The sequence below is a fragment of the Streptomyces exfoliatus genome, assembly GCF_000725545.1.
GTDB classification, from domain to species: domain Bacteria; phylum Actinomycetota; class Actinomycetes; order Streptomycetales; family Streptomycetaceae; genus Streptomyces; species Streptomyces exfoliatus.
Map to the genome: position 1 here is coordinate 1 of NZ_JNZP01000024.1, position 93,812 is coordinate 93,812.

66 protein-coding genes, 2 tRNA genes and 6 pseudogenes are annotated in these 93,812 nt (G+C 71.9%); 40 read left to right on the forward strand and 34 right to left on the reverse strand.

Annotated elements, in window-relative coordinates; genetic code table 11:
- From IO20_RS0126255 to IO20_RS0126280, 6 genes are all read left to right on the forward strand, one after another.
- Window positions 1-5,764, forward strand: a 5,764-nt coding sequence (locus tag IO20_RS0126255) for a golvesin C-terminal-like domain-containing protein (RefSeq protein ID WP_281181678.1), incomplete at its 5' end; no start/stop codon positions are given.
- Window positions 5,765-5,873: 109 nt separating this feature from the next.
- Window positions 5,874-6,320, forward strand: coding sequence for a hypothetical protein (locus IO20_RS0126260; RefSeq protein WP_030555479.1), 447 nt, complete (start codon window positions 5,874-5,876; stop codon window positions 6,318-6,320).
- A 224-nt stretch (window positions 6,321-6,544) separates the two neighbouring features.
- Window positions 6,545-7,300 carry a (5-formylfuran-3-yl)methyl phosphate synthase gene (locus IO20_RS0126265; protein WP_211270426.1) on the forward strand — a complete coding sequence of 252 codons (756 nt, stop codon included), beginning with the start codon at window positions 6,545-6,547 and terminating at the stop codon, window positions 7,298-7,300.
- 8 nt (window positions 7,301-7,308) lie between these two features.
- Window positions 7,309-8,712 (forward strand): aldehyde dehydrogenase family protein, encoded by a 1,404-nt coding sequence (locus IO20_RS0126270; RefSeq protein ID WP_030555481.1) that lies wholly within the window; start codon window positions 7,309-7,311, stop codon window positions 8,710-8,712.
- 2 nt (window positions 8,713-8,714) lie between these two features.
- Window positions 8,715-9,821 (forward strand): NAD(P)-dependent alcohol dehydrogenase, encoded by a 1,107-nt coding sequence (locus tag IO20_RS0126275; protein WP_030555482.1) that lies wholly within the window; start codon window positions 8,715-8,717, stop codon window positions 9,819-9,821.
- An 80-nt stretch (window positions 9,822-9,901) separates the two neighbouring features.
- Window positions 9,902-10,807: an SAM-dependent methyltransferase gene (locus IO20_RS0126280; RefSeq protein WP_030555483.1), complete on the forward strand. Its 906-nt coding sequence runs from the start codon at window positions 9,902-9,904 to the stop codon at window positions 10,805-10,807.
- Between the two features lie 13 nt (window positions 10,808-10,820).
- Here IO20_RS0126280 and IO20_RS0126285 read toward each other — a convergent pair whose 3' ends face one another.
- Entirely contained in the window at window positions 10,821-11,354 is a 534-nt protein-coding gene (locus IO20_RS0126285; RefSeq protein WP_030555484.1) for an EF-hand domain-containing protein, read from the reverse strand.
- Window positions 11,355-11,712: 358 nt separating this feature from the next.
- On the opposite strand from IO20_RS0126285, the gene IO20_RS0126290 reads away from it, so the two are divergent.
- The 6 genes from IO20_RS0126290 to IO20_RS0126315 all read left to right on the forward strand — a co-directional run bounded on the left by IO20_RS0126290 (window position 11,713) and on the right by IO20_RS0126315 (window position 16,945).
- Entirely contained in the window at window positions 11,713-12,879 is a 1,167-nt protein-coding gene (locus IO20_RS0126290) for an ATP-binding protein (protein WP_030555485.1), read from the forward strand.
- Window positions 12,876-13,277 (forward strand): roadblock/LC7 domain-containing protein, encoded by a 402-nt coding sequence (locus IO20_RS0126295; protein ID WP_030215995.1) that lies wholly within the window; start codon window positions 12,876-12,878, stop codon window positions 13,275-13,277. The genes IO20_RS0126290 and IO20_RS0126295 overlap by 4 nt, the downstream gene beginning before the upstream one ends.
- Complete coding sequence (locus IO20_RS0126300) at window positions 13,274-13,651, forward strand: DUF742 domain-containing protein (protein ID WP_030555487.1); 378 nt, start codon at window positions 13,274-13,276, stop codon at window positions 13,649-13,651. The genes IO20_RS0126295 and IO20_RS0126300 overlap by 4 nt, the downstream gene beginning before the upstream one ends.
- On the forward strand, window positions 13,626-14,228 hold the full coding sequence (locus IO20_RS0126305; RefSeq protein WP_030555488.1) for a GTP-binding protein: 603 nt from the start codon (window positions 13,626-13,628) through the stop codon (window positions 14,226-14,228). Before IO20_RS0126300 ends, IO20_RS0126305 begins: the two co-directional genes overlap by 26 nt.
- Before the next feature lie 5 nt (window positions 14,229-14,233).
- Window positions 14,234-15,592, forward strand: coding sequence for a cytochrome P450 (locus IO20_RS0126310; RefSeq protein ID WP_030555490.1), 1,359 nt, complete (start codon window positions 14,234-14,236; stop codon window positions 15,590-15,592).
- A gap of 225 nt (window positions 15,593-15,817) precedes the next feature.
- Window positions 15,818-16,945, forward strand: a complete 1,128-nt coding sequence (locus tag IO20_RS0126315; protein ID WP_281181679.1) for a tryptophan dimethylallyltransferase family protein — start codon at window positions 15,818-15,820, stop codon at window positions 16,943-16,945.
- Between the two features lie 156 nt (window positions 16,946-17,101).
- On the opposite strand, the gene IO20_RS0126320 is transcribed toward IO20_RS0126315, so the two are convergent.
- The gene (locus tag IO20_RS0126320) at window positions 17,102-18,427 is read right to left on the reverse strand and encodes a flavin-containing monooxygenase (RefSeq protein ID WP_030555493.1); all 1,326 of its coding nucleotides are present in this window, start codon (window positions 18,425-18,427) and stop codon (window positions 17,102-17,104) included.
- A gap of 213 nt (window positions 18,428-18,640) precedes the next feature.
- Between IO20_RS0126320 and IO20_RS37745 the strand changes: the two genes are divergently transcribed.
- From IO20_RS37745 to IO20_RS0126350, 6 genes are all read left to right on the forward strand, one after another.
- Window positions 18,641-20,347: a serine/threonine protein kinase gene (locus IO20_RS37745; protein ID WP_051874849.1), complete on the forward strand. Its 1,707-nt coding sequence runs from the start codon at window positions 18,641-18,643 to the stop codon at window positions 20,345-20,347.
- Between the two features lie 500 nt (window positions 20,348-20,847).
- Entirely contained in the window at window positions 20,848-22,755 is a 1,908-nt protein-coding gene (locus tag IO20_RS0126330) for a sensor histidine kinase (RefSeq protein ID WP_030555497.1), read from the forward strand.
- A gap of 7 nt (window positions 22,756-22,762) precedes the next feature.
- Window positions 22,763-23,197, forward strand: coding sequence for a roadblock/LC7 domain-containing protein (locus IO20_RS0126335; RefSeq protein ID WP_030215966.1), 435 nt, complete (start codon window positions 22,763-22,765; stop codon window positions 23,195-23,197).
- Window positions 23,194-23,571: a DUF742 domain-containing protein gene (locus IO20_RS0126340; protein ID WP_030555500.1), complete on the forward strand. Its 378-nt coding sequence runs from the start codon at window positions 23,194-23,196 to the stop codon at window positions 23,569-23,571. Before IO20_RS0126335 ends, IO20_RS0126340 begins: the two co-directional genes overlap by 4 nt.
- Window positions 23,549-24,172 carry a GTP-binding protein gene (locus tag IO20_RS0126345; protein ID WP_030555502.1) on the forward strand — a complete coding sequence of 208 codons (624 nt, stop codon included), beginning with the start codon at window positions 23,549-23,551 and terminating at the stop codon, window positions 24,170-24,172. Before IO20_RS0126340 ends, IO20_RS0126345 begins: the two co-directional genes overlap by 23 nt.
- Window positions 24,169-24,741: a GAF domain-containing protein gene (locus IO20_RS0126350; RefSeq protein ID WP_030555503.1), complete on the forward strand. Its 573-nt coding sequence runs from the start codon at window positions 24,169-24,171 to the stop codon at window positions 24,739-24,741. Before IO20_RS0126345 ends, IO20_RS0126350 begins: the two co-directional genes overlap by 4 nt.
- A gap of 75 nt (window positions 24,742-24,816) precedes the next feature.
- Here IO20_RS0126350 and IO20_RS0126355 read toward each other — a convergent pair whose 3' ends face one another.
- The gene (locus IO20_RS0126355) at window positions 24,817-26,025 is read right to left on the reverse strand and encodes an acyl-CoA dehydrogenase family protein (RefSeq protein ID WP_030555504.1); all 1,209 of its coding nucleotides are present in this window, start codon (window positions 26,023-26,025) and stop codon (window positions 24,817-24,819) included.
- 577 nt (window positions 26,026-26,602) lie between these two features.
- Here IO20_RS0126355 and IO20_RS0126360 point away from each other — a divergent pair.
- Window positions 26,603-26,676, forward strand: a tRNA-Pro gene (locus tag IO20_RS0126360).
- A 138-nt stretch (window positions 26,677-26,814) separates the two neighbouring features.
- Here the strand turns inward: IO20_RS0126360 and lepB are convergent.
- A complete protein-coding gene (lepB, locus tag IO20_RS36900) occupies window positions 26,815-27,417 on the reverse strand; it encodes a signal peptidase I (RefSeq protein ID WP_030555505.1) in 603 nt (200 codons plus the stop codon).
- Complete coding sequence (locus IO20_RS0126370; RefSeq protein WP_030555506.1) at window positions 27,414-27,884, reverse strand: hypothetical protein; 471 nt, start codon at window positions 27,882-27,884, stop codon at window positions 27,414-27,416. Before IO20_RS0126370 ends, lepB begins: the two co-directional genes overlap by 4 nt.
- Window positions 27,885-28,132: 248 nt before the next feature.
- On the opposite strand from IO20_RS0126370, the gene IO20_RS0126375 reads away from it, so the two are divergent.
- Complete coding sequence (locus tag IO20_RS0126375) at window positions 28,133-29,995, forward strand: ABC transporter ATP-binding protein (protein ID WP_063761452.1); 1,863 nt, start codon at window positions 28,133-28,135, stop codon at window positions 29,993-29,995.
- Here IO20_RS0126375 and IO20_RS0126380 read toward each other — a convergent pair.
- From IO20_RS0126380 to IO20_RS0126395, 4 genes are read right to left on the reverse strand one after another with little or no spacing between them, the layout of a single operon-like run.
- Window positions 29,986-30,501: a DinB family protein gene (locus IO20_RS0126380; RefSeq protein ID WP_030555514.1), complete on the reverse strand. Its 516-nt coding sequence runs from the start codon at window positions 30,499-30,501 to the stop codon at window positions 29,986-29,988. The genes IO20_RS0126375 and IO20_RS0126380 overlap by 10 nt on opposite strands.
- 51 nt (window positions 30,502-30,552) lie before the next feature.
- Complete coding sequence (locus IO20_RS39885; protein WP_157850805.1) at window positions 30,553-32,760, reverse strand: protein kinase domain-containing protein; 2,208 nt, start codon at window positions 32,758-32,760, stop codon at window positions 30,553-30,555.
- Window positions 32,757-35,060: a protein kinase domain-containing protein gene (locus IO20_RS0126390; protein WP_078946226.1), complete on the reverse strand. Its 2,304-nt coding sequence runs from the start codon at window positions 35,058-35,060 to the stop codon at window positions 32,757-32,759. The genes IO20_RS39885 and IO20_RS0126390 overlap by 4 nt, the downstream gene beginning before the upstream one ends.
- 14 nt (window positions 35,061-35,074) lie before the next feature.
- On the reverse strand, window positions 35,075-35,953 hold the full coding sequence (locus IO20_RS0126395) for a hypothetical protein (RefSeq protein WP_245685050.1): 879 nt from the start codon (window positions 35,951-35,953) through the stop codon (window positions 35,075-35,077).
- A gap of 299 nt (window positions 35,954-36,252) precedes the next feature.
- On the opposite strand from IO20_RS0126395, the gene IO20_RS0126400 reads away from it, so the two are divergent.
- Window positions 36,253-39,228 carry an AfsR/SARP family transcriptional regulator gene (locus IO20_RS0126400; protein ID WP_245685051.1) on the forward strand — a complete coding sequence of 992 codons (2,976 nt, stop codon included), beginning with the start codon at window positions 36,253-36,255 and terminating at the stop codon, window positions 39,226-39,228.
- A gap of 88 nt (window positions 39,229-39,316) precedes the next feature.
- Window positions 39,317-39,613 (forward strand): hypothetical protein, encoded by a 297-nt coding sequence (locus tag IO20_RS0126405; protein ID WP_030555524.1) that lies wholly within the window; start codon window positions 39,317-39,319, stop codon window positions 39,611-39,613.
- A 98-nt stretch (window positions 39,614-39,711) separates the two neighbouring features.
- On the opposite strand, the gene IO20_RS0126410 is transcribed toward IO20_RS0126405, so the two are convergent.
- The gene (locus tag IO20_RS0126410; protein ID WP_030555525.1) at window positions 39,712-39,963 is read right to left on the reverse strand and encodes an EF-hand domain-containing protein; all 252 of its coding nucleotides are present in this window, start codon (window positions 39,961-39,963) and stop codon (window positions 39,712-39,714) included.
- Window positions 39,964-40,168: 205 nt separating this feature from the next.
- Here IO20_RS0126410 and recQ point away from each other — a divergent pair, with 205 nt between their 5' ends.
- Complete coding sequence (recQ, locus tag IO20_RS0126415; RefSeq protein WP_030555526.1) at window positions 40,169-42,214, forward strand: DNA helicase RecQ; 2,046 nt, start codon at window positions 40,169-40,171, stop codon at window positions 42,212-42,214.
- Window positions 42,215-42,275: 61 nt separating this feature from the next.
- Here recQ and fdhD read toward each other — a convergent pair whose 3' ends face one another.
- On the reverse strand, window positions 42,276-43,115 hold the full coding sequence (gene fdhD, locus IO20_RS0126420; protein WP_030555528.1) for a formate dehydrogenase accessory sulfurtransferase FdhD: 840 nt from the start codon (window positions 43,113-43,115) through the stop codon (window positions 42,276-42,278).
- 139 nt (window positions 43,116-43,254) lie between these two features.
- On the opposite strand from fdhD, the gene IO20_RS0126425 reads away from it, so the two are divergent.
- Both IO20_RS0126425 and IO20_RS0126430 read left to right on the forward strand, forming a co-directional pair.
- On the forward strand, window positions 43,255-44,238 hold the full coding sequence (locus tag IO20_RS0126425) for a Dyp-type peroxidase (RefSeq protein WP_030555530.1): 984 nt from the start codon (window positions 43,255-43,257) through the stop codon (window positions 44,236-44,238).
- A 4-nt stretch (window positions 44,239-44,242) separates the two neighbouring features.
- Window positions 44,243-45,085 carry a family 1 encapsulin nanocompartment shell protein gene (locus IO20_RS0126430; protein WP_051874860.1) on the forward strand — a complete coding sequence of 281 codons (843 nt, stop codon included), beginning with the start codon at window positions 44,243-44,245 and terminating at the stop codon, window positions 45,083-45,085.
- 64 nt (window positions 45,086-45,149) lie between these two features.
- Here IO20_RS0126430 and IO20_RS0126435 read toward each other — a convergent pair whose 3' ends face one another.
- Entirely contained in the window at window positions 45,150-46,385 is a 1,236-nt protein-coding gene (locus IO20_RS0126435; protein ID WP_037636326.1) for a serine hydrolase domain-containing protein, read from the reverse strand.
- A gap of 140 nt (window positions 46,386-46,525) precedes the next feature.
- Here IO20_RS0126435 and IO20_RS0126440 point away from each other — a divergent pair, with 140 nt between their 5' ends.
- Window positions 46,526-47,233 carry a maltokinase N-terminal cap-like domain-containing protein gene (locus IO20_RS0126440; protein WP_030555536.1) on the forward strand — a complete coding sequence of 236 codons (708 nt, stop codon included), beginning with the start codon at window positions 46,526-46,528 and terminating at the stop codon, window positions 47,231-47,233.
- Window positions 47,234-47,260: 27 nt separating this feature from the next.
- Here the strand turns inward: IO20_RS0126440 and IO20_RS0126445 are convergent, their stop codons facing one another.
- From IO20_RS0126445 to IO20_RS0126455, 3 genes are all read right to left on the reverse strand, one after another.
- Window positions 47,261-48,340, reverse strand: a complete 1,080-nt coding sequence (locus IO20_RS0126445; RefSeq protein ID WP_030555538.1) for a trypsin-like serine peptidase — start codon at window positions 48,338-48,340, stop codon at window positions 47,261-47,263.
- Between the two features lie 6 nt (window positions 48,341-48,346).
- Window positions 48,347-53,704 carry a trypsin-like peptidase domain-containing protein gene (locus IO20_RS0126450; protein ID WP_030555540.1) on the reverse strand — a complete coding sequence of 1,786 codons (5,358 nt, stop codon included), beginning with the start codon at window positions 53,702-53,704 and terminating at the stop codon, window positions 48,347-48,349.
- A gap of 173 nt (window positions 53,705-53,877) precedes the next feature.
- Window positions 53,878-54,765: a DNA/RNA non-specific endonuclease gene (locus IO20_RS0126455; RefSeq protein WP_030555542.1), complete on the reverse strand. Its 888-nt coding sequence runs from the start codon at window positions 54,763-54,765 to the stop codon at window positions 53,878-53,880.
- A 118-nt stretch (window positions 54,766-54,883) separates the two neighbouring features.
- On the opposite strand from IO20_RS0126455, the gene IO20_RS0126460 reads away from it, so the two are divergent.
- The gene (locus IO20_RS0126460) at window positions 54,884-55,693 is read left to right on the forward strand and encodes a caspase family protein (RefSeq protein WP_030555544.1); all 810 of its coding nucleotides are present in this window, start codon (window positions 54,884-54,886) and stop codon (window positions 55,691-55,693) included.
- Window positions 55,694-55,855: 162 nt separating this feature from the next.
- Window positions 55,856-57,283 carry a rifampin monooxygenase gene (gene rox, locus IO20_RS0126465; RefSeq protein WP_030555546.1) on the forward strand — a complete coding sequence of 476 codons (1,428 nt, stop codon included), beginning with the start codon at window positions 55,856-55,858 and terminating at the stop codon, window positions 57,281-57,283.
- 138 nt (window positions 57,284-57,421) lie between these two features.
- Here the strand turns inward: rox and IO20_RS0126470 are convergent, their stop codons facing one another.
- The 7 genes from IO20_RS0126470 to IO20_RS0126500 form a co-directional block, all read right to left on the reverse strand.
- Window positions 57,422-60,319, reverse strand: a complete 2,898-nt coding sequence (locus IO20_RS0126470) for a helix-turn-helix transcriptional regulator (protein ID WP_037636305.1) — start codon at window positions 60,317-60,319, stop codon at window positions 57,422-57,424.
- A gap of 226 nt (window positions 60,320-60,545) precedes the next feature.
- Window positions 60,546-62,246: a S8 family serine peptidase gene (locus IO20_RS0126475; protein ID WP_037636329.1), complete on the reverse strand. Its 1,701-nt coding sequence runs from the start codon at window positions 62,244-62,246 to the stop codon at window positions 60,546-60,548.
- A 645-nt stretch (window positions 62,247-62,891) separates the two neighbouring features.
- Window positions 62,892-63,758, reverse strand: coding sequence for a GNAT family N-acetyltransferase (locus IO20_RS0126480; protein WP_030555552.1), 867 nt, complete (start codon window positions 63,756-63,758; stop codon window positions 62,892-62,894).
- Window positions 63,759-63,960: 202 nt separating this feature from the next.
- Entirely contained in the window at window positions 63,961-64,860 is a 900-nt protein-coding gene (locus IO20_RS0126485; RefSeq protein ID WP_030555554.1) for an NAD(+)/NADH kinase, read from the reverse strand.
- On the reverse strand, window positions 64,857-65,864 hold the full coding sequence (locus tag IO20_RS0126490; protein WP_030555555.1) for an SPFH domain-containing protein: 1,008 nt from the start codon (window positions 65,862-65,864) through the stop codon (window positions 64,857-64,859). Before IO20_RS0126490 ends, IO20_RS0126485 begins: the two co-directional genes overlap by 4 nt.
- A gap of 131 nt (window positions 65,865-65,995) precedes the next feature.
- Window positions 65,996-67,132, reverse strand: a complete 1,137-nt coding sequence (locus IO20_RS0126495; protein ID WP_106978678.1) for a DMT family transporter — start codon at window positions 67,130-67,132, stop codon at window positions 65,996-65,998.
- Window positions 67,129-67,923 carry a phosphatase PAP2 family protein gene (locus IO20_RS0126500; protein WP_051874862.1) on the reverse strand — a complete coding sequence of 265 codons (795 nt, stop codon included), beginning with the start codon at window positions 67,921-67,923 and terminating at the stop codon, window positions 67,129-67,131. Before IO20_RS0126500 ends, IO20_RS0126495 begins: the two co-directional genes overlap by 4 nt.
- A 168-nt stretch (window positions 67,924-68,091) precedes the next feature.
- Here IO20_RS0126500 and IO20_RS0126505 point away from each other — a divergent pair, with 168 nt between their 5' ends.
- Window positions 68,092-68,688: a TetR/AcrR family transcriptional regulator gene (locus IO20_RS0126505; protein WP_030555561.1), complete on the forward strand. Its 597-nt coding sequence runs from the start codon at window positions 68,092-68,094 to the stop codon at window positions 68,686-68,688.
- 91 nt (window positions 68,689-68,779) lie between these two features.
- Window positions 68,780-69,157 carry a DUF488 domain-containing protein gene (locus IO20_RS0126510; protein WP_030555563.1) on the forward strand — a complete coding sequence of 126 codons (378 nt, stop codon included), beginning with the start codon at window positions 68,780-68,782 and terminating at the stop codon, window positions 69,155-69,157.
- Between the two features lie 3 nt (window positions 69,158-69,160).
- Here the strand turns inward: IO20_RS0126510 and IO20_RS0126515 are convergent, their stop codons facing one another.
- On the reverse strand, window positions 69,161-69,679 hold the full coding sequence (locus IO20_RS0126515; RefSeq protein ID WP_030555564.1) for a DUF309 domain-containing protein: 519 nt from the start codon (window positions 69,677-69,679) through the stop codon (window positions 69,161-69,163).
- A 221-nt stretch (window positions 69,680-69,900) separates the two neighbouring features.
- On the opposite strand from IO20_RS0126515, the pseudogene IO20_RS36905 reads away from it, so the two are divergent.
- Both IO20_RS36905 and IO20_RS0126525 read left to right on the forward strand, forming a co-directional pair.
- A pseudogene (locus IO20_RS36905) lies at window positions 69,901-72,573 on the forward strand (ATP-binding protein).
- A 54-nt stretch (window positions 72,574-72,627) separates the two neighbouring features.
- Window positions 72,628-72,701 (forward strand) — tRNA-Pro (locus IO20_RS0126525).
- A 99-nt stretch (window positions 72,702-72,800) separates the two neighbouring features.
- Here the strand turns inward: IO20_RS0126525 and IO20_RS0126530 are convergent.
- From IO20_RS0126530 to IO20_RS0126545, 4 genes and pseudogenes are all read right to left on the reverse strand, one after another.
- A pseudogene (locus tag IO20_RS0126530) lies at window positions 72,801-73,181 on the reverse strand (tyrosine-type recombinase/integrase); the annotation flags it as partial.
- A gap of 181 nt (window positions 73,182-73,362) precedes the next feature.
- Window positions 73,363-74,916 (reverse strand): serine/threonine-protein kinase, encoded by a 1,554-nt coding sequence (locus IO20_RS37755; protein ID WP_342668792.1) that lies wholly within the window; start codon window positions 74,914-74,916, stop codon window positions 73,363-73,365.
- 169 nt (window positions 74,917-75,085) lie between these two features.
- The gene (locus IO20_RS0126540; RefSeq protein WP_051874868.1) at window positions 75,086-75,967 is read right to left on the reverse strand and encodes a hypothetical protein; all 882 of its coding nucleotides are present in this window, start codon (window positions 75,965-75,967) and stop codon (window positions 75,086-75,088) included.
- On the reverse strand, window positions 75,964-76,341 hold the full coding sequence (locus tag IO20_RS0126545; protein WP_051874871.1) for a hypothetical protein: 378 nt from the start codon (window positions 76,339-76,341) through the stop codon (window positions 75,964-75,966). The genes IO20_RS0126540 and IO20_RS0126545 overlap by 4 nt, the downstream gene beginning before the upstream one ends.
- Window positions 76,342-76,568: 227 nt before the next feature.
- On the opposite strand from IO20_RS0126545, the pseudogene IO20_RS38895 reads away from it, so the two are divergent.
- Window positions 76,569-77,032: pseudogene (locus IO20_RS38895) on the forward strand (transposase); the annotation flags it as partial.
- 8 nt (window positions 77,033-77,040) lie between these two features.
- Here IO20_RS38895 and IO20_RS42405 read toward each other — a convergent pair.
- From IO20_RS42405 to IO20_RS0126570, 4 genes are all read right to left on the reverse strand, one after another.
- Complete coding sequence (locus IO20_RS42405; protein WP_369405427.1) at window positions 77,041-77,295, reverse strand: DUF6193 family natural product biosynthesis protein; 255 nt, start codon at window positions 77,293-77,295, stop codon at window positions 77,041-77,043.
- 315 nt (window positions 77,296-77,610) lie between these two features.
- Window positions 77,611-78,948, reverse strand: coding sequence for a TerD family protein (locus IO20_RS0126560; RefSeq protein ID WP_051874874.1), 1,338 nt, complete (start codon window positions 78,946-78,948; stop codon window positions 77,611-77,613).
- Window positions 78,949-79,243: 295 nt separating this feature from the next.
- Window positions 79,244-80,716, reverse strand: a complete 1,473-nt coding sequence (locus IO20_RS40395) for a hypothetical protein (protein ID WP_157850806.1) — start codon at window positions 80,714-80,716, stop codon at window positions 79,244-79,246.
- Between the two features lie 186 nt (window positions 80,717-80,902).
- Complete coding sequence (locus IO20_RS0126570) at window positions 80,903-82,009, reverse strand: hypothetical protein (protein WP_030555579.1); 1,107 nt, start codon at window positions 82,007-82,009, stop codon at window positions 80,903-80,905.
- A gap of 97 nt (window positions 82,010-82,106) precedes the next feature.
- Here IO20_RS0126570 and IO20_RS0126575 point away from each other — a divergent pair, with 97 nt between their 5' ends.
- Window positions 82,107-82,310 carry a hypothetical protein gene (locus IO20_RS0126575; RefSeq protein WP_030555581.1) on the forward strand — a complete coding sequence of 68 codons (204 nt, stop codon included), beginning with the start codon at window positions 82,107-82,109 and terminating at the stop codon, window positions 82,308-82,310.
- A gap of 121 nt (window positions 82,311-82,431) precedes the next feature.
- Here IO20_RS0126575 and IO20_RS41555 read toward each other — a convergent pair whose 3' ends face one another.
- Entirely contained in the window at window positions 82,432-85,992 is a 3,561-nt protein-coding gene (locus IO20_RS41555) for a tetratricopeptide repeat protein (protein ID WP_245685053.1), read from the reverse strand.
- 673 nt (window positions 85,993-86,665) lie between these two features.
- A pseudogene (locus tag IO20_RS42410) lies at window positions 86,666-87,256 on the reverse strand (WD40 repeat domain-containing protein); the annotation flags it as partial.
- Between IO20_RS42410 and IO20_RS0126585 the strand changes: the two are divergent.
- A complete protein-coding gene (locus IO20_RS0126585) occupies window positions 87,255-87,416 on the forward strand; it encodes a hypothetical protein (protein WP_157850807.1) in 162 nt (53 codons plus the stop codon). The pseudogene IO20_RS42410 and the gene IO20_RS0126585 overlap by 2 nt on opposite strands.
- A 348-nt stretch (window positions 87,417-87,764) precedes the next feature.
- Here the strand turns inward: IO20_RS0126585 and IO20_RS0126590 are convergent, their stop codons facing one another.
- Window positions 87,765-88,880, reverse strand: coding sequence for a hypothetical protein (locus IO20_RS0126590; protein WP_030555587.1), 1,116 nt, complete (start codon window positions 88,878-88,880; stop codon window positions 87,765-87,767).
- A gap of 223 nt (window positions 88,881-89,103) precedes the next feature.
- On the opposite strand from IO20_RS0126590, the gene IO20_RS0126595 reads away from it, so the two are divergent.
- The 5 genes and pseudogenes from IO20_RS0126595 to IO20_RS39910 form a co-directional block, all read left to right on the forward strand.
- Window positions 89,104-90,630 carry a Re/Si-specific NAD(P)(+) transhydrogenase subunit alpha gene (locus IO20_RS0126595; RefSeq protein WP_030555589.1) on the forward strand — a complete coding sequence of 509 codons (1,527 nt, stop codon included), beginning with the start codon at window positions 89,104-89,106 and terminating at the stop codon, window positions 90,628-90,630.
- A gap of 1 nt (window position 90,631) precedes the next feature.
- Window positions 90,632-92,050 carry a Re/Si-specific NAD(P)(+) transhydrogenase subunit beta gene (gene pntB, locus IO20_RS0126600; RefSeq protein ID WP_030555591.1) on the forward strand — a complete coding sequence of 473 codons (1,419 nt, stop codon included), beginning with the start codon at window positions 90,632-90,634 and terminating at the stop codon, window positions 92,048-92,050.
- A 174-nt stretch (window positions 92,051-92,224) separates the two neighbouring features.
- Window positions 92,225-92,791 carry a HutD/Ves family protein gene (locus tag IO20_RS0126605; RefSeq protein ID WP_030555599.1) on the forward strand — a complete coding sequence of 189 codons (567 nt, stop codon included), beginning with the start codon at window positions 92,225-92,227 and terminating at the stop codon, window positions 92,789-92,791.
- Between the two features lie 331 nt (window positions 92,792-93,122).
- Window positions 93,123-93,455: pseudogene (locus tag IO20_RS0126610) on the forward strand (enoyl-CoA hydratase-related protein); the annotation flags it as partial.
- A 216-nt stretch (window positions 93,456-93,671) separates the two neighbouring features.
- Window positions 93,672-93,812, forward strand: a pseudogene (locus IO20_RS39910) (mandelate racemase/muconate lactonizing enzyme family protein); the annotation flags it as partial.

Genomic DNA, 93,812 nt, shown 5'->3' on the forward strand with positions numbered 1-93,812 from the left:
GGATCACGTCCTCAGCTACAAGTGGACGCTGCCCGACGGCACCGACGTGACCACCGGCGGCAACCAGGTCCAGACGGCTCTGCCGTCGGCCGTCGCCCCTGGTGACAGTGTCGATCTCCAGGCCGTGGTGAAGACCCCGATCAACTCCGACAACGGCAACAAGCGTACTGACTACGTCCTGACCTGGGACGTCTACAACAAGACCACCGGCACCTGGACGTCCGGCACCTCCGGCATCCCCGGTCTGAAGCAGAACGTGGCCGTGGAGGACCCCACCTCCAACCAGCTCGGCCTGGAGAAGTTCTACTCCTACACCGGCAAGAACACCGGCGCCGGCCTCACGGTCATGAACAACCTGTCCTCGGGCAACAGCGTCTGGACGTACAACGCGTTCACCAACCCCGGCCGGGGCCTGAACACGTTCTTCCGCGTCGCGTACAACAGCCTCGACACCTCGGACACGGTGGCCGGTCACGGCTGGTCGTTCCAGGCTGCGGGCCCGGTCCGGCTGGGCGCGCCGCTGGAGTTCCACCCGAAGCCGCACCCGACGGAGATCCGTCTCCCGGACGGCGACGGCACCACCCACGTCTTCCGCTGGGACAGTGTGAACAGCGTCTGGAAGGCCCCCGCGGGCGTCCACTACAAGCTGACGGCCAAGGCCGGCCTCGACTGCACGCCGCTGAAGGACCCGATCCCCGACGCCTGGACGATGACGCGTCCGGACGGTTCGCGGTTCGTGTTCGGCTGCGACGGCTACCTGACGTCCGCGATCGACCAGAACGGCAACACCCAGACCTACACCTACGAGGAACGCAAGTCCAACAACAAGCCGACGAAGTTCCTCCGTTACATCACGGACCCGTCCGGCCGTCAGACGCTCACCGTCGACTACTACGGCAAGGGTGACGCCGCTTACGAGTACATCAACGACTCGGGCGCCAAGGTCAGCGGCACCAACCTGACCAACTCGAAGATCTACGACCACATCAAGTCGGTCACGGACATCTCCGGGCGCAAGATCGGCTTCTACTACACGACGAAGGGTCTGCTGGGTCAGTTCACCGACGGTGTGGGTTCCGCCCAGCCGAAGAACTTCCGGTTCACCTACGACGCGACTCAGGGCAACAAGAACGTCAAGCTCGTCAAGGCCACCGACCCGCGCGGAAACGCCAGCTCGATGGCGTACTACGCCCCGCAGGCCGGTGACGACCCGAAGTACCACTGGTGGACCAAGACGATCACTGACCGCCTCCAGGGCACCACGGGCTTCGCGTATGCCGTGAACGCGGTCAACAGCAAGTTCACGGACACCAAGGTCACCGACGCGGAGAACCACGCGACGGACTACGTGGCGGACGACTTCGGCCGCCCCGTCCAGACGACCAACGCCAAGTCCCAGACCACCAAGATGAGCTGGGACGCGGACAACAACGTCACGTACCTGGAGGAGGCCAACGGAGCCAAGTCCGCCTACTGCTACGACCAGAAGACGGGCTTCCCGCTCTGGCAGCGCAACGCGGAGCACAACAAGGCGGGCGTCCCGGCGCAGTCCGAGTGCGCCCCCGGCACGTATCCGGCGAACGCGGCGACGTTCCAGTACCAGACCCGCGCGGACGGATACTCCGCCGACCTGTTCCGCAAGTCGTCCCCTGAGGGGCGTACGTGGGAGTTCGGCTACGACGCCTTCGGCAACCTGAAGACGGTCACCGACCCCAAGGGCGTCTCGACCACGACGGCGGGTGACTACACCACCTCGTACGAGTACAACTCCTACGGCCAGCTGACCAAGGCCACCGACCCCAACGGCAATCCGACGACGTACAGCGACTTCGGTCCGACGGGCTACCCGCACGGCATCACCGACGCGAAGTCCCACCGGACGACGTACGTCTACGACGCGCGTGGCCAGGTCACCGAGGTCACCGACGCGTTGGGCAAGAAGACCACGCAGACGTACGACACGTTCGGCCGTCCCCTGACGAGGACGGTGCCGAAGGACCAGGCCGCCGGCGACGTGATCACCATTCCGGCGCCGGAGTACGACGCCAACGACAACATCACCAAGTCGACGGCCCCCAACGGCTCCGTGTCCACCGCGGTGTACGACGTCACGGACCAGATCACGGCGGCGACCGGCCCGGCCAACAACCAGACCGCCTCGCGCACCACCTCGTACACCTACGACAAGGTCGGCAACGTCAAGACGGTCACCGAGCCCAAGGGCACGCTGACCACGTCCGTCGCGACGGACCACGTCACCACGAGCCACTACGACGAGATCTACCAGCTCACCTCCGTGGTCAACGCGGAGGGCGCCAAGCTCTCGTACGAGTACGACAACGTCGGCAACGTCGTCAAGGTCATCGACCCGAAGAAGAACGCGACCGCCGACACCACCGACTACACGTCCAAGTCGACCTACGACCTCGCCCACCGGGTCACCTCGGCCACGGACGCGGCGGGGAAGACGACGTCGCAGACCTACGACAAGGACTCGCTGGTCGTCTCGACCACCGACGCCGAGAACAACGTCACCACCGTCGCCTACGACGAGCGTGGCAAGCGGAAGGAGGTGAAGGTCCCGCACGACGGCACCTCGCCGATCACGTACCGCACGACGAAGTACGAGTACGACCAGGTCGGCAACATCACCAAGGTCCTCACCCCGCGGGCGACCGCGGCCGGCAGCACCGAGGCCTTCACCGCCCGAACGACGTACGACGAGCTGAACCGGCCGGTCCGGCAGTACCAGCCGTACGACCCGAGCGACGCCCGCTACAACAAGGCGGACGTCTACCGGGAGACCCAGTACGACGCGGTCGGCAGGACGGCGAAGACCTCGCTGCCGCCGTCGAACGGCGAGACGGTCCGCAACGACACCACCTACGGCTACTTCGACAACGGCCTGGTGAAGTCGGCCAAGGACCCCTGGGACATCGTCACCACGTACGACTACGACACGATGGGTCAGCAGACCACGCGCACCCTCACCTCGGCGGGCGGCTCCTCGAACCGCACGATGACGTGGTCGTACTACCCGGACGGTTCGCTGAAGTCCCGCTCGGACGACGGCGTACCGGTCGGCAAGTCGGTCGTCCTCGCGGACAACTCCGACACCCAGAACACCTCCTCGACCGGCACCTGGGCGAAGGGGAACATCACCGGTCAGCAGGGCTACGACCACGCCACGCATGCGGCGGGCGCGGGTACGGACGCCTTCACGTGGACGCTGAACATCCCGGCGGACGGTACGTACGACGTGTACGTGCGGTACCCGCAGGTGACGGGCGCGGCCTCGACGGCGAAGTACACCCTGACCCACTCGACCGGTACGGTCGACAAGGCGGTCGACCAGAGGGCGAACGCCGGCGGCTGGGTCTCGCTGGGCGCCCACCCCTTCAAGCAGGGCAACGCGTCCCGCCTGCAGCTGTTCCAGAACAGCGGCGGCACCGTCGTCGCCGACGGCGTGAAGCTCGTCCGTGACACGAGCGGCGGGCCGGCGGACACGGAGAAGAAGACCCTCGTCTACTCCTACGACGTCAACGGCAACATGACCAAGGTCGACGACACCTCGTCCGGCGCGGCGGTCGACGGCTACACGGTCACCTACACCGGCCTCAACCAGATTCAGAAGGTCACCGAGGCGCTGTCCGGCCAGGAGCAGAAGTCGACGTCGTACACGTACGACATCAACGGCCAGGCGGAGACGGTGTCGCACCCCGACCAGTTCTCGAAGTACACGTACGACCTGCGTGACCTCGTGGCGACCGTGTCCGTCGGCAAGACGTCCACGGACCCCTCGCCCAAGGTGACGTCGTACACGTACACCGACCGCGGCATGCCGCTGAAGGAGACGAAGGCCAACGGCAACACCGTCGACCACACGTACTACCTCGACGCGGCGCTGAAGTCGATCACGGAGAAGAAGGCCAACGGCACGCTGGTCTCCTCGCACGCCTACGCCTACGACCCCAACGGCAGCAAGGCGCAGGACGTCGCGAAGAAGATGAACGCCGACAACCACGCGGCGTACCTCGAATCGACCACCGCCTACACCTACGATCCGGCCGGCCGGCTGGCCAAGTCGGTCAAGACGGGCAACGGCGCCGGCACGGACACCTACGTCCACGACGACAACGCCAACGTCGTCAGCCAGACGGTCGACGACGTCACCTCCACGTACGGGTACGACCGCAACCGGCTGCTGTCCATGACGACGCCGAACGCCACGTTCTCGTACAACTACGACCCGTTCGGCCGCCAGGAGTCCGTCACCTCGGACGGACAGGTCATCGAGCGGAGCGTGTACGACGGCTTCGACCGTCTCGTCGAGTCCCAGACCATGGGTGACACGGGCGCGCTGAAGTCCACCACGTACACGTTCGACCCGCTGGACCGCACCACGTCCAAGACGGCCGACGGCAAGACGACGAAGTTCGCGTACCGGGGTCTCTCCTCGGAGATCCTGGACGAGAAGGTCGCGAACGCGGTGACCAAGTCGTACCAGTACGGCCCGTCGGGCCAGCGTCTGTCGCAGGTCAAGCACAACACCGACGGCACGACCGAGGACGGCTACTACGGTTACAACAGCCACACCGACGTCGAGACGCTGACGGACAGCAGCGGTGACACGAAGGCGACCTACGGGTACACGGCGTACGGAAAGGACGACAAGGCCGAGTTCACCGGCATCGACAAGCCGGTCGCGGCCGATCCCACGAAGGAGGCCTACAACCCGTACCGGTACAACTCCAAGCGCTGGGACGCCCAGTCCGGCACGTACGACATGGGATTCCGGAGCTACAACCCGGGCCTGAACCGCTTCACCACGCGGGACATGTACAGCGGAGCCCTCTCCGACATGAACCTCGGCATGGATCCGTTCACCGGCAACCGGTACGCCTTCGCGGGTGGCAACCCGACCAGCATGGTGGAGCTCGACGGGCACCTGCCGTGCGCCGAGGGCATCATGGACGTCTGCGGCGGGGGCGCGAGCACGGCCGGTGCCTGGTGCCTGGTCTGCGCGACGAACGCCAACCCGGGTATGGCCAAGCCGCGGGCACACATGCCCGCGGTGGAGAACGGTGACCTGAAGAACATCGTCGAGGAACTCTACGCACGGGACTTCGTCAAGGACTCCGACGTCCAGGGCGACGGCCGGACGGCCACCGCGCTGATCCAGGAGTACAACACGGGTAAGCCGGTGGGTAAGTGGCATGCCGAGAAGGCGTCCAACAAGCTGAAGGGACTGGCGGGCCTTCTCGAGCAGGACCGGAAGGCCCGGGTGGGCGGCGGTAACGGCATCCTCTCGGACGCCGACCTCAAGGTGGCCAAGAGCGAGGCGGCCGACCTGTGGAACGCGCTCAACGCGAAGGACGTAGCGGGTGCCGCGACCGCCCATGTGCAGTCCCACCCGGAGACGCTCAAGGCCATCACGAAGAACCGGGAGGACATCATCAAGTCCGTGGCCATGGCGGACATCACGGGCCAGGCCTTCGAGCAGCACCATCCCAAGGCAGCTCCGAGGCCGGTCGGTGAGCCCACGAAGCTCAGCGGCGGATACAAGGCCTTCGGTGTCGTCGGCGGCGTGGCGAGCGCCGCGCAGGCACCCAGTTACGTGCGGCAGTACGGCTGGAAGCGTGGCGCGTGGGAGCTGTTCAAGGACGTGGTCGACCCCCTTGGCATGTCGGACAATACGACCGACCCGTTCTATCCTGAGGACACCGGGCCCTGCGGCCCCAGGGGTATCTACTGCCAGGCGTAGGCCCTCTCGCTGAAACACCGAAATAATGGGGCCCATCGCGCATCCGGCGCGATGGGCCCCGCCCCATGCGCCATCGCGTCGCCATTTCAGGAACCGTGGAGAGAGACAGTTGGAGAAGATCGAGTTCGCGGACGTCGTTCGGGCGTACCTCCGGACTGTGCCGCAGGCCGCCGAGGTGTTGCGGCGGATTCCGGAGCCGCAGCGATCGAGTTTCGAAGCCTGGCCAGATGAGGAGTCCGATCTCTTCGACTTCCTCCCGATGGCTTTCGTGCGTCCGGTTCTCCTCCCCCGCCTGACGGAGGATCCGCCCCGACCTGACGTTCTGACACCGTGCTTCGACTTCATCGAGGGACTGGCCAGGAACCCGAACGCGTACGTACAGAACGCGCTGCATTTCGAGGTGTATGAGCAGTTCCTGCGCAGCCGCGAGATCCTGTTGAGGGCACGCCGGTTCTGCGGCCCGGTCGCGGGTGAGGCCCTTCTCCAGATGCTCAAGGAGAACTATCCGGCGACGCTGGACGAGCTGAACGGCGAATCCGAGCCCGACCGCCCCTGAGCGGAAGTCGGTTCGCCCCGCTATGTACGGCGCACGGTGTGGGCCGGCTGAGCGCCCATGGGATCTCCGCGCGCCCTACCGGTGTCCACGGGGAGCGGGAAATGATGAGCCCACCGCACATCTGCGACCGCACAGCCGCACCACACATGCACCGCACATGAACCAGGCGATCCGCGTCCGCGTCCCCGTCCCTCGGGCAGGGCATGCGGCGGAAGGAGCTCATGGTGTTGCTTCTCATCTCCCCGGACAGTGTCGAGGAAGCCCGCGACTGCGCGAAGGCGGCGGAGCACCTCGACATCGTCGACGTCAAGAAGCCCGACGAGGGCTCGCTCGGCGCCAACTTCCCCTGGGTCATCCGAGAGATCCGCGACGCCGTACCGGCGGACAAGCCGGTGTCCGCCACCGTGGGGGACGTCCCGTACAAGCCCGGCACGGTGGCTCAGGCCGCGCTCGGCGCGGTCGTCTCCGGCGCCACGTACATCAAGGTCGGCCTCTACGGCTGCACGACGCCCGACCAGGCCATCGAGGTCATGCGCGGGGTCGTCCGCGCGGTGAAGGACCACCGCCCCGACGCGCTCGTCGTCGCCTCCGGTTACGCCGACGCCCACCGCATCGGCTGCGTCAACCCGCTCGCCGTGCCCGACATCGCCGCCCGCTCCGGTGCCGACGCGGCCATGCTGGACACCGCCATCAAGGACGGGACGCGGCTGTTCGACCACGTTCCTCCGGAGGTCTGCGCCGAGTTCGTGCGGCTGGCCCACGGCTCCGGTCTGCTCGCGGCCCTCGCGGGCAGCGTCACGCGGGCCGACCTCGGCCCGCTGACCCGCATGGGCACGGACATCGTGGGCGTGCGGGGAGCGGTCTGCGAGGGCGGCGACCGCAACGCCGGCCGGATCCAGCCGCACCTGGTGGCCGCCTTCCGGGCGGAGATGGACCGGCAGGCCAGGGAGCACGCCGCCGACGCCCCCGTCGTGAACTGACCGCCGGCATGCCGACGCCCGAGGCCGACGGCGTCCCCGGACGCCGGTCCTCACGCTTCCCCGTCGTCGACCCGGCCACAGGGGAGACCTTCGACGAGGCCCCCGACCAGCAGCCGGCCGAGCTGGACGAGGTGGTCGCCCGCGCCCGCCGAGCCTGGGGCGGCTGGCGCGCCGACCAGGCCGCCCGCACCAGCGCCCTGCTCGCCGCGGCCGACGCCGTGGACGCGGCGGGCGACGACCTCGCCCGGCTGCTCACCCGCGAACAGGGCAAGCCCCTCGCCGAGTCGTACGCGGAGGTCGCGCGTACGACGGCCCGCCTGCGCTACTTCGCCGAGCTGGCGCCCCGGACCCGCCGGATCGACGACGGCCGGCCCGTTCGCAGCGAGATCCGTTGGCGTTCCCTGGGGCCCGTCGCCGCCATCGTGCCGTGGAACTTCCCCCTCCAGCTCGCGGCGGCGAAGTTCGCCCCCGCGCTCGCGGCGGGCAACACCATGGTCCTGAAACCGTCGCCGTTCACCCCGCTCGCCACCCGGCTGCTCGGCTCCCTCCTCGCCACCGCCCTGCCGGAGGACGTACTGACCGTCGTCACCGGCCGCGAACCCCTCGGTGCCCGCCTCGCGGCCCACCCGGGCATCCGCCACGTCACCTTCACCGGCTCGGTGCCCACCGGGCGGGCCGTAGCCGGAGCGGCGGCGGCCTCGCTCGCCCGGGTCACCCTGGAGCTGGGTGGCAACGACGCCGCCGTCCTCCTCGACGACGTCGACGTGGACGGGATCGCGGACCGGCTGTTCTGGGCGGCGTTCCGCAACTGCGGTCAGGTCTGCATGGCGGTCAAACGCGTCTACGTCCCGGCCCGGCTCCACGCCGAGGTCGTCGAAGCCCTCGCCCGGCGCGCGAAGGCCGTCACCGTCGGGCCCGGTCTCGATCCGGGAACCCGGCTGGGACCGGTCAACAACGCCCCCCAGCTGGCCCGGGTCGAACAGATCACGGAGCAGGCCCTCGCCCACGGCGCCCGGGCGGCGTCCGGCGGCCACCGGCTGGACGGACCCGGATACTTCTTCGCCCCCACGATCCTCACCGACGTCCCGCCCGGCAGTCCGGTGGTGACCGGGGAACAGTTCGGACCGGTGCTGCCGGTGGTGCCGTACGGCACCCTCGACGAGGCCGTCGACGCGGCCAACGGCACCGGCTTCGGCCTCGGCGGCTCCGTGTGGGGCACCGATCTCGACCGGGCCGAGGCGGTGGCCGACCGGCTGGAATGCGGCACGGCCTGGATCAACCACCATGCCGAACTGTCCCTCCACCAGCCCTTCGCAGGCGTCAAGGACAGCGGGGTCGGCGTCGCGGGCGGACCGTGGGGGCTCTACGGCAACCTCCGGCCGTTCGTCGTCCACCGCCCGGAGGAGGGGTGACGATGAGGTTCCAGGCGGCCGTACTCCGCTCGTACGACAGCCCGTTCACGGTCGAGGACGTGACCCTGCGGACGGAACCCGACGACGGCGAGATCCTGGTCGAGATCGCGGGCGCGGGGATGTGCCGGACCGATCTCGCGGTCCGGCGCTCCGCCGGCCGCAGCCCGCTGCCGGCCGTCCTCGGGCACGAGGGCGCCGGGGTCGTGGTGCGGACGGGCGGCGGCCCCGACACCGCGCTCGACGTGGGTGACCACGTCGTGCTGAGCTTCGACTCCTGCGGGCACTGCCGGAACTGCCTCGGGGCGGCCCCCGCCTACTGCGACTCCTTCGCCTCCCTCAACCTCTTCGGAGGACGCCAGGAGGAACCGCCGCGGCACACCGACGCGGCCGGGAAGGCGCTGGCCCCCCGGTGGTTCGGCCAGTCCTCGTTCGCCGAGTACGCGCTCGTCCCGGCCCGCAACGCCGTCCGGGTCGACCCGGCACTGCCGCTCGAACTGCTCGGGCCCCTCGGCTGCGGCTTCCTCACCGGCGCCGGAGCCGTGCTGAACACCTTCGGAGCGGGCCCCGGCGACACCCTGGCGGTCCTCGGCGCCGGAGCCGTGGGCCTGGCCGCGGTGATGGCGGCCACCGCCGCCGGCGCCCTGACCGTGGCCGTCGACCGGCATCCCCAGCGGCTCGCCCTGGCCGAACGGTTCGGCGCGATCCCGCTGCCCGCCGGAACGGCCGGGCTGCCCGAACGGATCCGACGGCTGACCGGCGGCGGCGCGCAGTACGCCCTGGACACCACGGCCTCGGCCCCGCTCATCAACACCGCGCTCCAAGCGCTGCGCCCCACGGGAAGCCTCGGCCTGGTGGCCCGACTGCACACCGCGCTGTCGCTGGAACCCGGCACCCTCGACCGGGGCCGCGGCATCCGCCACATCTGCGAGGGGGACGCCGTACCGGGACTCCTGATACCCCGGCTGACCCGGCTGTGGCAGGCCGGCCGCTTCCCCTTCGACCAGCTGATCCGCACCTACCCGCTGGCCGACATCAACGAGGCCGAACGCGACTGCGACGCGGGCCGCGTGGTCAAGCCCGTCCTGCTCCCGGAGAGGAAGAGCCGATGAGCGAGGCGCGTGGCACCCCGGGCCCACCCCGTCCGACCAGCGGAGACCCCGAAACCCTCACTCCCGCCCACGGAGGACACATGGCCGGCACGGCGCATCAGCAGACGGACGTGGAAGGTGTGGACGGAGGCGTGGGCCTCACCGCCCTCCTGGTCGCCGCCGCACGGGCGATCGAGACCCACCGCCACGACAGCCTGGCCCAGGACGTCTACGCGGAACACTTCGTGCGCGCCGCCCCGGCATGCGCGGACTGGCCGGTGCGCATCGAACAGGTCCCGGAGGGCGACGGAAACCCGCTGTGGGGGCGGTTCGCCCGCTACTTCGGCCTGCGGACCAGGGTCCTCGACGACTTCCTCCTCCGGTCGGTGCGCACGGACGCCCGGCAGGTGGTCCTCCTCGGCGCGGGCCTGGACGCACGCGCGTTCCGGTTGGACTGGCCGTCCGACCTGGTGGTCTTCGAGATCGACAGGGCAAGCGTGCTGGCCTTCAAGCAGCGGGTGCTCACGGACCTGTCGGCCGCCGCGAGGGTGAAGCGCGTCCCCGTGCCGGTCGACCTGCGCGCGGACTGGGTGTCCGCGCTGACCGCCGCCGGTTTCGACCCGGCCGTGCCGAGCGTCTGGCTGGCCGAGGGGCTCCTCTTCTACCTGCCGGGCGCCGCCGAGACGTACCTCGTCGACACGGTGGACCGGCTGACGACCGGAGGCAGCGCGCTGGCCTTCGAGGCCAAGCTGGAGAAGGACCTGCTGGCGTACCGCGACAGCCCGCTCTACACGGCGACGCGCGAGCAGATCGGCATCGACCTGCTCGGCCTCTTCGACCTGGGCCCACGGCCCGACTCAACCGGGGCCCTGGCGGCCAGGGGCTGGTCCACCTCGATGCGTACGCCCTTCGAGTTCAGCCGCCTGCACCGACGCGGTCCCCTCCCCGAGCCGAACGACGCGCTGGAGGGGAACCGGTGGGTGTTCGCGCACAAGCCGCGGCCGTGACGGCCGCGGCTTGTCAGACGGCCCGGGCGGTCACCAGCCGGTCGCCGGGGATCCCGGCCAAGTCCGGCGCGTAGTAGTCCTTGATGCCGGCGGCCCAGGTGGTGACGAGGACGCGGTCCTCGGCGTCCGGTTCGAAGGCGTCGAAGAGCGCGTGGATGTTCTCCACCTCGAAGCCGATCGCCGTCATCAGCGAGACGAAGAGCGGGCGCTCGATCAGACCGTCCCGGTCGGGGTCACCGAGTGCGGCGAGCGCCTCGGCGAACTCGGTGATCGTGGGGCCGAAGCGCTCGGGGTCGAGCACGAACGGACGGAATTCGTCGAGGGTGATCACGCCGTCGCCGTCGGCGTCCAGTTCCATGGCCAGCGTCGTCCACCAGCGGCGGAACGCGGCCCGGATGGCCGCCTTGGCGCCGGCGTCCGATGCGACGGCCGCCTCCAGAACCCGGCCCGTCATGAGGTCGAAGTCGTCGGAGTCGATGACTCCGTTGCCATTGGCGTCGAAGAGGGAGAAGACCAGCTCGACCCGCTTGGCGGCTTCGGTTCGCATTCCTGTCACCTGTCGTTCGCGGCCCGGCGGTCCCGGGCCTGGCTGAATGAGTGGCCCTGCCCAACGGTGCGGGGAGGCAGGCGTGACGGTGAGGCGGTCCCCGTCAACCGGAAGGAGTAACTCCGCCTCTCTTCGGCGGACAGGCGTCCGACTGGACTGGTCCACGCGTCTATTGACGGACAATCACTTAATCGCACAGTGATACGATCTGCGCGCAAGCGGGGCGGGCGGATGAGCGCAGGACGACACCTCGGACTTCAGGGGTGTTCCGGGCAGGCGTCCCGATGCGGGCGATCCGCCGGTGCACCCAATTGACGGGAATTCAGCAATTGACCGTCGGTCGCCTGAAGAGAGTCTTATGACGGAATACATACAGAACCCGGTGCTCTGGGCTCTGTCGCTTCTCGTTCTCGCCGCCATCGCCGTCATCGTCCGCCAGCGCAAGGCGGCCCAGGCGTTGAAGCGGCAGATCGGTGGGCTCCGGAGCCATTACTCCGACCTGGAGAACCACTACACACAGTCCGTCGAGACGGCGCAGGAACAGGCCGAAGAGGCGACGAAGACCGTCCTGAAGTCCGCGATGCGGACGCTTCAGGGCCTCGCCGCCGAACAGCAGCTGGTCGTGTCCCGGCTGCAGAGCAAGTACGGCGAGTCCGCCATGCTCCAGGACCTGCTCGAGATCGACCACACCAACTCCCAGTTCGGCCGGCGCGCGCAGTCCATCGCCGTGCTGTGCGACGGCTGGCTCGGCCGCCACCGCGACGCGGCGTCCGTGTACGACGTGGTCCGCAGCGCCCAGGGCCGGATCCGGCACTTCGGTCGCGTGGAGATCCTCTCCCGCGTCGACTTCGGCATCACCAGCCGCGCCGTGGAACCCGTGGCACTGGCGCTCGCCGAGCTCCTCGACAACGCCACCAGCTACTCCAGCCCGGACACCGTCGTCGAGATCAACACCCGCACCGTCCCCAAGGGCGTGTGCATCGTCGTCGACGACGCGGGTGTCGGCATGAGCGACGAGGAGCGGGCCCGCGCCGAGGGCCTGCTCGCCAGCAACCGCGTCACCGGCGTCTCCGGACTCGGCAACCCGCCGCAGTTCGGCTTCGCCGTGATCGGCGTCCTGTGCGAGCGCTTCGGCTTCGAGGTGTCCGTGGACTCGTCCTCCCCCTACGGTGGCGTCCGCGCGGTCGTCCTGCTGCCGCACGAGCTGCTCACCAGCGTGCCCGTGCAGAAGCCGACGGCGCCGCCGGCGACCACTCCCGCCCTACCGCACCCGGCCGGGCCCGAAGCCGTGCCCGTGCCCGCCTCGACCAGCGACGGCCTGCCGAAGCGGCGCCGCAAGCGGCCGATGGCCATCGTTCCCAGCGATACGCCCGCACAGGCTCCGAGCCGCTCCGACGCCGAAGCGGCGGCGATCATGGGTGCCTTCCAGCGAGGCACGCAGTCCGGCCGGGCCTCCTTCCCGGAGGCGCCGGACCGGACGAGCAGCACATCTCGTGCAAGCAGCGAAGGACATGAGGTCTCGTGAACGACGATCTGTCATGGATGCTCGACAGCGCCCTGGAGATTCCCGGGGCGCTGCACGCGGTCCTGATATCCGCCGACGGCCTTCTGATGGCCCGGTCGAACGACTACGACAAGGACAACGCCGACCGCGTCGCGGCCGCGATGAGCGGCGTGCAGTCGCTGAGCCGCTCCCTCGGCTTCTTCTGCGAGGACCCGCGCGCGCAGTGGCGGCAGACCCTGGTCGAGTTCGACGGTGGCTGGGTCTTCCTGATCTCCGCCGGTGAGGGCGCCTACCTCGGCGTCTCCGCGTCCCCGGACGTGGACATGGCGGACATCACCTTCCGCATGCAGCAGCTCGTCGGCCAGCTCGGCAAGGTGCTCATGACGCCGCCGCGCGAGAACCTCGGCACGCGCTCATGACGGGACGCGAGGACTGGGAGCCGGAGGCCGCCGAACTGGTCCGGCCGTACGTCATCACCAAGGGACGCGGCCTGCCCGACGAGGAGCAGCTCTCCCTGATCACGCTGGTGACGGTGGCGCCGGAGGAGGGCCAGCGGCCCACCCGGCTCTCCCCCGAGGAGCAGCGGCTCCTCGACATCTGCGCCGCCGGCTACCTGTCGGTCGCCGAGATCGCGGGTCACACCCGGCTGCCGCTCGGCGTGGTGAAGATCCTCCTCGCCGCCCTCGCCGAGGGCGGCTACCTCGTCACCCGCTCGCCGGTGCGCCGGGCCGTCCTCGCCGACCGGGAAATCCTGGAGGAGGTGCTGAATGGTCTCCGCTCCAAGTTTGGGTGAGCAGGACTACGTACGCGGCGGGGCTTCGCAGATCCCGGTGAAGATCCTCGTCGTCGGACACTTCGCGGTGGGCAAGACCACGTTCATCGGCTCGATCTCCGAGATCGAGCCGCTGACCACCGAGGAGCGGATGACGCAGGCCGCCGAGCACGTCGACGACCTCAAGGGCGTCCGCAGCAAGACCACCACCACGGTGGCCATGGACTTCGGCCGGCTGACCATCAGCGACCGCATCGTGCTCTACCTGTTCGGCACCCCCGGCCAGCAGCGGTTCGTGCAGATGTGGCAGGACCTCGCGCGCGGGGCCCTCGGCGCGCTGGTCCTCGTCGACCCCGAGCGGCTGGCGGACTCCTTCGGGGTCATCGACCTGATCGAGCAGTACGGGCTCGAATACGCCATCGCCGTCAACCACTTCGACGGCTCGCCCCTGCGGGACGAGGCGGCGCTGCGCGAGGCGCTGGACCTGCTCGACGACACCCCCGTCGTCACCTGCGACGCGCGCGACGAGAAGTCGTCCGCCGACGCACTGACCACCCTGGTCCGCTTCTTGCTGGACCGCGCCCGACAGGAGCAGTAGCCGACATGGACACCCAGACCCCCGCCCCGGTGCCCCCGCCCGGCTGCCCCGCCCACGCCTCGGGCGCCCGCGTCCCGCTGCACGGACCGGAGTTCGCCGCCGACCCCCAGGCGTACTACGCCTACCTGCGCCACTTCGGGCCCACCGCGCCCGTCGAGCTGGCCCCCGGCGTGGAGGCCACGCTCGTCACCGACTACGCGACGGCCCTCCACCTGCTCCAGGACTCCGCGTCCTTCCGCAAGGACGCGCGCCTGTGGCGGGACTTCAACGAGGGCCGGGTCCCCCGGGACAGCCCCGTCGTGCCCCTCCTCGCCTACCGCGAGAACTGCATGTTCAGTGACGGCGGTGAACACCTGCGGCTGCGCCAGGCGATCACGGACAGCATGGCCCGGGTCGACTCGCACCGGCTGGCCCGGAGCACCGAGCGGATCTCGGAGTACCTGATCTCCCAGTTCGGTTCCCGCGGCTCGGCCGACCTGCTCGGCGACTACGCCAAGCAGCTCCCGCTGTTCGTCTTCAACGAACTCTTCGGCTGCCCGGCCGGTGTCGGCGACCGGGTGCTGTTCGGCATCACGGGCATGTTCGACGGCGTGAACGCCGAGAAGGCGACCGCCGTACTGTTCGGGGCCGTACAGGAACTGGTCACGCTCAAGCGGAGCCGGCCGGGCGACGACGTCACCTCCTGGCTGATGCAGCATCACGCCAACCTCACCGACCAGGAGATGGTCGACCAGCTCTCCCTGCTGCTCGGCGCGGGCGCGGAACCCCTGCGCAACCTCCTCGGCAACACCCTGCACCGGCTGCTCACCGACGACCGCTACGCCGACGGCGGCGGACTGATCGGGGAGGCGCTCGACGACACGCTGTGGGGCAACCCGCCGATGTCGAACTACGCGCCCCACTACGCGGCCTCGGACATGGAGTTCGCGGGAGAGAAGGTGCGGGCCGGGGACCTGATGCTGGTGAGCTTCGCCGCCGCCAACTCGGGCCTCGCGCTCACGGCCGCCCGTACGGCCGGCAACAACCGGTCCCACCTGGCGTGGAGCGCCGGACCGCACGGCTGCCCGTCCAAGGAGCCGGCCAGGCACATCACCGTCACGGCCATCGAGCACCTGCTCAACAGGCTGCCGGACGTCGAACTCGCCGTTCCGGAGGACAGCCTGAGCTGGCGTCCGGGCCCCTTCAACCGGGCCCTGGCCGCGCTGCCCGCGAAGTTCACCCCCGTCCCCTCCTCGGTTCGCGGCGAGGCGAGGTCCGGCGCGGCCGGCTCGTCGTCCGGCGCGTCCGGTGACCAGGCGGGCGGGGACGGCAAGGGCGAACGGAAGGGCCGCTGGAGCCAGTTCCTGTCCTGGCTCACCAACTGATCCACGAAACCTCCATCGCCTCCTTCTCCTCTGCATACCTGTTCGATCATGTGGGTAGTGATCACCGCGGTATCAGTGTTGCGTAAGAGGCAGAGGAGCTGTCGTGGACCACATATCCACCGACACCGCTTGGTCAGAGCCACCATCCGGCGTCGCTGCGCACCGGGATACCCGCCCTTGCCGGCGGGTATCTTCATGCGCACCCCGATTTCTGGCGGGGAGCCGGTGACCGGCTTGCTGCCCGACATCACCCCGGATCCGCCGGCCGGCACGCTCGGCGCCTTCACCCGGGCTCAGTTGGTACGCCTCTGCGAGATCGCGGAGCTCTCTCCGGACGACACGGAGGCGTACGCGCGGACGTTGGTGGAGGCGCTGGGCCCGGCCGCCGAGCGGTCGCTGGCCCTGCCGCCCCCGACGCGGACCTTCCTGTCCGACGACCACACCCCCGTCGAGTACTCGCTCTCCTTCAGCCCCGGCCGGGCGCCGGTGCTGCGCGTGCTCGTGGAGCCGGGCTGCGGCGCGGACACCCGGGTGGAGAACGGCCGGATCGGTCTGGACGTCGTCCGCGCGATGGCCCGGCGCTGGGACTTCTCCACCGAACGGCTCGACGAGATCGAGGACCTGTTCTTCCCGGCCCAGCCGAAGGGTCCGCTGGCCCTCTGGATCGCGCTGGAGCTGGTGCCCGGCGGCGTGCCCAGGGTCAAGGTGTACCTGAATCCGGCCGCGTCAGGGGTGAAACGTTCCGCCAAAACCGTGAGGAAGGCTCTGCGCCGACTCGGTCACAAGCGGGCGTACGCGGCGCTGCCGAAGGCCGACGGCCACCCCTTCCTCGCCCTGGACCTGGGCCGGTGGGAGACGCCGCGGGTGAAGGTCTACGCCCGGCACCTCGACCTGTCGGCCGCCGAGGCGGGCGGCCTGTCCCGTACGGGCTCGGGCCCGGGACCGGCGGAGATCCAGGAGTTCTTCCGGGCCACCGCCGCCACCGACGACCTCGACCGGCGGCCGGGGCTCTCCTGTCACTCCTTCACCGAGACGGAGACCGGCCGCCCCAGCGGCTTCACCGTCCACATCCCGGTGCGCGACTACGCCCGCGACGACGGCGAGGTCCTCGAACGGGCGGTGGACGTCCTGCGGACCCACGGCATGGACCCCGCCCCGCTGGTCGGCTCGCTGTCCGCGCTCACCACGCGGCGGCCGGAGGACGGGGTGGGCCTCATCGCCTACCTCGCGCTCGCCCACCAGCAGGGCCATCCGCCCCGGGTGACCGCGTACCTCTCGTCGGAGGCCTACGCCGTCCGACCGCCGACGGAGCAGGGGCGCCGCGCGCCGGCGGAGGTAGGGGCGGAGCTCTAGGTCGTGTCCGGCGGATCAGGGTCGGACACGACCTAGCCGTGTCCGGACGGACATGGCCCAGCGGCCCCCGACCGTGAATCACGGTGAAGCCCCCGGTGGACATCCACCGGGGGCTTCACCGTCAGGGGCCGCCGGGCCGGGAGCCCGGCGCGATCCTCAGACGCTCTGGAGCCCGCGCATCTCCTGGAGGTAGGGGCCGACGTCGACCTGGATCGAGGTGCCGCCCTCCGCCGTGCCGTAACGCGCGGAGATGCCGCCCAGGTACGTGTCGATCTCCTCGCGCATCGCGTCCGCGTCCGGCAGGGTGACCTCGCCGTCGATGATGCGTGCGACCCAGTGCGTCTGGCCCTCCACGAGCCGTGTGATCGCGCCCATCGGGCGGACCAGGCCGACGAAGTACAGCCCCGGCCGGCCGGGAGCGACGATCCGCCGGTACAGCTCGACCGACCCGCCGGGTCCGACCGGGCATCCCTGGGGCAGGAACGGGAAGTCCATGCGGTAGCCGGTGCAGTAGACGATCGCGTCGGCCTCCTCGGAGGTCCCGTCGGTGAAGACCACCCGCCTGCCGTCGAGGTGGTCGATCCCAGGCCTGGGCGTCACCGCGCCGTGCCGTATGCGGCTGAGGATCTCGTCCGAGATGGTCACGGGGGAGGAGAAGAGCGGGTGGTCGGGCTCGGGCAGGCCGTAGTCGGACAGCTTGCCCCGTGCGACCCGCAGGGCGTTCTCGGCGAACTCGACCTGCTCGGGCAGGGACATGGCGGTGAACCACGGCACCTCGGCCATCTCGTCGACCGACATGCCGTAGAGCTGCTTGGGAACGATGTGGAGTCCCCGGCGCACCGAGAGCACGGTGCGGGCGGCATGTCGGGAGAGGTCCGTGGCGATGTCCACCGCCGACGCTCCGAGGCCCACGACGACGACGCGCTGCCCGGCGAAGTCGGACCCGTCCTGGTAGTCGAGGGCGTGCAGGATCCTGCCGGCGAACCCGTCCGAACCGGGCGGCGCGGGCTTCGGCAGCGTCGGCACCGTGTTGTGCCCCGAGGCGACGACGACATGGGCGAACCGCCGCGACCGCAGGGCCCCGTCCGCCCCCCGGCTGACGACCGTCCAGGACGCGTCGTCGCCCTTGTCGCCCTCGTCGCCCGCCGGCTCCCGCACCGACACGACCTCGACGCCGAACTCGACGCGGTCCAGCACCCCCGCCCATTCGGCGAAGGAGCGCAGATAGGCCGCCACCTCGCTGTGCCGCGGGTAGAGGGGGTACGCGTCGGGCATCGGGAACTCGGTGTACCCCGTGAGCTGCTTGGCGGTGTTCAGGTGGAGCGACTGGTATCCGGGCCCCGGCTCACCGGCCCCCGGCTGCCGCCAGATCCCTCCGACGTCGACCGCCCGCTCCAGGCAGACGAAGTCGATCCCCTTGGCCGCCAGAGCGTGTGCGGCCGCCAGTCCCGACAGCCCCGCACCGATCACGCACACACTCAAGGTTTCTCCCACAGAACAGACGCTCTTCACTCGAACGATCATTCACTGCCCACGTGCCCTACGCCTCACACGCGCAACACCGCGGGGAACCTGTCACACCGGTCACACCCGCCACACCTGTCACGCCGTCGCGTACGGCGGCAGGCTACCGGGTCGCACGGATGACCGACCTCGCGGCGTATGCTGACGCCACGTCAATCGCTGGGGGGCGGTATGCGACGGGGTGAGGTCCTGGCGGGCCGGTACCGCCTGGAGGAACGGATCGGCGCCGGGGGATTCGGGGTGGTCTGGCGGGCGTACGACCCGCAGGTCCAGCGCGTCGTCGCCGTGAAGTTGGGCGTGCCGCGGTCGTCCGCCGAGGGCCTGCGGATGGTGCGGGAGGCCAGACTCAACGGCAACCTGCCGCATCCGAACATCGCGACGGTGTACGACTTCGGCGAGACGGACCGCGAAGGGGAGCGCACGCTCTACCTGGTCATGGAGCTCATCGAAGGAGCGCCGCTGTCCGCCGTCCTCAAGCAGGGGCCGCCGCCGCTGGACACCGCGCTGGCGTGGGCCGCGCAGGTCTGCGACGCACTGGCCACAGCGCATGACGCGGGCGTGATCCACCGGGACATCAAACCGGCGAACGTGATGATCACGCCGTCCGACGTCGCCAAGGTCCTCGACTTCGGCATCGCCCGCGAGCAGGTCGAGCAGCCCGGCGCTCCGCGGTTGACGAGTGAACACACGATCATCGGCTCGCTCCCCTACATGGCGCCCGAGCGCTGGACCGACAAAGGGGTCGACGGACGCGCCGACCTGTACGCGCTGGGCTGCATGCTGCTGGAACTGTGCACGGGGCACCTGCCGTTCCCGGGGGAGGAGTGGCAGGAACTGTGCGTACGGCACACCACGGCCGTACCGCCGGTTCCCAGCGCGCTCAGGCCCGGGCTCCCGGCGGCACTGGACACGCTGGTCGCGGAGCTGCTGGCCAAGGCCCCCGCGGACCGGCCGGACCACGCGCGGGAGGTCGCGCGCCGACTGCGGTCGATCCGCGCCACGGCGGCGGCCGCGACGGTGACCGGCACGGCCGCGTCGGACGTGGTCGCTCCAACCCCGCCCCGGCGAAGACGGAGAGCCCTCGTGTCCGGAGCGGTGGCCGCACTCGCCGTGCCCGTGATCGCCGTCGCGGTCTGGCAGCTGGCGCCTTTCGACGGGGCCGGCGCGGGCCGTGCGGCCAAGACGCCGGACAGCGCCACGACCGGCACGAACGCGCCATCCTCCCTCGCACCACCCTCGGCCGCCCCGTCCTCCGCCGGCCCGTCCTCCACCGGACCCGGCACCACCGCCTCGCCGTCGGTCAGCGCGAGCACCGGCGCCCCGCCTGCGCCCTCGGAGCGGCCGGCCACCCCGGCGCCGAAGCCCCAGCCCACGCCTACGCCCACTCCGAAGCCCACACCCACTCCGACTCCCACGGCGGCGCCTCAGCCGCCTCCGCTGCCGACCGGATGGATCCGGCTCACGAACGCGGCGAGCCGCATGTGCCTGGCCGTGCCCGACGGCAGCACCCAGGCGGCCGAGGGCCTGGTCCAGGCCCGGTGCAACGGCGGACCCGAGCAGTTCTGGGAACTCACGAAGGAGAGCGGCGGCAGCGGGACGGTCTACTCGATCCGCAACGGCGCCAGCGGCCAGTGCATGTCCGTCGACGCGGCCCGCAAGCAGGAGGGCGCGCTGGTCACCCAGTACCTGTGCGGGAACGAGAACGGACTCTTCGCCGACCAGTTCTGGACGTTCCGCTACGACGGATCCCACCGAGCCTGGCAGTTGGTCAGCCGCAACAGCGCCAAGTGCGTAGCGGTGCGTGAGGGCGGCGGGGACATGGAACAGGCCCTGCAGCTCGCCTGCGGAAGCGCCGGGTGGGGGCTGTGGCGTACGTGACCGGCTCTCTCACCGACGGTCACCAGCGGGCCCTCGGCGGGGGTGCGCGGCATCAGCGAAGAGAACGCCGGCGCGGGCACGGGGCAGGTGTACGGCCAACCCCGCGCGGACGCGGCCGGGATGTGCCGGAGGCGTCGCGGACGCCCTGACGTCATGAGCGGACCGCGCGATCGGCACCCCTCCGGGGGATTCCGGTCGGGGACCGTTTCTGTGGAGGGCGGAGGCGTGCGGACGCCTCCGCCTTCTTCCGTTCCGGGTGTCCGAGGGCCCTCCCACGTTCTGACATCGGGTTTCGGCCAAAGGCTCTCGGCCTGCCGTACGAGGGCAATACCAGACCGGGCCGATCTCCGGGTAAGTTTGCCAACTGCGCGCCGCACATGAACGGTTGACGACTACAGTGTGTGGTTGCTGATCATCGGTAGGCTCATCGCACCCTTGTCGTCCACACCCCCCGAACGCACCGCAGTACGCCGATTCCTGGGCACGTACCAAGGACACTCATGTCTCAACTTCGCGCACCCGCCTCGCGACCAGATCGACGCGAGGGCGGGCGGCACGGCCGGTCAGGCACCCGCTCCGCTCCCGGCGGCGGCACCAAACCCCCGGCGCAGTCCTCCGCGCAGCACACGACGGAAGCCCGCATACGCCCCCAACTCCTGCGCACCTCCGTGCTCCCCGCCGTCGCGGTGGCACTGGGCGGGGCCGCGGCCGTCCTCTTCACCATCCGCTCCACCGGCGCCAGCCCCACCCCCGGCCTCTGGGCCGCGCTCACCGGTGCCGCGGCCCTGACCGTCGCCTCGGTGACGGCCGCGGCGCTCGGCGCGGACCGGGCCGCGAAGGCGGTGCTCGACCGCTGCAACGCCCTGCGTCGCACCAGCGCCCGCGGCCAGAGCGAACTGCGTACGGTCGTCGAACAGTTGCGCAGGGGAGAGGGGCTGCCGCCCCGCCCCGCGCCGCCGGCCGGCGCCGCCTCCGGCGACGAGTTCGACCTGCTCTCCCACGAGCTGACGCGCTCGCACGAGGCCGCCGTCGCGGCCGTCGTGCAGGCCTCCCGGCTCTCCAGCAGCGTCGGCAACGAACAGAAGGTCGAGGTCTTCGTCAACCTCGCCCGGCGCCTGCAGTCCCTCGTCCACCGAGAGATCCAGCTCCTCGACGAGCTGGAGAACGAGGTCGAGGACCCGGAGCTGCTCAAGGGCCTGTTCCACGTCGACCACCTGGCCACCCGCATCCGCCGGCACGCCGAGAACCTCGCCGTGCTCGGCGGCGCCATCTCCCGCCGCCAGTGGTCCAACCCGGTCACCATGACCGAGGTGCTGCGCTCCTCCATCGCCGAGGTCGAGCAGTACCCACGCGTGAAACTCGTACCTCCGATCGACGGTACGCTCCGGGGGCATGCCGTGGCCGACGTCATCCACCTCCTCGCCGAACTCGTCGAGAACGCGACGCTGTTCTCCGCGCCGCACACCACGGTGCTGCTCCGCGCGCAGTACGTCACGGCAGGCCTCGCGATCGAGGTCGAGGACCGCGGTCTCGGCATGCCCGTCACCGAGCAGAACAAGATGAACGCCCTGCTCGCCGACCCCGACCAGGTCAACGTCGCGCATCTGCTGCAGGACGGCCGTATCGGCCTCTTCGTCGTCTCGGCGCTCGCACGCCGGCACGGCATCGCCGTACGACTGCAGTCGAACATCTACGGCGGCGTCCAGGCCGTCCTCGTGCTGCCGCAGGGCCTCCTCGGAGCCGACCCCGAGGGTCTCGCCCAGCACGAGCGCCAGGCCGCCGCGACCGCGGGTTCCGCCGCGGTACCGCCGAACCAGGTGCAGATGCAGCCCCAGCAGACCGGGCAGCCACAGCCCCACACCCCGCCGCAGCCCGCGCCCGCGGTCACCGCCCCCGTCACCGCCCCGGCCCCCATGCCCGCCCCGACCACGGCACCGGCCCACCCCCAGGCGCCCGTGCCCGCGGCCATGAGCGCGGTCGCCCCCGCGTACGTACCGCAGCCCGCGCCCTCCCCGGAGCGGGCCGCCGTCCGCCACGAGGAGACCCCCGCCTCCGGCCCGTACGCCCCTCCCCGTACGAGCGAGCGGTCGGACGGGTACGCGGACTCCGGTCGCACCCCCGCGATACCGGCCCGGTCGGCCGGCGCCGAACACACAAGCCCGCCGGCCTCCCTCATGACGCCGCTCCCCCCGGCGCCCGAGGCCACCGGCAGGCCCCTGCTTCCCAAGCGGCGCGCCCAGGAGCACATCGTCCCGCAGCTGCGCGACGAGCCCGCGGCCCGCAAGCCCGAGGAGCACACCCTGCACGACCCCGGCTTGATGGCCGCCTTCCAGCGCGGCATCGGTCTCGCCGAGTCCCAGCCCGCCCCCCATGAATCGCTGCGTCCAGGCGACGCGCACAAGGAGTAGATGCACCATGGCGAGCAATGTGCCGACCGGCCATTCCTCGGATCTCGACTGGCTGCTGAGCGGTCTGGTCCAGCGGGTCCCGTACACCCGCAACGCGGTTCTGCTCTCCTCCGACGGCCTCGTCAAGTCCGTCCACGGCCTCGACCCCGACGCGGCCGACCACATGGCGGCCCTCGCCTCCGGGCTCTACTCGCTCGGCCGCAGCGCGGGCGCCCGGTTCGGCGACGGCGGCGAGGTCCGGCAGGTGGTCGTCGAGCTCGACTCGACGCTCCTCTTCGTCTCCACGGCCGGATCCGGCACCTGTCTGGCGGTCCTCGCCGGACGCGAGGCGGACGCCGCGGTCCTCGGGTACGAGATGGCGATGCTCGTGAAGAGCGTCCGCCCGTACCTGGTCACCCCCGCCCGGCAGGCCGCCGGCGCGGTCGGTGGCACTGGGCAGTGACCGTGACGTCCTCCCAGGAAGGGCCCTGGCTCGACGACGCCGCCGGCCGGCTGATCCGCCCGTACACCGTCAGCGGTGGCAGGACCAAGCCGACCACCGCCCTCGACCTGCTGTCCATGGTGATGGCGACCGGGTCGTCGCCCCAGGCGCACATGGGCCCCGAGCACAGCCTGGCCCTCGGGCTGTGCGACGGGCCCACGTCGGTGGCCGAGATCGCGGCACACTTACGGCTCCCGGCCGTGGTCACCAAGGTCCTGCTCTCCGACCTCGTGGACTGCGGGGCGCTCACCGCCCGCGCTCCCCGGTTCCACGCCAATCCAACCGACCGTTCCTTGCTGGAGGCAGTGCTCGATGGCCTACGACAACGGCTCTGAGCGCAACGACAGTTTCGCCACCGACCCGTTCCCCACCGCGCTCAAGATCCTGGTGGCGGGGGGATTCGGCGTGGGCAAGACGACCCTGGTGGGCGCGGTCAGCGAGATCGAACCGCTGAGCACCGAAGAGCTGCTGACCTCGGTCAGCGCGGGCACCGACAGTCTCGTGGGCGTGGAGTCCAAGACCACGACCACCGTCGCCATGGACTTCGGCCGCATCACGCTCGACGACCGCCATGTCCTCTACCTCTTCGGCACCCCGGGCCAGGAACGCTTCTGGTTCATGTGGGACGAACTCTCCGAGGGCGCGCTCGGGGCGGTCGTCCTCGCCGACACCCGCAGGCTCCAGGAGTGCTTCTCCGCCGTGGACTTCTTCGAGCGGCGGGGCATCCGGTTCGTCGTGGCGGTCAACGAGTTCGACGGCGCCTACCGCTACGAACCGGACGAGGTACGGGCCGCGCTCGACCTCAAGCCGGAGGTGCCGGTCGTCCTCTGCGACGCCCGGATCTCCAGCTCCGGCATCCGCACCCTGCTGACCCTCGTCCAGCATCTGATCACCACCATCCCGGCCACCGTGCCGAGCTACGGAGCCACGCCATGACGTACGACCCCACCGGTCACCTCCTGCTCACCCCCGTCGACAAGGACGCGCCGGCCCGTGTGCAGCGGCTGCGTGAACTCGGTCTGGGGGAGCGGCCGGAGCCGGCGTTCGACGAGTTCGCGCACCGCCTCGCCGACGTGACCGGGGCCCCGTTCTCGATGGTCAACTTCATCGACGAGAACCGGCAGTTCTTCGCGGGGCTGCACACCCCCGAGGGCACCCACTCGGGCAGCGACCTGGGCGCGGCCGCCGCGGGCGCGGGCGGCGTGAGCCGCTTCATGGCCCGTGACCACGGCTACTGCCCGCACGTGGTGGTGCGGCGCAAGGCACTCGTCCTCGAGGACGTCTGCGACTACCCGCGGTTCGCGGGCAACCCGGTCGTGGACGAGATCGGCATCCGCTCCTACATGGGCGCTCCGCTGATCGACCGTACGGGAGTGGCCCTCGGCACCATCTGCGTGGTCGACACCGACGTCCGGCCGTGGGGGCGCGCAGGACTGGAGACGATCAAGGCGATGGCGGCCGAGCTGATGGAGCAGATCAACCGTCGTGAGGACGGCATGTTCTGACCGCCGCCACCCTCGGGAACGCCGGGAGCCCCGGTACGGCCGACAGCCGTACCGGGGCTCCCGGCGTCCGGGGCGTCAGGCGTGCACCGGCTCGGGTTCGGGCGTGCGGACCAGCTCGGACAGGCGTTCCGACCAGCTGCCCTTGTCCTGGCCGAGGGCGACCTCGGCCAGCCGCAGGAGCTGGATGTCGGAGGTGCCGGCCGGGGCGAAGATGTGGTGCGCGTCCCGGAGGTACCGCTCGATGGCCCGGTCCGTGAAGAGACCGGCGGCGGCGTGGATCTCCATGGCGTTACGGCCGGAGTCGATCGCCGACTCGACGTTGACGAGCTTGGCGTTCATCAGCTCGGCGTCGCAGGACATCCCCTGGTCGAGCAGGTGCACGGCGTGGTACGCGGCCAGCCGTGCGGTCATCAGCCGGGACTGCATCTGCCCCAGCTTCAGCTTGACCGTGGGCAGGTCGTGGAGCGGCTTGCCGTACCGGATGCGCTCGGAGGCGAACCGGGTGGTCTCCTCCAGGATCGCCTGGTGGATGCCGAGCGAGACGGCGGTGAGGTTGGCCCGTCCGTAGAGCACGCTGGAGGAGTACGCGACGGAGAGCCCGTCGCCCTCGTCGCCGAGCCGGTTGGAGGCCGGCACCCGGCAGTTCTCGAAGATGAGCTCGCCGAAGCTGAAGCCGTGGAGGCCCATGGCCTGCTGCTGCGGACCGGTCCTGAACCCCGGGCGATCGGATTCGACCAGGAACGCGGTGAGTCCCTTCGATCCGGGACCGGTCCTGACCACGACGCCGTGCAGATCGCCGACATGGCTGTTGCCGACGAAGACCTTGCTCCCGTTGAGGATGTAGTCGTCGCCGTCGCGTACCGCGCTGGCGCTCATCCCCAGGACGTGACCACCGGATTCGGGTTCGGTGACCGCGATGGTCGGCAGGCACTCGCCGGCCGCGATGGCCGGAAGCCAGGTCTTCCGCTGCTCGTCACTGCCGAAGTGCACGATCTTGGCGGTGCCCAGCTGCGAGGCCTGGACCATGGCGCCCATGGCGCCGGACACCCGGGAGAGCTCCTCGATGATGATGGTCTTGGCCAGATGACCTGCGCCCATGCCGCCGTATTCCTGGCCGATGGTCGCGCCCAGCCAGCCCTGCTCGGCGATCAGCCGGGACAGCTCGTGGTGGACCGTGCGGGACGCCTCCATCTCGGCTATCCGCGGCCGGACCTCACGCTCTGCGAAGTCACGGACCGTCTCCCTGAGCTGATGATGCAGCCGGCTGCTGAAATAGCCGTCCATACGAGTCCCTCCCCTGCGAAACGCCTGATCGGTTGTCCGGTCAGGTGGTGCATCGGCAGTGGTCCCGTCCCGAACAGGCCGACCACTTCATGGTGTTGATCTTTCCGGGACGGAGCAATATCGCCACCAACTTTGTCCGAAATTCGAGCGGTTGACGATTGAATCTGTCTGTGTTTCGTGTGGTCTTGGCCTGCTCGGCCCGATCCGCAGGACATTCCCCGTGTGCATCTTTCTGCCACATGCCAACGGCAACGAAGTCGTGGGCATATGGCTACGAGGCTGCCCGGTTCGCCACATGAGCACCTTCATCCCCAAAGGGTCGGCATGCCGGAAGCTCTCCGGTCCCGTTCCTGCCCAGGTGGAGCCGCTCTGCGCCCCCGGGACGCTCCGTTCGGGCTCCCGGGGGAGGCGCGCGGGCGCACCCACCGGCGCGAAGGCGTGTCACGCAGAGTGAGCGGCCCGCGACCGGCGCACGCCCACCTCCCGGGCGCGGGGAAAGGGTTCGTGACCATCAGGGAAAGTGCGGTATTGTTCTCATGCGCGTCCAGCCAGGGGAAACCCCAGGTCAGACGGGCAGCGGGACGTGGCGCAGCTTGGTAGCGCACTTGACTGGGGGTCAAGGGGTCGCAGGTTCAAATCCTGTCGTCCCGACTCGAAAGAGTCGTCGGCAAGGGGCCGTTTCAGAGTGATCTGAAACGGCCCCTTGATCGTTCTCGGACCGACCGACCGACCGACCGACCGACCGACCGACCGACCGACCGCCGGCGAGCGGCCGTCAACGGGCGGTTGTCACCGGACGGGGCGCCTCCTGCGCGAGATGATCTCCGTGGCGATCGCGCCGAGGACGAGGACGAACCCGAGCAGCGCCGTGAGCCCGGCCCCGAGAAGGCCGGAGCGGTCGTCGAGGGCGCGCGCCAGGACCGCTCCCTCCGCGACGGTGCCCGACCGGTCGTCGAGGAAGTACCGGGAGTCGTTGGAGTTCGCCCGGTGGTCACCCAGCAGGAAGAGTCGTCCCTCCGGGACCACCACGTCATAGGCGGGGGCCTGGCCCGACGGGTCGCCGCCGTTCACGTACGGCTCGGTCAGCGGCTCCCCGTTCACGGTCAGCGGGCCCCCGGGCTGCTGTGCCACCCGGTCGCCACCGACGCCGACGACCCGCTGCAGCACGGCCAGACCGCCGTAACGCCCGGCGGTCCGCTGCAGCACCACATCGCCCCGCCGGATCGATCCGGCCTCGGTGCGCTCCAGGAGGACGCGGTCGCCGGGCGTGTACGTCGGTCGCATGGCGTCGCTGGACACCTTGGCGGTCGTGTACCCGGTGCCGACGTGCACGAGCGCCCCCACTGTGAGGATCAGCCCCGACGCCCCCAGAACCCGGAAGACTCGTCTCACCGTTCCGCCCGGTCGATCGCCTCGATCATGCCGCCGAGGACTCCGTGGTAGGCGTTTTTCCGGAATGCGGGATACCGCTCCGCGATGCTGCGGAGCGCGTCGACGGAGAAGCGGTACGCGCTTTCCAGGAACTCGGCCGTGACGCACGAACCGGGGACGGGGTCCCACGACCGCAGGACCGCCAGCTCTCCGCCCGCCGGAACGAATTCGATGAGCATGCTGCTGTCGGTGAAACCGATGCGGCCGGGCTGTCCGTCGGAGACGGCTCGTGCCGCCAGGAGAACGCAGTGCGCGAAGTCGAGCAGCGGAACCCTCAGCTCGTCGGGTTGAAAGCCCGCTGCCGCTATGGACACCCGCGTTCCGAAATAGCCGTAGCGCAGGTTCATCTCACTCGTTTCCGCCAATTCGGCGGCCTGCTTCTCGGAAGGCTCCCCGATCGAGTCGGGATCGAATGCAAGGAGGAGCATGGAATAGAGAAACCTTTCGCTTCTGTGACTCCGCAGGTCACCGAGCGGTCGTCGTCGGCTCGGCGTCACCGGGATTATCGACCTCTCGAATGATCATCTGTCAAATGGCCGGACAATACGCCTCAGCCGTCTCGCCACTCCCGTGAAACCGCGCGGGGGAGAGGCCGGAAAAAACCCTTGGACGGCCCGCGTTCCCGGGCGGAACACTGTCGACACTGTCCCGTTCGATACGACAAGACAGGGTTGGGATGGGAACGCCTGAATCGCGCGAACGTTCACCTGGCAGGGGCCCCGTGCTCCTCGCTCTCCGCTACTACGCACGGGAGTTGGCCCGGCTCAAACGGCTGACCGTGCCGGCGATGCTGCTTCCGGCACTGGGCAACATCGGAATCTTCTACATCGTGCCGCTGGTCGTGGCGAAACTCGTCGGGCACATCGCCGGTGATCCGGGCGGCGGCTTCGGTCCGATGCTGCCCTACGTCCTCGGCTTCGCCGGAGTGCTGCTCCTCGCCGAGGCGCTGTGGCGCGTCGGACTGCACTGTCTGAACCGCCTCGACGCGCTCGGCATCGAGCACCTGTACGTGATCGGCATGGACGAGCTGTTCGCCAAGGACGCCGCCTTCTTCCAGGACAACTTCGCCGGCTCACTGACCAAGCGGGTCCTGAGCTTCGCCTCCCGGTTCGAGGAGTTCGTCGACACGCTCACCTTCTCGGTCATGGGCAGCTTCGTCCCCCTGGTGTTCGCGTCGGTGGTGCTCTGGACGTACGAACCCCTGCTCGTCGTCGGACTGCTCGTGATGATCGCGGTGACGGCCCTGTGCGTAGGGCCCCTGATCCGTCGCCGCCAGACGCTCGTCGGGCAGCGGGAGGAGGCGATCGCCCGGGTGTCGGGCCATGTCGCCGACAGTCTGATGAACATGGACACGGTCCGCTCGTTCGCCGCCGAGGAACGCGAGGCCGCCGAACACCGGTCCCGCGTCGCGGAGTCGCGCCGCCTCACGCTGCGGTCCTGGGACTACGGCAACCTGCGCATCGACACCCTGGTAGCGCCGATGTCCGTGCTCACCAACGTCCTCGGACTGCTGCTCGCCCTCTCGCTCGGCGCGGGGGAGCACGGAGTCGAGGCCGTCGTCGTCGCCTTCACCTACTACTCCAACGCCACCCGGATCATGTTCGAGTTCAACCAGATCTACCGGCGTCTGGAAAGCTCGATGACCGAGGCCGCGCAGTTCACCGAACTGCTCCGCATCCCGCCGACCGTACGCGACCCGGCAGTGCCGGAGCCGCTCCGGTCCCAGGACGCGGCCGTACGCTTCGAGAAGGTGACCTTCGCCCACGCGGGCGCGAAGCCCCTCTTCGAAGGCCTCGACCTGGCCGTCCCCAGCGGGGCGAAGGTGGGATTCGTCGGCAGGTCCGGCGGCGGCAAGACCACCCTCACCCGTCTGCTGCTGCGGATGACGGACATCGACGGCGGCCGGATCACGATCGGCGGACAGGACATCAGCCGACTGCGCCAGGCCGAACTGCGCAGTCTGATCGCCTACGTGCCGCAGGACCCGGCGATGTTCCACCGCACGCTGCGGGAGAACATCGCCTTCGCCCGGCCGGGCGCCACCGACGCCGACATCCGGCGGGCGGCGGAGGCGGCGCACGTCACGGAGTTCGTCGAGACTCTTCCCGAAGGCTTCGACACCATGGTGGGCGAGCGCGGAGTGAAGCTGTCCGGCGGCCAGCGCCAGCGGGTCGCCCTCGCACGGGCTATCCTGCGCGACGCGCCGATCCTGCTGCTCGACGAGGCGACCAGTGCGCTGGACTCCGAGAGCGAGATCCTCGTACAGGACGCGCTCTGGCGCCTCATGGACGGGCGGACGGCGCTCGTCGTGGCCCACCGGCTCAGCACGGTCGCCACCATGGACCGGCTCGTCGTCCTCGACAGCGGGCGCATCGTCGAACAGGGCACCCACCACGAGCTGCTCGCCGCGGAAGGCGCCTACGCCAAACTGTGGCAGCACCAGTCGGGCGGCTTCCTCGACGGCGCCCCCGCCGGGTCCGGGCGTACGGCCGACGGACCCTCGGTCATGGCCCGCGGCGGGCTGCCCCGTCAGGAGTAGCCCTTCGTCCCGTCGAGGAGCTCCCTGACGATGTCCGCGTGCCCCGCGTGCCGGCCGGTCTCCTCGACGAGATGGACCAGCATCCAGCGGAGACTGGCTCCGCCCGACCGGAACTCGGTGTCACGTCCGACGTCGTCCAGGCTCGCGGCGGCGACGATCTCGTCGCTCCGTTCGCACTGCGTCTCGTACTCGGCGAGCAGCTCGGCCAGCGACCGGCCCTCGACCCGCCAGTCGGAGTCCCTGTCCTCCTCGTCGAAGGAGGGGTTCTTCGTCTTGTCCCCGCCGAGGAAGAGCACCTCCAGCCAGGTGTGTTCGACCCACCGCATGTGCGATATGAGCCCGGCCATCGTCATCAGGGGCGAGGTCGGCAGGACGACCCGGTGCGCGTCCTGATCGCTCAGCCCCTCGCACTTCCACCGGAGGATCCGGCGCTGGAGCTCCAGCCAGCCGAGCAGGGTGGTGCGTTCGTCACCGACGAGGGGAGGTCGTTCCAGTTCAGCGCTCATGCGTCGGCACGTTAGCCGAGCGCCTTCCCCCGGCGCGAGGCCGCGCGGCCCTCAGCCCTTCCGCACCGAGAAGCGGAGCAGCCTGCCCGACCACGTGGCGTAGAGGTGACCGCCGGCGATGTGGGTCGACCAGGAGCCCGAGCCGCCGTCGGCCGCGTGATGCCAGACCTGTTCGCCGGTCTCGGCACGGAACGCGTACAGGCCCTTCTCGCCCGCGACGAGGAAGAACCCGCTCAGGGAGCCCAGGAGTTCCGGGTCGCCGAGGCCGGAGCCGGCCGTCCAGCGTTCGGCGCCGGTCCCGGCGTCGATGCCGCGCAGGACCTTCTCGTCCAGGAGGCAGACGGTCGCCCCGGAGCGTGCGAAGCCGCGGTTGCCGCGGGCGGCGGTCCGTACGGTCCACAGGGTCTTGCCGTTCTCCGGGTCGAAGGCGACGAGCAGGCCGCGCGTCGAGCCGTTGGCCCCGGTGCCCGGGTAGCAGAACAGGGTTCCTTCGAGCAGGCTCAGGGAGTGGCCCCAGAGGAGGATCTCGCTGTTCGTCGGCGGTAGCTTCGTGGGCGCGCTCCACAGCGTCCTGCCGTCCACGGGGTCGAGTGCGAGCAGGTTCATGCCGCCGTCGACGGCGTAGAGCACCTTGCCGTCGTCGGGCGGGTAGAGCATGACGAGGTCCTTCGCCCACAAGGCCTCGCCCGAGTCCGCGGCGAGGGCGGCGTACCCGCTGGTGCTCGCGGCCGGGTCCGTCTTCGAGGAGCTGCCCCAGGCGATCACGGCACCGTCCCGGGTGCCGCCGACGACCGAGAGGGCGTTCTTCACGGCGGACGACGTCCAGCGCACCGTGCCGGTCGACGCGTCGAGCGCCTGGAGCCGACCGCCGCTCGTCGTGACGACCAGCGTGCCGTCGCCGAACTCGAGCCGGGGCGCGTCGTCCCCGTCCGGGGCCGCACTCCACACCTCCTTACCGGTCCTGCCGCCGAACGCGTGCACCTTGCCGTCGGTACGTACCGTGTAGACGCGTTCGTCGTCGGTGAGCGCGTCCGTGTTCTGCCCGCCGGAGTCCTGCCACAGCAGCGTGCCCGTGGTCCGGTCGAACGCGGCCCCGGAGGCCTGCCGGGTGCACAGCAGCGTGGTCCGGGTCACCGCGCTGAGGGACATGCCGGGACGGGGAAGGTCACGAGTCCAGTCGAGTACCGGGAGGGCGCCCACGCCCCGGCCGCCGTCAGGGCGCAGGAACCAGGCCGCGCCGCCGCCCGCCGCGGCCACGGCGAGCACCCCGCCGCCGATCAGCAGCCGACGGCGGCTGAGCAGCGGAGGGCGTATCGCGTCCCGCAGGGTGCGTTCGTCCTCGGTCACCTGAAGTTCGACCGCGCCGAGCCAGCCCGCGGTCGTCTCCGGCCGGAGCCATGACTGCAGGTGACCGACGGTGGGGCGACGGGCCGGGTCCTTGTCGAGACACGCCGTGACGATCCCGAGCAGGCCCTGCGGAACGCCGTGCAGCTGCGGTTCCTCGTAGGCGACCCGGTAGAGCAGGGCGTGGGCCGCGCCGGTGCCGAACGGCGGCGTGCCGGTGGCGGCGAAGGCGAGCACGGCGCCGAACGCGAACACGTCGCTCGCTCCCGTGAGGGGGGCGCCCTGCGACTGCTCGGGCGACATGAAGCCGGGCGATCCTGCGACCTGGCCCTCGGCGGTGAGGACGGTGCCGTCGACGGCCCGGCTGATGCCGAAGTCGATCACCCGGGGCCCGTCGGGGGTGAGCAGGATGTTGGACGGCTTCAGGTCGCGGTGGACGAGCCCCGCGCGGTGGATCGCGGCCAGCGCCTCGGCCAGGCCGCCGCCGAGCACGCGCAACGTGGCCTCGGGCATGGGCCCGTGGGCGGCCAGGGCGTCGGAGAGCGACGGGCCGGGGATGTAGGCGGTGGCCAGCCAGGGCTGCGCCCCCTCGGGATCGGCGTCGACCACCGGCGCGGTGAAGGCACCGGAGACCGCGCGGGCGGCGTCCACCTCGGCCCTGAAGCGCCGCCGGAAGTCGGGGTCGGCGGCCAGCTCCGGGCGTACGACCTTGACGGCCACCGCACGGCCGCTGCGCGAGGCGGCGAGGTGGACGCGCCCCATGCCGCCCGCACCGAGTTCACGGATGATCCGGTACGGACCGATGTACGCGCCGGTGGAGCCGGCGTGCGGGGATGGCGGGGCCTGCGGACCAGGGGACGGTGGCGGGCCGAACGGCGGTGGACTGGACGGCGGTCGGCCGGGCGGCGTGGTCACGAGGTGGTGCTCCGGAATGCGTAGAGGGTGGTCTCGGAAGCGGCGAAGAGGCTGTCGCCGGAGGTCTGCAGGAGCCAGGCGGACTTGCCCCCGGCCTCGCCGCCGGAGGGCTGGTGCGCCCAGAGCGGCTTGCCGTCGGAGGCGCGCAGGACGACGAAGCCCGGGACGTCACCGGTGGCGTACGTGGCGGCGGCGACGACGGACGGGGAGACGGTGGGGCCATGGGAGTTCGCGCCGCCGGAGGTCGTCAGGTTCAGCGGGCTCGCGGTGTGCCACGCCTGCTCGCCGATCCTCATGTCCAGGGCGAACACCCTGTCCTGACCGTCGAAGACGTGGGCCCGCCCGCCGCGGACCGTCGCCGGGCTGAGGGTGGTGGTCTCGTTGACGGCGGTCCACAGCTTCGCGCCGTCGGAGGCGCGGAAGGCCTGCACCTTGACGCTGACGACGAGCAGCGTCGTCCCGTCGGAGGCCAGGCGCGGGTACGCGCCCGGTTCGATGACGTCCGGGACGCTCCACCGCTCCGTTCCGGAGCGCAGGTCGAGGCCCCGAAGGGTTCCGTTGTCCTGCAGGAAGCAGTGGCGTCCGTCGGCGTGTGCCTGGAAGTCGCTGCCGCGGATCCTGCGGTGCGACCACAAGACCCTGCCGGAGGTGAGGTCGACCGCGACGATCCCGTATCCGTCGTCGCCGCTGACGGCGAGGACGGCGATCGAACCGGAGACGGACTGGACGCTCTGCACGTAGGGCACGCGGCCGTCGGCGCCGGCCCGGGTGACCGCGTACGCGAACTTCTGCCTGCCCGTGGCGTCGACGCCGAACAGATAGCCGTTCTCACCGCTCCAGCCCTCGGCGAACAGCATCGATCCCTGGACGCCCAGCCACTTCGGCGCACTCGTGACCTCGGAGGGCGGACGGAGCGAACCCGTCCAGCGCTGCTTGCCCGTCGCGGTGTCGTACCCGATCGCGTCGGTCGAGTCCCAGCGCACCAGTGTGTCGCCCAGGAGCCGCAGTTGCCCGTTGTCCAGCGACTTCACCGGGGTCTTCCACCGCGGCTCCGGGCCCGCCGGAATCCCGGGCTCGGCTACACCCGTGGAGCCCGTGCCCGCGCCCGTGACCGTACCGCCGCCGGACCGGGGCGGCTCCTTGCCGGTCCGGGACCGCCACGCGGTCAGCGCGGCGGCGCCCCCCGCCGCCACGGCGGTGGTGCCGCCCGCGGCGATCCACAGGAAGGCCCGGCGGCTCGGCCCCTCCGCTCCGGCGGGGGCCAGGGTCGGCGCCAGCGGCGTCACGGGTACGGGCGGCGCGGTCACCAGGACGGCGGCGTGCGCCGCCCGTCGCGCCAGGTCCCGCCGCAGGCCCTCGGTGAGCAGCGCGGCCGGGTCGGCGGCCCCCAGCGTGGCGAGGACCGAGGCGGCGGGTGGCCGGAGGGCGGGGTCCTTGTCCAGGCAGGCGTCGATCAGCGGGCCCAACGCCGTTGGGACGCCGTCGAGCCGGGGAGGATGGTGGACGGCCCGGTAGAGGATCTCGGCCGTCCCCCCGGCGCCGAAGGGGCCCTGCCCCGTGGCCGCGAAGACCAGGACGCAGCCGAGGGAGAAGACGTCGGCCGCCGGTCCCGCCTCACGGCTCGACACGATCTGCTCGGGCGCCATGAAGCCCGGCGTCCCCATCACCGTGCCCGTCCGGGTCACCTGGGTCGCGTCCGCCGCCCTGCTGATGCCGAAGTCGATGACGCGGGGCCCGTCCTCGGCCACGAGCACATTGCCCGGCTTGAGGTCACGGTGGACGATGCCCGCCTCGTGGATGGCGAGCAGTGCCTCGGCGAGGCCGGTGCCGAGGGCGCGGAGCGCGGGCTCGGGCAGCACACCGAAGCCGCGTACGACCTCGTGCAGCGAGGGCGCGGGGACGTAGGCCGTGGCCAGCCAGGGCTGGGGGGCGTCGGCGTCCGCGTCGAGCACCGGCGGGGTGAAGAACCCGCTCACGCTGCGGGCGGCTTCGGCCTCGCGCCTGAAACGCCCGCGGAAGTCCGGCGTCTCGGCGTACTCGGGCCGGATCACCTTCAGGGCGACCAGGCGCGATCCCGGAGACCTGGCGAGGAAGACCCTGCCCATGCCGCCCTCGCCCAGGAGCTGGAAGACCTCGTAGGGGCCGATGCGGGCGGGGCTCGCTTGCCCGGGGACCTGGCCGTGCGAAGGCGGCGGCACGGTGGTGAACGGCCGGGTGGCCGCGTCCGGCTCCCGCCGGACCGTGGTGAACGGGGGCTGCCCGGCCGTGGGGTCGGCGCCCCCGGAGGAGGGTGTACGCACGTCGTCGGGGCGGGTCAGCTCAGCGAACCGAGGACGTCACGGGCGACGGCGGCGGCGGCGTCCTCGGCCTGCTTCTGCGTCGTGGTGGAGTCCTTCCGGCTGAAGGTGTAGTTCGAGGTGACCACGGCGTTGCCCTCGCGGACGATCACCTGGGCCTGAGTCAGGGACCCGTCGGGGTTCCCCGCGTACACGACGAAGGCCTCCTGGCCGAGGCCGCTCACGGGCTTGGAGTCCATCACCTTGCGCAGGGTGCCGATGTCCTTGAGGGCGACGCTCTTCTTCATGTCGTAGTTGCCCTTGGCCCCCGGCATGACCGAGAGATGTACGTCCAGGGTCTGGAACGGACCGTCATGGCCCGGCCTCTCCCAGCGCGGCCCCCTCGTGATCATCGACGCCAGGTCCTTGTCGTCGAAGAGCCCCGGCGTGCACGCGGCACCCGGCATGATCGCCTCGACCGTGGACGCCTTGACCAGCTCGCACCCCTTGGGCACCTTGGTGAACGCCTTCTCCGTCGGCTCCTCGGCCTTGCCCGCGCCGCCCGGCACACCGGCGGACGGCGGGCCCGACGCCGTGCCCTTGTCGTCACCACCCGACACGGCGACGACCACACCGACGGTCACGGCCACGGCGAGCGCCGCCGCGCCGGCGATCAGCCAGATCCGCGAACCGCCGCGCGGACCTCCGCCGGGACCGGCGGGCACCGGCTGCGCCCAGGCCGAGGGCGCGGCCGGCGCCTGCGGCGGCACCGGGGGCGGGCCGTGCGGCGGGACCGGAGCCGGGGCCGGGCCGGAGCCCTGTGCCGTGGGGCGCCAGCTCGGATCGGCCTGTCCGAACGGCTGGGTGGGACGGTCGCCGAAGCCCTGCCGGGGGTCCACGGGCGGGGTCTCGCTCACGGGCAGCCCTCTCTTCTTCTCGTACGGTTCTCGCTCGCGGGCGACGAGGTTGGCCGGATCCCGGCATGACTTGGCAGACTCTGTCGCGTGGTGCTGCGATGCCGATGAAATCCTGCTGAAGCAAGCTGTTGAGAACCGCGCGGTCACGGGGCACGCGCGGGAGACGTGGGGACTTCGACGTGGGCATGGATCCGGCGGATACGGATACGGATACCGATACGGATACCGGGCGGCTGGCGATCGACCTGCTCGGTCCGGTCCGGGCACGCAGGGACGGAGCGCCCCTGTCCCTCGGCCCGGTGAGACGGCAGGCGTTCCTCGCCGCCCTCGTCCTGCGCGGCCCCGACCTGGTGACGTACCGGCAACTCCTGGACGACGTATGGGGAAGCGAACCCCCGGGTACCGGCCACCGCGTCCTGCCGAGCTACGTCTATCCGCTGCGCAAGGCGCTCGACACGGCGGGCGTCGGACCCGACCGGTCAGTGATCCTCGGCGGGCGCGGCGGCTACCGCTTCGTGGCCGGATCCGCCGTCACCGACCTCGACGAACTCGTTGACGCGGCCCTGCTCGCCCGGCGGGCGAAGGCCGCAGGAGACCACGACGCCGCCCTTGAGCGCACCAGTCGGGCCCTCGGCCTGTTCCGCGGCGAGCCGCTGACCGGCCTGCCGGGGCCGCTCGCCGACTCCGAACGCCGACGGCTCTCACGGCAGCGGCGCGCCCTGCACCAGGACCGGGTCGAGTGCCTCGTCCTGCTCGGGCGCCACTCGGAGGCCCTGGACGAGCTCATGGCGGTGCCCCTGGCCCGGCCGCACGACGAGCCCCTCGCCGCGCTGCGGATGCGCGCGTTGTACGGCAGCGGCCGGCAGGCGGAGGCGCTCGCCGTGTACGGGGAGACGCGCGGGCGACTCCTCGACGAGCTGGGCGTGGAGCCCGGTGAGGAACTGCGCCGGATCCAGCAGGCCGTCCTGCGCCGCGACGACCGGGTCCTGCTGGGCCGGCCGGGCGGACCGCGCGCGGCCAAAGCCGCCGTACCCGCTCCACGGATCGCCGGGCACGACATCGGGAACGAGGCCACGGGGAGCGAGGAATCCGGGCGCGAGGACGCTCGGCGCCGGGACCCGGTGGCATCCCCGCACCACGACGCCACACCCCCCGACCCCGCCACCCGGCCCGGCCGCCCCCGCCCCCGCCACAACGAACTCCCCGGCGACACCGCCTGTCTCGTCGGCCGCGAAGCCGAACTCGCCCTGCTCACGGCCCCCGTGCCGCCCGGAGCGGTGTCCGTGGCGGTCGTCGACGGCACCGCGGGCGTCGGCAAGAGCGCCCTGGTGGTGCGCGCCGCCTGGACGCTCGGCGACGCCTACCCCGACGGCTCCCTGTACGTGGACCTGCGCGCGCACGGAGCCGGCCACGAGCGCGTCGACCCCCGGCGGGCCCTGCGCCGGCTCCTGCGCGCGGTCCGCGGCACCGGCGACGACCTGCCGGAGCCCGGCCCCGACGAACTCGCCGAACTCGTGGCAGCCTGGCGGGCGGCCACCAGTGCGCTCCGGCTGCTCCTGGTGGTGGACGACGCCCGCAGCGCCGAACAGGTACGGCCGCTGCTGCCCGCCGGCCCGGGGAGCCGGGTCCTGGTCGCGGGCCGACAGCGGCTGCCCGGTCTCGACGCCGATGTGCGGCTCACCGTGGAGCCCCTGGACACGGGCGGTTCGGTCGGCCTGCTGCGCACGCTGCTCGGCCGGGAGCGGGCGGACCGCGAGCCCGAGGCCGCCCGCGCACTCGCCCGGCGCTGCGGCGGTCTGCCCCTGGCGCTGCGCATCGTGGGCGCCCGGCTGCAGAACCGCCCGTCCTGGACGCTGGAGCATCTGGCCGCACGGATGTCCGACGACGCGCGCGGCCTCGGCGAGCTGAAGGCCGAGGACCGCAGCATGGCGGCCGCGTTCCGGATGTCGTACGACCAGCTCACCCCGGAACTGCGGCGCGGCTTCCTGGCGGTGGGCCAGTCCCCGACGGCCCGGTTCGACGGGCTGACCCTCGCCGTCATGCTGGACCGCTCCCGTGAAGACGCCGACGACCTCCTGGAGGACCTGGTCGACGCGAGCCTGCTGCACCAGCCGCAGCCCGGCCGCTACCGGCTGCACGACCTCGTACGGGCCCACGCGCGGCACCTCGCCGCCGAGGCCCCCGCGCAGGCCGCCGCCGACCGCGCCGCCGTCCTGGGCCTCTACACGGCCGCGGGCCGCCTCGCGGGCGGCTGGGGCCCCGAGGCCTTCCCGACCGGCCCCGAGGTCACCGCGGCGCCCTTCGCCGACTGGCGGGAGGCCACCGCGTGGCTGGACGGCGCGAGCGGCGAACTCGTCGACGTGGTGGCGTACGCGGCCGACGCCGGGGAGTACGACCACGCCGGCTGGATCGCCGAGGCCCTGGCCGACCACCTGGTCCGCCAGGGCCATCACCAGGAGGCCCGCACCGCCCTGGAGACGGCCCTGACCTGCGCGGACATGGCCGGTGACCGGCGGATGCCCGCCTCACTGCGCAACTGCGTGGGCCTCGTCGATGTCCACCGGGGCAGGTTCCGTGAGGCGTACGCCTGGTTCGCCGACGCGCTGCGCCTCAGCCGCGGTCAGGGGGAGCCGTGGGACCGGGCCCGGGCCATGGCCGGGATGGGTGTGGCGCGGTGGCCGCTGGGACACGTCGACGAAGCGGTCGCCCACCTGGACGAGGCCCTTGAGCTGGCGGTCCGGCTGGACGACGACTGGCTCGCGGGCACCGTGACCTGCAACCTCGGCGCCATCCACGCCAAGGCCGGTCGGCACGAGGAGGCCCTGGGGCACTACCGCTCCGCGCTCTCCGTGGCGGAGAAGAACGGCCGGCCCGGGACGATCAGCGAAACCCTGTGCTTCGTCGCCGACGCCCACCTGGCCCTCGGCCGCCCCGAGGAGGCCATGAGCCTGCTGCGGCGGGCGGTGGACCTGGCGCAGGAGGCGGGCGACGTGTCCCTGCGCGCGAACGCCCTGTCCCGCCTCGGCGCCGCCGAACACGCCCAGGGCGACCCGCACGCGGCCGTCGACACCCACCACGAGGCCTTGTCGGCCCTCACCGAGCGCACGAGCGCCTGGCTGGAGATGCAGATCCGCACCCGCCTCGGCCAGAGCTACGCGGCGGTCGGCCGCCGCACCGAGGCACGGCGTGAGTTCCGGACCGCGCTGTCCCTGCCGGAGGCCGGCGACCACCCCCGCGCCTACGGCCCCGCGCGCGACGGACTGGACAGCTGCTGAGGCGGGGGAGACGGGCCGCCGCCTGCCTCCACTGACCGTTCCAGGTGAGTGAGCGTGTCCGTCGGGGCCGCGGCCCGTTGTGAGGGGTGTGACCTCAACCCGACGCATCTCCTCAGTCCTCGCCGTCGCAGCCGCCTTCTCGTGCCTCGGCGGCACCGCGGCACAGGCCGCCGCCCCCGTCGGCCCGCTCGGACCGCCGGTGAACCCGGTCAGCGAGCTCGACGCCCTCACCATGACCGGGATTCCCGAGGAGTCCCGCGCGCAGTTCCCCGGCATCGCCGGTCAGCTGGGCGGGCTCAACCGTGTCAACGACCTGAACCAGATCCACCAGCTCACCGATCTGGCCGCGCCGGCCACCGGGCTGCTGCCCGAGATCTCCACCTGACCGACACCGCCAGGACGAGCCGGCAGCGTGCGACGGCGCACCCTGCCGGCTCCGTCATGCACGGCGGCCGGAGTCACCAGCGCCGGCCGAGGCACGCGTCACCAGCCGAAGCGCCGGTCCACGACGGCGGCGAACTCCTCGAACGAGAGGACGCGGTCGCCGTTCTGGTCGGCCGCGTCGAACAGGGCGGAGGCCTCGTCGGCGGTCCCCACGGCCCAGAACGGGATCACTCCCTGCGCGGCCAGGGTCGGGCCCTTCGCCCGCAGGGCGTTGATGACCTCGACCCGTGTCAGGGTGCCGTCGTGGTCGAGGTCGAGCGCGTCGAAGAGAGTGCGGGCCTTGTCGCTCATGCTGTGTGTGTCCTGTTCCCTGTGGCCGGGGCCGTCGTGTCGGCCGCTGCGTCCCTGTACGGAAGGACGCCGGGTGCCCCCCGCACGTTGCCTCAAGCCTGTCACCGCGCACTCTCCTCCAGGGCGTGGCCGAGCCGCCAGGAGGTCGTCCACAGGTTCCCCCGGACGCGACCGGGGTGTCCGTGGGGCCCGATAGGGTGGGTGAATGGTCCTTTCCGACGGTTCCGCCGTGATCTCCGACGCGGCGGAGGCCCTCCACCGCGTCTTCGGCTACAGCTCCTTCCGAGGGGAGCAGCGGGAGATCATCGAGCAGGTCGTCGACGGCGGCGACGCCCTCGTGCTGATGCCCACGGGTGGCGGCAAGTCGCTCTGCTACCAGATCCCGGCCCTGGTCAGAGAGGGCACGGGCGTCGTGATCTCGCCGCTCATCGCCCTGATGCAGGACCAGGTGGACGCGCTCAGGGCCCTCGGGGTGCGGGCCGGATTCCTCAATTCGACCCAGGACACGTACGAGCGGCAGGCCGTGGAGCAGGCCTTCCTCGCCGACGAGCTCGACCTGCTCTACCTGGCTCCGGAGCGCCTGCGCACCGAGGGCACCCAGCGGCTCCTCGACCGGGGCAAGGTGTCGCTCTTCGCGATCGACGAGGCGCACTGCGTGGCGCAGTGGGGCCACGACTTCCGGCCCGACTACCTCGCCCTGTCCATGCTGCACGAGCGCTGGCCCAAGGTGCCGCGGATCGCGCTGACGGCGACGGCCACGGAGGCCACGCACAAGGAGATCGCGGCACGGCTCGGTCTGGAGGACGCCCGGCACTTCGTCGCGGGCTTCGACCGGCCGAACATCCAGTACCGCATCGTCCCGAAGAACAGCCCGCACAAGCAGCTGCTGGAACTCATCAGGACCGAGCACGAGGGCGACGCCGGAGTCGTCTACTGCCTCTCGCGGGCCTCGGTGGAGAAGACCGCCGCCCTCCTCGTGGAGAACGGCATCGACGCCGTGCCGTACCACGCCGGCATGGACGCCCGTACGCGCGCCGCGAACCAGGCCCGCTTCCTGCGGGAGGACGGGGTCGTCGTGGTGGCGACGATCGCCTTCGGCATGGGCATCGACAAGCCGGACGTGCGCTTCGTGGCCCACCTCGACCTGCCGAAGTCGGTCGAGGGCTACTACCAGGAGACCGGCCGCGCCGGCCGTGACGGGGAGCCGGCCACGGCTTGGCTGGCGTACGGACTCCAGGACGTCGTCCAGCAGCGCAAGATGATCGACGGCTCCGAGGGCGACGAGCAGCACCGGCGTTCCCTCGCGATGCACCTGGAAGCCATGCTGGCGCTCTGCGAGACGGTCGACTGCCGTCGGGTGCGGCTGCTCGCCTACTTCGGGCAGAAGGGCGAGCCCTGTGGCAACTGCGACACGTGTCTGACCCCGGCGGAGTCGTGGGACGGCACGGTCGCGGCCCAGAAGCTGCTGTCGACCGTGTGGCGGCTGGCCAAGGAGCGGCGCCAGAAGTTCGGTGCCGGGCAGATCATCGACATCCTCCAGGGCAAGAGGACGGCCAAGGTCATCCAGTTCGACCACGACGGGCTGTCGGTGTTCGGCGTCGGCGCGGACCTGGGCACCGCGGAGTGGCGCGGCGTCGTCCGTCAGCTCCTCGCGCTGGGGCTCCTCGCGGTGGAGGGCGACTACGGCACGCTCGTGCTCACGGAGGAGAGCGGCGAGGTGCTCGGTGGGCGCCGCACCGTCACGATGCGCAAGGAGAAGGCGCCGGCCGCCCCGTCCCGCAAGGAGCCCGGGGGCCGCTCGGCGAAGGGCGCCCGCGTGCCGGTCGACCTTCCGGCCGCCGCCGTGCCGGTCTTCGAGGCGCTCCGCGCCTGGCGGGCCGCGACGGCCAAGGAACAGGGCGTACCGGCGTACGTCGTCTTCCACGACGCCACCCTGCGGGAGATCGCGACGCGGCTCCCCACGACGGTCGCGGAGCTGGGCACCGTCGGCGGCGTCGGCGAGGCCAAGCTCACCAAGTACGCCGAGGGGGTCCTGGAGACCCTGGCCGAGTCCGGCGGCACCGGTACGGGTGCCGCTGCGGGTGCCGGTTCCGAATCCGGACCGGCTGTCGGTGCGGGCGCCGGTGCGGGCGCCGGTGGTGTGGCAGCCCGGGTGCCAGCCGCCCCGGCGCCCGACGCTCCGCCGTCGTACGACGAGGAGCCGCCCTTCGACATGGACGAGTTCGAGCCGCCGTGGGACGAGGACGAGTAGACCGGATCGCTTCACACATCCCTTCCGGGCCGTCGTCACGACGGCCCGGGTCACCGCCCGGTCACGGCCGGCGGTCAGGGAGGTCGATCCGTTCGTCGCCGCAGTAGACGTTCATCGACGCGCCGCGCAGGAAGCCGACGAGGGTGAGTCCGCTCTCGGCGGCGAGGTCGACGGCGAGCGACGAGGGGGCGGAGACCGCGGCGAGCACGGGGACGCCGGCCATGACGGCCTTCTGCACGAGCTCGAAGGAGGCCCGGCCGCTGACCATCAGTACGGTGCCCCGCAGCGGGAGGAGTCCTTCGCGCAGGGCGTGGCCGATGACCTTGTCGACGGCGTTGTGCCGGCCGACGTCCTCGCGGACGCCCAGCAGCTCACCGTCGGGGCCGAAGAGGCCGGCGGCGTGCAGGCCACCGGTCGTGTCGAACACCCGCTGGGCCGCTCGCAGCTTGTCCGGCAGGCCGGCGAGGGTGTCCGTCCCGATGCGCAGCGGGTCCTCGGCCACGGTCCAGGCGGCCGTCGTACGCACCGCGTCGAGGCTGGCCTTGCCGCACAGCCCGCAGGACGACGTGGTGTAGAAGTTCCGCTCCAGGGAGGCGTCCGGGGCGGCCACGTGAGGGGCCAGACCGACGTCGACCACGTTGTACGTGTTGCCCCCGTCGGCGGTGGCGCCCGCGCAGTAGCGGATGCCCGCCACGTCGGCGGCGGTGTGCACCACGCCTTCGCTGACCAGGAAGCCGACCGCGAGGTCGAAGTCGTCGCCGGGGGTGCGCATGGTCACCGTCAGCGGGCGCCCGCCGACCCGGATCTCCATCGGCTCCTCGGCGGCCAGCGTGTCCGGACGGTAGGACGAGTCCCCCTCGCGTACGCGCAGGACGCGCCGCCGCGCGGTCACTCGCCCCATTGTTCACTCCTCTGACGTTCGGCCTCACCCCAGACTCTGCCACGGGGCGGGTGCCGGGCTGCGCATCGGATCATGCCCACCTAGGCTGACGCTGTCCTTTTGAGTGTCTTCTGTCCGTAAAGGTTCTCGCGGGAGTCCCATGGTCGTCGTCCAGCCCGTCGTCGTGCCCCCCGAGCGGGCGGCCCTCTTTCTGGTGGCCACGGTCAACCCCGGCGGTGAGGCCACGGTGGCGGAGGCCCTCCAGGAGCTGACGGGGCTGACCCGGTCGGTGTCCTTCCGCTACCCCGACGACGGCCTCAGCTGTGTCGTCGGCATCGGCTCCGAGGGCTGGGACCGGCTCGTCGGCGGCCCGCGCCCCCGCGAACTCCACCCCTTCCCGGCCCTGCGGGGCCCCCGCCACCGCGCCCCGGCGACCCCCGGTGACCTGCTCTTCCACCTGCGCGCCCGCCGTATGGACCTCTGCTTCGAGTTGGGTCGGCTGATCGTGGAACAGCTCGCGGGCGCGGTGACCGTCGTCGACGAGGTGCACGGCTTCGCGTACCTCGACGAGCGCGACCTCCTCGGCTTCGTCGACGGCAGCGAGAACCCGGCGGGCCAGGTGGCCTCCGAGGCGGTCCACGTCGGCGACGAGGACCCTCCGTTCCGCGGCGGCAGCTACGTCGTCGTGCAGAAGTACCTGCACGACATGGCGGCCTGGGACTCGCTCACCGTCGAGCAGCAGGAGCAGGTCATCGGGCGCGCCAAGGCGTCCAACGTCGAGATGTCCGACGACGTCAAACCGGCGGACTCGCACGTGGCGCTGACCACCGTCGTCGACGAGGACGGTGGTCAGCGGCAGATCCTCCGCGCGAACATGCCGTTCGGGAGGGTGGGCAGCGGAGAGATCGGCACGTACTTCATCGGCTACGCGCGCACCCCGGCCGTGACCGAGCTGATGCTGCGCAACATGTTCCTGGGGGACCCGCCGGGCAACACCGACCGCATCCTCGACTTCTCCCGGGCCGTCACCGGCGGCCTCTTCTTCGTGCCGAGCGCCGACTTCCTCGACGACCTGCCCGCCGCGCCGCCGCCCGCCGCCCGCCAGGGGGACTCCCTGGGCATCGGCGGCCTGAAAGGAGCCTGAGTCCATGACGACCCCCGACGCCCCGAGCGACTCGTACAGCGGTACCGACACGAACAACCTGCACCGCGAACTCGCCCCGATCACCCCGGCGGCCTGGGCCGAGATCGAGGAGGAGGCCCGCCGCACGTTCCGGCGCAACGTCGCTGGCCGCCGCGTCGTCGACGTCCCCGACCCGGCGGGACCGGAACTCGCCGCCGTCGGCACGGGGCACCTCACCGACATGAGCCCGCCGGCCCCCGGCGTCACGGCGCGCCTGCGCGAGGCGAAACCCCTCGTCGAACTCAGGGTGCCGTTCACCGTGGACCGGGCCGCCGTCGACGACGTCGAGCGGGGCGCGAAGGACTCGGACTGGCAGCCGGTGAAGGACGCGGCGCGTGCCATGGCCTTCGTCGAGGACCGGACGATCTTCGACGGGTACGGGGCGGCGGGCGTCGACGGGCTGCGTGCCCGGTCGTCGAACCCGGTGGTCCGGCTGCCCGCCGAACCGCGCGACTACCCCGACGCCGTCAGCAGGGCGCTGACCTCACTGCGGCTCGCGGGCGTCGACGGCCCGTACGCGCTGCTCCTCGGGGCCGAGGAGTACCGGGCGGTCAGCGAGACCTCCGACCACGGCTACCCGATCGCGGCACACCTCGGGCGCATGCTCGACGGCTCCCCGATCTGGGCGCCCGCGCTGAGCGGCGGCTTCGTCCTGTCCACCCGTGGCGGCGACTTCGAGCTGCGCCTCGGCCAGGACCTGGCGATCGGCTACACGTCGCACGACGCGAACAGCGTCCAGCTCTACTTCCAGGAGACCCTGACCTTCCGTACGTACACGGACGAGGCCGTCGTCGTACTGGAGGCCTGACCGGAGGGACCGAAGGCCCGACCGGAGGCCCGAGGGCCTCGGCCGGGCCGGGAGAGCCGTGCGGTCAGCTCGTGCCCGGGCTCGTCGCGGGCGGCGGGACGGGGATGTCGTAGACGTGGTCCGGGGTCACGATGCGCGTGATGGCCCGGCCGAGGAGGGTGCTGGGCGCGCTGTTCTCGTGGACGACGTCCGTGTTGAGCAGCACCACCAGGGTGGCCTTGGCCTCCGGCAGGTAGATCGTCAGGGACTGGTAGCCCGGCAGGGAGCCGTTGTGCCCGATCCAGCCCTGGATGTCGAAGAGGCCGAGGCCGTAGCCGCTGCCGGGAGCGCCCGACGGATAGACCTTGAGGCGTTCCGCCTGGGTCTCGGGGGTCAGCAGCGTGCCGGTGGCGAGCACCCGGGCCCAGGTGCGCATGTCCCGGAGGTCGGAGATCATCGCGCCGGCGGCCCAGCCCCAGGAGGGGTTCCAGTCCGTGGCGTCCTCGACGCCGCCCGACGCGGTCTGGTTCGTGTAGCCGTGGGCGTGCGGGCTCGGGAAGGAGGCGTCGGTCGGGAAGAGGGTGTGCCGCAGGCCCGCGGGCTCGAGCACGTTCTTCTGGACGAACTCGTCCAGCGGCATGCCGCCGGCCTTCTCGACGACGAGGCCGAGCAGGATCGTGTTCGTGTTGCAGTAGTCGAACCTGGCCCCCGGCTGGAACTGCACCGGATGACCGAACGCGTAGTCGAGCAACTCCTGAGGGGTGAACTGCCGGTCGGGGTCGGAGGTGAGGGCCTCGTAGAAGTCCTCGTCCGCCGAGTAGTTGAACAGGCCGCTGCGCATGGCGGCGAGGTCGCGCAGGGTGATCTTGTCGCCGTTCGGGACGTCGTCGACGTACCGGGAGATCGGGTCGTCCAGTTGCACCTTGCCCTGGTCGACGAGTTCGAGCAGGGCCGTCACCGTGAAGGTCTTGGTCTCGCTTCCGATCCGCATGTACAGGTTCGGGCTCATGGGCTGCCCGGTGGCCTCGTCGGCGACGCCGAAGGAGCGGATGTACGTGCCCTTGTCGGGGGCCGAGAGGCCGACCGTGACTCCGGGGATCCCCGCCTCCTTCATCACGTCCTTGATCGCCTTGTCCAGGCGGCCGGCGACGGCCGGGGTCAGCTCGGGGAACTCGGTCTGCGCCGGGGCTGCTGCCGCCAAGTGCGGTGAGGGGACGGGTGGTTCGGTGGCGAACGCGGCGCCCGCGCCCACCGGGGCGGTGCTGATGACGAGAGCGGCCAGGGCTGCGCGGACGCGTCGGTTCCGTGTGTGCCGGTTGATCACGGCGGGCCTCCTGCCGGCCGGCGGACAACACTCCACCTTCAGGCTAGGCCGGGCGGCACCGGCTCGCACGGTGGCCCCGAGGGGCGGTCTGTTACGTTGCCGGGGCCCGGACCACGGACGAGAGGGAGACCCGCACGATGGCCGTCATCCACCACACGACCATGAAGCCCACCAAGCTGGAACTGATCAGGGAGTGGCTCCCCACCCGGGAGTGGTACACCGGCGCCGAGGCCCGGCCGGAGAAGGCCGGGGGCTTCCGGATCGACGACCCGGCGGGCGAGGTCGGCATCGAGTTCATGGCGGTGACCGACGGCGAGGGCGACGAGAACGCCACGTACCTCGTCCCCATGACGTACCGCTCCGGCCCCGTCGAAGGGGCGGGGAACGCCCTCATCGGGACCATGGAGCACGACGTCCTCGGCAAGCGGTGGGTCCACGACGGCGCCCATGACCCGGTGCTCGTCGCCCAGTTGTACGCGCTCCTCGCCGGCCGGACCCGGGCACAGGCCCAGTCCCTCACCGACACCCCCGAGCCCACCGTCGCCGTCTCGCCCCTCACGACGGGCGGCGCGGCCGACGTGGACCTGGTCCGGGTCACGGAAGGCCCCGACCACACCGACGTGGTGGTGCGGACACCCGGCGGGGCCGCCCCGCTGACGCTGCGGCTGCAGCGCGTCCTCCTTGCCGGAACGGACCGGGCCCCGGGCGGCGCGGACCAGGACGCGGGCCGGCTGCCCGGTCAGGTCCCCGGCCCGGTCGTCGGGCAGGTCACCGGCGAGTGGCGGCTCCCCGACGGAACCACCGCCCGCGGGGCGTACGTCGTCGCCTTCACCGACCACGGATAGCCCTGGGCCCGTCCAAGTGGCCCGGAGCTAGACCCAGTTGACGCCCGCCGCCGCGAGCAGCGGGTCGTCGACCAGTTCCCAGAGCGGGACGGCGAAGTTGCCCGTGCGGTAGCGGCCGCCGAAGTGCAGGCCGAGGACGCGGTGGTCGGTGAGGTCGAAGACCGGGGAGCCGCTGTTGCCGCCCAGCGTCGAGCAGTCGTGCTTCATCACCAGGCCGCCCGGGGTGAACTCGGTCGCCGCCCCCGGCTGGAGCCGCTTCACGTTGTAGACGTCCATGAAGATCCGGCGCATCGACTCGGGTTCGTTGCGCCGGCCGTCCCAGGCCGGATACCCGACCACGTACACCGGGCGGCCGGGGACGCTCGCGGGCGCGTCCGCCGCGACCGCCAGCGGGGTGGGCAGGCCGCCGTCCGCCGAGGGCTCGACCCGCAGCAGGGCCATGTCGACGTCCGGGTGGATGCCGATGATCTCCGTGACCTCGTACGGGACGGAGGCCCCGGGCGGCTCGCCGTCGAGCGGCAGCTCCTCCGCCGGGTCGACCCGCGCCGACATCCCGTACTCGAAGGTCCAGTCGACGCCGTCGTCCTGGAGGCGGCTGAACTCCACCGCCACATGACGGTTCGTCATCACCGCGCCGGGCCCGACGACGAAGGCAGTGCCGACCCAGTCGAGGCGTGGGTGCCCGGTGACCTCGACCCGGCCGACCCGCGCCAAGGACTCACGGATCGCCGCCCGTTGGGAGTCGAGGACCGCCCACTCGTCGCGCTGCGGGGCGAAGTCCTGGCGCTGGACCAGGATCGCGGGCCGGCCCTCCAGGAGGACGATCGCCTCCACGCCGAAGCTCTCGTCCCCGTCGAGCTCGTCCTCCCGGTGCGCGGCCAGCTTCTCCAGACCGCTGACCCCGGCCTCCAGGACACGGGCCCGCTCCTCGCGGGCGAAGCGCGATATCTCGGCCGCCGGTGCCGCGCCGGCGGGCAGCTCGAAGGTGGACTCGGCGATCTCCGCCTCCAGGTCACCGCGCACCCGCGCGGCCACCGCCCGCAGATCCCCGAAGATCCGCTCCGTCGCGGTCGCGACCGGCGACACGCTCCGTGGTCCGTTCGGCATGGTCACTCACCTCGGCCTTCCGTTCGTCGCGTTCCCCGGGGCGGGCCGCCCCGACTGGGCCGCCATGATCTCCTCGTACAACTCCGGCCTGAACTGCCTGAGATGGGCCAGGATGCCGCTCATCTGCGTCCCGACGTTCACGAACCTGGTCCTGGCGCCCTGGAACTCGACCTCGTCCACCTTCCGTGTCCCGCGGTGCAGCCCCACCACCGTCCAGTCGTCGAGACAGACCGGTGAGCCGGACGAGCCGCCACGGGTGTCGGTGAAGTACAGGAGGTCGTGCTCGTCCGCCCGGTAGACCAGGTTGTTGCGCAGCGCGACCCGCTTCGGCAGGCCCCCGGGGTGCTGGATGATGTTGACGGGAACGCGCTGCCGTTCCCGGACGAGGAGCGGCCGGGTGGCGACCCGGAGCGTCGGGCGCCGTTCCTGGTCGGAGGAGAGCCGCACGATGGCGTAGTCGAGCGCCGCGTCCCAGGCGGCGAGTTCACCGGCCGTCGCCTCCGGCGCCGCCGCCGTGTTCTCGACGAAGTCGAAGCGGGAGCGGGACATGAGCGCCTGCAGCCGCAGGTCCTCGTCGCTCACGTAGGGCCGTACGCCCGACTCCCACGAACGGGCCATCACCACATGGTGGTTGGTGATCAGCAGGCCGGGGGCGATCATCCAGCCCGTACCGCCGTGCGGATAGGAGGGCAGCAGCGGGGCGCCCGACTCGTACGGCGGGATCCTCAGCAGGGCGACCGAGGATCCGGCCCGGATGCCGCCGTGCAGGAACTCGTATGGCACGGTGTCGTCCTGGAGGATGACCTCCTCCTTCATTTCTCCCGGCATCATGTCCGCGGGCAGCTCCGCCTCGCCGGTGATCGCGCGGGCCACGGTGTCGAGGGCGCCCTGAAGGACGGCGCGCGGGCCCGGTTCACGGGTCAGCTCGATCGCGTTGTGCAGCCAGATCTCCAGCGGCACCAGCCCGTCGATCAGCCGCTCGACCTGGTTCATCGCGTTCAGGTCGGCGTGCACCTGCTCCCGGGGGTCGTCCAGCGCTTCGAGCGTGGACGTGAAGTGGCCGGGGACGCCGACGAGCAGGGCGGGACGCAGGGACCGGTCCGCGAGACCCGCCTCCATGGCGGCGTTGCGGAGCCGGACGAGCTCGGGCTGCGGCAGGAACGGTTCCTTGCGGAGCGCGGCCCCGGCCGCGGTCGGCGGCGGGCGCGTCCACAGCCCCGTACCGCCGTGGCGGGGGCGGGGGCCCGCCCAGATGTCGGGCTCCCCGCTGCCGGGCGCGCGAGCGCGCGAGGACGCGCCGCGTGCGGTTCCGGCCAGGCGTGCCGCGCCGCGCGGCAGCGGGCCCGCGTCCATCGCGGAGGCGACCCCGAGCAGCAGGTCGCCGCTGCCGTCCCGGAGCGTCAGCGCCTGCCGCGCGACACTGTCCAGGGTGCCGCGCCGCCGCGCCTCCCGCAGGTCCCGCTCGATCCGGGCACGGTCGAGACGGCCGTCCCCGGGGTACGGCTCACCGGCCGCCGACTCCAGGATGCGGGCCAGTGGCTCGCGGAGCCCCGGCTCGTCGCCGAGGGTGGTGTCGATCCAGTGGGCCAGTTCCGTCACCACCGCCTCCTCGTCCGCCGGCAGCCCCACGAGCCGCAGCGTGTGCTCCAGGAGCCGGGGGTCCGCCGGGCAGGCCGCGGCCGCCGCCGTACGGGCCAGGGACGGCTGCCTGGCCAGGTCGGCGTCCGGCATGCCGCGCAGCGTCCGGGCGAGCCGCTCCCGCGCCGGAGCGGCGTCGACGTCCGCGAGCGACGCGAGCCGCGAGCGGGCGACGAGCACGCCCAGGGACTCGTACCGCAGTCCGAGGCCCGCCGCGATCTCCTCCGCCTCCTGCAGGTCCCGGTCCGCGTCCGCGAAGTCCCCCGTGTCCTGCGCGAGCCGCGCCGACAGCTGGAGGAGTTCGAGCTGGGTCTCCGCGCAGCCCGCCTCCGCCGCGCCGTCCACGGCCCGCTCGGCGCTCGCGCGCGCCTCCGCCGTCCGGCCGGACCGGGCGAGGGTCTCGGCGAGCAGCGCGTGCAGCCGGCTGCACGGCGTCCACGGGCGCCGCTCCGCGAGGCGCTGCGTCGCGGCCTCCACGTACCCCTGGGTGAGCAGGTCCTCGACCTCGCGCGCGGCGATCCGCTCCCAGTCCTCCTGGTCGGCCTCGGCCATGATCTGGTCGGGCACGTGGCCGCCGATCCTGCCGAGGAGGAACGCGGCCGGTCGGTGCGCCATCTCCAGGTGCGTCTGGCCGCCCAGGTAGGCGTCCACTCCGGGCTCCCAACGGGCTTCGACCGTGCGGGGGTTCTCGCCGAGCCTGAGCCGGTGGTAGATCTCCTCGGCGCGATTCCGGGTCCCCTCGCGGGCCGCGTAGTACGCGACGGCGCTGCGGTCGACCGCCCGCATCAGATCGGTGCGCGCGCTGTCGGAGAGCCGCAGCATGATGGCGCGCAGATCGGCCCTGTGGCGGATGGCCTCGGGTCCGGCCGGCTCCATCAGGTCGACCCGTGAGGTGAGCAGCCCGTACAGCCGGCGGGCCTCGCCCGCAGAGTCGACGCGGAGCCCCGCGGGACCGGCGAGCACCTCCCTGACCAGGTCGGGGGTGATGAAGCGGAGGGCGAGGCCCGCCTGGACGAGGGCCCTGACGTCGTCCTCCGCGATGTGCTTGAGGATGCGGTCGTACAACGTTCCCTGGATCAGCATCTGGTCGACCTGGCGGTCGAAGTACCGCCGCCGGGAGGGCAGTCCGCGCAGGAGGGAGCCCAGCGAACGGGAGTCGGCGCCCAGGGCGACCGCCGTGCCGGCCGCCAGCCTCAGGCTCAGCGGATGGCCGCCGATCCGGTCCGCGAGCTCCTCCGCGAGCGTCTCGTCGAGGACCCCGGACGACATCAGGAGGTCCACGGACGCTTCGTGGTCCAGCTCGGTCAGCTCCCTGGTGCGCGGCGTGAGGACCCGGGCGGGGTGGTCGATCGGCGCCCGCCCGGAGACGATGAACCGCAGCCGCGAGTACGCCGCCCGCAGCGCCGTCCAGATGGCCCACATCCGGCCGAGGACGGGGGAGCCCCGGTACTGGGCCTCCTCGAAGGAGTCGATCACGACGAGCAGCGGGGGCGCCTGCCCGTCGGGCGCGGGCCGGACCGCCTCGGCGACCAGGGACGCGATCCGGTGGGCGAGTTCCTGCTCGCGGGCGCTGGCGCGGGCGTGGAAGTCGGACGTGTAGTCGCGGGCGAGCGTGGCCCGGGTGCCGGCGAGGCGGTGGAGTTCGTCGAGTTCGTTGCGTTCGCCCCGCTGGGCCGCCGCGGTCCGCTCGCACTCGTCCGCGAGGGCCTCGAAGGCGGCCCGGTGACCGGCGTGGTGGACGGCGAGCTGCCGGGCCATCTCCGCGATGACGGTGGCGGGTTCGTGGACGGAGAGCGTGGGGCGCGCGAAGTCGATGTAGACGAAGGGGAATCCGGTGGGGGACGCGGCCAGCGCGTCGATGAGGAACTTGGCGAGCAGGGTGCTCTTGCCGATGCCGCCGACCCCGTGCAGGAGGACCGGGGGCTCCGCCGGCTCCTCGGGCAGTGCGAGATAGGCGTGCAGGTCGTCGAGTTCGGCGGTGCGTCCGTGGAAGGTCCCCTGGATCAGCCGGTGCAGAGGCTGGAGCAGCCGGGCCGCCTCCAGACGGTGCTGGACGACGTCGACGGGAGGCAGCCCGGTGACGCCCGGTACCCGGCTCAGCCAGAGCACGGCCTGCAGGGTGTCGGACAGCTCCTCGACCTCGTCGCCCGCCGACGACGGCCCGCCGGGGGAGGGGGCGGGGGCGGGGGCGAGTGGCGGGCCGGTGCCGGAGAGCAGGGCGAGGGCGGTGTGCTCGGGGCCGGAACCCTGCGGGCGCAGGCCGATGTTGACCCGCAGGGCACGCAGCGCGGCACCGGGCCCGGCGAGTCCGGCGAGTGTCGCGTCGCGGACCTCGGGCTTGAGCGTCCACACCGTGGCGCCGGGAGACGGCAGGGCGGTGCAGTCGTCGACGAGTTCGAGGACGGCGCGCCCGGTGGACAGCTCCTCGCCCGGCAGCCGGAGCAGTGCGGGGTCGAACTCCTGGAGCAGACAGGCGGCCTCGCGGTAGGAGCGGCGCGGGTCGGGCAGCGCGGCGGCGGGAGCCGAGAGGGTCGCGCGCAGGGTGTCGCGCAACAGCGGGGCGGCCTCCCCGGGCGGGGCCGACGTCCGGGGCAGTGCCCGGTGGAGTCGTACGACGTCCTCCACTGCCGTGCACAGCCTGCGCATGTGACTCTCCCCGTTCGGCGGGGAGTCGACGGCGCGCAGCACTTCGCTCACGGCCGTCTCCGTCAGCTCGCGGACGGACTCCTCCCAGCCGGGGGCGGTGGTGTCGGTCGCGTCGGTGAAGAACTCCTCGAAGAAGCGGCGGAGATCGTCGGCGTCGGCCGGACGGGCGGTGTCCCGGCACTCGTTCTTGCGGATTTCGTAAGGGAGTTGACGCATGGTCTCGGCGTAGCCGAGCAGCACGAGCCGGGGCACGGTCTCGGCCCGTACCGGAGTGTGCTCGTAGATCGCCCGTGCCAGCACGCCGATGGCGTCCCACGCGTCGGCGTGCGGGTCGAGCCGGTCGCAGTCGTCGAGGACGAGCCAGAAGCGGTCCTCGGCGGCGGTCGCACGGGCGACGATCTTGTGGGCGGCGTCCTCGAGGGCGGGCAGTGGATCGTTCAACCGTGTGGGATTCAACGGAAATCCGTCGGCCTCCGGTCCCGCCACGAAGGCCGCCAGCCGCTCCATCAGACGCGCCGCCGTCGACGTACGGGACAGGGTCACCCGGACCGGACGGAAGCCGAGGTGCTGGCCGAGATGGCGGATGAGTTCGTACGTGTACGAGCGCCCGCTGTCCGGGGGACCGTCGACGATCAGGACCGTCTGCTCCGGGTCGGCGACGAAGCCCCTGAGCCTCTCGCGCAGCTCGGACCGGTCGAGGAACACCTCGGTGCCGTGCTTCAGGAGCTGACTGTCGAACGGGTCCCGCCGTGCACGCCGCAGCCCTTCGTCCTCGCGCAGCCGGGTGAGCAGGTTGCGGGCCTCCGCGCCCTGCTCGTAGCCGTGCGGGTCGTCGATGGCGGCCAGCGCGTCGAGACCGGCGAGGACGGCGAGGAGCCGGCGCTGATGGGCGATGTCCCGGCGGGCGGCCTCCACCACGAGGGCGGCGTTCCGGTCGGCGTCCGGGGTGAGCGGCAGGTCCTCGACGAAACCGGCCGGGAGACCGGCGCGCAGCAGCCGTTCGCGTGGGTCGGGGGTATCGAGGAGGTGGTCCCGCACCCAACGGGCGACGAGCCCCCACTCCGTCTCGGTGAGCGGCATTCCGCACCTGTCCGGCGCTCTCGGCGCAGCGCCGGTCGCTCCGGCGCCGGGACGTGACAGACCGGGTCAGAACACGCACCCGATCCCTTCCATCGTTTCACCGGCCCCTGGCGGCCGCAATCGCGAGCGGGCGCCCGCGGGAAGCGGCAGCGGCGGGACGGGCGCCGTCGGCCTCAGGGGTGCAGCACGATGTCCTCGAACGACTCCAGGCGCCGCCAGCGCTCCTCGGGCGCCCGCGTCGGAGGCATCACGTCCACGTCGGGCAGCGGCCCGAACTCCAGCTCGGTGATCTCCGCGACGTCCGCGACCGGCACCTGGTACGTACGGTACGGGCCCAGTGGCGGCGGCGCTCCGGCCGTCGCCCCCGCGAGCGCCCGTTCCGCGTCCCGGCTCAGGTCGGGGCTCTGGTCGAGGACGTACCCGGCGGCGGCGAGCGCCCCGTCCTGGAGGAACGCGGCCACCTTCCAGAAGCGCATCGGCACCTGGATCCCCCGGTACGGCGGATCGGAGTCCTGGAGCACAGGCCCCGTCAGCACCGTCAGCCTCCGGTCGAACGCGGCGGCGTGGTCGAGGAGGTAGTTCTCCAGGCCCTGCCAGATCTTCTTGCCCTGGTTGAAGACGTCCGCCTGGGGTGCGGCGTTGGTGAAGTGGAAGGTGTCCGCGTCGGCCGCGAGTGCCACGGCAGGGGTCCCCCAGACCGGATCGAGCCTGCGGACCAGATGACCGCGGTCGAGACTGTTGTTCCGGTAGACGTCGTCGCCCGCCTGCTGTTCCTCGGGCAGTCGGGGATCGAACCGCCAGACGTCGTTCCTCGGCACGTCCTCCCGCAGCTCCCGCCCCTCGACGCACACCGCCGTCGAGGCGGCGAGACGCCGGTCGGGCCGGAAGACCACGGTGAAGTGGGTGTACGGCAGGATCACCGTCGCGACCGTCGGCCGGGCGGGCAGCGGCAGCGGGACGACCGGGCCGAGGAAGCTCTCGTCGTATCCGGTGCGGTCGGCGGGCGCGGCACGGCCGGCGCCGCCCGCGCCGGGAGGGGGCGGGGGATCGGAAGGGTTCATACGATGTAGGTACCGCGTGGAGAGGGTCGCGCTCGGCGCCGGACCACAGGCCACTCGATCAGACGCCCCGGTGTCCCCTCCGCTTCCCGCCAGGAGGCACACCCGCCAGGAGGAACCCATGGCCACCGGACTCGCCCTGCACATCGGACTCAACCGGGTCGACCCCGCCCACTACGACGGCTGGGACGGCGCCCTGGTCGCCTGCGAGAACGACGCCCACGACATGGCGCGCCTCGCCCGCACCGCCGGATTCGAGAGCACCGTCCTGCTCACCGCCGACGGCACCGTCGCCAACGTCACGGCCGTGCTCGGCGAGGCCGCCGCCCGGCTCAGCCCCGGCGACATCCTGCTCCTCACCTACTCGGGGCACGGCGGCCAGCTGCCCGACGCCACCGGCTCCGACGACGAGCCGGACGCCCTCGACGAGACACTGGTCCTCTACGACCGCCAGTTCCTCGACGACGAGGTCAGGCGGACCTTCCGCGCCTTCGCCGACGACGTGCGGATCGTCTCCTTCTTCGACTGCTGCCACAGCGGCAGCAGCATCGAGGTCCCCGGCGGCGAGGCGGACGGCGTCAGGGCCCGCTACCTGCCCGAGCCCCAGCAGCACCGGCTGTACGAACGGGACCGGGAGTTCTTCGACGAGCTGCGGCGGTCGCTGGCGAAGGACGCGCCGGCCGACGGGGCGGCCAGGGACGCGCTGCTCGTGTCGGCCTGTCAGGACAACCAGTTCGCCGCCGACGGAGACGTCAACGGAGCTTTCACGGCGGCCCTGTTGCAGGTGTGGGACGACGGCGCGTTCCGGGGCGGCTACCGCGACTTCCACCGGGCGATCCAGCGGCGGCTTCCCCCGACCCAGAGCCCGAACCTGTACGTGACCGGCACACCGGGCGAGGAGTTCCTGAACCAGCGGCCGTTCACGGTCTGAGGCCTCGGAGGTCCCGGGAAAGACGAAAGGCAAGGAGGTAGACCGCTCCTTGCCACTCTCAAGGTATAGCGCACAGGGGGCCTTGCCGCAAGGCCCCCGTCGTGCTGCAGAATCTCCGCTCGTAGCCAGTGACTCTGGCAGTTCTTCGAACGGGGCGTATGAATGTTTGACGTGATCGTGGCCGGCGGCGGACCCACCGGCCTGATGCTGGCGGCGGAGCTCCGGCTGCACGACGTGGCCGTGCTCGTGCTCGAGAAGCGGGACGAGCCGACCAACGAGTCCCGCGGACAGGGCCTGCACGCGCGCAGCGTCGAGATGATGGACCAGCGCGGCATGCTGGACCGCTTCCTCGCGGTCAGCGAGAAGTTCCAGGTCGGCGGACTCTTCGGCGGCATCATGAAGCCGTGGCCCGAGCGCCTGGACACCGCTCACCCGTACGGCGTCGCCGCCCCGCAGCCGGTCACCGAGCGGCTGCTCAACGAGCGCGCCCTCGAACTCGGCACCGAGATCCGGCGCGGGCACGAGGTCGTCGGGCTGCGCCAGGACGAGGACGGCGTCACCGTCGAGCTCGCGGACGGCACGGAGCTGCGCTCCCGCTACCTCGTCGGATGCGACGGCGGCCGCAGCGCGGTGCGCAAGCTGATCGGCGTCGACTTCCCCGGCGAGCCCGCCACGGTCGAGACGCTCCTCGGCGACATGGAGGTGACCGCGGACCCGGAGACGATCGCCGCCGTCGTGGAGGAGGTCCGCAAGACCCAGCTGCGGTTCGGCGTCACCCCCGGGGAGAACGGGGTGTGCCGGATCGTCGTACCCGCCGACGGGGTGGCCGAGGACCGTGCCGCGCCGACCCTCGACGAGTTCAGGAAGCAGCTGCGGGCCTTCGCCGGCACCGACTTCGGCGTGCACTCGCCGCGCTGGCTCTCCCGGTTCGGCGATGCCACCCGGCAGGCCGAGCGCTACCGCGTCGGCCGGGTGTTCCTCGCGGGCGACGCGGCGCACATCCACCCGCCGACCGGCGGACAGGGCCTGAACCTCGGCATCCAGGACGCCTTCAACCTCGGCTGGAAGCTGGCCGCCGAGGTGGCCGGCTGGGCGCCCGAGGGGCTGCTCGACACGTACGAGGCCGAACGACACCCGGCGGGCAGGCGCGTGGTGGAGAACACCCGCGCGCAGATGACGCTGCTCGGAACGGACGCGGGCGCGACCGCGCTGCGGGAGCTGTTCTCGAAGCTGATGGACTTCGAGGAGGTCAACCGGTACATGACGGCGATGATCACCGCCGTCGACGTCCGCTACGAGCTGGGCGAGGGCCACGAGCTCCTCGGCCTGCGCATGCGGGACGTCGCACTGAAGCGGGGGCGCCTGTACGAGCTGATGCGCGGCGGCCGGGGCCTGCTGCTCGACCAGACCGGCCGGCTCTCGGTCGAGGGCTGGGCGGACCGGGTCGACCACGTCGTCGACGTCAGTGAGGAACTGGACGTGCCCGCGGTGCTGTTGCGGCCGGACGGCCACGTCGTATGGGTAGGCGAGGACCAGCAGGAGCTGCACGGCCGGCTCGGCGAGTGGTTCGGGGCGGCCACCGCCGGCTGAGTACGGTGCGGTGGCTCCTACGGCACGCGTACGAGCCACCGGCACCGCCGCCGGCTAGGGCCTGTCCTTCGGATCAGGCCGGATCAGGGAGCGTGCGTGCCGGGCCCCGCGAGCCCGGCATGATCCGAAAGACAGGCCCTACGGCCTGAGCGCCGTCGCCAGCTGGGCCCGGGAGCGGACGTCGAGCTTCTGGTAGATCCGCGTCAACCGCGCCTCGACCGTCTTCACGCTCAGGTACAGCTTCGCCGCGGCCTCCTGGTTGCTGGCACCCTGGCCCACGAGGCGGGCGAGGCGCAGCTCCGCCTCCGTCAGCACGGAGAGCGCGGGCGGCGCCTCCTCGCCCCCCGAGCCGCCCCCGGCGCTCTCGCCCGCGGCGCCCGCCGGGGTCTCGCTCGCCAGGGCCAGCCAGGGCGCCGCCCCGGCCCGTTCGAACACCGCGGCCGCCGCGTGCAGGGCGCCCTGCGCCGCCGACCTGCGCCGTCTGCGGCGCTCCACCCGGGCGAGCGCGATCAGTGCCCGGCCCCGCTCCAGGGGCAGCCCGGCGCACCCGAAGGCCTCGGCCGTGACGGTGAGCAGCTCCGCGGCCTCGTCCGTGCGGCCCTCCGCCGCGAGCCACAGGGCGTACGCCCGGTCGCAGCCGAGCAGGACGGTGGACCGTCCGAGCCGGGACGCCACCGGCCGTACCTCGTCCAGGAGCGCCAGGGCCTCGGCGCCCGCGTCATGGGCGATCAGGGCCTCGGCCAGCTCCTCGTGCCAGCGCAGCATCGAGGGGTCGACGGTCGACTGGGCGCGTTCGTCGGCCTGGACCCGACGCAGCGTCTCCAGGGCGGCGGCGACGTCCCCGTTGATGAGCTGGACCCGGCCGAGCGCGTACCGGCTGCGGGAGAGGAAGACCCGGTCGCCCTCCTCCTCCGAGGCCTGGACGCTGCGCCGGGCGTAGCTCGCCGCCCGTGCGAAGCTGCCGCCGGCCGTCTCCGCGAGCGCGAGCGCGTACCAGGCGGGGCCGGGGGAGAGGCCCGCCTCCAGGGTGAGCGCGAGGGACTGTCCGGCGTGCGCGAGCGCCGCCCCGCAGGGTCCGATCCGCGCCTCGATCTGGGCGAGGGTGCCGTAGAGCTCGATGGCGTCCTCGACGGAGCCGCGCCGCTGGACCAGGGGCAGCAGTGCGTTGACGTCGTCGCGGGCGTCCGTGAGCCGGTCGTCGAACAGTGCGTGACGGATCGTCAGGATCTGTGCCGCGTTGCGGATCCCGAGCGGACGCTCGGCCCGTTCGAGGGCGCGGGCCTGCGCGAGCACGGACTCCGCGTCCGGTGATCCGAGGGCGCGTTCCATCCGCGCCTGTACGGTCAGGGCCTGCGCCGCCGTGCGCGGGTCGCCCATGGAGGCGGCGAGCGCCGCCGATTCGACGGCCGCCGTGCGCGAGCGTTCCGGGTCGCCGTCCGCGAGCACGTACTTGACGGCCAGCCGGAGCTGGACGGCCGCGCGCAGGGCGGTGTCCCCCTCCGAGTCCTCCATGGCGTGGACGTACATCTCGTCGAGCCCGGTCAGTCCCTGGCCCGCGGTGTCGAGCACGGCGAGCCGGGCCCTGACCCGGTCGGCGGGCGCCGCGTCCCGGGCGAGCAGATCGGTGGCGGCCCGCATGGCGAGATCGGCGCGGGCCGCGCGGGCGGCCTCCTCCGCGGCGTCGACGAGCCGCGCGATGCGCCGCGTGCCGTGCCGCCCCGGAGTCGACTCGGCGGCAAGCAGGGCGAGTTCGGCGGCGAGCGCGCTGTTGCCGCGCCGCCGGGCCAGATCGGCGGCGGCCGCGACCTCGGCGGCGAGGTCCTCGTCCGGGCTGTCGGTGGCGAGCGCCCGGTGGCGTACCGCCTCCACGGGGTCGTCCACGACCTCCGCGAGCGCCGCGTGCCCGGCACTGCGCTCGGCCCAACAGGCGTCGTGCACGAGGGTGGAGGGCAGCAGTCCGGCGGTGAAGGTCACGGAGCCGTCCTCGGCGAGCGACACGAGGCCCGCACGCTCGGCCGCCGCGAGGTCCGCCTCTGCGTTGGGCCGCCCGGCCCGTCGCACCAGCGTCGACGAGGGGCGCAGCGCGAGCGCGGCGAGCAGCAGTGTCGCGCGTACGGCGAGGGGCGCGGCGCCCAGGAGCTGGCGGGCGAGGTCACGGGCGCGCCCGGAGAGGGTCAGCGCCTCCGCGTGGTGCACGGGTGTCCGCGCGTCCGCGAGCGAGCGGCCGACGGCGAGCGCGAGTCGCGGATTGCCGCCGCTGGCACGGTGGATGCGGCCGGCCATCCGGGAGGGGAGCCGGTGGTGGATGAGGAGTTCGGCGATCTCGTCGGCGTGCAGCGGGGGCACGAGCAGCACGTCCGCCTCGGACGGCACCCAGAGGTGGGCGGCGTGCGGGTCCTCGGGACGGTGGTGCTCGCGGTCGGGCTCCTTGGCCTCGCCGTACGGCTCAGGGGTCTCGACGGCCACCACCCGCAGCGCGGGCGGCGCCAGGTGGAGGGCGAAGCGCAGCAGGTCCGCGCTGTCCGCGTCGACGTGCTGGACACCGTCGACGACGAGGAGGACCGGGCCGCGGCAGGTCAGGGTGCGCAGGATCTGGGCGATGCCGAGCCGGAGCGCGATGGGGTCCCAGCCGCCCGCGTCGATCGGCGCCTCGCGGCAGAGCATGGCGACGGCGGTGCGCTGGGGACCGGGCAGCTCGTCGAAGACCCAGGAGGTCTCGGGCCGGTCGGCGCCGAGTCCCGGCCAGGTCGCCGTCGTCGCCACCGAGGCCACGAGCGCGGCCGCGGCCGCCCCCGGTATCTCCCGGTCGGACGGCAGGGTCGCCAGCCACAGGACGGTCTCGCCGCGTGCTTCGGCGCGGGCCGCGGCGGCCAGCGCGACCTCGGTCTTGCCGACGCCGGCGGGCCCGGTGAGCAGGGCGCGGCCCCGGATGTGCAGGGCGCGCTCCAGCCGGGCGAGGAGTTCGTCGCGCCCCACCGGCGCCGGGGATGCCCCCGCGCCCGCAGGGCGCAGAGCGACGTACGGAGCTGTCGTCACTGTCCACCACCTCCGCCGCTCCGGGCCCCGGCCCAAGAGCCCCGTGGGCAGAGAATACGGAGCCATCCGGCGGAGTCCAGGCCCCTTGTCCGGCATACGGACAGGGCACCCCGCCGGAGCGGGGCGGCCGAACACCAGGACGCGCCCGTGGTGTAGACCACGAGCGCGCCGCTGACCAGCAATGATGCTGTTGTGGGGGGTGGTTCGGAGGTGGAGCCGTGGTGCCTTAGAAGGTGAGGCTCCACGAGTCGATGTAGCCGGTGTCACCCGAGGCCACATCGCGGACCTGAAGCTTCCAGGTGCCGTTGGCGAGCTCGCTCGACGCGTCGACCGTGTACGTGGTCAGGACGTTGTCGGCGCTGTCCGAGGAGGAGGACGCCTTGAGGTTGCGCACCGTGCCGTCGGGGGCGATCAGGTCGATGACAAGGTCCCCGCGCCAGGTGTGCTTGATGTCCACGCCGACCTTGAGGGCGGCGGGGGCGTTGCCGGTGCGGCCGGTGACGGCGATCGAGGACGACACGGTGGTGTTGTCGGAGATCGTCACGTTCGTGGCGTTGGAGAAGACCGTGCCGGTCGGCGGCGTGGTGGTGCCGGTGACGGCGTCCACGGTCTTCGCGGTGTCCGCGATGCCGGTGCCGCAGCCGCCGGTGCAGGTGCCGGGCAGCGCACGGGCGTTGGTCTTGATCGCGGACTCGATCTCGGCCGGGGTGAGGGTGCTCTTGGCCGACTTCAGCAGGGCGGCGAGGCCGGCGATGTGCGGCGCCGCCATCGAGGTGCCCTGGTACGGCTTGTAGTTCTCGACCGACTGGGTCGTCGTGCCCGAGTTCAGCGTGGAGTAGATGCCGTTCTCGGGGGTGGTGACGGTGCCGGGCGTGTCGGTGGAGCGGCGGGTCTCGCCACCGGGGGCGGACACGTCGATGATCGTGCCGTAGTTGGAGTAGTACGACCGGTTGCCCTCACGGCTGGTCGACGCCACGTTGATGACGTTCGAGCAGTTCGCGGGGGTGAAGCCGGAGGCGTTGGCGTTGCTGTTGCCCGCGGCGACGACGACGGTGGTACCGCGCGAGACAGCGCCGTTGATGGCGGTCTGGTAGACGCTCGGGCAGGTCGAGCTGGCGCCGCCCAGGCTCAGGTTGATGACCTTCGCCGGGTTCGCGTTGGCCGGGACGCCCGGCACGGTGCCGCCGGAGGCCCAGGTGATGGCGTCGGCGATGTCGGCGGACGAGCCGCCGCACTTGCCGAGCACCCGCACGGGCTGGATCTTCGCGTTGTACGCGATGCCCGCGATGCCCTTGGTGTTGTTCGTGACGGCGCCGATGGTGCCGGCCACGTGGGTGCCGTGCCAGGAGGAGTTGGAGGCGCGGGAGCCGGTGCCGCACTCGCCGTCGGTCGCGTTCCAGTCGCCCTCGTCCTTGGCGTCCGCGTCGCGGCCGTTGCCGTCGCGGGCGTCGGCGGAGGCCGAGATGAAGTCGTAGCCGGCGACGACGTTGGTCGCCAGGTCCGAGTGGGCGGCGTAGCCGGTGTCGATGACGGCGACGGTCACGCCGGAGCCGGTCGTCTTGTCCCAGGCTGCAGGAACGTTCATGCCACCGGTGGGCTCGAAGAGGTCCCACTGCTTGGCGTAGTCGGTGTCGTTCGGCGTGACGGCCATCGCGTAGGCGCGGATGTCGGGCTCGACCGAAGCGACGGACGGGTCGGCGCGGAACGCGTCCATGACCTCCGTCAGGTCCTGCTTGGTGGCGCTGTCGCCCAGGTCGACCAGGGCGCCACCGCCGGCGAGGCGACGCTCGAAGGAGAGCTGCTCGCCCGTCTTCGCGGCCTTCTCGGCCGTGTCGCTCTTCGCGGCGGTGTTGGAGCCGGCCTCGGCGGCCTGGCTCTTGTAGGTCACGATGACCTTCTCGACCGGGGCGCTGGGCAGCGCCCCCATCGTCTGCGAAGCCGGTGCGGGCTTCGGGGTGGCAGCGCCCGGGGCGGCGGCGATCGCCCCGGTCGTGGCAGCGGCGCCGAGGATCGCGGCGCTCGCGACCACGGATATGACTCTCCGCCTGGAACCGTTCAAGGTGTGGCCCTTTCGAGTACGACGTAACTGCGGAGCAGTGGCGGCGGCGCGGGACACACGGGGCAAGTGGGGTCGCCGTCCGTCGGTCCCTGGGCTTGGGGAGCCCGTGCGCCGCCACCGGCGCGACGGCCCGGGTCAAGGCCGTCCCCGGCGGATGCCACCCTCCTCATGCACCTGTCAGGGTGCGTTCGGGGGATGATATCTGCCGGTGCGGAGGACAGTAGGGAACGGGGGGATGAACCCGATACGGGGAAAACCCTTGTCACCCCTCGCGGGGCGGCGGGGGGTCGGTGAGGGGAGTGTGAACGGCGGACGCCCGGACGGACGGCCGGCGCCCGACGGCGGGCCCGTCCAGGGGGAGGTGGGGGCCGCTGGAGGGGGCGCGGGGCCCGTCCGAGGGGTGCGAGGGGTCCCGCCCGAAGTGGGCGAAGGTGTCGTGCGCGCGGGGAGGCGGGGAGAGGGTCGCCCGGCCCAGTTCGAGTGTCGTGACCCCCGCGGACGCGCTCGCGCCGCTCAGCCCAGTTCGAGCGTCGTGACGCCGTAGACGCGCTCGCGTGCCACCGGTCGGACCGGGCCCGTGTACATCCGGGCCGTCTCGAACGTCGGCCGCAGGCCCCGCTCCTCGGCCAGCCGCGCCGCCGCCGGATTCGACTCCGGCATGTCGACCGCGATCCGGTCCGCGCCGAAGTCTCGCGCCTCGGCGGCGAGGGCGTCGAGCAGGGCCGCCGCGTCGGCCCGTGTGTCCGCGAACAACGGCCCGATCCGCGCCTCGTCCTGCGCCGGACGTACCACCCCGTACCCGGTCAAACGCCCCTCGGTGACCCGTACCAGCGCACGATGGCCGGGAGTTGTCAGCCAGGCGCCGAGGAAACGCGGCCGGTCCGCGTGGTGGCAGGCGGCGTCGTACGCGGCCAGGGCGCCCGGGTCGACCCGCTCGGCGGCCACCACGCCGGCCACCGGTCCGTCCGGGGCGGGCACCTCGCCCACGTAACGCGCCGTGCGGTAGGCCGTGGAGAAGCCGGAGCGCCGGTAGTTGTCCTGCTGCGCGGGCACCCCGTCGAGGCCGACGGACCGGCCCCCGGCGTGGGCGAGAGCGGCCTGCCAGGTGGCCAGGCCGTACCCGAGGCCGCGGAGTCCGGGACGTACCAGATAGAAGCCGAGGAAGGCGTACGCGTCGTCGTAGGTGACGACGGAGACGGCGGAGACCGGCTCCCCGTCGAGCCGGCCGAGGAAGAAGCCCCGGGGGTCCTGCGCGAAGAACGCCCGAGCGTCGGAAAGGCCGGGATTCCACCCCTCCTCGGCCGCCCAGGAGCGCACGAGCTCCCAGTCCCGTTCCGTGGCGCGGGAGACGGACAGCGAGCCGGAGGAGCCGGTGGTCATGCGGATTCCTTCAACAGCCGGGAGCGGGCGGGCGTTCGGTCACCCGGCGGGTCAGCCGGTGGGCCGGTGGCCGGACGGACGGTCGGGTGGCCGGCCGACCCCGAACCGGACAAGGCGCGGTGAGCATAGCGCCGCGCGGGACCGCTCCCACCCGCGGCCGAACGATTCCGGCCGCGGGCGCCCCCGGGTGACCGCCGGGGCCTCAGTGGACGAGACGCAGGCGCGGACCCGCGACCGAGAGGCTGACGGTCTGACCCCATGTCAGCTCCAGGGCGTCCGATTCGACGCCGTCGCCGAACGCGACCAGGCGGTCCGACTCGACGGTGAGGCGCAGGGCCCGGCCCGGGTCGAGGAGGCCCTCGACCCGGCTCGTCCCGGTGGCCGGCGACGGCCAGGCCTCGCGCACGAACCAGGCGAGCCGGGCGTCCGCGGGCCCGGGCAGCGCGAGCGTGCTGGAACGCTGTTCCCACAGGGACCGCAGCCAGCCGGTGGCCCCCGTGCCCGTGCCGACCAGCACGCCCGACGAGGCCTGCGGCTCGGGCGGCGCCTCCGCCGCGTCCAGGTCGAGCGTGTAGCGCGCCGTCTGGTGGCCGCGGGGGCCGACGTAGATCTCGTTCAGGGCGAGCAGCCGCTGCGCGTCGTCGGTGACGGCCTCCACCATCGTCAGCTCGTCGACCGCCGCCCCGGCCCCCACCGCGTACGGCAGCAGTCGGCGCGCCCGGTCCGCCCGGTGACGGACCAGGACGCCCGGATTGCGCCCCGGGTCGGCGTCGATCCCGATGACGGGCTGCCCGCTCAGGTACTTCGCCGCGTTGGCGACCAGGCCGTCCTGTCCGACCACGACGACCACGTCCTCGGGCCCGAAAAGGAACCGGTCCAGATCGGAGCGCTCCACCCGGCTCTGCCGCCAGGTCAGCGGCACCGCGCCCGCCACCTCGGCGAGCGCCCGGTGGGCGCGCTCGTGCCGCTCCCGCACGGCCTCGACGGAGCGGCCGCGCGCGGAGAGGAAGAACGCGGCCTGGCCGTGCGTACCGTGCCGGGCGAGCAGCTCCTCGTACTCCGTGGTCCGGTGCACGAGCACCGCGCGCGGCGCGAGGCTCACGGCCGTGCCCCGCCCTCGCCCAGCTTGGCGAGCAGGCCCGTCAGCACGTCGGGGGAGAGCGTCAGGTGCTCGATCCTGGGCAGGTTCTCGGCGGCCGTGGTCACCGCGAGGGCGTGCAGGGTGGCGGGATCCACCTCGGTGTGCGCCCGCAGCCACGCGGACTGCGCCCCGGCGCGCGCCGCGCCGACCTCGCGCGCCGCCTCGGCCTCGGCCTGTGCGAGGCGGACCTTCCGTACGGCCTCGGCCTCGGCCCGTACCGCGTCGGCGGCTGCGTTCTCCTCGGCCTCGCGGCGCGCGTTGGTGCCGCGCTGCTCGACGAGCCGTTCCTCCTGCCGGGCTAGCTCGATCTTGCTGGCGAGTTCGTTCTCGGCGATGGCGCGCTCGCGTTCGACGGCGACCGCGCGGCGCTCGTACGTGGCCCGGTCGGCCTCCTGCTGGATCTGCTCGCGGGCGGGGGTGCGCAGGGCGCGTTCCACCTCGGGTTCGGGGCGGATCGCCACCACCCGGACGGCGACGACCTCGATGCCGGTGTCCGGCAGCCGGGGCTCGGCCGCGAGCCCGGCCGTGACGCGGTCCCGCACCGCCGCCACGCCGTCGACGAGCGCCTCGGCGAGCGCGGTACGGGCGAGCACGTCGAGGGCGTGCTGCTGGGCGGTCTCGGTGAGGAGGGTGGCGATCTGCTCCAGCGGGGCGCCGCGCCACGCGCCGGTGTCGGGGTCGATGGAGAAGTCGAGCCGGGTGGCGGCGGCCGCCGGGTCGCCGATCCGGTACGTGACGGTGGACTGGACGCTGACGTCCTGGAAGTCGGCGGTACGGGCGTGGAAGGCCATCGCCAGTTCGCGGTCGTTCACCGGGACCTCGGAGAGGGCCGCGGTGAGCGGCCGGAACCAGAAGCTGAGCCCTTCGCCGTCGTGCACGAGCCGGCCGCGGCGCTGGTGGCGGATGTGCGCGGTGGGCGCGGAGCGCAGATGGCGCCAGCCGGCCCGCCGGGTGATGTCGGCCATGAGAGAACCCCCCTTGTCGTCATGTTGACGATAGTGGGGTCCCGGCTTTTGGTCAAGGTGACGAAATGGGGAACTCGGAGTCCTCGGCGAGTCCGGCGCCTCAGGGAGCCACCCTCGCCCCGCCCTCGGCCTCAGGCGGTCGCCCGACCGCTGACGGCGAGGGCGGAGGCGCGGTCGGGGCCGGCCGGTTCCGGTGCGGTGAGGGCGTTGGTGCGGTCTGGGCCGGTGGGGTCCGGTACGGCGAGTGCGGGGGAGGTCGTGTCGTTGGGCGCAGGGCCGGTGGCGCGCGGCGACGGCACCGGCCGGGTCTCCAGGGCGACCGTACGCGCGCGCGTGGAGTCGGCCGGGGCGGGCTCCGGCGCCGGAGCGGCCTCCGGCGGGCTGCCCTTCGTCAGCAGGACCACGCCCCGCGCCGCGACCAGCGAGGCGCCGGCCGCGACGAGCCAGCCCCACGCGCCCGCCCGGAACGTCTCGCCGAGCAGCGCCACCCCGATCACCGCGGCGGCGGCCGGGTTGGAGAGGTTCACCACGGCAAGCGGCGCCGCGAGGCCACCCTGGTAGGCGGCCTGCGAGAGCAGCAGGCCACCCGTCGCGAAGCCGGAGATCAGCACCGCGAGCAGCGCCGTCTGCCACCAGGTCGGGGTGTCACCGGGAAGTTCGAGTGCCAGCGCGGCCGTCAGCGTCTGGGTGAGGGCGGAGGCGACGCCCGAGGCGATCCCGGAGGCGGTGGCGTGACCGAGCCCGCGGGCGCCCCTGCCCCCGGTCGCGGCCTGACCCGCGCCGTGCTCGCGCCCGTACAGCCGTCCCGACGCGAGTACGGCGATGAGGAGCGCCGTCGCCGCCGCGACGATCAGGGACTCGCGCAGGCTGAGCGCCTCGCCGGGCGCCGTCGGTCCGGTCACGGCGACAAGACCGACGAGGCCGCCCAGGGTCCACAGGGCCCCGCGCCACTCGGCCCGCGTCACCCGGCGCCCCGCGCAGTACGCGCCGAGCGGCAGTGCCGCCACGAGCGTCAGCGCGCCGAGCGGCTGGACCAGGGTCAGCGGGCCGTAGTGCAGGGCGGCCACGTGAGCGAGGGCTCCGGCGGCGTTCAGGCCGACCGCCGCCCACCACTGCCCGCGGGCGAAGAGCCCGCGCAGCGCCCCGCGCCCGCCCTGGACGGGGGAGGCGGCGGCGAGCCGGGACTGGGCGACGGCGGCGAGCGCGTATCCGGTGGCGGACACGAGCGAGAGGAGCACCGCGAGGGCGGTGCCGGCGGCGGGGTTCATCGGTGGGCTCCGACCGGGAGAGGTGCCGTACCGAGGGCGCGGGGTACGGGTGGGGGCGTCGTCCGGCGCCCCGGGGTGCGGACCGCGAGCAGCGCGAGGCCGAGGAGTGCGGCGGCGGCGAGCGCGTCGAACCAGTAGTGGTTGGCGGTGCCGACGATGACGAGCAGCGTGAGCAGCGGGTGGAGCAGCCACAGGACCCGCAGCCGGGACCGGGTGGCGGCGATGAGGCCGATCGCGACCATCAGGGCCCAGCCGAAGTGCAGCGAGGGCATGGCCGCGAACTGGTTCGCCATCGAGTCCGTCTCCGGCGTCGCCCCGTACACCGAGGGGCCGTAGATCCGGGCCGTGTCCACGAGCCCGCCGGCGGCGAGCAGCCGCGGCGGCGCGAGCGGCATCAGCAGGTGGAGGGCGAGCGCGGCGGCGGTGAGGAGCGCGAGCACGCGGCGCGACCACACGTAGTGGGCGGGGCGCCGCAGGTAGAGCCAGACGAGGAAGGCGAGTGTGGCCGGGAAGTGCACGGCCGCGTAGTACGTGTTCGCCGCCCTGATGAGCGGTTCGCCGTGCAGCAGCAGCTGCTGGATCGTTTCCTCGCTCGGCAGGCGGATCGCGCGCTCGGCGTCCCAGACGCGGTCGGCGTTCCGGAAGGCGCGGGTCTCGTGGCCGTTGGCGAAGAGTCGGCCGAACTTGTAGACGAGGAAGAGGGCGGTGACGAGCGCGAGTTCGCGCAGGAGCGGCGGTCTGGCGGTCTCGCCGTCGCCCTCCTCGCCGCTTCCGCGTATCCCGGCAGCCATGGTGCGGCCCTCTTCTCGGTAACCAGTCAAATCGCCAACAAACGGAGTGAGCGTAGATCCGATTTCATCGAGACGCAAACGTCTCGATACGTTTGCGTCTCGATTGTGCACCCCCTACTCTCGTATGTGCAGACAAAGGTGTGTCCCGGAGGGGTCCTGGAGGGATCGATGTCCACAGAGGCGGCGACCACGGCAGCCCGGCGCAGCAAGATCACGCCGGAGCGCGAGACGGAGCTGTACGACGCCGTGCTCTGCCTGCTGCGCGAGGGCGGCTACGACTCCGTCACCATGGAGGGCGTCGCGGCCCGCACCAAGTGCGGCAAGGCCACCCTCTACCGGCAGTGGGGCACCAAACCGCAGCTCGTCACCGCCGCGCTCGCCCGGCGGCGCTGCACCGTCTTCGCCGGCATCGACACCGGCACCCTCGCCGGCGACCTGCGCGAGGCGGCCCGCGTCGCCGCCTCCCACCGCGAACGCGACGCCGAACTCATGGAGGCCGTCGCCCAGGCCTTCATCCAGCACCCCGACCTGCGCGCCGCACTCCGCGAGACCGTCATCGCCCCCGAGGTGGCGGCCATCGACGCGGTGGTGGCCCGGGCCGTCGAGCGCGGCGAGATCGACGCCGACAACCCCGCGATCGGATTCGTCGCCCCCTGCTTCATGGGCATGCTCCGCATCGAGCGCCTCTTCGAGGAACGCTTCGCTGACGCCTCCACCATGCGGGCCTTCGTCGACGCCGTCCTCCTCCCGGCGCTCCGCGCCTAGGGCCTCTCGTTCGGATCATGCCGGGCTCGCGCCTCACCTTTCGGGTCAGGCCCGAAAGGTGAGGCCGGGCGACGTCCGGCACCCTGGGACCATGGCCGCCGCACGCACCCCCGACATCCGCGTCCGCCGGGTCTACGACACCCCGTCGCCCGACGACGGCGTACGGGTCCTCGTCGACCGGCTCTGGCCGCGCGGACTCGCCAAGACGGACGCCCGCATCGACGAATGGCCCAAGGCGCTCACCCCGTCGACCGAACTCCGCCGCTGGTACCACGGCCCGGACGGCGAGTACGAGGAGTTCCGCCGCCGCTACGAGGCCGAACTCGCCGCCCCCGACGCCGCCGCGGCCCTCGACCGGCTGCGCGACCTCGCGCGCGAGGACACCGTCACCCTCCTCACGGCCACCAAGGACCCGGCCCTCAGCCACACCTCGGTCCTGCTCCACGAGCTGGACCGGCCGACGACGTGACGGTCAGGCCCCGTCGCCGCGCGACGCGCGCAACCCCGGCGCCTCGGCTGCCGCGTCGATCACGCCGGGGTCCACCGCTCCCGCACGGCCGGCCAGCTCCCGCGCCCACGACACGAGCCCGTCCACGTCGATCCCGTACGCCTCGGCGGCGCCGCGCCCGACCGCGAGCCGGTCCGCGCCGCGGCGCAGCAGCCGCGCCCCGCCCGCCGTGTTGCCGCGTGCCGCGTGCGTCAGGCCCACGGCGAGCTGCGCGAGGCCCTGCCACACGTCCCGCTCCGACGCGGGACCGGACTTCCAGGCGTCCTCGAAGACCTCGTGCGCGTGGAAGGGCATTCCCGCGTCGAGCAGCCGCTGCGCCTCGCGCAGGGTCTCCGCCGGGGCGCGCACGACCCCCTCCGGCTGCCGGGGCACCCCCTCCGCCCCGTACGGCAGCGGCCGGCCGAGTCCGTCACGGGGACGCGAGCTACGGGCCCGTCCCTCGTCGTCACGGTCCCTGCCCCGGTCGTTCCCTGTCCTTTTCACCCGTCCATTGTCGCCCCCCGGAACGATCAGGACCGCTAGGCTGGTCGGTCCAGCGCCTCACTGGTCCGCGTGGGTCGCGCGGGTCACGTCAAGGCAGTTGCTCGTGTGGGGGAGTGAGACCGGTGTCGTCGGAAGCGGAACAGTCGCCACCTGCAAGGCCGTCGGAGGCGCATCCCGGTGAGGGACACCCGGCGGCCACCGTCGCCCAGGACCAGGGCGCCCTGCTCGAACGCGGCCCGGAACTCGCCGCGGCGGCCCACGCCGTCGACGAGCTCGTGGCCGGAGCCGCGGCGGGCGGACCCGCCCAGGGCGGCATCCTCGTCTACCGCGGAGAGCCCGGCATCGGGAAGACCGCGCTCCTCGCCGAGATACGCCGAACCGCCCAGGACCGGTGCACCGTCCTGACCGCCCGCGGCGGCGAGACCCTCACCTCGGTCCCCTTCCACCTCACCCGGCAGCTCCTCCAGCCCGCCCTCGACCCCTTCGGCGCCGAGGACGTCCACCACCTCTTCGGCGAACACTTCGACCTCCTCGCCCCCGCGCTCGGGCTCGCACCCCCGCCCTCGGCCGCACCCGCCGACCCGCAGGGCGTACTCCTCGGACTCGCCCGGCTCCTGGAGCGCCTCGCGGAACGGCTGCGGGACCGGCCGCTCGTGCTCCTCGTGGACGACGCGCACTGGGCCGACGCCGAATCCCTGGCCTGGCTCGACGCCTTCACCCGGATCCGGCGCGACCGACGCCTGCCCGCCCTCGTCGTCCTCGCCCACCGCCCCCTGCCGCCGGAACCGTGCGAACCGGGCGCGCCCGCCACCCTCGCCGCGCTCGGCGACCGCGCCGTCCTCACCCTGGGCCTGCACGCCCTCACCACCGAGGCCACCACGGCACTGGCCCGCGACGCGCTCGGCGGACACGCGGACGAGCCGTTCTGCCAAGAGCTGTGGACCGTGACCTCCGGCAACCCGTACGAGACGGTCGAGCTGCTCGCCAAGGCCCGCGACCGGATGCTCGAACCCGTCGCCGGATCGGCCGGCCTGCTCCGCGACCTCGGCGCGGGCGCCCGCGGCGGTGGCCTCGTCAGCCGCCTGGAGGAACTCGGGGCCGGACCGACCCGGCTCGCCCGGGCGATCGCCGTCCTCGACGCGGACAGCACGCCGGAACTCCTCGCGGAACTCACGGGCCTGCGCCCCGAAGACGTGGCCGGGCACACCGACCGGCTCCGGGACGCCCGGATCGTCCAGACCAGGCCCGCCGCCCCGGACTCCGCCACCGACTCCCTGGAGTTCACCCACCCGCTGATCGCGACCGCCGTCTACGGATCGATCCCGCCCGCCACCAGGACCGCCCTCCACGGGCGCGCCGCCTGGGCGCTCACCGAGGCGGGCCACGGCCCCGCCGCCGCCTCACGACACCTCCTCGAAGTCCACCCGGACGACGACGAGGACGTCGTCAGGCAGTTGCGCGCCGCCGCCGTCGAGCACCTCGCCGTCGGAGCCCCCGACGCCGCCCGCCGCTGCCTGGGCCGCGCCCTCGCCGAACCGCCCCGCCCGGAGACGTACGCCCGCGTCCTGTACGAACTCGGCTGCGCGTCCCTGCTCACCGCACCCGGCGCCACCGTCCGCCACCTGCGCTCCGCGCTCGAACTGCCCGGCCTCGACGACGCCTTGCGCATCGACGCGACCCACCGGCTCGCCCAGGCCCTCGCCCACGACAACCAGCTCCAGGAGGCCGCCAGGACCGCCGGCGCCGCCGCCGCCCGGACCCCGTCCGGCATCGGCCGCCGCCGCCTCCAGGCCGCGCACTTCATGTTCGAGGGGGTTCCAGGCCTCCGAGGAGGACGGCCCCGGCCGCTCCCGCCGCCTCGCCGAGCTCACCGAACACTTCACCTGCGCCGACAACTCCGAGCGGGCCCTCGTCGCCGTACGGGCCTTCGACGGCATGATGCGCGGCGAACCCGCCGACGAGGTCGTACGCCTCTGCGACCGCACCCTCGTCGACGGCGTACCCGCCAGGGGCCTCGGCTGGACCGACACCACGTGGGGCTTCGAGATCCCGGCGCTCACGGGCATCGCGTACGCGTTCTCCGACCGTCCCGACCGCGCCCAGGCCCTCTTCGGCGAGGCGGTCCGGGCCTTCGAGATCTCCGGCTGGAGCGGCGCCCACCTCGCCTTCGCCCACACCCTTCTCGGCCTGGTCCACCGGCGCCGCGGAAACCTGCCCCTGGCCCAGCACCACCTGGAGGAGGGACTGCGGCTCGCCGACCGGGTCGGCACCGGACTCCCCGTCCACTGGGACACGGCCTGTCTCCTCGTCGACACCCTGCTCGCCCGCGGCCGCACCGCCGAGGCCCGCGAGGTCGCCGACCGCTACGCCTTCGGCCCGCCCTGGCCGGGCGCGATCGTGCTGCCCGACGGCCCCAGCGTCCTCGGCCGGCTGCTGCTCGCCGAGGGCAGGACCGAGGAGGCGGTGTCCACCCTCGAAGCGGCGGCCGAGTCCCTGACCGGCCGCGGCAGGCACCACGGCGTCTGGGCCCCCTGGCCCTTCGACCTGGCCCGCGCCCTCGCGCCGAAGGACCCGGACCGCGCGGCCCGCATCGCCATCGAGGCCCACGTCCACGCGGAACACCTCGGCACGCCCACCGCCCTGGGCGAATCCCTCCGCTGCCTGTCCCTCTTCGCCGACCCCGAGGAGTCCCGCCGGCTCCTCACCCGGGCCGTCGAACACCTGGCCGCGTCCCCCGCCCGCTACGAGGAGGCCCGAGCCCGCCTGGACCTCGCCCACGCGACGGGCTCGGCCGCCACCCTCGCCGAAGCGACGTCCCAGGCCGCCGCCTGCGGCGCGGACACCCTCACGACCGACCCGTGACAGCCCGTGCGTCAACCCACCCTCCGGAGTGAGGTAATGTTTTCCCTGCACGCCGACGCGGGGGAAAACCCGGCGGAGACGCGCACCGGGACGTGGCGCAGCTTGGTAGCGCACTTGACTGGGGGTCAAGGGGTCGCAGGTTCAAATCCTGTCGTCCCGACTTTTCGAAGTCGCAGGTCAGGGGCCGTTTCAGAGCAATCTGAAACGGCCCCTGACTCGTTCTTGGGGACCACTTGGGGACCAACTCGCCTTGACCGCGTCAGCGGGCGACCACAATCGGGCTTGGCAGGGACCGGGGCGCGCGGAGCACGCTGAGGTGTGCCGAGAGCGCGGCGCCGGCGGCGGTGATCTTGTGGACGTCGGGGTGCAGGTACCGCTGCGTGGTGGTCAGCGAGCCGTGCCCGGCGATCTTGCGCAGGACGTGGACCTGGACCCCGGCGTCGGCGAGCCGGGTGAATCCGGTGTGCCGGAGGTCGTGGCGGCGCGGGTGCTTGTATCCGAGTTCCGTGACGACGTCGTCCCAGTGGGTGGCGTCGCGCAGAATCGCTGTGGAGATGCGGCCTCCTCGGGGGCCGGTGAACATGCGCGCGTCGGGAGCGGGTCCGGCGGCCAGCATGTGCTGCGCGACGAGGAGGCGTATCTACTGGCCTCTTCGAGAGGACCCCTCGTGTTCGACGTAGACAAGGTGCAGGCCGCCCCGAGCGTGGAAGGTTCCGCCTGCCCCGCCCGGTTGTTGCGTCGAAGGGGCACGTGACGGCCGGTACGAGTGTCCGAGTCGTCGTCTGCATTCAGCGCGCCCGGCCGTAGGGGGTGCGCCCGCGTCAGGAGGAGGACGCAACGGCACCCCTGGGGTCACCGTCGAAGCCATTACACGCCATGATCGAATGGTCGACGACGATGATCGTGTACGTGCCGAATAGTTCCCTCGGTTCCATCACCTCATAGGCGCGTGGCATTTCGTCCCTTCTCGCTGTCTTCAAGATGTCGGGCCATCGGAAGGACCATGTGGGCTTCCCCTGGGGCATCGTGAGCGAGATGTCCTCCCCCTTGGGCAGATGCACGTGAACCACTGGCGGTTCGGCGGCTATCTGGCCACGTCCGTTGGTGATGTTGATGACGGCCTCGGTGAGCCAGCCGCGGCGGTAGGCCACGGGAGTCACCGAGATACTGAAGCCCTCGCTCGCCGTGTCAAGGCCCAGACCCTCGCCGAGCACGCACTTCTTCGTCGTGGGATTGAACGAGAGATAGCCTGGCAAGCTCCTGTACGGGTCTGACTCCATCGGCGGTTCTTCCGTCGGTTCTTCCGTCGGCTCCTCCACCGTCGGTTCCGCAGTTGGCGCATCGTTCAGCACGGTGGCCGAAGAGGTCGGCGGAGAGACCAGTCGCCCGGCGGCCGCTCCGGTGGCCAGCAGGAGCGCGCCGGACACGGCGAGAACTGCCCACCTTTCCGCGCGGCTCCGGGAAGCGTGGGTGGGGACAACCGTGGAAGGCCCGTCAGCAGGCACCGCTGGCCTCTGGCCCGCGAGACGTGACCTGCGAAAGGCCGCCGCGGTCTTCTTGTGCCCGTAGGAGCGCAAGGAGGTCAGGTGGGCGAGTATGTCGCTGAGGGGCGGCCGCTGGTGAGGGTCCTTCTGCATGCACGCGGTGATGAGGTCCCGCAGGTCTTCGTGTACGTCCGATAGGCGTGGCTCCTCGTGGACGATGTGGTACTGGGCGGTGAGGGGGGTGATGCCCGGGAAGGCGTGATCTCCCGACGAGGCGAAGGTCAGGACAGCGCCGAGAGCGAAAACGTCCGATGCTGCGCTGACCGGCCGTCCCTGTACCTGTTCGGGGGAGAAGTAGCCGGGGGTTCCCAGCACAGACTCGGTACGGGTGGCGTGACTGAAGTCCGTGGCGTAGGCGAGACCGAAGTCGATGATCTTGGGTCCGTTGTCCGTGAGGAGCACGTTCCCGGGCTTGAGGTCGCGGTGTACCAGCCCCGCCTTGTGGATGGACGCCAGACCGAAGGAGAGGCCGAGGGCGAGTTCCAATGCTGCGGGCAGGTCCAGGGCGCCGTGCTGCTGCACATGCTCGCGCAGCGACAGGCCCTCGACGTACTCCGTGGCGAGCCAGGGCTCGCGCGCCTGGGTGTCGAAGCCGACCACGCGAACCGTGTACGGGCTCCGGACCGAACTCGCCGCCGTCGCCTCCCGGGTGAACCGCCTCCGGAAGCCCTCCTCCTGCGCGTATTCACTCTTGATCGTCTTGAGGGCGACATGCTTGTCCCGCTCCTCCTGCGTGGCGAGGTAGACCGTTCCCATCCCTCCGCTACCGAGCCGCGCCACGATTCGGTACGAACCGATCGTCCTCGGGTCGTCCTTGTGAGACGGAAGCACTCATGAGCGCAGAACGCGACCTGAAGCGTGGTGCAGAAGGTGGTGTCCGGGCAGGTCACGGCCGTGCGAATACGCACCCTGCGCGGGGCGTGGTCGGGCGGGCGCGTGGCATGAGCGTGGCGAGAGTGACGTACCCGCCGTCGGCCGATCAGCGGCCACCCCGGCTCCTTCAGTCCATCAGTCGGGGCCGTGTGCCGGGGGTCAGCGCGATCCAGATGGCCTCGCTCTCCCGAATGACGTAGATCTCGTCCACCCGCGCGTCCCAGTCACGCGGCACCACGAAGTAGCGGCCGTCGTGTTCCGTGAGCAGCCGCAGATCCGAGTACCGGTAGGGGTGCAGGCGGTCGTTCGGGAGCTTCTGCTCTCGCACCGAATCCGTGGGCAGGCTCAGTGGTTTGGTGCTGAGAACGAGGACTCCCGTCCATCTGGTGACGGCCGCCGCGTGCGCCTGAGCGTCCTGCCTGCCCTGCTGCCAGGCCACGTTGGTCACCGTCCAGAAGAGGAAGACGCCGGCGGCGAAGACCGGCACGGCCTGGCGGCGGAACCCTTGAGGACGCCGCCCCTCGGCATCCCGGCACTGGCTCAGAAGAAGCCCGAGAGCGATGGTCAGGGGCCCGAGCCAGCCGTACGGCTGGATCTCGTGCCACAGCGCGAGCAGCACGATCCCCGCGACCACGAGAAGCGGGTACCAGCGCGCCGCGGCGGCCTCGATGCGCGTCACACGACGGGGTCGGCGGCTCCACGGGACACAGACCAGCAGGAACACGCACCCGGCCGCCACCATGATGTCCAGGTTCAGCAGATTCAGGCTCTCCAGGGCGACCTGGCTGAACCCCAGGTTCATCGAGCCCCAGTGGAGATTGAAGTAGTCGTAGTACGTGCTGGTGTAGATGGCGCCGATGTAGAACATCAGCGCGGCGATGAACGTCCCCTGAGCGACGACGATCTTGACGAGGGCGGACGGCCCGGAGAGATCGCCCTCGGCCTGACGCGGCGGTTTCCCGGCGCTGGGCGGGTGCTGCTCCGACCCGTGCGCGAAGGGCTCGCTCACGTGGTCCCGGGAGCCGGCTCCGTGGGAAGCTCCGGGTTCCCTGGTGAGTTCTCCTCGGGCGTCGGCGAGCCGGGAGGCTGGGTCGGGTCGAAGGGCGGGTCAGTCGTTTCGTCGGCGGTGTCCGTCGGCGGGGGCGGCGGGGGAGGGACATAGCCCCCGGGCGCCGTGTTCGTCGGGTCCCGCGTCTCCTCCGTCGGAGGACCGTCCGTGTCCTCGGTCGGGGGAGCGTCGGTGTCCTCGGTGTCCTCGGTCGGCGCGGTCGTGGGGGCGGGGTCCGGTTTGTCGGGATCGCAGGCGGCAAGCCCCGTCATACCCAGCAGCATCAGCAAAGCGAGCACCGCGGCGCGTACGCCACGGACGATCCGGTCCCGCATCCGACCTCCTTGATCGTCAGCGAGCGTACGGGTTGACGGGGTGGAGGACGGTGATCCACGCCTTCCGGGCCCATATCTCCGCCCGATCGGACGCCCCGTCAGCCACCCACCAGACCGGACGACGGCGCGGCACGCGGTGGGCGTCGTCGTCCGGGCAGGTGAGGAGCGGAGCGCCTCGGCCGAGGTCAGACGTACTCCTCCTCGCGTCCGCCGGGACGGCCGTCCAGGCCGATGCGAAGGGCCTGATCACATGGGATGTGAACGTGGACTCCACCGTCTGCCGGGCTCACCAGCACGTCGCCGGGGCGTCGAACAGGGGGGCCTGCAAACGGAGCCGCCCGGTGGCCTTGCTGTCGAACCGGCCGGGCACGGGCGCGGACGTTCCCGAGGTGGGCTGACCACGAAGATCCACCTCGCCGTCGAGCAGGGGCCGAAGCCCCTGTCGGTGCTGATCACAGCCGGCCGACCAGGTGACTCCCGGCAGTTCGAACCGGTATCGGAAGCGATCCGGGGGTCCCCGCGGGGCGCGGGCGACCCCGCGTTCTGCACGACCGAACACCGCGAGCGGCACGCCGTCGAGTGCGGGATCAATCGCCTCAAGCGGCATCGGGCGGGGGCCACGAGATGCAACAGGTTCGCCGTCGGCTACGAGGCGACGGTGCTGGTCGCGGTCGTCAATGCGTGGCTGTGACAGCGCGACTACCTCGGGGGCACATGGCCCACCACGAGCACGATGGCCTCCGCGGGCGTGGCGACCTCTCCCAGGAGGGCGGCGTAGCCGGCTGTATAGACCTGGTACGGCGGCCCGCCGTAGACGATGAACGGAACGTCGTCGGGATCTGATCCGCTCCAGGGCGGGACGCTGCGTAGGAAGTGCAGCGTGCCGTGTGTCGGGTAGGAATAGAGGCCGCGCAGGCGTGGTTCAGCGTGGGCGGCCTCGACGAGGACAGTCAGCGATTCATGCGTGGCTCCCCGGGTACCGGGCGTTCAAGGAGCCAGCGCCAGGCGGTCGCAATGTCAGGGGCCGCTGCGGCCCGGTCACCGCGCGCGACCGCAACGACCGCACCCGGGCCGAGGCCGTCATCGGCCTCATCCGCGTCCCACACCCAGGACCCGGTAGACCCCGCACCCGGCCCGACCACGCGGTCGCCGACAAGGGCTGCTCCGTCCGCACCTTCCGTGTCTGCCTCCGCCGACGCGGCTTCAAAGCCACGATCCCCGAACACGTCGACCAGCTCGCAGGACGCAGACGACGCCGTGAACGGTCCCTCAGCGCGCTGCCCGGCGCCAGAACCTGCCGGAGCCCTTCTCCTTCGGCGGGCGGACCTCCAGGGTCCAGTCGCCCTCGGCGCTCCTGACCTGCACGAGCAGGGGCCCCTCGGGCAACTCCCTCGTGTCCTTGGGGCGCCTGCTCGCCACGTTGGCCAGCAGGTGGTCGCGGCCACCCGGCTCATGGCCCTGTACGTGGAAGTACGCGTGGCTGTAGGTGTGGAGCCGGCAGGTGAGCCGGCCGGCGGGACCCGTGTGGAGCAGCACGTCCGCGCCCCGGCCCTTCGCACTCCGGCCGAGCTCCTCCACGACGCTCACCGGACGGACGGCGATCGTCCACTCGCGCCCCGCGGCGCTCACGCGCAGGCGCAGCGGGCTCCGGCCGCGGTGACGCAGCACGGCCCGGCCCTCGAAGTCCTCCAGGGTCGTGTTCGCGAGGAGGACGTCGTCCTTGCCCTGCTTGTCCACGCTGTGCACGCTGAAGTAGCCGTCGCCCCTGCGGGCGGAGTCGACCACCAACCAGACGGCCGGGATCGGCACGTCGACCGTGAAGCTCTTCCCGCCCTTGCCGCTGCGGACGAACTCGGGGAAGTCCTCGCCCGAGACGCCGATGTCCGACGTGGGGCCGGTCCGCACGGGGTCCTGCACGGGAACCTGCGCCGGGACGGCGGCCTCGGCTTCCCGGACCTTCGCCAGGAGCCCCTCGGGGATGTCCTCCGTCGGGGCGCCGTCGGGGCGCGTCTCGACGTCGGGGGCGGTCCCGTCGTCGAGGGTGCGCTCGTCGTCGGGAGCGGGCCTGTCGGGGTCCCTGCCCTCGATGCCGAAGTCCTCCGCCAGGCCGACGAGGCCGGAGTCCCACCCCTGGCCCACCGCGCGGAACTTCCACGCCCCGTCGCGCCGGTAGAACTCGCCGAGGACGTACGCCGTCTCGGTGCTCGCGTCGTCGACCTCGTACAGCGCCAGCTGCTCCCCTGTAGCGGCGCTGATCGTCCGTATGTGGAGGCCCGGCACCTGGCCGAACGTCCCCGCGTCGGTCGAGGCGCTGATGACGATGCGGTGGACGGTCGGCTCCACCAGCGCGGTGTCGACCTCCAGCCAGTCGGCGACGCGGTGCTGCTCGTCGCGCACCTGTCCGATGTGGCGCACGGCGCCGGACGGGTGGGTCAGCTGGTTGTAGAAGACGAGGTCGCCGTCGCCCCTGACCCTGCCCGTGGCGTCGAGCAGGAGCGCCGAGGCGTCGACCTCCGGCACTCCGTCCCCGGCCGCCCGCCGGACGACCGCGATGCGCCACACCTGCCCGGGGATCGGCAGGTTTCCCCCCTTGATGATCTTTGTCACGCCGTCATGCTGGCACGCGACCGTTCTGCCTGCCTAGGGGTCGTCCTGTCGATCGGGCGGCGCGAGTCCGGCGTGATCGGCGAGACACCCTCTTGGCCAGTTCGTTCAGGTCCTCTCATCGCTGGTCCGGATGTGCCGTTGACTGACGCGCGGTGGGCGAGGATCGAGCCGTTGCTCCCGGACCGGACACCGAAGCGGGTGGCCGGTGGTGGGACCACCGCTTGGTGATCGATGCGGTCGCCTGGAAGTTCCAGACGGGGTCACACTGTGTCCACCTGCGAGAGAAGTACGGCACCTAGGGCTGCGACAGGGCCTCCCGGGCGGCGTCGATGCCGAAGGCCAGGTCCGCGTGGAAACCCTGGTGGAGGTCGAAGTCCCGGGTCATGTCCACGTAGTGGCCTTCCGGCAGTGTCGACTCGGCACGCGAGAGGTCGCTGCTCAGTTCGTCGAGCTGGTGGATCATCCGGTGGGTGTCCCTCAGGGACTGCGTGAGGGACTCGGCGAGCGAGCAACTGGACTGACCGGAAGTGTCCGCACCGGGCCCGTGCAGCGCGCGCAGCGCCGACCGTACCGCCGCGCGCCGGAACTGGACCAGGGCGAGGGACGCTTCGATCCCGTCGTAGGCGACCTCGTTCGTGCAGGGGTCGTCATGGGCGAGCCCCGCCGCCAGGAAGCCGACGCGGCGCGGGACGTCGAGGTCCTTCACCGCGTCGAACATCGGCGCGGCGAGCGCGGCGTCCTGTTCCAGTGCGACCGCGAACGCCCGGGCGTCCTCCCTCCGGAACTCGTGTCTGGTGGCTCGTGTCCCTGACCTTTCGGCCTCCCGTCGGAACCGCTCCACCTGTAGGGCGAGCACCGCTCCGAGCCGCACGGCCGCCAGCTCGACCGTGGGAAACCCGCGGAGCGCAGCCTCGCGGCCCCCCGCGTCGCACCGGGTGAGGCCGGCCGCGTACGCCCGTACCCCGGACGGCGCGGTCTCGGCGAACGAGTGCGGCACTGGTGCGCCGAAGGGCGGCACGGGCAGCGAAGGGCCGAGGTTCCACAGCGGCGGTACGGGGTCGCTGGGGCGAGCGGTGGTCCCGTCTGCACCGATGGAGCCGCTCACCTCGTCCAGCCCGGCCCGCAGGTCGAGTACGGGATCCAGCGCGGCCGCCAGCTCGCCCAGCAGCTCCGCGAAGCTGACGTCCGCCTCGACGGTCCCCTCGGCCTCTCCAGGCCCCTCGGCCTCCTCCGGCGCCTCGGCACCCCTGGCCTGCCGTAGCCCCGTCCCCGCTTCGAGCAGCTTGCCGACGTGGCGCAGGGTGCGGTGCACCTTCGGCATCGACAGGCCCAACTCGTACCCGATCGCTCCCGGCGCACAGCCGGCCAACCGAAAGGCGACGACGTTGAGTTGGCGCTCGTTCAACTCTCTCAGCGGGGCGAGCGCCACCACCGTCCGGGCCTGCACCAGGGCGTCGGTGCTGCCCCTCCCCAGGAGGGCGGGCACCGTCCCATGTGCTGGGCGGAGCGCTCCGACGCCGCCTCCGACGGTCATCCGGCACGTCCAGGACCGCAGCGCCTGCGCGGTGACCACAGGGGTCCTGGTGTCCTTCGCGGCCCCGATCGCGTTCGCGACCAAGACGTCCATCCACCGCCGGGCCACCGCCATCGAGTCCTGGGCGAGTCGCGCCGCCTCCACCAGGTCCGCGCCGCGCAGCAGCGACAGGGCGACGAGCGGTCCCACATGCGCCCGGTAGTAGTCCCCGAACCCGACCCCACTGACCGACACCGCATCCGCCGGATCTGACGCCATTACCCCAACTCACTTGCGTATGCCGTCACTTGTAATTTCCGTCGGAGTCCAAGGTAGAGGTTCGGCGCGGGGTGACGGAATCTGCTCGCCCCTCGGAGCGAGGGCGGAGCAGAATTCACGGCAGTGCGGTCGCGTCGTGCGAGTCGCGGCTTGGAGCCACGATCAGTCGGTCGCCGCTGATCTGGGGGTCAGCCGGGCAAGCCCGAGCTCCTCACGTAGGAACCGCAGGTAGGCGGGCAGCGCGTCGGTCAGCCCAGGGGTGTTGAGGACCTGCGCGATGGACCGGGCAGCGGCGTCCTCCCGGCTGGAGGAGGCCGCCGTGACGTACTGTCCCCACTGCCACCAGACCGGGTGACGCAGCATCCGCAACACACCGTCCGGCCGCACCGTCAGGGGCATTTCCACCCCGTGCACGCCCATGAGACCGCCCAGTACAGCCACCAGCTGGAGCGGGGCGACGGACATGACGGCTTCGGCCGCCCGGAGCAGTTCCTCGTCGCCCGAGGCGTCCACCGCTGACAGCAGCGTCCTCGCGTCGTGCACGGGTGGCAGAGCCTTCCAAGGGTCCTCACCGCGTCGACGGGTCCGCTCCTCCTCCTGGGCCACGGACCACTGCAGGCCGTCGGCCGCTTGGGCGGACAGGCCAAGGCCCTCGCCGAGTGCCTCGGCGACTTCGTCCAACCCCACCTCGTCCCGGCCGGCAGCGAAGAGCCGCAGGGCGACCACCGCAAGGGACGCAGTCCGTCGCCATTGAGGCATCCGCGCAATGCCCGCCACGTCCAGGCCGCGCTCCGCCGCGGCGTCGAGGAGCATGTTGTGCGCGTCGGCGGGGCCGGGCACGTCCCGCGCGAGCCGGCCTGCCGCCTCCAGCAGCGCCTCGGCCTCCTCGTCGGAATGCGCCGCGGCCTCGGCCGTCGGCGTTGGACCCGCGCCGAGACCGGTGGCCAGTCGGCGCAGGTGTTCGCCGATCACCGCTCGGAGCTGGGCAGGCTCCCCGCCGGCGACCGCCCGAACGAGCTCGCCGGTCGCCACAGAGGCCGGAGCCCGCCCCTGCCGGGTCGCACGGGCCAGCATCTCGGCCTGCACGACGGCCTCCGGCAGCAGCACGGCACGGGTGCCGCACCCCCGGCCCAGCCCCCGCCGGGGGTGGCGCTGAAGCCGGCCTGCCGTCCGCCACCGCTCCAGTTGGAAGACCGACACGTGCACACCCCGCTCCGCGAGGGCCTGGATCAGCGCGGCATCGGCGCCCGAGGGCGGGGTTCGAGGCATGCACCCATTACAACCCCGCGAAGTTCCCGCCGTCAGCGTCTTCCCGATGTGAGGTCATGAGGTGCCAACAACCGACCGATGAAAGGCTTTCAACCTCATGCTTCAGAACTTCCTGGCCTCTGTCAGCGCCGTACCGGTCATCGCGCTGGTCTTGGTCCTCGCCCGCCCCCTGCGACTGGTGACGCTGCTGAGCGGGTTCCTCGCCGCCCTGCGTGGAACCCGGGGCCAGAGCCGCGGCCAGATGTTCGACGCCTTCGCCCGCCACCTCACGGACCACCCCGCCCGCCGGCACCGGCGGTGACCTCAGGTCATCCGTCCGGCCCGTGGTGCAGGCCCGAGCGCCGTCCATTCGCAGGCATGCAGAACTTGTTCTTGTCCGTACGCTTCGCGTTCCGCTCGATGTGCCTGGTGATCTGCTCCCATTAGCGGGCCCGGGTACCCGTCGGGTGTCCGTCGAGGTCGACGGAGTCCCGCATCGCGGTCACGAGCGCCGTCGCCTGTTCGGTCAGCGCCTCGTCCTCGGTCTCGCCGAGCGCGGCTACCGCAGCCGTACCGAGCGAGATGGCCTCCTCCGGGTCCGTGGCCCACAGGGCCGACGCGAGAAGGAAGAGTGCCCTCCCCTCTCCGTGGCGGTCGCGGGCCGCCCGGAAGAACGTGATTGCCTCACGGACTGCCGTGATGGCCCGGTCCGGCTGCTGGAGCATCGCCCACGCCTTGCTGAGGTTCATCCGCGCCTTTGCCTGCGCGTGGGCATCGCCGACCTCCTTCAACAGGTCGTTCGCCTTCGTCAGCAGACGGGCGGCCTCGGCCGGTTCACCCGTCTGCAGTCGGATGGCCGCGAGGTTGTTCAGGGCGAGGCCTTCGCCGCGCTTGTCCCCGAGATCGCGACAGAGGGTGAGCGCCTCCTCAAGTACATCCGCCCCGTCACCGAGTCCCCCCGCACGCAACGCCGTGCTCAGATTGGTGAGGGCCATGACGACTCCATGGCGGTCATCGGCCCTGTGGAAGGCGTCGCGTGCAGCCGCGTGGGCGGCCGCGGCCTCACCGGCCCGTCCCAGTTCTCTGAGTGCCAGGCCGAGATTGTTCTGGGTGACCGCCTCACCGTGCCAGTCTCCGACGAGACGGCAGATCTCGATGTCCCGCTCGTACGCGTCCACCGCTTCCCCGTAGCGGCCCAACTCGTCCAGCGAGCGTCCGAGATTGTTGAGCGCCGCGGCCTCACCATGGAGATTTCCCGCCTCGCCCTGGAGGACAACGGCCCTTTGCAACACGGGCACGGCCCGCTCGATGTCGCGCATCTCGTGCAAGGTGCGTCCGAGGTTGGTCAGTACCTCTGCCTCGCCCAGAAGGGACCCCACCGCCCTGTGGATACGGAGGGCCTCCTCGTGTGCGGCGACGGCTTCGGGGAACCGCCTCAGTCCTCTGAGGGCGCATGCCCGTCCGTCGAGGAACGTGGCACGGAAGGCGGCAGGTTCGTTCCCGGAGCAGTGCTCCAGCGCGCTGTCGTATACGGCCGTCAACTCGGCGAAGCCGTGGCGCAGTTTGAGGTAGTCGCCTATACCTCCCGCCATCGCCAGGATGACGTAGGGGTTGTGCGTGCCGGGCGTGGTGGTGATGACCGCGACGAGGTTCGCCCGTTCCTCGTCCAGCCAGGAGAGTGCTGCGGTCCGGTCGGCGAATCCAGGCGCTGGAGAGTGACCTGGGGAGAGGTGGTCATGCGCCTCGCCCAGACGGTCCGCGTAGTGGCGTAGCAGCCGCTCCAAGGCAGCGGACCGGCTTTGGACAGTGTGCTCCGTCCGCCCCGTCTCGTCCGCGTAGAGCCGGAGCAGGTCGTGCATGCGCCACCGGCCGTAGATGGCCGTACTCTGCACCAGATGGCCGCGCCCCAGGGCCTCCAGGAGTTCCTCGGCTGTGTCCGGGTCGACATCGCAGAGCCGGGCGGCGGACTCGGTGGAGACGTCTGGGCCGGGGTTGAGCGCGAAGAGCCGGAAGAGCCGTGCCTGGTCCTGCGGCAGGTGCCGGTAGGACAGTTCGAAGGCGGCTCGTACCGCGAAGTTCCCGCGACTCAACCGACGCAGGCGGCGATGCTCGTCGTCCAGAGCCCGGGCCATCGAGGACAGCGGTCGGGTCGGCTGGTCCGCCAAGAGTGCGGCGACGATCCGGAGCGCCAGCGGCAGGTGCCCGCACTGCCGGGCGATGGCCTCGGCCCTGTCCGGGGCATCGTCGATCCGCGTGTCCTCCTCACCGCGGCTCGCCCGCAGAACGAGGCGGAGCAGGTCGACGGAGTCCGCGGGATCGAGGACTGCCAGGTCGTGCAAGCGGGCGTCCAGGTCGGACAGCGTGTGTCGGGAGGTGATCAGCACGGGGGTGCGCGCGTCACCTGGGAGGAGGAGCCGGACCTGCTCGCCGTCCATGGCGTCGTCGAGGACGATCAGGGTGCGTCGTCCCTGGTCGGCGAGGTCCTGTAGCGCCGATCGGTACAGTCGCGCACGGTCCTCGAGAGACACGGGGATGTGCTCGTGGTCGACGCCCAACCCCCGGAGCATGGAGGCGAGTGCCTCGTCGGGAGCCTGATGGCGAGCGGGGTCGTATGCGTAGAGTTCGACGGCGAGGACACTGTCGAACCATCCGTCTCGTGCACAGGCGCGATGGGCGACCTGGCGCACCAACTCGGTCTTTCCGACGCCTGGGAGGCCGGCGACGACGTGGACCGACGGTCCTTTACCGACGGCACCCGGGTCCAGCACCGAGAGCAGCCCGTTCACGGCGGCATCCCTGCCGGTGAACGTGCTGGACGGGGCCGGCAGTCCCCATGGGGCGGAGGCGGTTCGACGGTCGACGTGGACGGGGGCGGCCCGCGCAGCCCCACCCACCGACGCTGCCACGGCGCTGCCCTCCGGCGGAATCACGCGCCTCAGCCCGTACTGCGGGAGTCGGTCTGCGAAGGCTGCCGCGTCGAGGCGGGTTCCCAGGGAGTTGAGAAGAAGGTCGCCCAAGGCAAGTGCTGCAAGGCGGCCGGGAGCCCCGGCCAGGGCCTGTTCGGCGAGGGCTGTATTGACGGCGACCACGTCGCGCTCATCAGGCCACTCCACCCACAGGGCGCGGAGCATGTGCCACGCCGTGTCCGGCGCGCCGTAGATCCGGGGAGCCGCGAGCTCGTCGAAGGGGGCACGGAGTTTGTCCGTCAGCCAGTCACGGACGAAGGAGGAGAAGTCGTCGGATCGACGGGCGCGGTCGCACAGTTCCTGGAGCGGCCTGGCCGGCACCATCGAGACGAAATGGAAGTCGTGCCCCGCTTCGGCGTGGGTGCGGAGGTGCCGCCAGATCCCCTTGGTGTCCAGGGCCGTGACGTTCCAGCCGTTGGCGTTGCGGTTCTGACGCTTGACCTGGTGCACCTCGGTGCGCCCGTTGTGACGGTAGGCGAACTCGCTACCTTCGCCGAGGACTCCGTTCGGCTCAAGGGTGAGCGAATCGCCTTGCCCCAGGAGGACGTACAAGGCGTGCCTGATCGTCCAGGCGCCTTCGTAGCGGTTGCCGAACTTGTCCGTCTCACCACCCGGCCTCGGTGCCACCGGTTTCCCCCTGTCTCGCCCGTCCGTCGGACGACTCCGCGACTTCGCCCCGTGCACGGTCGCGTGCCACGTCACCGTACCTGGCGGCGCCGACAGTGATGCCCGCACCGGAGCCTGCGTGATCTTGTGGACGTCGGGGTGCGGGTATCGCTGGGTGCGGGTCAGCGAGCCGTGGCCGGCGATCCTGCGCAGGACGTGGACCTGGACCCCGGCGTCGGTGAACCAGGTGGGTCTGGTGTGCCGGAGGTCGTGGCGCCGCAGGTGCCCATACCCGAGTTCCGTGACGACGTCGTCCCAGTGGGTGGCGTCGCGGAGGACCGCGGTAGAGCTGCGGAGGACCGCGGTGGAGCTTCGGCCTCCTCGGGGGCCGGTGAACATGCGCGCCTCGGGAGCAGGTCCGGGGGCCGGCATGAGCTGTGCGTCGAGGGGCGGGCCGCGAGTGCGTCGGCCGGCTCGATGGACCGCCCCTCCATGACTCGGACCAGGACGGCGATGGTGTTCCTGACGGTCGAGCGACCCCGCTCATCGGCGATCCAGATCTGGACAGACCTGTCGATGGCCCGTTGCTGATCATCCGGACCGGCAGGTGCCCGAGAGCCCCGGCTCTGCCTGCCCGAGCGCGGCCTTCTGTGACACGCTTCAGCTGGGGCCTGTCTTTTGGATCAGGCCAGATCCCAGTCGAGGTCCCGGAGTTTGGGGGCCGCCGGTGTCCGTCGGACCGCCTGTGGTGAGCACGAACTGGTCGTGGGCGGGGAGAACGGCGCACGAGACCCCTGCCGGATGGGCTTCGCTGACTCGGATGCAGTGGCCGGACTCGGTCTGCCATGTCCGGAGGTTGCCGGCCGGGTCGGCGGCCACCGCGAAACGCCCGTCCTGAGTGAGGTGGGCGTCGACCGCCCAGCCGGGAATCGGGTCGAACGTGCGCACGCACCGGCCACTGGCCGTATCCCAGTCGGAGTGCCGCGTTCGCACGGCTGGTGCCGCACAAGGCGAAACGGCTGTCGGAGCTCAAGCTGACCGACATCAGCCGGCCGTTCCCGTCCATGGTGCCCAGGCACTGACCGGCGCGCAGATCCCACAACCTGACGGTGACGTCCCAGCCCGCCGACGCCGCGGTACGGCCGTCGGGGGTGCTGCTCAGGGCGCTGACCTCGGCGGAGTGTCCGGGCATGGCGTGGAGACGACGCAGTTCGGCCGGGCCCAGGCCCCACAACTGGAGACTGCCGTCATAACCGCCCAACAGGATCCGATCGTCGTCCGCCGTCCAGTGCAGGGTGCGGATCGCGTAGTCGCCGCCGATGCGTTGGATCTCGCCGGTGTCCCGCTGCCGGAGATGGAGCTCGGAGCTGGTCATCTCCCCGTTGTCCGCCATGACCTTCTGGATGTCCGCCTGCACCATCAGAACCCGCGTTCCTCTGACAGCCGGGTCGCGCAGGAGCTTCCCATCACTGAGCCGCCGGCCCTCGAGGTGGGCGCCCGTGGCGACGTCCCACACATGAACCCCCGCCATGTCGCCGGTGACCGCGAATCGGCTGTCGGCCGACAAACCGACATGGTCCTGCTTCGCGGTGCCCAGCGACCGTACACAGCGGCCCTGCTCCGGATCCCAGACCCCCGGCGCGCGGCGAAGCGCTTCGGTGCTGGTCCCGGGCGACCGGTGCTCCGATGTGGGCATGCGGCAGGCGAAGAACCGCGATCCGAAGAACGATGGTGGCAGGCAGACGGCGGCCCGACGGCTGTGGGGGGCCGCGAGCGATGAACTCGTGCGCTGGGTGGTGCAGTTGTCGACGACCGGAGTCACGGCCTGGGTGATCTACTGGATCGACCAGCACTGAGGACGGGAACCGGCCCTGGACGCGGCCGGCCCGGCGTAACCGTCAGGCCGGCGTGCCGCGGCCGGCTCGCCCGGGGAGCTGGGGCTCGTCGACGCGCGGTTCCTCCGGTTCCGCTGGGGTCAAAAGGGCGCGGTTTCGAATCCTGTCCACCCTGAGAAGGCGTGTCACAGAAGTCCAGCCGGGCGTGCCGAAGGACGACCCCGCACCGCGGAGCACCGGGCAGGTCACCGGCACCCGTTTCACCCTGACCACGGACAAGACGGATCCCGTCAACCCGGAAGGCCCGCGGCAGCGGCGGCCCGAGCGAGCGGTGCCGCGTGCTGGGGGAGGAGGACACCGCCGCGGCGTCTATTGGAAACTGAGCCGGTGCGGGTGTTCCGGGTCGGCGGGGCAGGTGTGCACGCGCATCGAGCCGCGGCCGAGGTAGACGCCGACCGGGTCGATCACGTCCGGATCGATCACGTCGGGGCCGATCACGTCCGGGGTGTCGGTCGGGTCGCGGTCCTCGAGCGGAAGCCAGCTCCTCGAACCGCCGCCGCACTCCCACTGATCGACCGTGAGCAGGGGAGGCATCGGTGTGCCGCAGACCGCGCAGTCGACGCGTGCGGGATCGGTGAGGTGCCAGGAGGCGAAGCCGCCCACCTTCCATCCCGGGGCGATGGACAGGTCGCCCATGTAGTCGACCTCGTACTCCTCCTCCGTCCGTGCCCGGGCCATCGCGGCCTCGTACTCCTCGTAGGTGTCGTAGCTCCGCGGCTCGGAGGAGTCGTACGCGTCCTCGTCGTCGTCCTCCGCGTCCAGCAGGCCCTCCTCCCAGTCGGCGATGGCGTCCTGGAGCTCTTCGCTCAGCAGGCCCAGGTACTCGTGCTCGACGACCTGTTCGGGGTGCAGGGCGCAGCGGGTGGGCACGCATTCCTTGCGGCCCGCCACCGGTGGCTCGGGCTGGGGCGTCAGGACGTCGCCGACCTCCCGCGAGCGCCGCCACCTCAGCACGACGTCGAGGGTGCGGGCAGGTCCGTGGACCTCGAAGGGGCACCAGAAGACCTGGAGCAGGTCGTGGCCTTCCGGGCCGACGAGGTCGGGGATGTCCCGCGTGTACAGCTGGGCGACGGCCAGCAGCGGGAGAGGGGCCTCGTCCCGAAGGTCCGGGGCGTGTCGTCCCGGTGTGATGGCGTCGAGTATCCGCCGCTCCTCGTCGGAGAAGTCGCGTCCTCTCGCCGCGGCGAGGATGTGCCGCTCGAGCCGCACGTCGTCCAGCCGGTGGCCCTTGCCCTTGGGGTGCACCGCGCAGCACACAGGCCACGGCTCGTCGGCCGGCCACAACAGCGGCCCCGCCAGCGAGCTTTCCCCGGCCGTCGCCACGCCCTGGCGGGGATGCAGGCGCGTGGCCGTACGCCGATGGGCGGAGAGGACGGGGAAAACGGCTTCGACATCGACGGGTCGCGGGGGTGTGGTGCGGGTCATGCGGTTCTCCATGGCGGCCCGGGAGTAGGTGCCACACGCACGATGCCATGTGATGCATGGGGTTTCTGTTCAGTCGAGTGTTGCGTGTGCCTCACTTGTGGGAGCTGTTCAGGGCCGCTCCCGGCGGCCAAGCTGAGCGTCGTGCTCCGGGTCATTGCGGGCGCACTTCTGATCGTGTCGAGAACATGCCGGTGACGGCCTGAACAGCGAACGGAGAACATCCGTGATTGTCGGAGTCCTCAAGGAAGGGCGGGCAGGTGAGAGTCGTGTCGCGGCCACGCCTGCCACGATCCAGCAGATCCGCAAACTGGGGTACGACGTGGTCGTCGACCCGGGCGCGGGGGTCGCGGCCGGATTCACCGACAGTGCCTACGAGGCCGCCGGCGCGACCGTCGGCGACGCGGCGGGCGCGGACGTGGTGCTGGGGGTCAACGCCCCGAGCCCGGCGCAGTTGGACCGGGTACGGCCGGAGGCCACGGTGATCGCCCTGTTCTCCCCGGCCTTCGACCCGGCGATGGTCGAGGACCTGGGCCGGCGTCCCTTCACGGCGCTGTCGATGGACGCCGTGCCGCGCATCAGCCGGGCGCAGTCGATGGACGTGCTGTCGTCGATGGCGAACATCGCCGGCTACCGGGCCGTCATCGAGGCCGCGCACGAGTTCGGACGCTTCTTCACCGGCCAGGTGACCGCTGCGGGCAAGGTACCGCCGGCGAAGGTGCTCGTCGCGGGCGCGGGCGTGGCGGGTCTCGCGGCGATCGGCGCGTCCGGTTCGCTCGGTGCGATCGTACGGGCGACCGATCCGCGCCCGGAGGTCGCCGACCAGGTCCGGTCGCTGGGCGGCGAGTACCTGTCGATCGCTTCCCCCGAGGTGGAGGTCTCGAAGACCGGCTACGCCAAGGAGATGGGCGACGACTACAAGGCGCGCGAGGCCGAGCTCTACGCCGCGCAGTGCCGCGAGGTCGACATCGTCATCACCACCGCACTCATCCCGGGCCGTCCCGCGCCGACGCTGATCACCGCGGAGATGGTGGCGAGCATGAAGCCGGGGTCGGTGATCGTCGACATGGCGGCCGCCAACGGCGGCAACGTCGAGGGCACCGTGAAGGGCGAGAAGGCCGTCACGGACAACGGCGTGACGATCATCGGATACACGGATCTGGCGGGTCGGCTGTCGGCCCAGGCGTCGCAGCTGTACGGCACGAACCTGGTCAACCTGCTGAAGCTGATGACACCCGGCAAGGACGGCCTGCTGGTCCTCGACTGGGACGATCCGGTGCAGCGCTCGATCACCGTCGTACGCGAGGGCGAGTCGGCGTGGCCGCCGCCGCCGGTCCAGGTCTCGGCGGCCCCGGCCCCCGCGCCCGCGGCCGCCGTGGCGCAGCCGGCGCCGAAGAAGGAGCCGATGACGCCGAAGCAGAAGTTCGGCGGCGTCGCCCTCGGCGCGCTGGCGCTGTTCCTCGCCGTGGCGTTCGCCCCGGCGGCGCTGCTGCCCCACGTGACGGTCTTCGTCCTCGCGATCGTGATCGGTTACTACGTGATCGGGCACGTGCACCACGCGCTGCACACGCCGCTGATGTCCGTCACGAACGCGATCTCCGGGATCATCGTCGTCGGCGCGCTTCTGCAGATCGGCCACACGAGCACGACGGTCACGGTGCTGTCGTCCGTGGCGATCCTTCTGGCCAGTATCAACGTCTTCGGCGGCTTCGCGGTGACGCGTCGCATGCTCGCCATGTTCAACCGGAGCTGACATGTCTGCGACCCTCGCCGCACAGGCGGCCTACCTTGTTGCCGCGCTGCTGTTCATCCTCGCGCTGGCAGGACTTTCCAAGCACGAATCGGCACGGCTCGGCAACGCCTTCGGCATGCTCGGCATGGGCGTCGCGCTCGTCGCGACGATCGTGCTCGCGCTGGACGGCGACATCAGCACCGCGGGCCTCGGCCTGATGGCCGTCGCGATGCTGATCGGCGCGCTGATCGGCCTGCGGCGCGCCCGCGGCGTCGAGATGACCGGCATGCCCGAGCTGATCGCGCTGCTGCACTCCTTCGTCGGTCTGGCGGCCGTACTGGTCAGCTGGAACGGCTTCCTGAACGTCGAGTACGACCCGGACGGCCACGAGGCGGAGGTCCTGGGCGCGCTCGGCACGCTGGGCATCCACCACGCCGAGGTCTTCATCGGCCTGTTCATCGGCGCGGTGACCTTCACCGGCTCCGTCGTGGCGTACCTGAAGCTCGCCGCGAAGATCGACTCCAAGCCGCTGGTGCTGCCGGGCAAGAACGCCCTGAACCTCGGCTCGCTCGTCCTGTTCCTCGCCCTGACGGTGTGGTTCGTGATCACGCCGGAGCTGTGGCTGATGGTCACCGTGACGGTCCTGGCGCTTGCCCTCGGCTGGCACCTGGTGGCCTCGATCGGCGGCGGCGACATGCCGGTCGTCGTCTCGATGCTCAACAGCTACTCCGGCTGGGCGGCCGCGGCCTCCGGCTTCCTCCTCGGCAACGACCTGCTGATCATCACCGGTGCGCTCGTCGGATCCTCGGGTGCCTACCTGTCCTTCATCATGTGCAAGGCCATGAACCGCTCGTTCCTCTCCGTGATCGCCGGCGGCTTCGGCATCGAGGCGCCGTCCGGCTCGGAGGTCGACTACGGCGAGCACCAGGAGACCACCGCTCAGGGCGCCGCCGAACTCCTGGGCTCGGCCCGGTCCGTCATCATCACGCCGGGGTACGGCATGGCCGTCGCCCAGGCGCAGTACCCGGTCGCGGAGCTCACCTCGAAGCTGCGCGCGAAGGGCGTCGACGTACGGTTCGGCATCCATCCCGTCGCCGGCCGCCTGCCCGGCCACATGAACGTGCTCCTCGCCGAGGCGAAGGTGCCGTACGACATCGTGCTCGAAATGGACGAGATCAACGACGACTTCGCCAAGACCGACGTCGTCCTCGTGATCGGCGCCAACGACACGGTCAACCCGGCCGGAGCGGAGGACCCCAGCAGCCCGCTCGCCGGCATGCCGGTGCTCACCGTCTGGGAGGCAGGCAAGGTCATCGTCTTCAAGCGCTCGATGGCCTCCGGGTACGCCGGCGTGCAGAACCCGCTGTTCTTCAAGGAGAACACCGCGATGCTCTTCGGCGACGCGAAGGCCCGGGTCGAGGAGATCGTCGGCGCCCTCTGAGAAGCACGGCACGGGAGGACCTCCTGGCACATCGGCGTGGACGCGGACTCGTCCACGCCGATGTGCCGGCGGACCCCTCCGGGAGCCCTCCGCCGCGGGGCCGTCGCAAGACGGCCCCTATCGTTGTGCGCCCGGGTGATCCGCGCCCGTACCGCACACAGCTCAGGAGCCCGGATGCACCACTTCGACGTCGAGACCCTGAAGGCGGGCCGGTGGCGCAACGGTGGAGGCGCCACGAGGGAGATCGTCTCGTGGCCGGTGGGTGCGGGAGAGTTCCAGTGGCGTGCGAGCGTGGCCGACATCGACCGGAACGGCCCGTTCTCGGCCTTTCCCGGTGTCGACAGGACGTTCGCTCTCCTGTCGGGCGACGGGGTGCGGCTGACGGCTCCGGGGACGTTCGACCGGACGGCGCGACCGGAGGAGCCCCTCGCGTTCTCCGGTGACCTGGAGTTGACCGCCGAACTGCGCGGCGGGCCCTGCCGGGCCCTCAACATCATGGCGCGGCGCGGCCGCCGGGCGGCCCGGGTGGACCGGATCACCGGGCCTGTCGCACTGCCCGACGGCCACGCAGCGGTGTTCTACGTGCTGCGCGGACACTGGCGGACGGGCACGGACGGGCGCCCTCTCGCCGCGGGCCAGGGCGTGTGGTGGGACGAGCACGACACCACGCCGGGCCGCGCGGCCACACCGCTCTCGCCCGGTGCCGTCGCTCTGTGGGCGGACATCGCTCCTGTGGCCTGAGTACGGGTCGCGCGGCCTTCGCGGTCCGATCCGGTGGGCACGTCGCTCACCACCGGGACGGCGCCGTACCCGGAGGGCGCCGACACGGGGCTCGTCAGACCCGGTGCGCGCCTCCGAGCGCCGCCGGCCCGCGCTTCGGAAGCCGCGGCTCCCCTCTTGCATGCTCTATGGCATGGCCCGCAAGTTACCGGCAGGTAGCCCGCTCGGCGGGCTGCCTCGTCGTCGGGAGGGCGGTGGGGGGCGGGTGGGTCCGCGCAGGAGTGAGAGCCGCGAGCGGATGGTCCTCAGTGCCGCCGCCCTGCTGCGTGAGTACGGGGCGAGCGCGACCAGCCGCGTGATGCGCGCCGACCGCGGCTGCTGGTGCCTGCCCGAAGCGGACATCGACATCCCCTTCACCCCCGGCATGGCCGCGCTCATCCAGTCCCGGCTGGCCCCGCAGAGCGCCCACGAGGCCATGCTCACCGCCCGCCGCTACGGCGGCTCCGACGCCGAGGCCGCCGGTATCGTCGACCGGGCGGTCGCCGAGGAGGCCGTGCGCTCCACCGCGATCGAGATCGCCCAGGCGCAGGTGAACAAGGCCGGCGACACCCTCGGCACCATCAAGGCCCGGATGTACGCCCCGGCCCTGGCCACCCTGCGGGACACGGCCGACCCGCTCGGCTGAGCCCGCACCGCACCGACCTGGACCCCGCCGCCGGACGCTCCTCGGAGCCATCGGGGCGGGGTTTCCGGCGTATTTCGCCCTTCGCGTCCCGGCGCTCCGCCCGCCCGGATTCCCGGTCCTGTCCGACCTCTTGACGCCCGCGTGCGGGCCTCCCTACTGTCACCGCCAGAGTTTCGAACGCAGTACGAAATCTCGAACAGTAGGAGGTCAACGGCCTTGCGGATCACGGGAATCAGCACGCACGTCGTCGGGACGCCCTGGCGCAACCTGACCTATGTCCTGGTCCATACCGACGAGGGTCTGACCGGTGTCGGTGAGACGCGGATGCTCGGGCACACCGACGCGTTGGTGGGCTAT

What these genes read in the sequence shown, in the direction of transcription:
- IO20_RS0126425 (WP_030555530.1), top strand. Translation starts at nt 43,255, where the DNA reads ATGGTCGTCGTCCAGCCCGTCGTCGTGCCCCCCGAGCGGGCGGCCCTC.
- recQ (WP_030555526.1), top strand. Translation starts at nt 40,169, where the DNA reads ATGGTCCTTTCCGACGGTTCCGCCGTGATCTCCGACGCGGCGGAGGCC.
- IO20_RS0126350 (WP_030555503.1), top strand. Translation starts at nt 24,169, where the DNA reads ATGACGTACGACCCCACCGGTCACCTCCTGCTCACCCCCGTCGACAAG.
- IO20_RS0126460 (WP_030555544.1), top strand. Translation starts at nt 54,884, where the DNA reads ATGGCCACCGGACTCGCCCTGCACATCGGACTCAACCGGGTCGACCCC.
- IO20_RS0126290 (WP_030555485.1), top strand. Translation starts at nt 11,713, where the DNA reads ATGACGGAATACATACAGAACCCGGTGCTCTGGGCTCTGTCGCTTCTC.
- IO20_RS0126585 (WP_157850807.1), top strand. Translation starts at nt 87,255, where the DNA reads ATGCGGCAGGCGAAGAACCGCGATCCGAAGAACGATGGTGGCAGGCAG.
- IO20_RS0126330 (WP_030555497.1), top strand. Translation starts at nt 20,848, where the DNA reads ATGTCTCAACTTCGCGCACCCGCCTCGCGACCAGATCGACGCGAGGGC.
- IO20_RS0126380 (WP_030555514.1), bottom strand. Translation starts at nt 30,501, where the DNA reads ATGAGCGCTGAACTGGAACGACCTCCCCTCGTCGGTGACGAACGCACC.
- IO20_RS0126300 (WP_030555487.1), top strand. Translation starts at nt 13,274, where the DNA reads ATGACGGGACGCGAGGACTGGGAGCCGGAGGCCGCCGAACTGGTCCGG.
- IO20_RS0126575 (WP_030555581.1), top strand. Translation starts at nt 82,107, where the DNA reads ATGCTTCAGAACTTCCTGGCCTCTGTCAGCGCCGTACCGGTCATCGCG.
- rox (WP_030555546.1), top strand. Translation starts at nt 55,856, where the DNA reads ATGTTTGACGTGATCGTGGCCGGCGGCGGACCCACCGGCCTGATGCTG.
- IO20_RS0126455 (WP_030555542.1), bottom strand. Translation starts at nt 54,765, where the DNA reads ATGAACCCTTCCGATCCCCCGCCCCCTCCCGGCGCGGGCGGCGCCGGC.
- IO20_RS0126490 (WP_030555555.1), bottom strand. Translation starts at nt 65,864, where the DNA reads ATGGCCGACATCACCCGGCGGGCCGGCTGGCGCCATCTGCGCTCCGCG.
- IO20_RS37745 (WP_051874849.1), top strand. Translation starts at nt 18,641, where the DNA reads ATGCGACGGGGTGAGGTCCTGGCGGGCCGGTACCGCCTGGAGGAACGG.
- IO20_RS0126280 (WP_030555483.1), top strand. Translation starts at nt 9,902, where the DNA reads ATGGCCGGCACGGCGCATCAGCAGACGGACGTGGAAGGTGTGGACGGA.
- IO20_RS0126310 (WP_030555490.1), top strand. Translation starts at nt 14,234, where the DNA reads ATGGACACCCAGACCCCCGCCCCGGTGCCCCCGCCCGGCTGCCCCGCC.
- IO20_RS0126480 (WP_030555552.1), bottom strand. Translation starts at nt 63,758, where the DNA reads ATGACCACCGGCTCCTCCGGCTCGCTGTCCGTCTCCCGCGCCACGGAA.
- IO20_RS0126440 (WP_030555536.1), top strand. Translation starts at nt 46,526, where the DNA reads ATGGCCGTCATCCACCACACGACCATGAAGCCCACCAAGCTGGAACTG.
- IO20_RS0126510 (WP_030555563.1), top strand. Translation starts at nt 68,780, where the DNA reads ATGGCCGCCGCACGCACCCCCGACATCCGCGTCCGCCGGGTCTACGAC.
- IO20_RS0126495 (WP_106978678.1), bottom strand. Translation starts at nt 67,132, where the DNA reads ATGAACCCCGCCGCCGGCACCGCCCTCGCGGTGCTCCTCTCGCTCGTG.
- IO20_RS0126500 (WP_051874862.1), bottom strand. Translation starts at nt 67,923, where the DNA reads ATGGCTGCCGGGATACGCGGAAGCGGCGAGGAGGGCGACGGCGAGACC.
- IO20_RS0126545 (WP_051874871.1), bottom strand. Translation starts at nt 76,341, where the DNA reads ATGCGGGACCGGATCGTCCGTGGCGTACGCGCCGCGGTGCTCGCTTTG.
- IO20_RS0126355 (WP_030555504.1), bottom strand. Translation starts at nt 26,025, where the DNA reads ATGGACGGCTATTTCAGCAGCCGGCTGCATCATCAGCTCAGGGAGACG.
- IO20_RS0126445 (WP_030555538.1), bottom strand. Translation starts at nt 48,340, where the DNA reads ATGCCGAACGGACCACGGAGCGTGTCGCCGGTCGCGACCGCGACGGAG.
- IO20_RS0126285 (WP_030555484.1), bottom strand. Translation starts at nt 11,354, where the DNA reads ATGCGAACCGAAGCCGCCAAGCGGGTCGAGCTGGTCTTCTCCCTCTTC.
- IO20_RS0126275 (WP_030555482.1), top strand. Translation starts at nt 8,715, where the DNA reads ATGAGGTTCCAGGCGGCCGTACTCCGCTCGTACGACAGCCCGTTCACG.
- IO20_RS0126570 (WP_030555579.1), bottom strand. Translation starts at nt 82,009, where the DNA reads ATGCCTCGAACCCCGCCCTCGGGCGCCGATGCCGCGCTGATCCAGGCC.
- IO20_RS0126605 (WP_030555599.1), top strand. Translation starts at nt 92,225, where the DNA reads ATGCACCACTTCGACGTCGAGACCCTGAAGGCGGGCCGGTGGCGCAAC.
- IO20_RS0126305 (WP_030555488.1), top strand. Translation starts at nt 13,626, where the DNA reads ATGGTCTCCGCTCCAAGTTTGGGTGAGCAGGACTACGTACGCGGCGGG.
- IO20_RS0126505 (WP_030555561.1), top strand. Translation starts at nt 68,092, where the DNA reads ATGTCCACAGAGGCGGCGACCACGGCAGCCCGGCGCAGCAAGATCACG.
- IO20_RS0126345 (WP_030555502.1), top strand. Translation starts at nt 23,549, where the DNA reads ATGGCCTACGACAACGGCTCTGAGCGCAACGACAGTTTCGCCACCGAC.
- IO20_RS0126475 (WP_037636329.1), bottom strand. Translation starts at nt 62,246, where the DNA reads ATGGGGGCGCTGCCCAGCGCCCCGGTCGAGAAGGTCATCGTGACCTAC.
- IO20_RS0126370 (WP_030555506.1), bottom strand. Translation starts at nt 27,884, where the DNA reads ATGCTCCTCCTTGCATTCGATCCCGACTCGATCGGGGAGCCTTCCGAG.
- IO20_RS0126450 (WP_030555540.1), bottom strand. Translation starts at nt 53,704, where the DNA reads ATGCCGCTCACCGAGACGGAGTGGGGGCTCGTCGCCCGTTGGGTGCGG.
- pntB (WP_030555591.1), top strand. Translation starts at nt 90,632, where the DNA reads ATGTCTGCGACCCTCGCCGCACAGGCGGCCTACCTTGTTGCCGCGCTG.
- IO20_RS0126590 (WP_030555587.1), bottom strand. Translation starts at nt 88,880, where the DNA reads ATGACCCGCACCACACCCCCGCGACCCGTCGATGTCGAAGCCGTTTTC.
- IO20_RS0126375 (WP_063761452.1), top strand. Translation starts at nt 28,133, where the DNA reads ATGGGAACGCCTGAATCGCGCGAACGTTCACCTGGCAGGGGCCCCGTG.
- IO20_RS0126270 (WP_030555481.1), top strand. Translation starts at nt 7,309, where the DNA reads ATGCCGACGCCCGAGGCCGACGGCGTCCCCGGACGCCGGTCCTCACGC.
- IO20_RS0126410 (WP_030555525.1), bottom strand. Translation starts at nt 39,963, where the DNA reads ATGAGCGACAAGGCCCGCACTCTCTTCGACGCGCTCGACCTCGACCAC.
- IO20_RS41555 (WP_245685053.1), bottom strand. Translation starts at nt 85,992, where the DNA reads ATGCCGGCCCCCGGACCTGCTCCCGAGGCGCGCATGTTCACCGGCCCC.
- IO20_RS0126335 (WP_030215966.1), top strand. Translation starts at nt 22,763, where the DNA reads ATGGCGAGCAATGTGCCGACCGGCCATTCCTCGGATCTCGACTGGCTG.
- IO20_RS0126430 (WP_051874860.1), top strand. Translation starts at nt 44,243, where the DNA reads ATGACGACCCCCGACGCCCCGAGCGACTCGTACAGCGGTACCGACACG.
- fdhD (WP_030555528.1), bottom strand. Translation starts at nt 43,115, where the DNA reads ATGGGGCGAGTGACCGCGCGGCGGCGCGTCCTGCGCGTACGCGAGGGG.